The organism is Hoylesella buccalis ATCC 35310, assembly GCF_000177075.1.
Taxonomy (GTDB): Bacteria; Bacteroidota; Bacteroidia; order Bacteroidales; family Bacteroidaceae; genus Prevotella; species Prevotella buccalis.
The window spans coordinates 1-87,331 of the sequence record NZ_ADEG01000073.1; the positions used below are offsets into that span (position 1 = coordinate 1).

At 42.4% G+C, this 87,331-nt stretch carries 74 protein-coding genes, 1 rRNA gene and 1 pseudogene; 51 read left to right on the forward strand and 25 right to left on the reverse strand.

Annotated features, from left to right (window positions below):
* The first annotated feature begins 56 nt into the window (after positions 1-56).
* The 3 genes from rrf (at position 57) to HMPREF0650_RS07770 (ending at position 1,781) form a co-directional block, all read left to right on the forward strand.
* Positions 57-169: ribosomal RNA gene (gene rrf, locus HMPREF0650_RS07755) — 5S ribosomal RNA — on the forward strand.
* Between the two features lie 181 nt (positions 170-350).
* Positions 351-1,238: a hypothetical protein gene (locus tag HMPREF0650_RS07765; RefSeq protein ID WP_004349789.1), complete on the forward strand. Its 888-nt coding sequence runs from the start codon at positions 351-353 to the stop codon at positions 1,236-1,238.
* Positions 1,239-1,307: 69 nt separating this feature from the next.
* Positions 1,308-1,781, forward strand: coding sequence for a hypothetical protein (locus HMPREF0650_RS07770; RefSeq protein WP_004349791.1), 474 nt, complete (start codon positions 1,308-1,310; stop codon positions 1,779-1,781).
* Positions 1,782-2,116: 335 nt separating this feature from the next.
* Here the strand turns inward: HMPREF0650_RS07770 and HMPREF0650_RS07775 are convergent, their stop codons facing one another.
* A complete protein-coding gene (locus HMPREF0650_RS07775; RefSeq protein WP_040562912.1) occupies positions 2,117-2,917 on the reverse strand; it encodes a hypothetical protein in 801 nt (266 codons plus the stop codon).
* 1,025 nt (positions 2,918-3,942) lie between these two features.
* On the opposite strand from HMPREF0650_RS07775, the gene HMPREF0650_RS07785 reads away from it, so the two are divergent.
* The 3 genes from HMPREF0650_RS07785 to HMPREF0650_RS07795 all read left to right on the forward strand — a co-directional run bounded on the left by HMPREF0650_RS07785 (position 3,943) and on the right by HMPREF0650_RS07795 (position 6,951).
* Positions 3,943-5,241, forward strand: a complete 1,299-nt coding sequence (locus tag HMPREF0650_RS07785; RefSeq protein ID WP_004349796.1) for a replication-associated recombination protein A — start codon at positions 3,943-3,945, stop codon at positions 5,239-5,241.
* An 8-nt stretch (positions 5,242-5,249) separates the two neighbouring features.
* The gene (locus tag HMPREF0650_RS07790; RefSeq protein ID WP_004349798.1) at positions 5,250-6,239 is read left to right on the forward strand and encodes a D-2-hydroxyacid dehydrogenase; all 990 of its coding nucleotides are present in this window, start codon (positions 5,250-5,252) and stop codon (positions 6,237-6,239) included.
* 76 nt (positions 6,240-6,315) lie between these two features.
* Positions 6,316-6,951 carry a trimeric intracellular cation channel family protein gene (locus tag HMPREF0650_RS07795; protein ID WP_004349799.1) on the forward strand — a complete coding sequence of 212 codons (636 nt, stop codon included), beginning with the start codon at positions 6,316-6,318 and terminating at the stop codon, positions 6,949-6,951.
* Positions 6,952-6,993: 42 nt separating this feature from the next.
* Here the strand turns inward: HMPREF0650_RS07795 and HMPREF0650_RS07800 are convergent, their stop codons facing one another.
* From HMPREF0650_RS07800 to HMPREF0650_RS07880, 17 genes are all read right to left on the reverse strand, one after another.
* Positions 6,994-7,617 carry an outer membrane beta-barrel protein gene (locus tag HMPREF0650_RS07800; protein WP_004349800.1) on the reverse strand — a complete coding sequence of 208 codons (624 nt, stop codon included), beginning with the start codon at positions 7,615-7,617 and terminating at the stop codon, positions 6,994-6,996.
* Positions 7,618-7,802: 185 nt separating this feature from the next.
* Positions 7,803-8,912, reverse strand: a complete 1,110-nt coding sequence (locus HMPREF0650_RS07805; RefSeq protein ID WP_004349802.1) for a DegT/DnrJ/EryC1/StrS family aminotransferase — start codon at positions 8,910-8,912, stop codon at positions 7,803-7,805.
* Positions 8,909-9,847, reverse strand: a complete 939-nt coding sequence (locus tag HMPREF0650_RS07810) for a GNAT family N-acetyltransferase (RefSeq protein ID WP_004349803.1) — start codon at positions 9,845-9,847, stop codon at positions 8,909-8,911. The genes HMPREF0650_RS07805 and HMPREF0650_RS07810 overlap by 4 nt, the downstream gene beginning before the upstream one ends.
* Entirely contained in the window at positions 9,840-10,250 is a 411-nt protein-coding gene (locus HMPREF0650_RS07815; protein WP_004349805.1) for a sugar 3,4-ketoisomerase, read from the reverse strand. The genes HMPREF0650_RS07810 and HMPREF0650_RS07815 overlap by 8 nt, the downstream gene beginning before the upstream one ends.
* A gap of 13 nt (positions 10,251-10,263) precedes the next feature.
* On the reverse strand, positions 10,264-11,412 hold the full coding sequence (gene rfbB, locus HMPREF0650_RS07820; protein WP_004349806.1) for a dTDP-glucose 4,6-dehydratase: 1,149 nt from the start codon (positions 11,410-11,412) through the stop codon (positions 10,264-10,266).
* On the reverse strand, positions 11,409-11,675 hold the full coding sequence (locus HMPREF0650_RS07825) for a hypothetical protein (protein WP_004349808.1): 267 nt from the start codon (positions 11,673-11,675) through the stop codon (positions 11,409-11,411). The genes rfbB and HMPREF0650_RS07825 overlap by 4 nt, the downstream gene beginning before the upstream one ends.
* Positions 11,676-11,682: 7 nt before the next feature.
* Positions 11,683-12,189: a metallophosphoesterase family protein gene (locus tag HMPREF0650_RS07830; RefSeq protein WP_004349809.1), complete on the reverse strand. Its 507-nt coding sequence runs from the start codon at positions 12,187-12,189 to the stop codon at positions 11,683-11,685.
* Positions 12,186-12,839, reverse strand: a complete 654-nt coding sequence (locus HMPREF0650_RS07835) for a cytidylate kinase-like family protein (protein WP_004349810.1) — start codon at positions 12,837-12,839, stop codon at positions 12,186-12,188. Before HMPREF0650_RS07835 ends, HMPREF0650_RS07830 begins: the two co-directional genes overlap by 4 nt.
* Positions 12,811-14,199: an MATE family efflux transporter gene (locus HMPREF0650_RS07840; RefSeq protein WP_040562913.1), complete on the reverse strand. Its 1,389-nt coding sequence runs from the start codon at positions 14,197-14,199 to the stop codon at positions 12,811-12,813. The genes HMPREF0650_RS07835 and HMPREF0650_RS07840 overlap by 29 nt, the downstream gene beginning before the upstream one ends.
* Before the next feature lie 265 nt (positions 14,200-14,464).
* Positions 14,465-15,397, reverse strand: coding sequence for a fibrobacter succinogenes major paralogous domain-containing protein (locus HMPREF0650_RS07845; protein WP_004349813.1), 933 nt, complete (start codon positions 15,395-15,397; stop codon positions 14,465-14,467).
* Positions 15,398-15,437: 40 nt separating this feature from the next.
* Complete coding sequence (locus HMPREF0650_RS07850) at positions 15,438-15,857, reverse strand: hypothetical protein (RefSeq protein ID WP_245543481.1); 420 nt, start codon at positions 15,855-15,857, stop codon at positions 15,438-15,440.
* Between the two features lie 97 nt (positions 15,858-15,954).
* A complete protein-coding gene (locus HMPREF0650_RS07855; protein ID WP_040562892.1) occupies positions 15,955-16,848 on the reverse strand; it encodes a ChaN family lipoprotein in 894 nt (297 codons plus the stop codon).
* Positions 16,832-19,675: a M16 family metallopeptidase gene (locus HMPREF0650_RS07860; protein ID WP_004349817.1), complete on the reverse strand. Its 2,844-nt coding sequence runs from the start codon at positions 19,673-19,675 to the stop codon at positions 16,832-16,834. Before HMPREF0650_RS07860 ends, HMPREF0650_RS07855 begins: the two co-directional genes overlap by 17 nt.
* Before the next feature lie 94 nt (positions 19,676-19,769).
* Positions 19,770-20,987, reverse strand: coding sequence for a DUF4929/DUF8472 family protein (locus HMPREF0650_RS07865; RefSeq protein ID WP_004349820.1), 1,218 nt, complete (start codon positions 20,985-20,987; stop codon positions 19,770-19,772).
* 65 nt (positions 20,988-21,052) lie between these two features.
* On the reverse strand, positions 21,053-22,492 hold the full coding sequence (locus tag HMPREF0650_RS07870; protein WP_004349822.1) for a RagB/SusD family nutrient uptake outer membrane protein: 1,440 nt from the start codon (positions 22,490-22,492) through the stop codon (positions 21,053-21,055).
* 4 nt (positions 22,493-22,496) lie between these two features.
* Complete coding sequence (locus HMPREF0650_RS07875) at positions 22,497-25,568, reverse strand: SusC/RagA family TonB-linked outer membrane protein (protein ID WP_050774855.1); 3,072 nt, start codon at positions 25,566-25,568, stop codon at positions 22,497-22,499.
* 87 nt (positions 25,569-25,655) lie between these two features.
* Positions 25,656-26,555: a sirohydrochlorin chelatase gene (locus tag HMPREF0650_RS07880; RefSeq protein ID WP_040562895.1), complete on the reverse strand. Its 900-nt coding sequence runs from the start codon at positions 26,553-26,555 to the stop codon at positions 25,656-25,658.
* A 287-nt stretch (positions 26,556-26,842) separates the two neighbouring features.
* Between HMPREF0650_RS07880 and xseA the strand changes: the two genes are divergently transcribed.
* From xseA to HMPREF0650_RS07920, 8 genes are all read left to right on the forward strand, one after another.
* A complete protein-coding gene (gene xseA, locus HMPREF0650_RS07885; protein WP_004349827.1) occupies positions 26,843-28,138 on the forward strand; it encodes an exodeoxyribonuclease VII large subunit in 1,296 nt (431 codons plus the stop codon).
* A gap of 1 nt (position 28,139) precedes the next feature.
* Positions 28,140-28,331 carry an exodeoxyribonuclease VII small subunit gene (gene xseB / locus HMPREF0650_RS07890; RefSeq protein WP_004349828.1) on the forward strand — a complete coding sequence of 64 codons (192 nt, stop codon included), beginning with the start codon at positions 28,140-28,142 and terminating at the stop codon, positions 28,329-28,331.
* A gap of 110 nt (positions 28,332-28,441) precedes the next feature.
* Entirely contained in the window at positions 28,442-29,458 is a 1,017-nt protein-coding gene (locus HMPREF0650_RS07895) for a branched-chain amino acid aminotransferase (protein WP_040562915.1), read from the forward strand.
* 408 nt (positions 29,459-29,866) lie between these two features.
* A complete protein-coding gene (trmB, locus tag HMPREF0650_RS07900; protein WP_004349831.1) occupies positions 29,867-30,637 on the forward strand; it encodes a tRNA (guanosine(46)-N7)-methyltransferase TrmB in 771 nt (256 codons plus the stop codon).
* Between the two features lie 21 nt (positions 30,638-30,658).
* Positions 30,659-33,001 carry a GH92 family glycosyl hydrolase gene (locus tag HMPREF0650_RS07905; RefSeq protein ID WP_004349833.1) on the forward strand — a complete coding sequence of 781 codons (2,343 nt, stop codon included), beginning with the start codon at positions 30,659-30,661 and terminating at the stop codon, positions 32,999-33,001.
* Positions 33,002-33,038: 37 nt separating this feature from the next.
* Positions 33,039-33,845, forward strand: coding sequence for a basic secretory protein-like protein (locus tag HMPREF0650_RS07910; protein WP_004349834.1), 807 nt, complete (start codon positions 33,039-33,041; stop codon positions 33,843-33,845).
* A gap of 62 nt (positions 33,846-33,907) precedes the next feature.
* Positions 33,908-36,256 (forward strand): GH92 family glycosyl hydrolase, encoded by a 2,349-nt coding sequence (locus HMPREF0650_RS07915; protein ID WP_004349835.1) that lies wholly within the window; start codon positions 33,908-33,910, stop codon positions 36,254-36,256.
* A 65-nt stretch (positions 36,257-36,321) separates the two neighbouring features.
* A complete protein-coding gene (locus HMPREF0650_RS07920) occupies positions 36,322-37,422 on the forward strand; it encodes an Mrp/NBP35 family ATP-binding protein (protein ID WP_040562916.1) in 1,101 nt (366 codons plus the stop codon).
* Positions 37,423-37,553: 131 nt separating this feature from the next.
* Here the strand turns inward: HMPREF0650_RS07920 and HMPREF0650_RS07925 are convergent, their stop codons facing one another.
* The 3 genes from HMPREF0650_RS07925 to fmt form a co-directional block, all read right to left on the reverse strand.
* On the reverse strand, positions 37,554-39,341 hold the full coding sequence (locus tag HMPREF0650_RS07925) for a chloride channel protein (RefSeq protein ID WP_004349837.1): 1,788 nt from the start codon (positions 39,339-39,341) through the stop codon (positions 37,554-37,556).
* A gap of 75 nt (positions 39,342-39,416) precedes the next feature.
* Positions 39,417-39,986 (reverse strand): L-threonylcarbamoyladenylate synthase, encoded by a 570-nt coding sequence (locus HMPREF0650_RS07930; protein WP_004349838.1) that lies wholly within the window; start codon positions 39,984-39,986, stop codon positions 39,417-39,419.
* A 127-nt stretch (positions 39,987-40,113) separates the two neighbouring features.
* Positions 40,114-41,085 carry a methionyl-tRNA formyltransferase gene (gene fmt, locus HMPREF0650_RS07935; protein WP_004349839.1) on the reverse strand — a complete coding sequence of 324 codons (972 nt, stop codon included), beginning with the start codon at positions 41,083-41,085 and terminating at the stop codon, positions 40,114-40,116.
* 651 nt (positions 41,086-41,736) lie between these two features.
* On the opposite strand from fmt, the gene glf reads away from it, so the two are divergent.
* The 36 genes and pseudogenes from glf (at position 41,737) to HMPREF0650_RS08115 (ending at position 81,824) form a co-directional block, all read left to right on the forward strand.
* Positions 41,737-42,876: a UDP-galactopyranose mutase gene (gene glf, locus HMPREF0650_RS07940; RefSeq protein ID WP_004349841.1), complete on the forward strand. Its 1,140-nt coding sequence runs from the start codon at positions 41,737-41,739 to the stop codon at positions 42,874-42,876.
* A 10-nt stretch (positions 42,877-42,886) separates the two neighbouring features.
* The gene (gene gmd, locus HMPREF0650_RS07945) at positions 42,887-43,948 is read left to right on the forward strand and encodes a GDP-mannose 4,6-dehydratase (protein WP_004349843.1); all 1,062 of its coding nucleotides are present in this window, start codon (positions 42,887-42,889) and stop codon (positions 43,946-43,948) included.
* 88 nt (positions 43,949-44,036) lie between these two features.
* Positions 44,037-45,248 (forward strand): GDP-L-fucose synthase family protein, encoded by a 1,212-nt coding sequence (locus HMPREF0650_RS07950; protein ID WP_004349844.1) that lies wholly within the window; start codon positions 44,037-44,039, stop codon positions 45,246-45,248.
* A 44-nt stretch (positions 45,249-45,292) separates the two neighbouring features.
* Complete coding sequence (locus tag HMPREF0650_RS07955; RefSeq protein WP_004349845.1) at positions 45,293-46,363, forward strand: AAA family ATPase; 1,071 nt, start codon at positions 45,293-45,295, stop codon at positions 46,361-46,363.
* 5 nt (positions 46,364-46,368) lie between these two features.
* Entirely contained in the window at positions 46,369-47,019 is a 651-nt protein-coding gene (locus HMPREF0650_RS07960) for a DUF4276 family protein (RefSeq protein ID WP_040562898.1), read from the forward strand.
* Between the two features lie 46 nt (positions 47,020-47,065).
* A complete protein-coding gene (locus tag HMPREF0650_RS07965) occupies positions 47,066-48,316 on the forward strand; it encodes a nucleotide sugar dehydrogenase (protein ID WP_004349847.1) in 1,251 nt (416 codons plus the stop codon).
* Positions 48,317-48,364: 48 nt separating this feature from the next.
* Positions 48,365-49,612 (forward strand): hypothetical protein, encoded by a 1,248-nt coding sequence (locus HMPREF0650_RS07970; protein WP_004349849.1) that lies wholly within the window; start codon positions 48,365-48,367, stop codon positions 49,610-49,612.
* A 43-nt stretch (positions 49,613-49,655) separates the two neighbouring features.
* Positions 49,656-49,865 (forward strand): hypothetical protein, encoded by a 210-nt coding sequence (locus HMPREF0650_RS07975; protein ID WP_040562900.1) that lies wholly within the window; start codon positions 49,656-49,658, stop codon positions 49,863-49,865.
* 39 nt (positions 49,866-49,904) lie between these two features.
* Positions 49,905-50,612, forward strand: coding sequence for a plasmid pRiA4b ORF-3 family protein (locus tag HMPREF0650_RS12475; RefSeq protein WP_004349850.1), 708 nt, complete (start codon positions 49,905-49,907; stop codon positions 50,610-50,612).
* A 311-nt stretch (positions 50,613-50,923) separates the two neighbouring features.
* The gene (locus HMPREF0650_RS07985; RefSeq protein WP_004349851.1) at positions 50,924-51,625 is read left to right on the forward strand and encodes an acyltransferase; all 702 of its coding nucleotides are present in this window, start codon (positions 50,924-50,926) and stop codon (positions 51,623-51,625) included.
* 11 nt (positions 51,626-51,636) lie between these two features.
* Positions 51,637-53,160, forward strand: coding sequence for an MATE family efflux transporter (locus HMPREF0650_RS07990; protein ID WP_004349852.1), 1,524 nt, complete (start codon positions 51,637-51,639; stop codon positions 53,158-53,160).
* Positions 53,157-54,077: a polysaccharide pyruvyl transferase family protein gene (locus HMPREF0650_RS07995; protein WP_004349853.1), complete on the forward strand. Its 921-nt coding sequence runs from the start codon at positions 53,157-53,159 to the stop codon at positions 54,075-54,077. Before HMPREF0650_RS07990 ends, HMPREF0650_RS07995 begins: the two co-directional genes overlap by 4 nt.
* An 18-nt stretch (positions 54,078-54,095) precedes the next feature.
* The gene (locus HMPREF0650_RS08000) at positions 54,096-55,061 is read left to right on the forward strand and encodes a glycosyltransferase family 2 protein (protein ID WP_004349856.1); all 966 of its coding nucleotides are present in this window, start codon (positions 54,096-54,098) and stop codon (positions 55,059-55,061) included.
* Between the two features lie 10 nt (positions 55,062-55,071).
* Positions 55,072-56,064 (forward strand): acyltransferase family protein, encoded by a 993-nt coding sequence (locus tag HMPREF0650_RS08005; protein WP_004349857.1) that lies wholly within the window; start codon positions 55,072-55,074, stop codon positions 56,062-56,064.
* Positions 56,065-56,084: 20 nt separating this feature from the next.
* Positions 56,085-57,245, forward strand: coding sequence for a glycosyltransferase (locus tag HMPREF0650_RS08010; RefSeq protein ID WP_004349859.1), 1,161 nt, complete (start codon positions 56,085-56,087; stop codon positions 57,243-57,245).
* A 31-nt stretch (positions 57,246-57,276) separates the two neighbouring features.
* Positions 57,277-58,455 (forward strand): EpsG family protein, encoded by a 1,179-nt coding sequence (locus HMPREF0650_RS08015; RefSeq protein WP_004349860.1) that lies wholly within the window; start codon positions 57,277-57,279, stop codon positions 58,453-58,455.
* A 10-nt stretch (positions 58,456-58,465) separates the two neighbouring features.
* A complete protein-coding gene (locus HMPREF0650_RS08020) occupies positions 58,466-59,344 on the forward strand; it encodes a glycosyltransferase family 2 protein (protein WP_004349862.1) in 879 nt (292 codons plus the stop codon).
* Between the two features lie 34 nt (positions 59,345-59,378).
* Positions 59,379-60,467, forward strand: coding sequence for a glycosyltransferase (locus tag HMPREF0650_RS08025; protein WP_004349863.1), 1,089 nt, complete (start codon positions 59,379-59,381; stop codon positions 60,465-60,467).
* Between the two features lie 55 nt (positions 60,468-60,522).
* Positions 60,523-61,806, forward strand: a complete 1,284-nt coding sequence (locus HMPREF0650_RS08030; RefSeq protein WP_004349865.1) for a glycosyltransferase family 4 protein — start codon at positions 60,523-60,525, stop codon at positions 61,804-61,806.
* A 274-nt stretch (positions 61,807-62,080) separates the two neighbouring features.
* Positions 62,081-63,097, forward strand: a complete 1,017-nt coding sequence (locus HMPREF0650_RS08035) for an NAD-dependent epimerase/dehydratase family protein (RefSeq protein WP_004349867.1) — start codon at positions 62,081-62,083, stop codon at positions 63,095-63,097.
* The gene (locus HMPREF0650_RS08040) at positions 63,097-63,714 is read left to right on the forward strand and encodes a sugar transferase (RefSeq protein WP_004349868.1); all 618 of its coding nucleotides are present in this window, start codon (positions 63,097-63,099) and stop codon (positions 63,712-63,714) included. The genes HMPREF0650_RS08035 and HMPREF0650_RS08040 overlap by 1 nt, the downstream gene beginning before the upstream one ends.
* Positions 63,701-64,903, forward strand: coding sequence for a type III PLP-dependent enzyme domain-containing protein (locus HMPREF0650_RS08045; protein WP_004349870.1), 1,203 nt, complete (start codon positions 63,701-63,703; stop codon positions 64,901-64,903). The genes HMPREF0650_RS08040 and HMPREF0650_RS08045 overlap by 14 nt, the downstream gene beginning before the upstream one ends.
* Before the next feature lie 5 nt (positions 64,904-64,908).
* On the forward strand, positions 64,909-65,901 hold the full coding sequence (locus HMPREF0650_RS08050) for an ATP-grasp domain-containing protein (protein WP_004349873.1): 993 nt from the start codon (positions 64,909-64,911) through the stop codon (positions 65,899-65,901).
* Positions 65,902-66,244: 343 nt separating this feature from the next.
* The gene (locus tag HMPREF0650_RS08055) at positions 66,245-66,973 is read left to right on the forward strand and encodes a sugar-transfer associated ATP-grasp domain-containing protein (RefSeq protein WP_245543482.1); all 729 of its coding nucleotides are present in this window, start codon (positions 66,245-66,247) and stop codon (positions 66,971-66,973) included.
* Between the two features lie 486 nt (positions 66,974-67,459).
* Positions 67,460-68,548 (forward strand): sugar-transfer associated ATP-grasp domain-containing protein, encoded by a 1,089-nt coding sequence (locus tag HMPREF0650_RS08060; protein WP_004349876.1) that lies wholly within the window; start codon positions 67,460-67,462, stop codon positions 68,546-68,548.
* Positions 68,549-68,552: 4 nt separating this feature from the next.
* Positions 68,553-69,407: an aldo/keto reductase family protein gene (locus tag HMPREF0650_RS08065; protein ID WP_004349878.1), complete on the forward strand. Its 855-nt coding sequence runs from the start codon at positions 68,553-68,555 to the stop codon at positions 69,405-69,407.
* A 1-nt stretch (position 69,408) separates the two neighbouring features.
* Positions 69,409-70,602, forward strand: coding sequence for a CapA family protein (locus tag HMPREF0650_RS08070; RefSeq protein ID WP_040562905.1), 1,194 nt, complete (start codon positions 69,409-69,411; stop codon positions 70,600-70,602).
* A 749-nt stretch (positions 70,603-71,351) separates the two neighbouring features.
* A complete protein-coding gene (locus HMPREF0650_RS08075) occupies positions 71,352-72,722 on the forward strand; it encodes a DegT/DnrJ/EryC1/StrS family aminotransferase (protein WP_004349880.1) in 1,371 nt (456 codons plus the stop codon).
* Between the two features lie 74 nt (positions 72,723-72,796).
* Positions 72,797-74,722, forward strand: coding sequence for a polysaccharide biosynthesis protein (locus HMPREF0650_RS08080; protein WP_004349882.1), 1,926 nt, complete (start codon positions 72,797-72,799; stop codon positions 74,720-74,722).
* Positions 74,723-74,813: 91 nt separating this feature from the next.
* Positions 74,814-75,848 carry a nucleotidyltransferase family protein gene (locus HMPREF0650_RS08085; protein ID WP_162013131.1) on the forward strand — a complete coding sequence of 345 codons (1,035 nt, stop codon included), beginning with the start codon at positions 74,814-74,816 and terminating at the stop codon, positions 75,846-75,848.
* Between the two features lie 68 nt (positions 75,849-75,916).
* The gene (gene fabD, locus HMPREF0650_RS08090; protein ID WP_004349885.1) at positions 75,917-76,801 is read left to right on the forward strand and encodes an ACP S-malonyltransferase; all 885 of its coding nucleotides are present in this window, start codon (positions 75,917-75,919) and stop codon (positions 76,799-76,801) included.
* A gap of 231 nt (positions 76,802-77,032) precedes the next feature.
* Entirely contained in the window at positions 77,033-78,709 is a 1,677-nt protein-coding gene (locus HMPREF0650_RS08095) for an alpha-amylase family glycosyl hydrolase (protein ID WP_004349886.1), read from the forward strand.
* Positions 78,710-78,869: 160 nt separating this feature from the next.
* Positions 78,870-79,301: pseudogene (locus HMPREF0650_RS13800) on the forward strand (alanyl-tRNA editing protein); the annotation flags it as partial.
* Positions 79,302-79,363: 62 nt separating this feature from the next.
* The gene (locus HMPREF0650_RS08105; RefSeq protein ID WP_050774857.1) at positions 79,364-80,338 is read left to right on the forward strand and encodes a DMT family transporter; all 975 of its coding nucleotides are present in this window, start codon (positions 79,364-79,366) and stop codon (positions 80,336-80,338) included.
* A 136-nt stretch (positions 80,339-80,474) separates the two neighbouring features.
* Positions 80,475-81,053, forward strand: coding sequence for a hypothetical protein (locus HMPREF0650_RS08110; protein WP_004349889.1), 579 nt, complete (start codon positions 80,475-80,477; stop codon positions 81,051-81,053).
* Positions 81,054-81,116: 63 nt separating this feature from the next.
* Positions 81,117-81,824 (forward strand): DUF6563 family protein, encoded by a 708-nt coding sequence (locus HMPREF0650_RS08115; protein ID WP_004349891.1) that lies wholly within the window; start codon positions 81,117-81,119, stop codon positions 81,822-81,824.
* 35 nt (positions 81,825-81,859) lie between these two features.
* On the opposite strand, the gene HMPREF0650_RS08120 is transcribed toward HMPREF0650_RS08115, so the two are convergent.
* The gene (locus tag HMPREF0650_RS08120) at positions 81,860-82,516 is read right to left on the reverse strand and encodes an HD domain-containing protein (protein ID WP_004349892.1); all 657 of its coding nucleotides are present in this window, start codon (positions 82,514-82,516) and stop codon (positions 81,860-81,862) included.
* Between the two features lie 79 nt (positions 82,517-82,595).
* Between HMPREF0650_RS08120 and menA the strand changes: the two genes are divergently transcribed.
* Entirely contained in the window at positions 82,596-83,498 is a 903-nt protein-coding gene (gene menA, locus HMPREF0650_RS08125; RefSeq protein ID WP_040562907.1) for a 1,4-dihydroxy-2-naphthoate octaprenyltransferase, read from the forward strand.
* Here the strand turns inward: menA and HMPREF0650_RS08130 are convergent.
* From HMPREF0650_RS08130 to HMPREF0650_RS08140, 3 genes are all read right to left on the reverse strand, one after another.
* Positions 83,495-85,813, reverse strand: coding sequence for a putative porin (locus HMPREF0650_RS08130; protein ID WP_040562910.1), 2,319 nt, complete (start codon positions 85,811-85,813; stop codon positions 83,495-83,497). The two genes, menA and HMPREF0650_RS08130, sit on opposite strands and share 4 nt — an antisense overlap.
* Positions 85,810-86,031: a hypothetical protein gene (locus HMPREF0650_RS08135; RefSeq protein WP_004349897.1), complete on the reverse strand. Its 222-nt coding sequence runs from the start codon at positions 86,029-86,031 to the stop codon at positions 85,810-85,812. The genes HMPREF0650_RS08130 and HMPREF0650_RS08135 overlap by 4 nt, the downstream gene beginning before the upstream one ends.
* Before the next feature lie 81 nt (positions 86,032-86,112).
* The gene (locus tag HMPREF0650_RS08140; protein ID WP_004349899.1) at positions 86,113-87,060 is read right to left on the reverse strand and encodes a DUF4468 domain-containing protein; all 948 of its coding nucleotides are present in this window, start codon (positions 87,058-87,060) and stop codon (positions 86,113-86,115) included.
* Between the last annotated feature and the right edge of the window lie 271 nt (positions 87,061-87,331).

The window sequence follows — 87,331 nt, forward strand, 5'->3', positions numbered from 1 at the left end:
TTGTCATGATTGAATCATGAGTATAGATTCGCTTGTATCGATACGTCATCCCCTTATCAGGTGGTTATGGCGGCAGGGTTCCACCTCTTCCCATTCCGAACAGAGAAGTTAAGCCTGCTTGCGCCGATGGTACTGCAATGCAATGCGGGAGAGTAGGTAGCCGCCTTTTTTCAAATAGAAGCCTTCAGGACTGAAAAGCCTGGAGGCTTTTTTGATATTAGGCCAATTGGGCTAATATTTATAACGTATTATGCTGTTGTTATGGATTACGTCAAGGACGGTCGCATTATTGCTAAGTATACGATAACCTTCAGAATGATGATGAAGAAGAATACAGATAAGAATTTGTTATGATTGATAAAAACAATAACGTGGTACAACTATTGCAGCTAGCGTCAAAGGATGATATAGTTTCGTTTTTATTGATGTATGCCAAGACAAATAATCAATTTGGCGATGAATTGATGGCCTATTTGGGCTTTAAATTCATGTGCAACAATGACGCTGAGAATGATTATGTAATAGAGATGCGACACATATTCTCTAAGACTACAGATATGGGGAACCATTGGCACAGTTATGAGGTAACCAATTGGGAAGCTATACTGGAGGATGCTATGAAGTTATTGGATAAAGGTAGGATATTTTTGAATATAGGCAATGCTGACGCAGCCGCGAAAATTGCAGTGGAGTTTTTCAAGCAATTGGGGGAGTATTTCAACCAAGATTCTTTCTTTGCATGTGATGACGAGAATGATTGCAGCTACGAGTGTGAACAAGCTCAAAAGCAGCTCCTTGATGCCTTCACCGAATCCCATCTCAACAATTCGTTGAAACAAAATTTATTGGTTGAGCTTAAGGATTTGTCCATAGGCAGCGGGTGTGCAGAATTAGAAAATTATGGCATGTTTGATTTTGATGAGATGCTGTTCAAGGTCAATATGCTGACTGCAAGTGTTGACGAGTGTCTAAACCTTATAGGCGAGCAGATTGTTCAACACGAGGCGAGCTATGATTTACACAAGTATGTGGCACGAAAGATTCAGGTATTGAGGAAAAATGAGAGAAGTAGCGAGGCCGATAATGTTGAGCATCAATTCATTTATCTCCCAGAGATAAGACAGTCGTTAGTTGAAAGAATGATTGATAGTGGAGCATATGATAAGGCCGCAGAAGTGCTTAGAAACGGTTTATCAGAGGCGCAGATTCAAGAAAAACCTTTGCTTGTCGGAAAGTGACTGAAACGCTTATTTGACGTTTACGAGAAGCTTGGAGACAAAGACAAACAGATACAGAGTGCACGTCAGTTGTTCATCAATAGTCATGGTGACATAGAATATTACTATAAGCTACGAAAGCTCATACAGCATAACGAATGGAAAGATTTTTTGCGAAAAATGATAGATGAGACGCACTTTAACAGCTATGAGTTGTGGAGTACAAACAATAACCTGGCAGATATCTACGTTGAAGAAGGTGAACACGAAGAACTTTTTCACGATATCATGAAGCATTCAAGTAATAATACTTACGCACTTGACACTTATGCGCGCTATGTTAGTGACGAGCATGCCGATGGGATGCTAAGGGCCTACGACAAATTGCTCCGAGTGAAAGCCAGTGGTCCAGCAGACGTTAAAAAATATCCTCACTTAGCGGCATCGATGAAGTGTATGGAACATCTCAAAGGCGGTAAAGAGGCTGCCCATCGGCTTGCCGAATACTTTCGTTGTCAGTATCCACGTCGATCAAGTTTTATGGCAGAGATCAGCGAGTTCTGAGGAGGATGAAGTAAAGGAGGTATATACCATCCATGAGTGCCATTTGTTTATTTTATGATCATAGCTTGGTTCTGTGAAAGCATTGATAAATATTTGATTTACACTCTTTGCTACTCTTTCGTCATGCGCATTTCCTCGGAAAGTCTTACAAGCAAGGCCTTGTCTTCACATCCTCAATAGGGAGTTTTACTTATACTGACAAATTCAAAAGCCAAATTGCACATGCAATTTGGCTTTTCTCATTCATTATTTTCCCCACAGGCGAGATGTTTAGCGGGGCTTTTGTTCAGCAGCCCCACTCTTCTATCCTTGTTGTCTATATGGATTTTTCAGGATTAGTATTCGTCTTCATCCGAAACATCTGCTGCTTCCAAGTCTAAATCTTCCGGATTTGTCTCGAAAGTGGTGCGATAGCTTTCTTCCGTCAGTTTGTCGTCATCGTAAGAGTCGTCATCGTCTTTGTCATCATCTGCATTTTGTAGTGTTGGCAAATCGTCATCCTCCTCGTCAAAGTCTTCATCCAGTGCAGCTTTTCCTCTGGAAAGCTTGTTTTTGCTGAGTTCCGTCTTTGGCTTTTCCTTTGCAAAAATGGCCTCAACCCATGATCCTTTTGGAATTTCAAGAACTTCAAATCCATCGTTGACCTTCTTTTCATACATGCCGCTGGGGTTGTGAAGTCTGTTTTGCGGAAGCGTTGTCGTACTGATGTCAAAGCCACTTTCAATGATGTCTTTAATGCTCTGCGACAGCGAATCCCAACCACCACCAAAGTTTCTGTCAAGCACTTCAATGAGTTTTGTTGCCGATATGTGGCGGATGTTCTCGTATGTAAGGTCGGTTACGCGTGCTATGGGCTTCTTCTTAACAGCCCATTTCTGCTTTGATGCTTCGTCAGTCCGCAGTTTACCCACCTTAAAGCCTCGTTCTTCGTATTTCTTAATGACTTCAGGTTTGTCAACTTTGATTTCCTCGATCTCGAAAGCACTTTTAATAATGTCAAGATAATGACGCATGTTATCCTTGAGGTCAGCATCTTTCTGAGCCGCTTCCCATAGCCTGAAAACATCATTTTCCTGTAATTCCCAAACACTACTCTTGGTCAATGTCTTGAGGGATAAAGCGTTTTTTTGTTTCATATCTTTTTTAGTGGTCATTTATCTTTGATTGAATTGCAATGCGCTTGCGCAAATAACGTCAATAGTTTGGATGCCAGTGCTCATTGCTATGAGATGCTGTTCATCCATTTGTTGGCTGTTTGTAGCAGTCAAAGAACTGTGTTGTCTTATCCTGTTTGTTTGGCTGCAAAAATAAATACTTAATTCTTAATTGACAAACTTTTTTGCAAATATTTGAGGTAAACTAAAAAACGTGTCTATATCGCATTGATATAGCTAACTTTGCGAGTTATGGAGATGATACAAAACCAGAATATCTATGTTCTTTTTCTGTTTTACAAGAATATGCCTGTGTGGGCGATAAAAATCTTGCTCATTCATCATAGCGGCCTCACTTGTAAACAGTATATCGGCAGGCAGACCTCCAAAAAAGATGAAACATTTTTCTTGACAAACCACTCTTTATCCTTCGCATATTCTCCACCAACCTTCCAATTTTTTCAAATTTCGCAAGCAGCAGCAAAGAACGTATCTTGTTGTTGTGCAAGTCGTTCGGTGTTTCATGCAACTTCATGACGCCTATTTCCCTTAACTTTTCCTGGTAAAAGGATGCTTTTAACGCTGTTATTGCTATGCTCTTCGTGTCCAATTACATGCTTATTACGGTGCAAAAGCATGTCCTTTGACCGCTTAACTCAATGCGTTCGTGCAGACATGGCATTTTCTGTTCTCCAATGAGGTTGTGATGCTCCTCATTTACCTATTATTTTTTTCTATTTTACAAATTTACAAGTGCTCTTTTTTTGTCATTTATTCGGACATAAAGCCGGGGCGTGATAGGTGGACAGTGCGATGACTTGCCTATGCAAGCAGCCATTCGTTCCTCCCACATAGATACGCGCTTAGGGCGGATGGAATAGTTGTAAAAAAACGACATGTGCACCATTGGTTCAAGAAACTTTTATTATCTTTGCATGTACACAGAGCGCTTTGAATTCGCAGCATAAGGACGATTTTCGAGCATGTGTGTTTGTTGACAATGGATTATGAGTGAACCTTTAGCAGAAAGAATGCGTCCTCGTACGCTCGACGAATATGTGGGGCAGCAGCACTTGGTAGGAGAGGGTGCCGTGTTGCGCAAGATGATTGAGGCTGGCAGGATTTCTTCTTTCATCCTGTGGGGGCCACCGGGCGTGGGAAAAACCACCTTGGCTCAGATCATTGCCAACATGTTGCAAACGCCGTTCTATACGTTAAGTGCCGTCACCAGCGGGGTGAAAGATGTACGCGAGGTGATTGAACGGGCAAAGAACAGCAGTTTTTTCAATTCAGCATCACCTATTTTATTCATCGACGAGATTCATCGGTTCAGCAAGTCACAGCAAGACTCGCTGTTGGGAGCGGTCGAAAAAGGCGTTGTCACGCTCATCGGTGCCACCACGGAGAATCCCTCTTTCGAGGTCATCCGCCCCTTGTTGTCAAGGTGTCAGTTGTATGTGCTCAAGTCTTTGGAAAAAGAAGACCTGTTGGAACTGCTTCATCGCGCCATCCATGAGGACATAGAACTCAAACAGCGTCACATCACTTTGCAAGAAACGGGTGCTGTTTTGCGATATAGTGGGGGCGATGCCCGTAAATTACTCAATATCTTGGATTTAGTCATTGGTGCTTCTGCCACCGACGAGGTGGTCATCACCGACGAATTGGTTGAGACTCAGCTCCAACAAAACCCACTGGCTTACGACAAAGGCGGCGAGATGCACTATGACATCATTTCGGCCTTCATCAAGAGTATCCGCGGCAGCGACCCTGATGCGGCGCTCTATTGGATGGCGAGGATGATAGAAGGTGGCGAGGATCCACAATTCATTGCCCGCCGACTGGTCATCAGTGCGGCCGAAGATGTGGGACTGGCCAATCCCAATGCGCTATTGCTGGCCAATGCAGCTTTTGACGCTGTCATGAAGTTGGGATGGCCCGAAGGACGAATACCGCTGGCCGAAGCGGCTGTGTATCTGGCTACCAGTCCGAAGAGCAATTCCAGTTATTTGGGAATCGATGCCGCACTGGCGTTGGTCAAGGAAACGGGTAATTTACCGGTTCCCCTGCACTTGCGCAATGCGCCCACACAGTTGATGAAGCAACTGGGTTATCATGACGGCTATCTGTACAGTCATGATTATCCCGGGCACTTTGTCGAACAACAATATCTGCCTGATGCCGTGAAGGACAGGCGTATGTGGCATGCGCAGCATAGCGCGGCTGAAGAAAAATTATATCAATGGATGCGTCAGTGCTGGGGATCGCGTTATGACGAGACTTCCACGTCGCAAAATGAATCATAAAAAGGAGAATGTTTATGGAAACAAATGGGAAGAAACAAGCTGTCAACATCGTTGTTCTGGACGGTCATTGTGCCAATCCCGGTGATTTGTCGTGGGATGGATTCAAAGAGCTGGGAAGTCTCACCGTTTACGAACGTACGAAACCCGAAGAAGTTGTAGAACGTGCGAAGGATGCGCAGATTGTTTTGGTGAATAAAGTGTCCATGAAGGCTGATATCATCGCACAATTGCCACAGCTGAAATATATCGGTGTGTTGGCAACAGGCTTCAATCACATAGATGTGAAGGCCGCCCAAGAACATGGCGTGACGGTTTGCAACATTCCGTCGTATAGTACATATAGTGTGGCACAGATGGTATTTGCCAGCATTTTTACCATCACGAATCGGGTAGAGCATTATGCCCAGCAAACACGCGAGGGGCAGTGGTCAAAGCGTAGTGATTTCTGTTATTGGGACACGCCTTTGCTTGAATTGGCCGGAAAGACGATGGGAATTGTCGGATTGGGTAACATCGGTATGAAGGTCGCACGCATCGCTCGTGAGTTTGGCATGGAGGTATATGCCTATACCAGTAAGAATTCGGTTGATCTTCCATCGGGCATCCAGAAGACAACCCTTGACGGCTTGTTCTCGGTGAGTGACATCCTGTCTTTACATTGTCCTTTGTCAGAGCGCACGCGTGAACTCATTAAGGCTGATAACTTACGCAAAATGAAGCATGGTGCCATCTTGATCAATACCGGAAGAGGCCCCTTGGTCAACGAAGCTGATGTTGCCGCAGCCTTGGAAAGCGGTCAGTTGGCTGCCTACGGAGCTGATGTGATGTGCTCGGAACCACCCGCTGCTGACAATCCATTGCTGAAACAACCCAATGCCTTCATCACTCCTCATATTGCATGGGCTACCGTTGAAGCGCGCAGCAGACTGATGAACATTGCTTTGAACAACGTGAGGTGCTTCCTGGAAGGAGCTGCACAAAACGTAGTGAACTGTTGATGGGTGCGCAAGAGATTGCTGCAATCCTTTTTGATGAGTATAATAAAAATCGCATCTAAGTGCGTTTTAAAAGAATATGTTCTATCAAAATCCGGAAATAGTCCACTCTATACAGCAAGGTATAGAGTTTGTTGGGACGTTTGCTTTTGCGATATCTGGCATTCGACACGCAGCAGCCAAGAATTTTGATTGGTTCGGTGGTTTTGTATGTGGTATCGCCGTTGCCATCGGTGGCGGAACCATTCGTGATGTCATGATTGGGGTAACGCCATTTTGGATGACGTCGAGCATTTACATCATTTGTACAGTATTGGCTCAACTGTTCGTCATCGTTTTTTCAAAGTTTTTGAAGCGGTTGGACAACACCTGGTTTGTATTCGACACATTGGGCTTGGCCCTGTTTACCATTGCCGGCATCCAGAAGTCTTTGGCCTATGATTTCCCCTTTTGGGTAGCCATCATCATGGGGTGCATGACGGGTTCAGCAGGAGGCGTGATACGTGATGTGTTGCTCAATAACGTACCCATCATCTTCCAAAAAGAAATTTATGCTATGGCCAGTATCATCGGCGGAATTGTTTATTGGGTACTCATCAGTTTAGATGTGAATGTGAGCATTACGGTGGTTTCTTCCTTCTTGGTGGTGTGTGTCATCCGATTTTTGGCTGTAAGGTATCATCTTTCCTTGCCTCGTTTGCGTTTAGAAGAATAGGTGTGTGCGTGCAGGCAAGCAGGGACCGGGTGGCAATTGTCGTTAGAAAACCCTGAACCTGTAACCAAGCGTGAGGATGATGGAGGAGTTTCTGCTGTTTCCCATGATGGCCTTTGCTTTGTCTGTCTTGGCAAGTTTTCTGAAAGGATATTGGTAACGGGCATCCAAACATACGTTGTGCCATACGAAGCAGAGTCCCACGGGGATGGTCACGTCACTCCTGTACAATTCTTTTTTGATGCTTTTTCCGTTGCATTCCATCGTGATGGCGTATGCTGTATGAATACCGGTGTATAGTCCCAGTCTGTCTGCGATGTATTGCTTGAATATAAAATCGGTATTGATATAGTTCAATCGATAGTCGAACGTGGCCCCTGCCTCTGGTGAAGCTAAGGAGATGGCATTGTGGCTGCCATGATGAGAAAAGGTCAACTCGGTTTGGATGGCAAACGATTTGGTAAGGAAGGCTTCGGTATATATTCCTCCCATCCCGGTGATTTTGGCTTCACCATGCAAAGCTGTCAGATTAGAATAGATGGCGCCACCTTTCACTCCCACGTAGGTATCCCATGGTTGGCGTTCGAATTTGGGCTTGAAAGTGCTTTGTCCCCAGCAGGTGACAGCAGCAAAGGCTACAAGAAAAAGTGCCAAAAAACCTTTTTTCATATCGTTTTACAATTGTGCTGTAAAAATACAATTATTTTATGATATGACAAAGTGTTTTGTTATTTTAGCATAAAAATTAGCGGGAATGCACGTTCTTTATTTTTTGCGGGTGGTCAAGTTTGGTGGTATGATTGATTCGATGGTTGGTTCTAACCCGTGTTAATTGGCGGCCCTGGGCCTAACCATTATTTCCTCAGATGATATGTGTTCAGTGCGCCGACAATGGCTTTTACCTCATCATTCGTGAGTGTTTGGTTCAACGGAATGCTCACTTCATGGTGATGAATCTTTTCGGCAATGGGGTAAGAGCGGTCGTTCCATTCCTTGTATGCCTGCTGTTTGTGCGGAGGTATGGGGTAGTGAATGTTGGTTTGGATGCCCATGCGGTTTAAGTGTCCTTGCAGTTCATCGGGATATTGTGTCAGCACGGGGAACACATGCCACACGTTTCCGGTTGAATCGTGTGGGGGGAGCGTGATTTCTTCGTTGCGAATGTGCGTGAGATAGTAGTGGGCTATCTCCTGTCTTCTTGCGTTTTCCTCATCCAGATACTTGAGTTTTACGCTCAATACGGCGGCCTGCAGCTCGTCCATTCTGCTGTTTCTGCCTTTATAGTCAAAGACATATTTTCGTGATGAGCCGTAATTGCCCAGGGATCTGATGACGTTTGCCAGTTTGGCGTCAGAGGTTGTCACGGCTCCGGCATCGCCCAATGCGCCTAAGTTCTTACTGGGATAAAAGCTATGAGCCGCCGCATCACCTAACGACCCTGTGCGATGCCCCTCACGGTATAGGCAACCGTGTGCCTGTGCGTTGTCTTCCAGCAGTTTCAGGTGATGTTTTTGACAGAGCTTACCTATCTTGTCTGTGTATGCACAACGTCCATAGAGGTGCACCAGCATGATGCCTTTGGTGCGTTCGGTGATGGCCTGCTCTATCAAGTTGTCGTCAATTTCAAGGGTGTCTATGCGCGGTTCCACCAGTACAGGAACCAGGCGGTTGGCCGTAATCGATAGGATGGTGGCAATGTAGGTGTTGGATGGAACGATGATTTCATCGCCTTCATGCATCTCGCCCAGCTCCATGTAAGCTCTGAGTATGAGGGTGAGCGCATCCAGTCCGTTGGCACAACTCACGCAATGCCGGGTGCCAATGTATTCGGCATACTGTTTTTCAAACGCTTGTACCGCCTGCCCTTGCAGATACCAACCACTCTCAATTACCTTATTGACAGCCTGTTGTATCTCTGTCAGATGTTCATTGGTTACTCGTTGTAAAGATAAATAGGGTATCATACCTCCCACTGATAAGTGTCATAACATATAGCACGACCGCCAAATCCCTCTTTTTGATGAATGAGTGAGGCATTGAGTAGGTGCCCATCTTGCAGAGTAGATGTGCCAAAATCAAAATATTGTTGTTCGTCCCACGATTGATGGAGTAAGAAATGAAACAGCCCATCGATGACAAGCAGTTGCTTTCCTTCGGGCGATGCCGAGATGTATTGCGTATGCACTACGTTGGGAGTGAGATAAAGAACGGTTCCTCCTAACACCATGTTATCTTTGCATGCCACATACAACTGGATGTGATTGGGGAAACGTTGGTGCAATAGTTCTATTTCCTGTAAGCTGTGGACGGGCTTCGCACCGTATTTATTCATTAAATTGTCTTCCAACACTTGCCAGAAAGCGGCAAAATCTGTACTCTGTTTTATCTCTATGCCATTTCTCGCACATCGGTTAATGCCGTATTTTCGGTTTCTTTTCCAGTTCAAGGGATGTGTCAAATCAATGGTGGAAGAAATGTTGCGTGCCACTAATTGGGCATTGCAGACTTTGAAGAGCGCATACAAATCCTCTTCGGCAGGTATTAGGTGATAGATAGAAGGTATGGGACGGTACACCATTCGCTTGATGTGCTGTGTACGAAGATATGTGTTAAGCTCCTCGAAAAGGCACAACGTGTCGGAAGCTGTAACCCGATAGTCCATGACAAGACCACCGTATGTCAATCCTAAATGTGTATATAAGGTGTCGTTTGCAATGTGGGCAGGCAACAGCGCATACAGCCTGCCCTCTTTGTAAAAGAGCAGTGAAGCGTCCGCAAACCTGTCTTGATGATAGTCCATATAGGCTCTGTCAAGCAGAAAGGTGGCATTTTTTGCCTCCCTCACATAGCTGTTCCAGCGCTCCTTGTCGGTTGGTGCATATCGTTTTATCTCAAACATCAGGTTTGTTCTTGATATATTCCGTGAACGAGTGATAATTTCGAATGTAATCTTCTTCATCGAAAGGCTCAGATGCCAATACCAAACATACTGCTCCCGACGAGAAATCATCTAACGTCCGCCATGTATCAGTATCGACAAACAGACCTTGATAAGGGTGGTTTAGCAGTATAGAAGTCTTTTCCTTGCCGTTGTCGAGCGTTACGTGGAAGCTGCCACTCAATGCAATTAAAAACTCTTTGCACCGTTTGTGGGCATGTCCACCACGACTTTCGCCTGCTGACACGTCGTACACCCAGTACACTCGCTTTACATCAAAAGGCACATCCTTGCAACCTTCGGCAACAGTTAAGTTTCCTCTGGGGTCAACGATCTTAGCTAAGTCAATGATTTTCGCTTCCAATTGCTCGTGTTTCTTATCGGTTACCGTACATCTGTTCGTAGTATTTTTGGTAGTCTCCAGAGGTTACCTCGTTGATCCAATCCTGATGTTGTAGGTTCCATTTGATGGTTTTTACGATTCCGTCGGCAAACATAGTTTCAGGATACCACCCCAAATCGTTCTTTATCTTTGTAGGATCAATAGCGTAACGCTGGTCGTGTCCCAATCTATCAGCGACAAAAGTAATCAAGTTGTCGTTGATCCAATCAATCTTAATGTTGCCTTGTTCATCCACCTCTTGCTTCTTCAGCACCTTTCTCAGGTCTTTATCCTGCTGCATCATGTCGTGAATGGTCTTGATAGTGAGCTTCACAATGTCGATGTTCTTCATCTCGTTATGCCCACCTACATTGTACACCTCTCCTTCTTTACCCTCTCGCACCACCATGTCAATGGCTTTGCAGTGGTCTTCTACATAGAGCCAGTCGCGCACATTGTCGCCTTTGCCATATACAGGAAGTTGCTTACCCTCAAGGATATTTTTGATAATGAGCGGTATCAACTTCTCTGGAAAGTGATAAGGACCGTAGTTATTAGAGCATCGTGTGATGCTGACGGGCATGCGGTAAGTGTCGCGATAAGCCATGACAATCATGTCGGCACTGGTCTTTGACGCGCTATAGGGACTGTGCGGACACAGCGGCGTTTGTTCTGAAAAGTATCCTTCTGCGCCCAAGGAACCGTAAACCTCATCGGTAGAAACCTGATGATAGCGCTTGCCAGCTTTCCAAGTGGGATAACCTTGTGCGTCTTTGCCCGTGACCCAAGCCCTTCGGGCTGCGTCCATGAGGTTTTGAGTGCCAAGTATATTCACCGAAAGAAACAATTGTGGGTCCTCGATGCTGCGGTCTACATGGCTCTCGGCAGCAAAGTTTACGACAAAGTCTATATCGTGTTCAGCAAACAACTTGTCTGCCAAAGCCCTATCTCTGATGTCGCCTTTCACGAAGAAACAACGTTTGTTGTCAATATTATTCTTGATAGTACCCAGATTGCCTGCGTAGGTCAGCGCATCCAGTATAATCACCTTGATGTCTTCGTTCTTGTACTTTTTGTCAAGCAAATACTTGATGAAGTTGGCTCCGATGAAGCCTGCGGCTCCTGTAACTAAGTATGTTTTCATATTTCTTGTTGTTTTTTATGATCTTTGTCTTTAACCACTTTATCGTAAGTTTCCAAATATTCCTGATTCTTTTCCTTTCGCTTTTTCTGTTCTTTGTAGTCAGAATAGATGTTGAGCAACATCATGATAAATCCGAACAAGGCACTCCCAATCATCAAATTTGGCCAATGATATTCACTACCCCAATCGAACAGGAGTTGTATTCCCAAATACACGCCGGTCAGTACGATAAATTGAAATAAATAAGTATGTGCTTTTTTCATCTGTGTTTTATGGATGATGGTTCTTATCACTTAATGTAATAACTTCACAATCGGTGAATTTATTGCCTTCTATGGTCAATCTTATCAGTGTTCTTTCACGATGCCAGCCTTGTAAGCCTGCCGCACCGGGATTGATGTGTAGCAAGTTGAGTGTTTTGTCGTATTGAACTTTTAAGATATGCGAGTGTCCACAAACGAATAATTGAGGTGGCGAAGCAAAAAGCAAGCTGCGTATTTGTGGGGCGTAATTGCCAGGATAGCCGCCGATGTGGGTCAGCAGCACATCCACATCTTCGCACTTGAAACGCAGTTTGTCGCGATACATCCTTCGCAAGTCACCACCGTCACAGTTGCCACAAACTGCCCTTAACGGCTTGATGGCAGCCAATTTTTGTGCCACCTCCAATGAGCCAATGTCGCCGGCATGCCATATCTCGTCACATTCGGCAAAATACTTCTCGTACTTGTCGTCCCAATAGGCGTGCGTGTCACTGATGATACCAATTCTTTTCATGGCTTCCTTCCTTTTTCTGTGTTATCGAGTTCAAAGCGACGACGAATGAAACAGCCTATGATATCTGCTGTTTTCTCCAGTCCCATGATGCTCGAGTTCACACAAAGGTCGTAGCTACTGCTATGTCCCCACTTCTTTCCAGTGTAATAATTGTAGTACGAAGATCTGTCGCTCTCCTTGTTGATAATCAGTTTTCTGGCAGCCTCTTCGTCACATTTCTGCCGTTCACAAACCAGTCGGATGCGGTCTTTCATGTCAGCAGTGATGAAGATATTTACCACGTTTGGATAAGTTCGCAGCACATAGTCGGCGGCTCGTCCCACAAAAACACAACTACCTTCATCGGCAGCCTTCATGATGGCTTCGCTTTGGAACTGAAAAAGACTCTCTTGTGAGAACTTATTGTCGTAGAAGTTATTATCACTTAATAAGGGTGCATGCGTGTGAAAGAGGGTTTGGAAAAACCCTTTGTGCTCATCATTCTGCTCAAAAAACTTCTCGCTGAACCCACTTTCCTTAGCAGCTAAATTGAGTATCTCTTTGTCATAAAACTGACATCCAAACTCATCGGCAAGCAGTTTGGCGATAATGCGTCCACCACTGCCCACTTGTCGGCCAATGTTAATGATTATCTTCTTTTTGTGTTCCATTGGTAGATTCTTTATGTTGTATTTTGAATTTCTTCATATAAATCGTCATCATCGTCACAGCCACGATGACAGCAACAAGGTCTGAAGCAGGTAGTGAGGCCCATACGCCATCTATTCCAAACATGGGAGGTAGGATAGCCAGCAGAGGTAATAAGAAAAGTAGCTGCCGGGATAAAGACAAGAAAATGCTAATTTTTACTTTTCCGATACACTGAAAAAAGTTGGTAATAACCATCTGCGCCCCGACAACAGGAAACATCAGCAGGTCAATGCGCACACCTTTGATAGACATCTCAATGAGTGTGGGGTCGTTTGTAAAGAGACGCACGCAGTAATAGGGTATGAACATGGCGATAGCCCAGCCAACGGTCATGATAACCGTGGCAGCTATAATGGATAACTGTAAAACCCTCATCACCCGATCCAACTGCATCGCACCGTAATTGTAACCCGCAATTGGCTGCATTCCTTGATTGATGCCCATGACGAACATGATGAAAACCACGGCGATACTATTAGCGATGCCATAAGCTCCTACTGCCATGTCACCTCCATAGCGCACAAACTGATTGTTCATGAAAATAACAATGATACAAGCGCAAGCGTTCATCAAGAAAGGAGAGATGCCAATGCCGATGATATTTTTCACCAAATCGGACTTAAGGCGATAGATACCTCTTTTAAGATGCAACAACTCATTGGGGTTGCTAAACAACTTGAGCTGCCAAACCAATGCCATGGCTTGTGAAATAATCGTTGCGAAAGCGGCTCCTCGAATACCCCAGCCCCACCAAAGGATAAAGATGGCATCGAGGATAATATTCATAACCACGGTAAACATGGTGGCGTACATGGCGTGCTTGGGCTTGCTGGCCGCCCGCAGCACGTTGTTCATGCCAAAATACATGTGCGATATGATGTTACCAATTAAGATAACTTGCATATAGTCTCGTGCATAAGGCAAGGTGTTTTCACTGGCTCCGAAAAATAAAATGATGGGATCTAAAAAGATTAAGCAGATAATTCCGAAGGCAAGTCCGATAATAATATTTAATGTAACAGAGTTGCCCAATACATTCTCAGCAATATCGTAGTCCTTCTGTCCCAACTTCACAGAAATAGCAGTAGACGACCCAACACCTACAGCAGCACCAAAAGCGGCAGACAAGTTCATGAGCGGAAAGGTAATAGCTAATCCTGAAATTGCCAACGGACCCACCACCTGACCGATGAAAATGCGATCTATCATATTGTATAGCGATGATGCCGTCATGGCAATCACGGCTGGCATGGCGTATTGCATCAGTAGTGCCCCTACAGGTTTAGTACCTAATTCTAATGTCGCTGATTTATTATCCATGAACATCTCCTTATTATCTTTGCAAAAGTACGAAAATATTCTATACTTTAAACATTAATATAAAGATAAAACTAACCACCTGTTGTCCTTTCATTTCAAAACTGTAGCAGTTAGGGCGATAGATATCATGTAAAAATTGATGTGTGTTTATCCGAATAAAGAGAGTCGGTATTAAAAAATGGAAGTAAGAAACGTTCCGTCAGAAAGTTTCCTACTTCCAAGGGGTCATAAAGAGTTGTTTCATTATTATTTGAAACAGCTTTTATTATTTGGTTTCTACCAAGATAGGTCTGATACAGTTACCATTATTAGCATCGCCACCATTTTGATTAATGTAGAATCCATCGCGGTCGAACGATACTTCAAAAGCATAATTATCTGTTTTATTGAACAGTTGGCTTGTCCAATAATAACCACCATATCCAGCATTTTTTATCTTGTTTTCAAAGCGATACCCTGCTAATGGCAAAAAGAGATTTTTCTCTACTTCAGCTTTCGAGAACTCTTTAGCTATGGTATTTGTTTCACCAAAATCTCCTGCGGCTTCTGTAATCAGACAGCCATAAAGTTGCTTGCCGTTATCTAATGTAATATAACCTAACTGCCAATCGCACCCATCTTTTAAGTAATTCCAGTCGGCTTTAGACGGCATGCGCCATTTACCTTTCGTAGCCCAAAATGCCAAATCACCATATTTTGCTTCATCGAAATTCTTGGTCTCATCTTTACAATCAATATCTTTATACATTTTTCCAGAGATGTTGTAAATATCCCAAGATCCATTACCAAAGGCTTTTACAACGTCTGACCCCTGTGTTATGGCTGCATTGCCTAATACTCCCCATCTGAAATGATCTACTTGCGTATCACTGAGTTTACATTTGGTATTTCCTTCGCCAGCTCTTCCATAGACAGCATTGAAGTACTCCCATTGGTTGGCAGCAATTCGCCACTTTCCATTATCATAAACAAGGTTCCCCATTGCCCATTTTTTACCACCCATGGTAATAAAGCGTGGTTCATCTTGTGGCTCTTCCTCCTTGCCTTTTATCTCTTCAAACATGACATCTTTGATTTCGCTTGTTGCAATAGTAAGTACTTCACCGTTTACTTTGTTTATCTTCATGTTGTACTCTTGAGCATTGATGCTTATCACAATAGCTGATAAAACAAACGAGAGAATGATTTTTCTTTTCATATTTTTTGTGAATTATGGTTTATATTGTTTTCTATAAAAGTTATTTATTTACAATTTTAATTACATTTTTATTTGAATGGAAAATGTAAACGCCATGTGGCATGGTTGAGACATCAATATCCACACAACCTTGCGAATCGGCTTTGTAATGTGCTACTTCTACTCCGTTGAGGGTGAAAACTCTTACGACAGATGATGATGTAAGCCCTTGGTACATCACATGTCCATTGAGAACAAATGGTTTCTGCGCAACTGTTCGTTCTTCATCAATGTTTGTCGTGGGTTGTTGTTTTGAGAAATAATAGCGTACGATTTGATTGGTGACCATTTCTTTTGTTTCATTGAAATTGTCAGTAATCACCAATTTTCCTCCTTTAAAAGAAATGACGGGTTGTTTGTCCATACCAAAGGTAACAAAACTTTTGTCCTTAAACTCAACGATCAAATATTCTGTTGCCATTGTTCGGAAAGGCGTAATCATGAACAACACGCATGACAGTACGAGCTTGTAATTGATTTTCATTTTATACGTTGTTTATTTTATTATAATTGTTTATCTAATATGTATTTGTCATATCCTCCGGCACACAAAGATAATAATCTGCTAATCCCTTGTATGTATCATCTAAAAATGTAATATCTTCTTGTCGCACAGTACGTAGAGTAATTATTTTTTTCTTGGGGGCATATTTCCTTAGGTAGGTGATAATGCCACTGTTGCCATCAGTGTGGATATTTCCATTTATATGCAACATCTTAGGAGTGGAGGTTTGTGCGATATGCCATGCCATTGTTGCATCTTTGAGTGCCTGTGCTTCAGAAAGGTGGCTGTTATCTTTATTTGATTTTCCACCACCCAACATTCTCATCATGGCAAATCCTTGTTCGGCTTGTGGGTTTGGCTCGTAGGGAATGGGTAATGGAGGGAAAAACTCCTTGGCTTCTTTAGAAAGTGAATCAATGAATGCTAACCCGTGTTCTTTAACCATTGCCGCATATCTTCTTGGTACATTTGTTGCCACAGTTGGTATCTTGTTTTCACGAGCGAAGTTGACAATTGGCGCATAATCTGTAACGTAATTGGGCCATATACGCGCCTCTTCTTCGAATCTGTCAGAGAAAATAAGTCCTTGCAAATATTCATTAAGAATGAGTTGATTGTCGGCTTCGAACATCTCCATACCTAATGCCAAATTTTTTCCATGTACCAAATAGAGTGATTGCAGAATGCGTAACTCTAACCAGTGAGTAATGGCACAATTATGTATCTCGCCTAAAAATACGACGTCTGCCTTTGATAGTTGTCGCACCATTTGTTGATAATCGATAGCTTTGCCATTGTTGTCGTATAATCGATACGCATCATAAGTTTTCTGTTGCGCATTTGCGAACATGGATCCTGCTGCTACTATAACAAGTAGAAAGGATAGAAATTTATTTGTTTGTTTCATCTGTCTTTATTAGTACTATTCGTTTGTTTAATTTGATATGTTGCTTAAACATTTGTTGTATTTCCTGTGGTGTGATTTGTTGCAAGATAGATTCGTAATGGTTGAAGTCAGCAATGCTCTCATCATTTTTTATCAATAATGTGAGTGCATTTTTCCACTCTATGGGTGTGTCGTTGGATAGAGCTTGCTGCTTAGCTACCAAAAACGATCGCTTCATTTTTTCAAGATTAGCTGTGCTTACTGCAGTGTCTTGAAATTGTGTGACGATGTTGCAGAGAGTTTGTTCAACCTTTTCCAGATTGTTCTTATCTGCATCAATGGTAAGTTGTAAATATGCTCGTTGTTGAGGGTATCCATCGTAAAATAGGTCGACGTAAGGTGAATATACGATGTGAAGCTTTTCTCGCAGGATATCGATAACACGCTCTTGCAACAAGTCACGCATTAGTTTCATGCAGAGAGATGTTCTCAACCCAGGATGATAGTTGAAGGGAAGTACCATATAGAGTGTTCCCTTTTGATGACTATCATTGTCTATGAATACTTTTCGTACCTCATTGTGTGGTAAGCTTATAGGTCGATTGTCCAAAGGCATGGCATCTTGTTGAAGCATTTCAGAAAAGATAGTGACAGCTTGCGGTATGATTTTTGTCAAATCAAATCCCCCTGTGAGGATGATTGTGGTATTGCACAAATCACCAAATGTACGCTTGTAGTAGGTTGCCAATGTATCTAAATTAAGCTGTTGCCAATCTGCTTTGTTCATTAAAAAGGTTTTATCTCTTCCGTTTCCAACCAATGAGTCAATGCAAATATCTATGAGTCGGTTAATATCTCGTTTCATCATACGCTGTAACAAGGTCTCTTTTCCATTATTTGCTATTTCTGATTGTTTCAGATTTTCGAATAGTGGATAATCTAAGCCTGGATGCATTATTTTTTCTCTGATCAAACAAAATAAAGAAGAACTATAGCAGACTGGTCCAGATGCTAATAATTGATGCCAATATTGGTCTACTCCCAAAGCCATTGAGAGTGATTTTTGCATCATGATGTCAGACAGCGTGTCGTTTGGCAATCCTTGTATACCACCCAGATCCACATAAGCAATAGCATCGTAGTAGCGTTTTTGTTGTAGAGTTGTAAGGTCTGCCATTCCGCCACGTCCTATCCATGCGATGTAAATGGTAGAGTCGGCGGTATTGGTAGGTTTGAGCAATAAGCGTATTCCATTGGACAGTTTTATATCGGTTACGTCCAACTTTTCATGATAGTTTTGCTTTGTTATTGCTCCTTTTGCAATCTCGTACTTTTTCAGATCCCATTCGGGGCGTTGTATGGCAGCACATGGAGAACTTGGATGAGGTGGATGGAATGTGTATCTTTCCATGTTTTGCCGCTGTCCTTGTTGCCATGCTTGTATGATTGCTTGCTTGGACAATGAGTTGTCACTATGACTATTGTAAGCTATTAGGTTTGATTTTCGCATTTGTTTCAGCAGGAAGCTTAAACGCTTTACGATATCTTTGCTCGTAGTTTTACTTAATAGCACTTTCAGCTGATTGGCTTCTTGATTAGAGTAAATTCGTCTTTCCCCAAAAATAACATAATCAATTAGATCATCGCAAATCTCAGTAGCAGTTTTGTCTTCTTTTTCAACAATCATTTTTTCTTGTTGCTTTTTGATGAGATGTTGAAGTTCTATGGAGCAGATACCTTGCTTGACAATACGTCTACATTCTGCTGAGGCTGCTCTTATGGATTGTAGCAATGTGCTGTTATGCGTTGATGAAAATGAGAATGTAAAGTGATTTTTATTTGCTAAATACCACGAGTCATAGACATCGCACCTTGTTCCGCTTTCCTTTAATCTGGTGTTGAGTAAAGAACACACAATTTCCATACGTTTACGTTCAAGCATGTTGTGCAGATTGGTGGTAAAAGGCATGACATGTGGAATTATCCAATCAATTTTTTGAGTGGTTTGTAAACTATCGGTTAACACCATATAGTTGGTGCCTTTGCTGTAAGTTAAAGGATAAGAGGGAGGTGGAGTTTGCTTGTTTGTTTTTGGAAGATGTCCCAATGTTGTTGATATCAAATGTTTAGCCTCCTTAACGTCTACATCTCCAACAATAATAATAGTTGCATTATGAGGCTTGTACCATTTGTTGTAATATTGAAGTAATGCTTTAGGCGTTACAGCTTTAATTTCTTCTTCTGAACCCAAAGGCATACGCTTAGAATATCTTCCTGTTCCTATTTTTAGCGTATAAAAATCATCAGGCAGGGTATAACTGCGAAGTTCTTCTATAATGGTGCCTTTCTCATTTTCAACATGAGATGTTGATATTTCAATAGCACCAAGCCAATCGCTTGTCGAATGAAGTGCTAATTGCAGTATTTTAGAACGTTGTTGGGCGCTGGTGATCGGTAGAGATAAGGAATAAATGGTACGGTCGAATCCTGTAAACGCATTAATATCTCGCCCATATTTCATTCCTTGCGCCTCGAAAGCCTGTATCATAGTGCGATTGGGAAAATGTTTAGTTCCCTCAAACGCTAAATGTTCCAAGAAGTGTGCGCATCCTCTTTGTTCTTCATCTTCAACCAACGAACCAATTCGCATAATCATCCGCATTTCTATTTTATGCGATTGGTTTGTAGTAGGTACAAGGATGTAACGTAAGCCATTGGTGAGTTTCCCCTCAACAGCATTGGGAGAAAGGGGAGGGAACGTTGTGTCCCCCGCCCTTGATATAGAAATAGAAAAAACAAGTAGAAGTGATAATAAGCTTATTCTACAAGTTGTTAGTTTTATGTGCATATACCTTTAGGGTATGATATTGTGAATTTTTTATTGTTTACACTTGTCACCGCTTCTTAATAGAAGAGGAGATGATTCTGTTCTTTAACCAATATTAAAAGGTATATTCTACATTTATTTGTGTGTAGCCATTCGCCTCATCAAAGTCCCATGGGAATGTAAAAGACATCTTCCCTCCCTTGAAGTCAAGAACAGAGGTAGGCTTGATGTAGTCAGACGGATCGTTCTTATATGAATCCTTGTCTATGGTGCTATATCCGAGCCATTTATTTGGGGAAATACTTCCACCTGCATCAATTACATCTTGGTTAATTAATATCGTTTGCTCATGGTCTTCATAAGGCAATTTGATGGTAACGGAGACATTTCCTTGCTTTACAATGTTCTGCAAACGGTCCCATGCAGAGAACTTGTATGAAAAAGGCACCACAGTTATTTCGTCTCCATATACATCCTTTCCCGTTCCTAAGAAATTGATTTTTCCATCTTTAATATTGAGTTCAATATTGTCAAGAGCTGTCGTGAATGTATCTTCCTTAGGATCAAACTTTACTGCTTTCACAACAGCCAAGCCATTAGGTTGTTGTTGGAAGAATTCTGTATCCTCAACTGTCTTCTTTTTAAGTACCATGTAGAAAAAGTCGTTAAGTCCCATTGCATTGGATATCATCTTTAAAACGGGTTTGTCGGCAGTGGCTTTTTCGCTGAGTGTAATAATGGTGTAACCGTTGAATGTTTCTTTCTCTTTACCTCCAAAGTATTGTTCTTTGTCACTGGCATTATAACTAACAGTTGCTTTTACCTTTATTTTACCAAGGATGCCTGTGAGGTCAACTCCAAACTTTTCTTTATAACCCTTGATTAATGATTGTTGTGCTTCTGTTAAGACTGGAATATCACTATCTTGTCGAACATTAATAGTCACAGGCTTTAATAATTTTACGTTATCATTGTTTATGTGACCCACATTGATGGTAATAGAACGAACTCCTTTAACTAAATGTTTGTTGTTGGATTTGATAGTAAAGGTTTGAACCTTTTCACCTTTCTTGAAAACAAGATTTTGCGTAGAAAGTTCTACAATCTTGTCATCGTTTCCTGTGACCATCAAATTGGCAGTAATGTCTTCCTCTGGTGTAAAGGACAGACTTGCCTTAATCGTGATCGTGGTATTATCATCTTCTGCAATCTCATGAACTCCTTGCAGTTCAAGATTTAGATGATTTGTCATTTGCTCATCCTTTTCCTCTGTACAAGAGGGTATAAGCAAAAGTGCCAAAAGGGCTGCTAATGTAAATTTAATGGTTTTCATTGTGTAATTGTTATAAAAAATTGAGTTATTTTTATGAGATATTTGCCAGTTCCGTGTGATGTCTTTTAGTGTGATGTCATGTTAGACACCTTTACCTGTTTTTCATTTGTATAATACCAGCCTTTGTTTTGGTTAATTTCAGCAAGATTAAAGCGGTATTCTGCTTTTGGTATAGGGAAAGTCCACCGATAGTCGTCTTCAGATATATAAGCGGAATGTCCCTCGCCCCATAGAGTTAAGCGAGCAAGCGGTTTGTTATGTGTACGTTTTAAGTCAAAGTAATTAGTGCCTTCTCCAACAAACTCTTCGTATTTGTCGTGAAGGATAGAATCGACTAAATCTTTGCCATTCAAATTTTCTGTGAGCATGTTCTTTCCAGTTAATTTTCGATAACTGTTTATCGTTGCAATAGCCTTGTGATTATTTCCTATTTGTGCATAAGCTTCAGCCACCATGAAGATAAGACCTGCCCGCCGCATTTTGTTAAGGTAGGAGACGACCATGTTTTCTTTTTGTAACTTGTTATATTTACCCAAGAGCATGACCTGTTTGTTGTACATCTTTTTGGGTATAATCGCCATGTCATAACGTTTGTCTGATTTGTCAATTGCAAAGTTTGGGTTGACGGCAAATAAATCTCCTTTGTTTCTGTCGTATTCCAAATTAGTGAAAACAGGACTATCCATATAAAAAGCAAAAATACGTTCTGTTGAGTTTTTGTCAGTCCATAAAGAATGGTATTCTTTTTCATAGGAGTCCGACTCTGCCTTTGGCATAGTAGAAAGCAGTGGGACAGCATACTTGAGAACTTTATCCCATTGTCCCATATAAAGGTAGAGATCGGCTAATAAGTAGTGAGCTGCATCGTTCGACATCCACATCTGATTTTTGTTGTTGAAGGGATGTTGTGCTGTTTGTAGTAATAAATTCTCGATATAACTCGTACAATCTTTGATAGAACTACGCTGTTTGTTTTCTATTCCGAGTGTCGACTTTAGTATGATTCCCATGTCGTCTGGGTTTCTGTCGTAGGCTGGAGCATATATCTTGAGTAATTGCAAATAGCACCGAGCTTTTAGTAGTTTGCTTTCCGAGGAAATATTAATAATTTCCTGCTTGTCACCTTCTTTTTCTATCTGCACTTGTGGCAGTCGTTCATCTAAAGCATCACAGATAGCAATAACGTTATAATATCCAAGCCAAAGATTCGTGGAAAGTTGCGTGATTTCTTTAGGACGCCACGCATACAGATTTGTTAATTCAACATTGCTGTGAGAGAGTGACGTAGGGCAAAAGTCATTGCCTAAGATTGAAAACTCCAATTCGTAATGAGGGTATGCCCTATATGCTGAAGTTAAGAGTGAACGTGCATTTTGAACATTGGTAATCGCATCGGGGTCTGAAAACATATCCATTGGCGGAATGTTGAGCGAACACGATGTAAATATCATCGCAGAAATGATATAATGATACAATAATATATTTTTGCGTGTTATCTTAAACATAATTTCAAAATGTTAGGTTCATATTAAATGTGAACACAGGTTGAAGTGTTCCAGAAAGTTTTCCACTTTCTGGATCCGACTCCTTAAAGGATGTCCATGTATAGAGATTTGAACCTTGAAATCCCACTGAGGCGAATTGTAAAAAAGGTAAATGCTTTTCTAACCATTTTCCTGCAATGCGGTATCTCAATGACACCATGGATAATTTTAACATGTTGCTTGAACCAACTGTGCGAGAGGTTGCATACAAAGCCATGTTTTCTTCAGCCACACTGTTTGCGTAATAGGGTGTGGGATAAATTTTGTGCTCATCTCCTTGCTTAAACCACATGTGCTCAGTGAGTCCAGCAATAGAATTCTTGTTTGCATTGTCTTTATTACGTACGTACTTGTAATCAAATTGACGAATACCCGAAAGCGTGTAGTAAAAGCCAACATTCATTTCAAATTCTTTGTATTGAAAATCAACATTCAATCCTCCGTTGTATGGTGGCGTGAGATGACCTAAGGATTGGAAATCAGACTTCGTAAGAAATTCGCTTGCTTGTTTTTCCTTGCCGTCAGGAGTCTTGAATACTGGATAACCAGTAAGAGGATTAATGCCTAATGAATGAAGCCCATACAGCATATCGTATGATTTACCTACCTCGTAAGTTGGCAGTATATCATCTTCGTTCGTATATAATCGATTGCCGTCATATAGATCAATAACTTTGTTGCGATTATAGCAAAAGTTGGCACGCAAATTTAACCTGCTGTCATAATTATCAATAATCCTAACGTTAAAGCCTAACTCTATACCGTTGTTTTGTAATATTCCAACGTTGCGTTTCATCAATTGAAATCCTGTGCTTGTTGCAATAGGTACATCCAACAGGGCTTCTTCTGTAATGCGATTATACCAATTCGCATCAAATGTAATGCGGTGAAATAGTTCAAGGGTTAGACCAGCGTCCATTGATTTGTTTTGCTCTGCTTTCAAGTCTTTATTATAAAGCATAAGTAGTTCCAATGGCCTTACCTCATCATAGCCTTTATTGGAAAATGAGAATGTGCCAATCGTTTGTGATACCGAAACACCATTAAGATTAGCTGTTACGCCATAAGATGCTTTTAGGTTCAGTGCAGATATTATCTTATTCCCCTTCAAAAATGAATAATTGGTTGGCGTCCACCCTATTCCCGTTGCCCAAGCAGAGTTCCAACGCTTCTCTTTAGGAAGAACGGATGACGCATCCGCTTTGTAGGTGGCGTAAAAGTCGTAGATGTTTTTAAGGGAATAGCCACCTACCACTCCTATACCCAATTGTGCGTTTCTGTCATGTGGGTTTCGTATCTCAGGTTGCCTAAGCCCTTGCAGCGAATGGTTTATGGCAGAAGGTGAGTCTATATTACCCACACCATATCCCGTGATGCCTACTCCTTCATTGTCGTAAAAGTAATAATCTATATTCGCACCAAGAGTAAGGTCGTGTATGTCATTGATTACTTGATTATATGTTGCTCTAAAGTTGCTCGATATATTTGTTGTCGCATTTTGAGATTTGCTGTATATCCCGCGCCTTAGGATAGGGATACCTTGATGCTGTTCACTGTAAGAGGTAGCAGGAGTAAATCGATGATTGTTGCCAAAGCTCAAGTCAGCACCTGCAATGTATGCCAATGTTAGTCCTGCAAAGGGAGTAAGAGTGAGGTTGGCGGAAAACCCCACGTCTTTCTCTGTATGGTCTTGTTGGAATTGGTAAAGCAAGTCTTTGAACCTTTGTCCTGGGTATGAATAAAGTTGCGATGAAGTTGTTTCGTAAGGATTAAGGTTATACACCAATGAAGTTGGGTCGAAGGTTGTGCCAGTTGGCGTATTCGTTTTTGCGTATCCACCATTTACTCCCAACATCATATAGCCAATCTTTCCTAACCGTTGGTCTAAGCTAAGACGTACGCTATAACGTTGTTTGTCATTTCCTTTCATTCTTCCACCTTGATTGGCATAGTTCGCAGAAACATAATATGTCGTTGAATTATTCCCGCCTTTCAAGCTGAAGCTGTGGCGTTGGTAGATATTATTATGTATCAGTTCGTTAAACCAGTCTGTGTCAATTTTCCGTAATTCATTGAGATATACTTCTCCTTCTTTGATAAGTCGAGCCTTATCAGGATTATCAGCCTCATACTTGTTATAATAGTCGGCACTAAAGCGATAACCTGGTGTGGCAGGATTTTGTAAAAGTCGTTCGAATTCCAATTTTTCACTGGAATTCATTAGCCGAACTCCTCGTTTTCCTCGTCCCGTAATTCCGATATTGTTGCTGTAGGATATGGTAAGTTTGCCACTATACCCACGTTGTGACGTTATTTCCAAAACCCCATTAGCAGCTTTAACGCCGTATAAGGCACATGCTGATGCGTTCTTTAGTACCTTAATACTTGCAATATCTTGTGGGGGAAGGTTATAAAAGGTTTCGGCAGCTATTATTTTTCCGTCTAAAACATACAATGGTTCATTGGTCATATTCCCCTTTCTAAATGAAGAGTTTCCACGTATGCGTATTTCAGGGGCTTTACCCAATTCCCCTGTATTAGAAACCATTAATCCTGGTACCATTCCTTGCAGAGCCAATCCCATGTCAATCATTGGCTTATCTTTAAGTGCTCTCATGTCTACATTAACCACTGCACCCGATTTAGCTCGCAAGTCAATCGCGTTGATATTGCTTTTTGCACGTATTACTACTTCATTTATTTGATTTACATCTTCTGACAACTTCACGTTTAGGCATGGTGCGTTATCTTTACATTTCACTTTTTTTGTGGCATATCCCACATATGAGAAAGTTACAGTAAATGAGTTTTGTCGTGGAATACTTAATAAAAATCGTCCTTCGTTATTTGTAACAGTCATCGTATTAGTGCCATCCACTTTCACCGACACGCCTATTAGAGGCTCGTTATTTGTGTCAGTAACATAACCGAAAACCTTACTTGTTTGAGCATGAGTATTGAGAATGCCCCCTATCATACACAGCAAGACAAAAATACTTTTCTTGCATGATGTGTTCCCAAATAGCAGCAAAGTCATCTGTAAGTTTTTGGTTGTTGTTGCTGTGTGTTTTGGCTTAATACTTAACATGTATGCACTATTTTACTAACGGATGAGATTGAAGAGCTATTTCTTGCTCTTCAACCATTGTGTCGTTTCTTCTATTACCCAATTGGCAATTAAATCGGATGATGCTGGCAAAATTCCCTCATTGCTGTAAACTATTTCTACACCATCTTTGGTTAACTCCGCTTGTTTTTCTTGCATGTTGTGCCTATCTGCCATACGCTTCACGTCTGAAGTAAGATAAATGCCCTGAACCAATATTCGCTTTTTGTGTTGTGAGGCACGTTTTAACATGGGTAGTAGTTCATTTGCGAAGTCATGTCCCATCTCTATTTGCTGTGCATCAGTATAAGTTATCTTGCTGTTGTCTTTGATGTATTTTTGTACATGTTCTAACATCATGTTCCAAAATCCAATACGTTCTGGGTCGCCATGTGCAAGAAATATTACGGCTTCGTTTTCCTCATCTTTCGACATCGCTTTTATTCGTTGTAACATCGTCTTTTCTAACACGTAGCTATAATAGAATGTTGGTCCCATGACGATAGGAACATTGGTATGAACCATCTCGGTATTTTCCTCTGCCAACTCTTCGCGTACATATCTATTATACTTCATGCCAAGAATGTTAGGTAAATCTTCTTCCGTGTGACTTGATGGGGCTATGAACAAAGGTAAAGCAAAGATGGTATCGGCTCCTTGTTCCAAACAATTTTTTACTACATTGGCAACCGAAGGTTCTGTATATTCCATGAGTGCCACACGCATATAGTCAATGCCTTTTACGGGATGCGTTGCTAATTTTTGCCGTACGATTTGTTCTAAATCCAAGACTGGTTTACGCCAACTGGGCATAGGTGAGCCATGCGCTATTACAATTAACGCATTTTTGGCTTGCATGCTACCGACTATTGTCAATATAAATGTTAATGCTAAAAGTTTTTTTCTTAAATTTTTCATTTTCAAAGATGATATATAAATTAGTTATTTCATTATCCGTTCAATGGCATGCTTATGCATGTAGTTTTGAATTTGCAAAGATAACAGCTCCTAATTGTCAAGGCAATACCTAAATATGATGATTTTTTCTCAAAATCATTGCAGGTTGTTTCTTTTGTATCTCCAACTGTAAGTTCATTTAAGAAACGTAACTGTCGGAGTTATCTGCCAGTGCATTTTTATTACCATGCATCGCCTTTCAAAATAAAATTGTATTTTTGTATCGAAAAGGTAAAACATATTTTCACATGAAGCAAGCACTAACCTTGTTTGAACTCAACGAACTGGTGCGCGAAACCCTCCAAACCACCATGCCCAACGAATATTGGGTGGAGGCCGAATTGTCTGAGGTACGCGAGGTAAGGGGGCACTGTTACATGGAACTGGTGCAGAAAGATGAGCGAACCAACACGCCCGTGGCCAAGGCATCGGCCAAATGTTGGAAGAACAAGTGGATGCTCATGCGCCCTTACTTCGAACGCACCACCGGACAAGTGCTGCGCGCCGGCATGAAGGTGTTGCTGAAGGTGTACGCCAATTTCCACGAGGCTTACGGCTTTTCTTGGATTGTTACCGACATCGACCCCGTGTACACGATGGGTGATATGGCAAGGAGAAGACAAGAAATCATTGCCCAATTAAAGGCAGAGGGCGTCTTTGATTTACAAAAAGACTTACACTTATCTATGTTTGCGCGCCGCGTTGCCGTCATTTCCAGTGAGCAGGCGGCCGGCTATGGCGACTTTTTACGTCAGTTAAAAGATTGCGAGCAGGGGTTCAACTTTGAGGTTCAGCTCTTTCCTGCCGTCATGCAAGGCGAACGAGTGGAACCCAGCGTGATCGAAGCCTTGAACCATATCAATGCGCAAGTCGATGACTTTGACGTGGTGGTCATCATCCGTGGCGGCGGTGCGACAAGCGATTTGAGTGGTTTCGATACCCTTTCGCTGGCCGAGAACGTAGCCAATTTCCCCTTGCCCATCATCACTGGAATTGGACATGAGCGTGATGAGAGCGTGTTGGACATGGTTTCGTTCCGTCGAGTCAAAACTCCTACGGCTGCAGCGGCATATCTTATTGATAACCTGGCTGACACTTTGGCTCGGATAAACGATGCGCAAAGTGAGATGGTGCAAATCGTGAGGCACTGCATGGAACACCAGAAGAATCGATTTGTGCGCGTATCGAGCAAAATTCCGGTACTTTTCTCGCATGTCAGAGTGCGGCAGGAAGAGCGTTTGCAACAATATTTTTTGCAGCTCACCGCCAGGGCTTCCCGCAAAATCTCTGATTCCCAGCATCACGTCCAGGTACTTTCAAACAGTTTGAAACCGATGACTGAGCGCAAAATCGTGACGGAAGGGCATCGCCTGGACATGCTTCAGCAGCGATGCAAGTCGCTGGATCCCCAACTGCTGCTAAGCCGTGGCTACAGCATCACGCTGCACCAAGGACGCGCGGTGCGCCATGCCAGTGAGCTAAAGACGGGCGACGAGATAGAAACGCGCGTGGAGAATGGAACATTCAAATCAATCATCAAATAATATGACCAAAGAAATAAACTATGAAGAAGCTGTTCGGCAGCTTGAAAACATTGTGCAGCGGATGGAAAACGAGGAACTCGATATCGACGAATTGACCACCGAACTGAAGAACGCTCAAAAGCTCATCAAACTTTGTAAGGCGCGCCTGACAAAGGTAGATGCTGACATTAAGAAGATTTTGGAAGAGGATTAACCGATGTTAGGGCTGCAAAAAATATGTTACAATCGTTGTGCAAGCGCGATATTTTGCCTATTTTTGCGAAACACATGATGTGATTATAAACCTTTTAAACAGATAAGATGATGAAAAATATTGATTGGGCTAACCTGTCCTTCGGTTACGTGAAGACCGACTATAACGTGCGTTGCTACTATCGTGACGGTCAATGGGGCGAGATTGAAGTCTGCTCCGACGAGTACCTTAATATGCACATGGCTGCCGCTTGCCTGCACTATGGACAAGAGGCCTTCGAGGGTTTGAAGGCCTATCGCTGTCCGGATGGGAAGATACGCGTGTTCAGAATGAACGAGAACGCGACTCGCTTGCAGAGTTCTTGTCGCGGTATCGTGATGCCTGAACTGCCTACCGAGCGTTTTGAAGAGATGGTTAAGATGGTGGTGAGGCTCAACCAAGCGTACATACCACCCTACGAGAGTGGAGCTACGCTATACATTCGTCCGCTGCTCATCGGCACTTCGGCGCAGGTGGGTGTGAATGCGGCGCGCGAATACGCATTCATCATCTTTGTCACCCCTGTGGGACCTTATTTCAAAGGTGGATTTTCCAGCAACCCATACGTCATCATGCGCGGCTACGACCGCTCGGCTCCTCTGGGAACGGGTAAGTACAAGGTGGGCGGCAACTATGCCGCATCGCTCTACGCACACAGCATCGCTCATGAAAAAGGGTATGCCAGTGAGTTTTATCTCGATGCCAAGGAGAAGAAATACATTGACGAATGTGGGGCTGCAAACTTCTTCGGCATTAAGAACAACACGTATATCACGCCGAAGTCGACCAGCATCCTGCCTTCCATCACCAACAAGAGTCTCATGCAGTTGGCCGAAGACATTGGGCTGAAGGTGGAACATCGTCCAATTCCCGAAGAGGAGTTGGAAACATTTGAGGAGGCTGGAGCCTGCGGAACAGCTGCCGTCATCAGTCCCATCAGCTACATCGACGACCTCGATACGGGCAAACGTTATGACTTTGGTGATAAGCCTGGCCCCATCTCCACAAAGCTGTACAACAAGTTGCGTGGCGTACAGTATGGCACGGAGCCAGATGTTCATGGCTGGACTACCGTGGTGATAGAGTAATAGTGAATAATATAGAAGAGCGACATTCTTGTCGCTTTTTTCTGTTTCGGGGCGGCATGAAAGTCGCCCTTTTATGTTCATAACTTTTGGTTTTTCATCACACAAATATGATGTGTTATGGAAGTCAGGTTCAATCCCATTGACTTTGCCTGCCAATCCCATTGACTTTGCTTGTTAATAGCATTGACTTTGCCCGCCAAACTCATTGACTTTGGAAGCTCAAATGATAGTTTCTGAAAATCAATTAGTTACAAAGATACCATTGTGCCTTTTGCGTATGTTTCAAAGATGAGAATCGAAGATGACGAAACGTGTGCGAGAAGGGATGATATTTCGGCCGATTAAAGCCTGTGTGGGTTTGGCTGAAAATAAATAATTGATTATCTTTGCAAACACAAAAAACACTTTATGGGCAAAGGAAAATTAGAGAAATTTGCTGAAATGGAGACATTCAAAAATGTCTTTCAATATCCCTTTTCTATACTTGAGAACGTTCCTTTCGATATGAAAGGTCACTGGTGCGACGATTATTTCAAGAACAACCATCCCATTGTGCTGGAGCTGGGATGTGGTAAGGGTGAGTATACTGTGGGGCTTGCCAGACTTTTCCCCGACGTGAACTTCATCGGTGTGGACATCAAGGGTGCGCGCATGTGGACCGGTGCCAAACAGGCTTTAACCGAAGGGTTGGACAATGTGGCTTTTCTGCGCACGAACATTGAGATGATTGACCGTTTTTTTGCTCCGGATGAGGTGCGGGAAATATGGCTCACTTTCTCTGATCCGCAGATGAAGAATGCCCGAAAACGGCTCTCCAGCACCTTTTTCATGAACCGCTATCGCCGTTTTTTGGTGGACGGTGGGGTGGTGCATCTCAAAACCGACTCTAACTTTTTGTTCACTTACACATCGCTCATGGTGGAGAAAAACCAGCTGCCATTGCTCCAAAAAACAGCTGACCTGTATCACACCGCTGACGTTGACGAGGCCACCCGGCGCATCTTGTCCATCCAGACGTATTATGAAAGTATGTGGATGGAGCGAGGATTGAACATCAAGTACATCAAATTCCGGCTGCCGCATGAAGGCCAGTTGGAAGATCCCGATGTGGAAATACCGCTCGACGACTATCGCAGTTACCACCGTAGCAAGCGCAGTGGCAAGGCTACTGGTAAGTAAACCCATCAAAAACTAAATCAGATGAAAAAAACAGTGTTGCCGTTGATGGCACTTCTCATGCTTGGCAGCTTGCTCATGCAGGCGCAGAACAAGCGTTCGCTGACATCGTATGTCAACCCCATGATTGGCACAGCCGGCATGGGACACACCTTTCCAGGTGCCTGTGCGCCCTTTGGTGTGGTTCAATTGAGTCCCGAAACTGATACCATTCCGCATAATGTTGATGGCAAATATCAAGGTAAGGTGTATGCTTACTGCGCTGGTTATCAATATGATGACCCTACCATTGTGGGATTCAGTCATACGCATTTGAGCGGTACGGGACATAGTGATTTAGGCGACGTGATGATTATGCCGCAGACGGGGGCGCTGAAGTTGAATCCCGGCACGGCCACTCATCCGGAGAATGGCTATCGGTCGCGCTATTCACACGCCAACGAAAAGGCCACAGCCGGATATTACGAAGTGATGTTGGATGACTATGGTGTGAAGGCACAGCTTACCGCTACTCCACGAGTGGGCGTTCATCGTTACACGTTTCCAAAGGGAGCAGACAGCCGCATCATACTCGATTTGTTGCATGGTATCTACAACTACGACGGCAAGGTGTTGTGGAGCAGCATGCGAGTGGAGAACGATACGCTGATAACGGGTTACAGACTCACCAACGGATGGGCGCGGTGCAACTATACTTATTTTGCCATTTCGCTGAGCAAGCCCATCAAGAGCTATGGCTATCGTGACATGAAACGTCCCAAATATGTGGGATTCTGGCGAAAGTTTGACCTGTACCATAACTTTCCGGAGATAGCGGGAAGGGATGTGGTGGCCTATTTCAACTTCGACAACCAGGCTTCCCAGGTTCTTGAAATCAAGGTTGCCCTGTCTGCAGTGAGTACCGAGGGCGCACTAAAGAACCTTCGTGCCGAGGCTGCGGGTAAGACTTTCGAGCAAATCAGCAAGGAAACGCACGACCAATGGGAACGCGAACTGGATGTCATCGAATGTGAGGGGCCCGAAGACCATAAGGCCATGCTTTACACGTCGCTTTACCATACCATGATTAACCCGTCGGTTTACATGGATGTGGATAGGCAATACCGTGGTTTGGACGGCAACATTCACATGGCTCACGACTTTGACAACTATACCATTTTCTCGCTTTGGGATACTTATCGCGCCCTGCATCCGCTGCTCAACCTGCTGAAGCCAGAACGAAACACCAACATGGTGAAGTCTATGTTGGCTCATCAGCAGCAGAGTGTGCACAAGATGCTGCCCATTTGGAGCCTCATGGGCAACGAAGGATGGTGCATGACGGGTTATCACGCAGTATCCGTTCTTGCTGATGCCATGGTGAAAGGAGCCGACATCGACTATGATGCCGCTCTCAAGGCCATGATCTCTACGGCTACATGTCACTATTTTGCGGGCATTGGCGAATACATGAAGATGGGCTATGTACCCTACGAGCGTGACGCAACGGCGGCCTCGAACACGCTGGAATATGCGTATGACGACTGGACCATCTATGCGGCAGCCAAGAAAGCAGGGCGAGAAGACATCGCTGCCGAGTATGCCAAACGTGCTTTGTACTATCGCAACACGTTCGACACGACGATTGGTTTTGCCAGTCCTCGTTATGCGGATGGCTCTTTTAAGAAGGATTTGGATCCGTATCAGACCTCAAACGAAGGCTTCATCGAAGGCAATTCGTGGAATTTCTCATTCCATGCGCCACAGGATGTGTATGGATTGATGAACAAGTTGGGCGGAGAAAAACAATTCTTGGCAAAGCTCAACCGTTTGTTTGCAATGGATTTGCCGGCCAAGTACTACGAACACAACGAGGATGTGACGGCAGAATGTCTGGTTGGGGGATACGTTCATGGCAACGAGCCCAGTCATCACATTCCTTATCTGTATGCCTGGACCTCGGCACCTTGGAAGACACAGGAATGGCTTCGCACCATTATGAACAAGATGTATCGCAACGAAGTACGCGGATTGGGTGGCAACGACGACTGTGGACAGATGTCGGCTTGGTACATCTTCTCATCCATGGGCTTTTATCCTGTATGCCCTGGGACTGATGAATATGTGCTGGGGGCTCCTTACCTGCCCTATATGAAGGTGACGATGCCTACGGGTAAGACCTTGATTGTTAAGGCTCCTAAGGTGAACGACCGCAATCGGTATGTTCAACGGGTAAGACTGAATGGCAAACCGTACACCAAATTGTACATCACTCATGCCGACTTGCTGAAGGGAGGCGTGTTGGAATTTGACATGGGGAGCAGACCTAATAAGAAAAGAGGTTTGGCAAAGACGGACAAGCCGTATTCAATGACCAATGGAAATTAAAGTTCAACATCAATCAGCATTAAGAAACTAAACGATTATGAAGAAGAACGTATGGGTAATGGCGGCTGCTATGATGAGCGGAATGCTGCTCATCTCGTGTGGAATATCAAAGAAAATGGCAGGCGTGTCCCGTTATACAGACGACCAATGGAACACGCATTTGGGCAGAATAGATTTTGAAGATCAGGACAAAGGTAGCGAGGGATCGCGCATTTATCATGCCATCATCCCCAATCCCGATGCGTACATCCGTCAGGTGACGGCTACGGTGATGCGCACGTTGTATTTCAAACCATCTGACAGCATCCCCGCTTGTAAGCGTCTGCACTATATCATTCGCGACGATAAGGGAATTTCTGCCAAAGGTGGTGGGAATGGATTCGTGGATATCTTCTATAGCACACGACACATCAAGCGTTCGTTTGCCAACAATGACACGGCGAAGGTTCTCTTTGAAACGCGCGGTGTATTGCTGCACGAGTTGACACATGCTTTTCAATTAGAGCCGCAAGGCATTGGCGGTTACGGTGATAATAAGGTGGTATGGTCGTTCATTGAGGGAATGGCCGATGCCGTTCGTGTGGCCAATGGCGGATTCCATGGTGAACAAGATCGACCGAAAGGTGGAAATTATATGGATGGCTATCGCACCACGGGCTACTTCCTGAACTGGGTGAAGGATCATAAGGATAAGGATTTTATTCGTAAGATGAATCGTTCAACCCTGGAGGTTGTGCCATGGTCTTGGGACGGTGCCGTGAAATATGCACTGGGCAAGAAGTATGGTATTGACGCCCTTTGGCACGAATATCAGGTTGCCATCGGTGACATCAAATCCAATTAAATCGATATCAACACCATCTCCTGCCCGTTGAAGGGTGGTAGGAAATAAATATGTAGGCAGAAATGAAAATCAAATATATCATTCTTTCCCTGTTCGTGGCCATGCAGAGTGTGGCTGTGTGTGCATCCCAAAAACGACCGAAGCAAATGGATAAGCCAGCCATCGCTTATGTCAATCCTTTTGTGGGCACCGATGGTTATGGCAATGTTTACCCTGGTGCGCAGATTCCTTTCGGCGGTATTCAAATCAGTCCCGATACGGATGAACATTTTTACGATTGCGCTTCGGGGTATAAATGGAACCGAAACTCCATCCAAGGATTCTCATTGACGCACCTCAGTGGTACGGGAATCCCCGACATGGGTGACTTTCTCTTCATGCCAGGCACGGGAAAAATACGGCTTGAGCCAGGTACTGATGAAGCGCCGGACAGTGGTTATCGCAGTCGTTTCTCACATAATGACGAGCAGGCGACACCGGGTTATTACTATGTGAACTTGAAAGATTATGGTGTCAAGGCTGAGATGACGGCAGGTGAACGTAGTGGTATTTTCCGATTTACTTATCCGAAGACCGATTCAGCCTTTGTGCTAATCGATCTGAACCATACGCTTTGGCAGAAATGTGTGTGGTCGAACATCCGCGTTGAAGACGATCATACCATTACAGGATACAAACTTGTCAAGGGATGGGGACCCGAGAGGCACATCTATTTTAGAGCCGAATTCTCGCATCCGTTCCGTCATTTCATGATTTATCAAGATAAAAAGCCGGTTATTTACAACACGAGTCGTTTTAGAAGTAATCGTGAAGCGTGGGGACCCAACATCCTGTTCACGGCAACATACAATACACAAGATGATGCTGTGGTAACGGTGAAGACCAGTATTTCATCCACTTCGACCGATGGTGCCAAGCTGAATATGCAGGAATTGCAAGGCCATACTTTCGATAGCCTTAAGCAGTTGGCCGAACAAAAGTGGCAGAAAGAACTGTCAAAGTACGAGATTACCGGCAGTGAACAACAGAAACGCACCTTCTATACCTCGGCTTATCATGCTGCATTATGCCCATTTACGTATGATGATGCTGATGGTAGGTACAGCGGTCTGGACAAGAACATCGAGCAGGCGCATGGGTTTACCAACCGAACCGAGTTCTCTCTTTGGGATACTTATCGTGCCTGGCACCCTTTGATGAACCTGATTCATCACGACATTCAGGCCGATATCGCCAATTCGATGCTGGCTCATTATGACAAGAGCGTGGAGAAAATGTTGCCATTTTGGTCATTTGGCAGTAACGAAACTTGGTGTATGATTGGCTATCACGCAGCTGCGGTGCTGGCAGACATGATTTGCAAGGAGGTGAAAGGGTTCGACTACGAGCGAGCTTTCGAGGCGATGGTGCGAACAGCCATGAACCCTAACTACGATGGATTGCCCGACTATCGATCCAAAGGCTATGTGCCATTCGACAAAGAGAATGAATCTGTTTCCAAAACACTGGAGTATGCATTCGATGATTATGCCATTGCACAGGCCGCAAAGAAGCTGGGAAAGACCAGAGAATATACCTATTTCCTGAACAGGGCATTGAGTTATCAGAATCTTTTCGACCACCAAACCAAGTATATGCGTGGCAAAGACGCCAGTGGAGCATGGCGATCGCCTTTCTCACCCATTGCTTATCAGGGACCAGGGTCGGTCAATGGATGGGGTGATATCACCGAAGGTTTCACCGTGCAGTATCATTGGACGGTTCCACAGGATGTTCAAGGACTGATGAACCTCATGGGAAAAGACAAGTTCCGTGAGCGTTTGGATTCGTTGTTTACCTACGATTTGCCAGATGATATACCCGGTGCGCATGACATTCAGGGACGAATTGGTGCTTATTGGCATGGCAATGAGCCTTGTCATCATGTGGCTTATCTGTACAATTACTTGGGCGAAGGTTGGAAAGGACAGAAGATTGTCAGGGAAGTTGTTGACCGATTCTATGGTGATGAGCCAGGTTCTCTCTCGGGAAATGACGACTGTGGGCAGATGTCTGCATGGTGCATTTTCAACAGTATGGGCTTCTATCCGGTGGCACCCTCAAGCGGATATTACAATATAGGTTCGCCTGCCTTGCCAGGTGTCACGCTAACGATGAGCAATGGAAAGAAGATTGTGGTCACAACCAAGGGTTGGAGCAAGAAAGCAGTGTATGTTAATAAGGTGTTTTTGAATGGGAAACCCTACACTAAATCCTACTTGAAATGGACCGACTTGAAAGAAGGAGCCCACATACAGTTCGTCATGTCGACCAAACCGAATAAGAAATGGGCCACACAGCCGCAAGACATTGCACCATCGTTGTCGGCTCCTGGCAAAACAATGACTTATCGAAAGGGCATGAACCTGTAATCAATCAATTGAAAAAATCGCTTCAAAAAGAAGGGATGACAACGCTAAATACAAAACATGAGAAGATGACTTTATATCCAAAACTAATTACTGAGGCATTGGCAACGGTGATGTATCCCGGAACCAAGAAGAACCTCATTGAGAGCGACATGCTGGCAGATGACGTCCGAATCGATGGGATGAAGGTTGAGTTTACCTTGATATTTCCCCGCGAAACCGATCCTTTTCTGCGGTCAACGCTCAAGGCTGCCGAGGCTGCCATCCATTTCCATGTGGGAAAAGAGGTTGAGGTGAACATTAAAACCGAGTTCAAGACCGCACCAAGACCAGAGGTCGACAAGCTGCTTCCGCAAGTGAAGAACATCATTGCGGTGAGCTCTGGCAAGGGTGGAGTGGGCAAGTCGACCATCTCTTCCAATCTGGCTATCGCCTTGGCGCAACTGGGTTACAAGGTGGGATTATTGGATGCTGACATCTTCGGTCCATCCATGCCCAAGATGTTCGGCGTGGAAAACGAGCGAGTTTATGCCATTGAGAAAGAGGGCAGACAACTCATTGTGCCGATAGAGAAATACGGTGTGAAGTTGTTGAGTGTGGGTTTCTTTGTCAATCCTCAGACCGCAACGCTCTGGCGAGGCAGCATGGCGTCGAATGCGCTGAAGCAATTGATTGCTGATGCTGATTGGGGTGAGCTGGATTACTTCATCCTTGACACGCCACCAGGTACAAGTGACATTCATTTAACATTGCTCCAGACGCTCGCCATCACGGGATCGGTCATCGTGAGCACGCCACAGAAGGTGGCTTTGGCTGATGCCAGGAAGGGTATTGATATGTACCAGAACGACAAGGTGAACGTGCCGATTCTCGGATTGGTGGAAAACATGGCTTGGTTCACACCCGCTGAACTGCCTGAGAACAAATATTTCATTTTTGGAAAGGATGGCTGTAAGCAGCTGGCAGACGAGATGAAGCTGCCATTGTTGGCGCAGATTCCCATCGTGCAGAGCATCTGTGAGAACGGTGATGGTGGCGAACCGTCGGCTGTTCACACTGATACGATGACGGGACAGGCCTTTCTTAACCTGGCACAAGCGGTGGTCACGGTGACCAACAGACGAAACAAAGAGCAGCAACCCACAAAGATTGTCAAGGTAAACAAATAGGGTTACCCTAACAAGCAACCTTCATTTTCAGCGTCGCTGGCATGGATAACCAGCGCTACGCTGCTGTAAAAATGTGGCAAACATGAGGCACGGAGAAACCTCCTGCTTTCGTGTTTGCCATTTATTTTCAATCACTCTGCCGAGAAGTCGGCCACCGTCTTGCGGTACATGGAATACAGTCGGGTGCGTTCTATAAAGCCAGTAAGCTCTCCGTCCACGTCAACCACCGGCAAATAGTTGGCGTTGGTCTTGTCAAACTTCTCCATTACCTCTTCCATGGAGTCTTTAATGCCCAGTGTAGCTTTCGGGGGTATTAAAATTTGTTGCACGGTGAAGCGGTGATACAGTTCGGTTCTGAACATCACATGCCTAATCTTGTTAATGTCAATGATGCCCAGTAAGATGCCTGCCGTGTTCACGACAGGGATGAAACTGGTGTGACTTCTGCTGATTACACTCACCAACTTCCCTAACGGCATGTCTAGGTCTACGGTCGTATAGTCGTGGTCTATCACGCTATCCAGGCTCATGAGCGTTAGGATTGATCGATCTGTATGATGGGTGAGCAGTCTGCCTTGGCGCGCCAGACGCGTGGCATAGATGCTGTGTGGCTCGAAGATGCTGATGACCATCACCGACACAATGCTCACCATGATGAGCGGTAAGAACAGCGAATAGCCGCCCGTAAGTTCGGCAATGAGGAACACTCCGGTCAAAGGGGCATGCATCACCCCAGCCATCACCCCGGCCATTCCCAGCAGTGTGAAGTTCTTTTCGGGGATGTAGGTTCCCACCTGATTCATGTTCCACACACGCGCAAAGAGAAAACCGCCGAACCCTCCGACGAACAGGGATGGCGCAAAGGTTCCTCCTACGCCACCCGCTCCGTTGGTAGCCGATGTGGCAAAAATTTTGGTGAGCAGCACTAAAGCGATGTAGATGACCAGCAAGCCCGAACTGCCTGCGAACAACGAGTTGTTCATTACAGCGTTCCAATCGGCTTCCGTGTTTCCGTTAAGCAAGATATTCAGCGAATTGTAGCCCTCACCATATAGTGAAGGAAAGAAAAATATCAATGAACTCAGCAGGATGGCTCCTAAGAAAAGTTTGGCGAATGGGTAGTCTTTGAGCTGTTCGAACACCCCTTCGCATTTGCTCATCATGCGGATGAAGTACAGACTTACCATGCCGCAGAACAGTCCCAGCAGGATACTTGCCGGTATGCGGTCGATGTTCCAAGCACTGTCGAGTGTGAAATCGAACAGCGAGCGGTTACCCACGAAGATGTATGTGAAGACGGTTGCCGTGACGGTAGAGGTGAGGATAGGTAGCAGCGATGCCATGCTGAGGTCTACCATGAGCACCTCCAGCGTGAACACCAGGCCGGCTATCGGGGCTTTAAAGATGCCTGCGATGGCGGCGGATGCGCCACAACCCACGAGCAACATCAGCGTTTTGTTGTCCATTTTGAACAACTGTCCGAGGTTACTGCCTATCGCCGATCCCGTCAGCACGATGGGAGCCTCGGCACCTACCGACCCGCCAAAGCCGATGGTGATGGCCGATGAGATGACCGATGTCCAACAGTTGTGCGCCTTCAGCCTTGACTGCTTGGTGGATATGGCATACAGCACCTGCGTGATGCCGTGCGAAATGTTGTCTTTCACCACATATCTCACGAAGAGCGACGTGATGTATATGCCGATAACGGGAAACAGCAGGTACAGCCAGTTGTAGGTGGTGGCATCGAAACCGGCAGTGAGTAAATGTTGAATCTGTCTGATGATGAAGTGCAACACATAAGCGGCTACCGAGGCGAAGATACCTATAAAAAAGGCCAGGATGGTCGCCATCTGACGATTGGTCAGATGTGTCAGTCTCCACTTGTGAAGCTTGTTGATATAGGTTGTTAGTTGCATCGTTTATCCTGTTGTCGCCTGTTTTGTGAAAAGCGTGTGGTGTGGCCGTGGCGACAGCTGTCAAGGGCGTGTGTTTTATTTTCTGATGATGGTTACTTCTCCATCTTCTGCCAGCTTAATGATGCTGCTGGGCGTGTGGGGTTTGTGCTCCTGTCTGCGCGAATGGCACACATAGTCAACCGCATCGAGTATCTCCTGACTGATGTCGCAGTAGTTGGCTGCTGCCGGTTCACCGCTGACATTGGCGCTGGTACTTACCAAAGCCTTCTGAAAACGGTAGCACAGTTCGTGCGAAAAGGGTTCTTTGGTAATGCGCAGGGCGATGCTTCCGTCTTCTGCTATCAGGTTGGGAGCCAGGTTGATGGCACCATCCAGGATGATGGTCGTTGGCTTCACGGCCACGTCCAGCAAGTCCCAAGCCACATTGGGTACCTGCCTCACATAGCGTTGCAGCCGCGCATCGGAGTCGACCAGACAGATGAGTGCCTTCGAGTCGTCCCGCTTCTTGATTTTGTACACTTTGGCCACGGCTTCAGCATTGGTTGCGTCGCAACCTATTCCCCACACGGTATCGGTGGGATAAAGTATCACGCCTCCCTGTTTCATCACCTCTATGGCGTTCTTGATGTCTTCTTGTATGGTCATTTTGAGTTTGTGAGTTTTTGAGATTTTTAAGTTTTTAAGATTCTCTGGTTACTGGTTATTAGGCTAATTAGGCTAATTAGGCTAATAAGGCCAATTGGGCCAATTAGGTTTATTGGCCTAATAGCTTTTATTCCCTCCACCCATTCAGGAAGTCTTTCGCCTTCATGCGTTTCTTGCCCGCCATCTGCAGCTCAGTGATTTCCAGCCAGTTGTCTTCGGTTGCGAAATACAGTTTCTTGTTTTCCACCCACATCGTACCCGGTGTCTCATCAGCCGCAAGGTTGGTTTTGCTTGATTTGTAAATCTTCAGCGTCTGCTGTTTGCCGTTGCCATCAGTGGCGATGGTCCATGCTGCCGGATACGGACTTAGTCCGCGGATGAAATCGTATACGCGTTTGGCCGGCTGATGCCAATTGATTTGGCACGTCTCCTTAAAGATTTTCGGTGCCTGATGCAGTTCGGCTTCGTCCGCCGCATAGTGTTCTTGCGGTGTCGATGGAATTTCTCCGCCGTTCTCAATCAATTGGTCAATGGTTTCAAGGCATAGCTGTGCCCCCAGTACCATGAGATGATTGTAGACATACTCTACGTCAGCATCGTCGGGAATCGGCATCGTTTTTTGCAGGATGATACGCCCAGTGTCGATTTGATGGTCCAGGAAGAACGTGGTGACACCTGTGGTTGTCTCGCCGTTGATGACAGCCCAGTTGATGGGTGCGGCTCCCCGATACTGAGGTAAGAGTGCTGCGTGCACGTTAAAGGTACCCAGTGGGGGCATGGCCCACACCACCTCGGGCAGCATGCGAAAGGCCACAACCACCTGAAGGTCGGCTTTATAGCCAGCCAACTGCTCCACAAAGGCGGGGTCTTTCATCTTCTGAGGCTGCAAAACGGGCAACCCTTGCGCCAAGGCGTACTTCTTTACCTCGGACGCTTGCAGCGTGTCGTGATGACGACCTACGGGCTTGTCGGGTTGTGTGATCACAGCCACAACGTTGTAATCTCCCTCCACGAGTGCGCGGAGCGAGCCTACGGCAAACTCCGGGGTGCCCATGAAGACGATTCGTAGATTCTCTTTCGTAAGTTGTTTTTGATGCATCTGTTTGAGATGGATTTGTAGTTCGAGATACAAAGATAGGACAATTCGTTAGGATAGCAAATATTTTGAACTTTTTTTCTTTTTGTTTTGCTGTATTTTCCTTGTTTTTCTACCGTTCCAAAGTCATTGACTTTGGCGTGTAAAGTCAATGGGTTTGGAGGTTAAAGTCAATGGGTTTAGGGGTTAAAGTCAATGAGTTTGGAAAAGGAGGTCTATGGAGCTGTGAAAATGATGCAAACGGGCTGGGTTTTTGATGTTGAATCTTGGCACCGACGTTTTCTGTATTCTGACTTTTGCGCCTATAATAATAGATGTAAAAATTGCAGTATTGAAGAAAAATATTTAACTTTGCCCACAGAACTAGATACGCTATGTTTTGAGTGCTCTGCGGGTGATTCAGTTGCCCTACGGTGGAGTTGAGAAACGGAGAAGAGTAAGCGCGCTTGCCTGTCAGCTGGATGGGTGAGGAGAAGATGGTTTATCCTTTTTCGTTCTATGCTTTACAGAGCATTCAATTCCTTTTTCAGCAGTGTGTACCTATTCATCCATGATATAGAGAACTTAGGATGAATTCCTGCGGTCGAGCGTGTGTATCATGCGCAGAATCGATGATACATCCTATCTCACTCCTTCCCCCCTTTTACGAATATTGTGGCTTTGAGTACCCAAAAATATGATTTTCTCATTGTTGGCGCAGGTCTCTTTGGTTGTATGTTTGCTCATCTGGCAACCCTGCGAGGCAAAAAGTGTCTGGTGATTGACAAACGGCCTCACCTGGGCGGCAATCTTTATTGCGAACACCTGGAGGGCATTCACGTGCATCGGTATGGCGCTCACATCTTCCATACGAACAGCAAGCGGGTGTGGGATTTTGTTAATTCCATCGTGGAGTTCAATCGCTACACCAATTCGCCGGTGGTCAATTACAAGGGACAGCTGTACAATCTGCCGTTCAACATGAACACGTTTTATCAGATGTGGGGAGTCACCACGCCGGCAGAGGCGCAGGCTAAGCTTGACGAGCAGCGTGCCGAAGCTGTGGCTAAGATGAAAGCCGAAGGCATTGACGAGCCTCGCAACTTGGAAGAGCAGGCCTTGGTGCTCATCGGTCGCGACATCTACGAACGGCTCATCAAAGGCTATACGGAGAAACAGTGGGGGAGAAAGTGTACCGAACTACCCGCATTCATCATCAAGCGGTTGCCTGTGAGGTTGGTTTTTGACAATAACTATTTTAACGACCGCTATCAAGGCATTCCCATAGGAGGATATAACAAGCTGATAGACGGACTGTTGGATGGGGTTGAGACCCAGGTGAACACTGACTTCTTTGTCGATCGGGACAAGTGGAAGGGTGTGGCCGACAAGATTGTATATACCGGGAAAATCGATGAATATTTCGACTATGCTCTGGGCAACCTTGAGTATCGCACCGTGCGTTTCGAAACCGAGGTGCTCAACACGGCCAACTACCAGGGTAATGCGGTGGTGAACTACACGGAGGCTGAGGAGCCCTACACGCGTATTATCGAGCACAAGCACTTCGAGATGTTCGGTCCGGATGTGGATAAAAATCCCAAGACTGTCATCTCGCGTGAATATTCTACGGAGTGGGCACCCGGCATGGAATCCTACTATCCCGTGAACGACAGTCGCAACAGCGAACTGTATGCCCGCTACAAGGCGTTGGCTGACAAGGAGGAAAACGTGATCTTCGGTGGGCGTTTGGCAGAATATAAATATTACGACATGGCACCGATAGTAGACAAGGTGCTGAGCATGTTTGATTAAGATAAGAATAATGACAAGTTCAAAAATAGCTTTAATCACCGGTATCACCGGGCAGGACGGCAGTTATTTAGCCGAATTCCTCATAGATAAAGGATATGAAGTGCACGGATTGCTGCGCCGCAGTTCGTCGTTCAATACGGGGCGCATCGAACACTTGTATTTGGACGAGTGGGTGCGCGATATGAAGAAAGACCGGTTGGTGAACCTGCATTGGGCCGATATGACCGACTCTTCGTCATTGATTAGAATCATTGGCGAGATTCATCCTACAGAAATATACAATCTGGCGGCACAGAGCCATGTGAAAGTGAGTTTCGACGTGCCCGAATACACAGCCGACACCGATGCTATTGGTGTGCTTCGATTGTTGGAAGCAGTGCGTATTTGCGGATTAGAAAAGAGTTGTCGCATCTATCAGGCCAGCACGTCAGAGTTGTTTGGCAAGGTACAAGAAGTTCCACAGAAGGAAACAACACCATTTTATCCACGGTCGCCCTACGCCGTGGCCAAGTTGTATGGCTTTTGGATTATGAAGAATTATCGCGAAAGTTATGGCATGTATTGCTGCAACGGCATTTTGTTCAATCATGAAAGTGAGCGGAGGGGCGAGAATTTTGTGACCCGAAAGATTACGTTGGCCGCAGCACGTATCGCACATGGATTACAAGATAAACTGTATCTTGGCAACCTGGATGCCCGTCGCGACTGGGGGTATGCACCCGATTATGTGCAGTGCATGTGGTTGATGTTGCAGCAAGAGCAGCCTGATGACTTCGTAATTGCTACAGGAGAGTATTATAGTGTGCGCGATTTTGCTACCTTGGCATTCCATTATGCAGGCATCGAGCTTGAGTGGAAAGACAAAGGGATGAACGAGAAGGGCATTGACAAGGCTACCGGCAAGGTGCTTGTGGAGGTAGATCCCAAATACTTCCGTCCTGCGGAGGTTGAGCAGTTGCTTGGTGATCCCACAAAGGCAAAAGAGAAATTGGGCTGGAATCCCCGCCAAACCAGCTTTGAAGAACTGGTCAAGCGAATGACAGAGTATGATTTGAAGAATGTGAAAAAATAGGGAAAATAGCTTTTTTTCTTTCTAGATTACCTAGATTTCCTAGGATTCCTAGTGTTCCTAGGAAATCAACAAACCCCATCCATTCATCATGGCATTATCAAAAACATCTAAAATATATATCGCTGGGCACCATGGCTTAGTGGGTTCTGCCATCTGGAAGAATCTTGAAGCAAGAGGGTACAGCCAACTGATAGGGCGCAGCCATAGTGAGTTAGATTTAACCAATCAGCAAGCCGTTGATGACTTTTTCAAGAAAGAACGTCCTGATGCGGCGGTGTTGGCCGCTGCCTTTGTGGGAGGCATCATGGCGAACAGTCTGTACCGAGCCGACTTCATCATGCAGAACATGATGATGCAATGCAACGTGATTTCGTCGGCTTATAAATATGGTGTGAAAAAACTACTCTTCTTGGGTTCCACCTGCATCTATCCAAAGAATGCACCACAGCCCATGAAGGAGGATGTGTTGTTGACCTCGCCTTTAGAGTACACTAACGAAGAATATGCTATTGCCAAGATTGCGGGACTGAAGATGTGCGAGAGCTATAACCTGCAATATGGGACGAACTATATTGCGGTGATGCCCACCAATCTATATGGGCCCAATGACAACTTCCACCTGGAGAACAGTCATGTGATGCCTGCCATGATGCGTAAGATATATTTGGCTAAACTGATTCATGAGGATAACTGGGAAGCCATTCGGGTGGATATGAATAAGCGTCCTATCAATCCTGTAAAAGCTCTGGCAGAGCAGATAGGAAAAGACAATGTTGACGGCGAGTGTAGTAAAGAACGAATCTTGCAAGCATTGAAGTTTTATGGCATAGAAGACAACAAGGTAACACTTTGGGGGACAGGTTCGCCACTGCGAGAGTTCCTTTGGAGTGAGGATATGGCAGATGCTTCGGTACACATCCTCCTCAATGTAGACTTTAAGGATATCATCGGCATTGAGAAATATTCGAGCGTGTTTTACGGTACTGCGACCGACGGTGAGGTAAATCGCAACAATAGCGAGGGGCGTGGCGGTGCTATTCCATCACTTGGTGAGATACGCAACTGTCATATCAATATAGGTACGGGAAAGGAACTGACCATCAACCAACTCTCCGAACTCATTGTGCGAACCGTTGGCTTCACGGGAACCGTTGTGTGGGATGAAAGCAAACCCGACGGAACTCCACGCAAACTCATAGATGTGTCAAAGCTGCACTCTTTGGGCTGGACGCACAAAGTGGAAATTGAAGACGGTGTGCAGAAGTTATACGATTGGTATAAGCAGTCGCTGCAAGGATAGAATGCTATCTGATTCTTACTCCATTCCATTATAAAATTAGCATCATGGAATCTATCGAAATTAAAGGCTATAAATCAATTAGAGATTTGAAGCTGAAATTGTCACCCGTTAATATATTAATAGGTGCAAATGGCAGTGGAAAGTCTAATTTGTTGTCTTTTTTTGAACTGTTGAAAAATATGTATCTTCAACGGTTGAAAGAATATGTGGCTTTGCATGGAGGAATGGATAAATTCTTGTTTGAGGGAAGTAAAATAACAGATACGATTTATTCTCATCTTGATTTTGGTAAAAATGGTTATTCCTTTGAATTGAAAGCTGGTACAGAGGGGTTTGTATTTACCAAGGAGGGATTATGGTATGCCAACAATCCGTATATGAACAATCCCATTGACATATCTTCTTTTCAGACCGAATCAAAGCTTAATGATTCATCTGTTCCGCGAGCAAATTTCATCAAGAATTACTTGGCTGGTTTAGAGAAGTACCATTTCCACGATACCAGCGAGCATTCGCCATTTACACAGTGGTCAAATATACATAATGATATTTACCGCTTATATGATAAAGGTCAAAATTTAGCAGCTTTCTTGTATCATATTAAAAATGATAATCTGCAAAAGTATAATTTTATCGTTAAAACGGTACAGAGCATAGCGCCATACTTTCGTGATTTCTCTTTTCATCCTAATGCGAAAGGGGATTTGAGATTGCAATGGGAAGATCGGTATAGCTCTATGGTGTATGGTGTTAATGATTTGTCAGACGGTACGATGCGTTTTATTGCTCTGTCTACTTTATTCCTTCAACCAGCCTTACCTCAAGTAATCATCATTGACGAGCCTGAGTTAGGATTGCATCCTGCCGCTATTAGTAAGTTGGCTGGGCTCATTAAGTCGGCAGCCGCAAAAGGATGTCAGGTGATAATAGCCACACAATCGACAGAATTGCTTTCCAATTTTGAACCACAAGATGTAGTTACCGTAGACCTGATAAACGGTGAAAGTCATTTTGAGCGATTGGATGCCGACCAACTTTCTCAATGGGTTGATGAATATACACTGGACGAATTGTGGAAGCTTAGCATTATCAGCAAAGCCCAACCAAATACTTGATACGGATGTCAGTAAAACGACTGATTATAATATGTGAGGGAGAGACAGAGCAAGAGTTTTGCAAAGCCCTGTTGATGCCTGAGTTGTCTAAGCAGAACATCAGTGTATACTGCCCACGCATAAAAAAGTCAATGGGGGGAATTGTTAAGTGGGACGATTTGAGAAAGCAGATATTAAATCATCTCAGAGAAAACGCTTTTGTTACTCTGTTCATTGATTATTACGGTATAACAGATAAGCATCACTTTCCTGCTTGGGAGGAGGTGCTGTGTAAGCAAGACAAGCAGGAGATAATAAATCGCTTATGCGAGGGAATGGAATGTGATATCAATGATAGGCGCTTCATACCTTACATTCAGTTGCACGAATTTGAGTCCTTGCTATTTCATGACATAGATAGTTTTGATCATGTCTTTTCTGAAAAAGATTACATTGATAGAGGCGAGCTAACTCGCATTCTTGAACAATATCCAAATCCAGAAGAAATCAATAATGGGCGTGACACATCACCTTCGCACAGACTATCCAAAATAATCAATGGTTATCAAAAGGTGATATATGGCAATATCATTGCCATGGAGATAGGACTTGATGGGATAAGGAAGAAATGTCCCTTATTTAACAAGTGGGTAGAGAGATTGTTGGCTTTGAGCTAAGACTACTTTTGTAAATGGTAGACCAAACGAAATATAATTTTATCCTGTGAACAAAAAATATACCATTGCCGTAGCGGGTACGGGTTATGTAGGATTAAGCATCGCCACGTTGCTCAGTCAGCATCATCATGTCTTGGCTGTTGACGTGGTGCAAGAGAAGGTAGACAAGATTAACCGACGAGAATCTCCTATCAGTGATGAATATATAGAAAAGTTCTTTGCCGAGAAACAACTTGACCTGCAAGCAACCCTTGATGGAGAAACGGCTTACAAGCAAGCTGACTTTGTGGTGATTGCCACGCCAACTAACTACGACCCTGTAAAAAACTTCTTCGACACTTCGCATGTGGAAGAGGTCATCGAGTTGGTGATGAAGGTAAATCCTCATGCCATCATGGTTATCAAGAGTACGGTGCCTGTAGGATATACGAAGAGCGTCAGTGAAAAATACAATTGTGGAAACATCCTCTTTGCCCCAGAGTTCTTGCGTGAGAGTAAGGCTCTCTATGACAATCTCTATCCCAGCAGAATCATCATGGGTCGGCCAGCGGGGAATGAAAAGTTAGAGCAGGCAGCCCACGTTTTCGCCTCGTTGCTTCAGCAAGGCGCAATGAAAGAGAATGTTGACACACTGTTCATGGGTACCACCGAGGCTGAGGCGGTGAAACTGTTTGCCAACACCTATTTAGCTCTTCGTGTCAGCTTCTTCAATGAATTGGATACATATGCCGAGATGAAAAACCTCTCCACCAAAGATATTATCCAAGGGGTAGGACTTGACCCACGCATAGGCTCGTTCTACAATAATCCCTCGTTTGGTTACGGTGGCTACTGTCTGCCCAAAGACACCAAACAACTTTTGGCCAACTACGAGGATGTTCCCGAAAATCTGATTGAGGCTATTGTACAGAGCAACCGCACGCGTAAAGACTTCATTGCCGATCGTGTTTTACGCAAAGCTGGTTATTACGATTATTTCAATCGGGGAGCTTTTGATACCTCCAAAGAGAAAAAATGCGTCATCGGTATCTACCGCCTCACGATGAAGAGCAACAGTGACAACTTTAGGCAGAGCAGCATTCAAGGCGTGATGAAACGCATTAAAGCCAAAGGTGCCGAGGTTATCGTTTACGAGCCTACGCTCGAGGACGGTACCACTTTCTTTGGCAGCAGGGTGGTTAATGATTTGGATGCGTTCAAACAACAGTCGCAAGCCATTGTTGCCAATCGCTATGACAATTGTTTGGATGATGTGGAAGAGAAGGTATATACTCGAGATATCTTTAAGCGGGATTGATGGATTTAACAACTTAAAAAATCAATTATATTCACTTAAATCCTACTTATGAAAACTTATATTAACTCTTGGTTGCTCTGTTTGATGCTGTTATTTCTTGGGACAGTAGAAACACATGCACAAAGGTTCTATTTCAAGCAGTTATTCAATAGTGCTAAATATAAATATGGCAAAAAACAAACTCAGAAAACATTTACGCCTACCGTTAAACTTTATAACCATCAATGGGAATTAACGGTTGACGGAGTACTTGTTAAATCGTCTCGGAATACGGATTGCCTGCATGTGGGGAAAGATAAAGAAAAGTCTCAGCTCATTCGTTTAGAAACCAAAACCCTGTTTACGGATGTGGATTTAGTAAGAGTGTGCACAGATATAGCAATAAAACGAAGAGATTATAAAGTAAGTATGACCCTCGGTTCGGATAATGATAATTATAGTGATACACGTAATTTAACGAAAGATAAAGATAATCTAAATAATAACCTAAGTATTTTTTATATCACAGAGGGTAACATAAATAGTGGAACTCTAAAAGTTGAAATGAAAGGAGAAAAATATGAAGAAGGAGCTCTATATTTGTTTTTTATAGAAGTCGCTTCCGTTTTATCCGATCAGCAAAAACTACAAACACAACACATCAAATCTGGAAAGACTTATTCATACCAAGTGCAGCGCACGTTCGCATCTGACCATTGGAACACCATCTGTCTGCCGTTTAATGTAGACGCTGAAACTCTGAAACAGGCATTTGGTGAAAATTGTAAGGTAAGACAATTCACAAAGGTGGTTGAAAACAACGTGTTGAAGTTTGATAAAACAAATGCGATAAAAGCAGGTGTTCCTTACCTCATCAAGCCTAAGGACAAGGTCAAAAATCCTATCTTCTCAAACGTAGTTTATAAAGATGTGGAACCGCAGACAGTTCAAGATGAAACAGGGCGATATGCCTTCGTTGGCACATTCGCCCCAGTCAACTTAAAAGTTGATGGCTCCGAATTGTTTTTGTTGGCTAATGGCAACCTTGCCAAACCTAAATCCGAAGAGGTGAGTGAAATGTATGGCATGCGGGCCTACTTTAAAATAAACCAACAAACCAGTTCTTCGGCCAAGCAGAATACTTATGCTATTGATTGTGGTAGTGAAACGGTGAATGGAATACAATCACTGCGGGTACATCCTTCAACAAACAACCAGCATATTTACAATTTGCAAGGCGTAGATGTAGGCACGGACATGCATCACTTGCCAGCAGGTGTGTATGTGGTGGGTGGGAAGAAAATAATGAAAAGGTGAGGAGTAAGACAAACCCTATTCACCAACTCATTCACGAACAATCATGAGACATCAACACTACACGGCTCCTGAACTGTCCACCTTTCATTTGGACGAGGCTTCATACACTCTTTTAAACACGTCCCCTAAGAAACATATCACTGAAAATAATGATATCAATGTCATCGGCAGCCCCGAAGAAGATGATGCTCATGATGCCTGTGCCAAAGAGTTTATGTTTCTGGACGAAGATGACTTTGACGATAGTGAGTGATTTTTTCAACCTTGATACTGATAAGATTCACTGATTTCAATGACGAATAAAAAGGCAAAAATCATAAAGCAGACACAGCCAGAGCCAATATTCGATTTGCAACCGCATGATATCGATGCGTTGGCGGATGCTTTGGCATCATTCGCTGGAGGTAACAAGTTCATAGCACGTATGGCGACGACAAGTCCAAGAGGAAAGAAGGGACTGAAACTCACCTATCAATTCAAAATTAAGTTGCGAGGTATCACCAAGCCACCCGTATGGCGGCGTGTGTTGGTGCCTGCCAACTTCACCTTCGCAGGATTCCATGCCGTGATTCAAGAGGCGTTCGGCTGGTGGAACGAACATCTGTATAGCTTTGGAGACAAACCTTACAGTCGTGTGCTGACGATAGCCGAGGTACATGACGAAGATTGGAGCGACACTCCCGACTATAATGCCCGAGCGTTCACGGTGGGAGAGTTTTATGGGGAAAAGCTCGATCCTAAACATAAACTCTGTTACGTTTACGATTTTGGAGATGACTGGATTCACGACATCACGCTTGAGGACATTATAGAAGAATTGCATCCCCATGCCTCGTGTACGGCTGGCAAAGGAGCCTGTCCCGAAGAAGACTGTGGCGGTCCGTGGGGATATGAAGATATGAAAGAAAACGGAGAGGTTGACGACCCTAAGGACTTTGACTTGGAAGCGGCAAAAGCATCAGTAGAAGCGGTCGAACCCGAAGGGTATGAACCATGGTGATACAATAGTATGTTAATCAAAAAAATGTGGGATAAGTATATAGGACATGGAAGCCAAATACCCCCTACACACAAACTAACGGCTTGTGTTTTTTCCATAAACAGCTGAGATAGCTTTATAAATCCCGACGTTTGTGTAGTAGATTCGTCAAACAATCATATCGACACCAATGGAAACTCATCGAAAATGATGCAGGCGGTTCCTCTCCACACCTTTTAGTCTTGATATAGAAGATGTGTGGGGAGACGGGTGGGAGTAGAATATTCTATTTCAAACAGTAGCTAATTCTACATATGTTAATAATAAAATAAATGAATATAATTAAGCGAATTTATCATTTTATTGGTTTGCTTTATCGTTGGAGCAGCAGTGAACGTTATATTGATTACTTAAGAAAGAAAGGAGTAACAGTTGGTAACAATGTTATCTTTTGTGAGCCTCGGTCAACAGCTATTGACGTAAGTAGACCTTGTTTAATAGAGATAGGTAACGATGTTAATATTAACACGCATTTTACTATTATGACGCATGATTTTGCTAATTTTGTTTTCAGAAATTATATGTTTGATTATGTTAATAATTGTGGAAAGGTTATCATTGGAAATAATATTTACATCGGAACAAAAGTAACGATATTACGCGGAGTAACTATTGGTGATAATTGTGTTATTGGGGCAGGGTCTATAGTAACAAAAGACATTCCTGCTAACTCTGTAGCAGTGGGTGTGCCATGTAGAGTGGTATCTACCATCGAAAAGTATTACGAAAAACGTAAATCAGCGGGGTTAGAAGAAGCTAAAGAATATATTAGATATTTCAGAAAACATAATCATAGAAATCCGAAAATTTCCGAAATGAGAGAGGAATGGATGTATTTTGTAGATGCTACCAATATGGATCAATATCCCGAGATACCAATAAAACAACGTGTAGGGAGAGGCTACGATAAATGGCTTAAAGAATATCGTGCTCCTTATAAATCATATGAGGAGTTTATGAACTCTGTTAATTAAAAAAATAGGTTGTGAAAGACACTTCTAAAAGAATTGCTTTTAACACAGTGTATCTTTATGCGAGTAGCATAGTTCAATTGTTTTTGGGGCTCTATATGTCTCGTGTCATTTTACAGGCATTGGGTGTAACTGATTTTGGTATTTATGGAGTTGTTGGCAGTATTGTTGTTGTGTTAAATTTCTTGAGCACGGCCATGGGCGGTGCTTCGATGCGCTATTTATCTTTTGAGTTGGCAGAAGGAACGATTGATAGAAAGAAGGAAGTTTTCTCTGCTGTTTTCACAGCTCACATTGGTTTAGCAACGGCATTGTTCATATTAGCTGAAACGCTGGGACTGTGGTATTTATGCACTGTGATGGTGATACCAGAAGATAGATTTATTGCAGCTCACTGGGTTTATCAGTCTTCTGTAATTATTGCTGTCATAAATATTATTCGAGTACCTTTCACGGCGCGTATCAATGCCAATGAGCAAATGGGCTTTTCGAGTTTTTGGTCCACAATAGAAAGCTTATTAAGATTTTTAGGAGTAGTTATTCTGTTATGGTTAACCATGGATAAATTGAAAGCGTATGCAGTGATCATGGTTGTCCTGACAATTTTCATATTTGTGGGATATTTTCTATTTTGCACGAAGAATTTTTCGGACACTAATTGTCGAATATCTCATAACAAAAAGATGTTAAAAGGAATTTTAAGCTTTGCGGGGTATTCCGCATTTAGTTCTTCATCCAACATGATGCGAATTCAGGGAAACAATTTGCTAATAAACAAGTTTTTTGGAGTAGTAATGAATGCATCAGTGAGTATAGCGTCTATGGTTTCAGGATATATAGCTGGATTTACGATGAACATTATTACAGCGTTTCGTCCTCAAATCATCAAGAAATATGCTTCTAACGATTTGGTTATGATGAGTATTGATATGACAAATTGTTTGAAATTTTGCATGGCAATATTTTCTCTATTTGCTGTACCGATTTTTTTGGAAATAAATTATGTTCTATATTTATGGTTGGGAAACATTCCTGATTTTTCTGGTCTCTTTTGCCGGATATCTCTTATAGGAAGTCTTTTTAATTTAATGGGATTAGTTGTTATTATAGGTATTCAAGCAACTGATCGTGTTAGAGTTAATTCATTTATGATAACAGCCATCACTTTCGTATCACTTGCTGTAACTTTATTATTATTGCAGTTGGGTTTGCCGGCTTATATTGTATATGTTGTTTCTGTTTTTGCAGACATCATTATTTTATGGCAAAGTATACGTAATTTAAAATTTTTGATACCTCAATTTGAAAGTGGTACTTATATAAGTATTATTTTAAAAATTATCGTATTTATGCTTATAGGTGCTGCGCTGGCTTTGCTACCCCATTTAGTTTTGCAGAGTTCCTTTGTCCGGTTGGTATTGGTTACAATTACATATACGATTGTTTTTGGAGGCTTATTTTGGGTTAATATGCTGGACAAGGAAGTTAAGCACTATGTTATAGGTAAAATATTTGAAATTAAGAATAGGCGGTTATGAGAATGTTACAAAAATACGTTAAGCTATTTCTTATACAATTGTATTATACAATAATTTATTATATTCCTAATATAGTGCGTGATATTATAATACTGTCAAAAGGAAAACACACAATTGCACTGAAAGCTTTTTTGGATACTCGATGGGGAATATACCGGAAACAAAATTGGGGGGATGATATGAATATGGTTATATGTAATAGCTGGTTTCACTGCAATATAATATCGTACGCGACATCTGTTTTTTCTTGGCTTCTTTCGCGCGAGAATTATGCTTTAGTTGGATCTATTTTACAGAGTGCTAATAAAAATACTATTGTCTGGGGGAGCGGCCTTATTTCAGATAAAGAATTTCCAAAGGAGAATCCCAAGCAAATCTGTGCAGTTCGTGGTCCTTTGTCTCGCCAAGTATTGCTTAGTCATGGAATTAATTGTCCTGAAGTGTATGGCGATCCTATTTTATTATTATCTAAATATTATCAACCACAAGTAAAAAAAATAAATAAACTTGGTATCATACCCCATATATATGATGAGAATAACGAGGTGATTGACAAGTATATAGAGAATCATTCTTCTGTAATAAAAATCAGTATGAGAAAATACTCAAATTGGAAAGATGTTATAGATAAAATAGCGTCATGCGAGCAAATTTTGTCAAGCTCATTACATGGTATTATCCTGGCTGATACTTACGGTGTGCCTAATACATGGGTAGAGTTTTCTGACAAAGTGTTAGGTAATGGCTTCAAGTTTAGAGATTATTTTTCATCTGTAAAACGACCAATAAGTTCAGCTATTGTTATACGACAGGAGAAGGATATTATTAAAATTGAAAAGCAGGAATCAAATTATACGGGTATAGACATTGATTTAGATCTTCTGGTTCAAGCATGTCCTTTTACATTACATTTTTAAAAATAATTTTTCTGAATAATGAACCCCAGGATTTCAATTATCATTCCTATCTACAATGCGGCAGATTTAATTGATCGCTGTATTAAGAGTATCTTAAGCCAAACGTTTCAAGATTATGAAATTATCATTGTGGACGATGGCAGTACAGATGATAGTTTATCTGTTTGCAAAGAGATAGCTAAGAAAGACGATCGTATATCTATTTTTCATCAACAGAATGGAGGACAAGTAGCGGCACGAGGTCGTGGATTCAAAGAGTCATCGGGAGATTTTGTTTATTTTGTTGATGCTGATGATTTTTTACCTAAAGATGCTTTAAACAGTCTTTACAGTCGAGCTATGAAACATAATTTGGATATTGTAGATGGTGCGTCAATATCCTATTTTGAAGATTTTACGATTAAAGAGAAGGTGATTTTTCCACAAGAAGGAGTTTTTGACAAGCTTGATTATCTTCGCTTAATGTTTAAGAATCAAGCAAATAATGGTACGCATGCTTGCTTAGTTAAGAGAACTCTTTTCACTTCTGAGGTTTTTGATATACCACGAAATGTGCGGTTGGGAGAGGATGCTTTCATACATTTATGTTTTACTCAGCAGGCTAATCGTATAGGCATCTTTAATGATATTGTTTACTATTATGTACAGAATAGGAATTCTATCACTAATAATTATGTATATACATCGATAAGGCCTGTTGAGTATCAGATAGAATCTATTAGAAAAATCCTGGAGAAATATGATCAGTTTGAGATGTTTAAACATCCTTTTTATAATCGTGCCATAGGGCATTTGATAACGGCATGCATTCGTAATCCGAAGTTAGTAAGTGATCCTTATGTATATCGTATTGCGAGCGAATCTTACCCTCTAATCAATAGTTTTAGTGGAAAAGTGTACTGTTTGGTTATGAAATATCCATTTTTTTTACCTTTTTTACGAAAGATTAACAACTTGCGAAAACTTTTAAAAAAAATATATTAAAGAATTACTTATGCAACGCATTCAATATGTAGATAGGTTGAAAGGCTTCGCTATGTTGGCTGTAATTTTTGGTCATGTGTTATCTTATTCCATGTCTGATGAATATAATTTTATGGTAAAATTTGTATCTACGTTTGATATACCTATATTTATGTTTTTATCAGGTTGGGTTATATCATCCTTGCCAGATATTAAGAAAGTGTTTATCAAATGTACATCATTTTTGTCACCTTTCTTTTTCGTGGGCTTATCTTTTGCCCTCTTTTATTATAAAAACGCATCTGTGTTCTTTGGAAGTAATGTAAAGAATGGTTATTGGTACCTTTTCGTATTGTCTTTTTTTTATGTTTTCTTATGGTCATTCCGCATAGTTACCCAGGTTGTTAAATCCAAATGGGGGGATATTATTTGGGCCGTGCTGATTTATGCTTTGCTAATTGTACTTAATTTGACATTATCAGAACGATGGTGCAATATACTGAGCGTTTATCAGGCAAGATCTTTGTGGCCTTTATTTATTGCAGGTTATTTGTTCAGGAAATACAATGTAACAGAAACATTTTTATCTAAAAATGTTGTATTCAGTTGTAGCATGATAGGTTATGCAGTTACGGTTTATTTCTTTTCTAAGGGTTATTTCCGCGTTTTCTTATTATCAGCTTTTCTTTCTGTCCCTACTTTTGTCTATCTCTTTAAAAAATTCGAATCAAACCATGATATCGTGTCCAATGCTTTAGCAAGAATAGGTCGTCATTCGTTAGATATTTATATTTATCATTTCTTTTTTGTATTTGCATTAAGATTATCAGGATGGCATGAATATTTCATAGCTACAGACAACCTACTACTTGAAAGTGTAATCGTAGCGATTCTTTCTGTCGCTATCGCATACAGCTGTATAGGTATAGGCTACTTGATTAGACAAAGTGAATTTTTAGAGAAGTTGATTTACGGCAAATATATTGCAAATGCAATAATGTCATTCAATAAAAAATCTGTATAGAATCGTATATGTTATAATATATGAGAAAGAAGGTCTTATTTATAATTGGCACATTACAATCTGGTGGGGTATCTAAATCCATGGTGTCATTACTGACGGCTTGGGATAGACAAAGATATGATACCTCCTTGTTGCTTTGCTGTAAAGAGGGTGACATATATTCAGACAGATTACCAAAAGATGTTCATCTGATATATAACCCTGTTATAGAGCATGTGATGGGAGGAGTATCTTCGGCATGGTGGCTTCTGCGACATGGAAAGGTCATGTTGGCGTTGGGTGTGTTGATTAGACTCCTACTGTCTCGACTGTCCAAACCTATGGCAGGACGCTTGATTGCAAAGATGATGCCGGCAATTGATAGGGAAGAATATGATTTAATCGTTGATTTTGGTGGGCAGCAAATATTATATTATATGGTGGATAAGTTACGTGGAAAAAAGAAAATTTCTTTCTTTCATAGTGACTACGCTAAATGGGATTATTACTATAAAGTCGATAAGAACTATTATCCACAGGTTGATCAGCTATTCACTATTTCAGAAACTTGTGCTACTTCTTTGAAAAAATACTTTCCATTATGTGAGGATAAAATTGCTGTTATGGAGAACATCTCCTCACCGGTTTTAATTAATAGTTTGGCCAGGGAAAATGTAAAGCTTCCTCAACATGAGTTAATCATAACAACAATCGGTCATGTGTGGTATAATAAGGGCATAGATTTAGCTATAGAGGCTGCTCAGATTATCCATGAAGAAACTAATATAGATTTTCTATGGATTTTTATAGGAGCAATAAGAGAGTCAAAATGGCTTCACGAGATAGAACGAAAAGATTTATCCGTTTTTTTTATGTTTACAGGTATAAAATCTAATCCGTATCCCTATCTGTTTCAATCAGATCTTTATGTTCATCCTTCTCGCTTTGAGGGAAAGTCTATTGCGCTTGATGAGGCAAAGATTTTATGCAAACCTATCGTAGTTACAAATTTCTCCACGGCACATGATCAATTTGAAAATGGAGTGAATGGAAGTATATGTGAAATGAGTGGTCGTTCTATAGCAGACGCAATTATAAATTTGTATTTGCATCCGCAATTAAGAAATAAATATTCAAAATGTCTACAACAACACATTGTAGATAATTCATGCGAAGTAAAAAAGCTTTATAAGTTTTTATGATATAAGGTAAAACTATTAATATACTTTATTTATGTGGTTGTATCTTCTAATATTTTTCATACCTTTAGTTGTTTACTATTCTGATTCTAAGAAAATCAGAGAAGATTCAACTTTCTTATTTGTTTATTTGTGTTTTCTTGCTGCTTTTGTTGGGTTGTCTGATATGTTTGGAGGATACGATCGCTATATCTATGGAGAAGTTTTTGATACTGTTGCTGATATCACAACAGCGCATGAGAGTTATTTGCAGCATGGAGCTTTTTTATTATTCAAGGGTGAGCCAGGTTATATAATATTGAATATTTTGATATCTTTCATAACAGAGAATCGATATATTTTTATCTTTATTTGTACATGTTTAGTTTATATTCTTTTATATCAAACCCTTAAGGACTATGCCAAAAATCATCCCTTGGCACTAATATTATTTATGGGATTATGGTTTTTCTTTACTTTTACTTATCTCCGACAAGTTTTAGGTGCAACGATAGTATGGTTAGGAATAAAATATGTCATAAACCGAAATTTTTGGAAATTTCTTTTTGTATTTTTAATAGCATGGTCAATGCATAAATCTGCAATTATTTTTTTTCCAGTATATTTTATACCAATTAAAAAATACTCAGTAGGTACTATTATCACAGTTATGATAATAGCACTTTTGATTGGAATATCGCCTTTGCCTAATAAAATAATCAATTTGTATGGCGATAATTCTATTATTGAACAAAGGGCGGACTATAGCTCGTCAGGAGGTGCACGATTGGCATATTTTTTAGAAGCTGTCTTTTTTTTGTTTGTTATTATTTATAATTATTTTTCAATTGAGAAAAATAAAATAGATATTCTAATGCTTAATATTGCTTTGTTATTTTGTATGACATTACTATTATTTATACGTTCAGAAAATGGTGGCCGTTTGTCTTGGTACTTTATGATAGGTATTATTATTACGTTGAGCAATATTTGCAAAAATATTAAAAGAAAAACAACTTTATCAGTTGGACTTGTTGTTTTAAGTTTGATACTATACATAAGAGTGTATAACAGTTGGCAAGCATATTATTTCTTATACCCATATAAAACTTTTTTAACTAATGGCTATCGGTCTGAAGATATAATTCATGATAATTATGAGTATGATAAAACGTATGATACTGACAAGTTTCATCGTAAACCTTTTAGAATGTTGATCAATGTAAAATTGTAATTCTGACAAAATGCTTATAACAGTCTTTACACCTTCATATAATCGAGCAAATTTTTTAAGAGAAATTTTTGAGAGTCTCTGTCAACAAACTTTTAAGGATTTGGAATGGATCGTTGTGGATGATGGAAGTACCGATAACACCAAAGATGTGATGGAAAAGATCATTGCGGGATGCGATACTTTCCCAATCAGATATATCTATAAAGAAAATGGTGGGAAGCACACGGCTATCAATTTGGGAACAAAGCTGGCGAAGGGGGAACTGTTCTTTATTGTAGATAGCGATGATACGTTGATGGATACGGCTTTACAAACTGTTGCAGACGAATGGGATAAGGTGAAAGATAATCCACAGATTGGTGGTGTTGTAGGTTTGGATGTTAATAGTAAGACTGGGGAAATTATAGGTGGCGGACTACCTCAAGATGTGATAGACTGTGATGCGATGGAAATAAGGTACAGGTATCATGTTCGTGGAGATCTAAAAGAGGTGTTCAAAACAGATGTGTTAAGAGAATTCCCTTTCCCGGAAATCAAAGGTGAAAGGTTTTGTCCCGAGCAGTTGGTGTGGTTTAGAATCGCTCAGAAGTATAAACTACGTTATATCAATAAACCTATATATGAGGCTGAATATCAGCCAGATGGCATCACGTCTGGAATTGTAAAAGCCAGGATGGAAAGTCCTGTCGCAACTTGTATGACCTATGCAGAGATGTTAGACTATGATATTCCTTGGTTGCATAAAGTCAAGGCTGCCATTAACTACTGGCGGTTTCGGTGTTGCGTGCATGCCCACATATCACAGGTTCCTCGCATAAAATGGTGTTGGTGGATATTTCGTCCAATGGGATATATGATGCACATCAAAGACAGGAAGGTTATCCGGTAGATCTTTTTATCCACAGAATAAGCATACAATCATCATGCGAATATTACAGGTTATCACATCTTTACAGATTGGTGGGGCGGAGCACGTGGTGGTGCACCTCACCAAGTTGTTGCGGCAGAAGGGGTATACGGTCGATGTGATTGTCTTCAATGGCGAGCATACTGCTTTTATGCGAGAGTTGGAGGAGACGGGATGCAGGATATACAAATTTGGGAGAGGTTTCTACAATTTGAGTTATATTCCCAAGTTAAGAAGAATTATGCAGGAGTATGACATTATCCATACCCATAACTCCTCGCCGCAGCTGTTTGCCGCCATAGCCAATATCGGGTTGGGAAAGGTGCTGATAACGACAGAACATTCCACGAACAATCGCAAACGGGAGCATCCTATGTTCTCGTTTGTAGACAAATGGATGTATGGTAAATATGCTAAGGTAGTGACGATTAGCAAGATTGCTGAAGAGAAGTTGTGTCTCTATTTAGGCCTTGAGAGTAATCAACCTAGCAGTCCGTTGCAGCGTAGAATCGTGACCATCAACAATGGGGTAGATGTCAATGCATTTTATCATGCGGAGAGTTTACCGGATTTGGCTCACCAGGGTAAATTCGTCACGGTGATGGTGGCCGGGTTTCGGGAAGCCAAGGATCAGGAAACGGTGATTCGGGCTATTGCATTGTTGCCGGACGAATATGCGTTGTGGTTGGTAGGCGATGGTGTTCGTCGCCCAGAGATAGAGGCTGAAATTATTAAGCAAAATGTGACGGAGCGTGTAAAGTTATTGGGCATTCGGTCGGATGTGCCGCAGATATTGAAGTCGGCAGATGTCATAGTAATGTCGTCACACTGGGAGGGATTATCTCTGTCGAATATTGAGGGCATGTCATCAGGCAAGCCCTTTGTAGCCAGTGAAGTGAATGGATTAAAAGAAGTAACTGCTGGTTATGGTATCCTTTTTCCACATGGCGATGCTGAGACTCTGGCTGATGTTATAAAAAAGCTGCATGACGACCCTGCGTATTACCGTCAAGTGGCGGAGCGGTGCTATCAACGAGCCTTGCAATATGATATTCGGAAAATGGTGGATGCGTATGAACAATTGTATGATATGGTGCAGCAATAATAGGCTTGCATTGACAAGTATGATTCTCCATGGGTAGTCTATCAATCATAGACTTATGAAAAAGAAGAAACTAATTCGAGTCACCACGGCTGACATCAGTCTGAACTCGCTGCTAAGGGGGCAACTCAACTATCTCAATCAATATTATGAGGTGGTGGGGGTAGCCAAAGATACTGGCGTGCTCGACGAGGTGGCCGCGCGAGAGGGCATACGGGTGATTGATGCTCCTTTGGAACGACCCATCAGCATAGGCAAGGATATCAAGGCCTTGTGGTTTATGTGGCGACTCTTTAGGCGCGAAAAGCCGTGGTGCGTGCATGCCAACACACCCAAAGGGTCGTTGTTGGCTATGGTGGCTGCATGGGCCGCACGCGTGCCTAATCGTATATACACCGTGACGGGTCTGCGCTATCAAGCCACGACCGGCATGCTGCGCACTATATTGAAGACGATGGAACGCGTGACATGCTGCTGCGCCAACCAGGTCATACCTGAAGGCGAGGGTGTGAAACGGGCGTTGAGGGAGGACAGAATCACAGGGAAGCAACTGCAAGTGGTATACCATGGCAACATCAATGGGAAGGATACATCGTATCTGTCACGCAAGGCCACGAGCGAGTTGTTGCGAGCGGAGAACGAGGAGACGCGATTGATGGAGGATGCCACGCCCTTTGACGGGCGCCGGTATATGCACCAAAAGTTGGGATATACAGCCAATGATTTCGTTTTTATCCTTATTGCGCGCATGGTAAGAGACAAGGGTATTAACGAGTTGGCGGAGGTGATGAGGCGATTGGTGGGTCATGCTGCTGACCTGCCGCGCCAACCTAAACTCCTGATTGTGGGAGAAAAAGAGGTGCAAAGCGGTGGTCATATCACTCTGGAGGCGCAACGATTTTTGAGTGAATCCGCTGCCGTTTTCTATGCAGGACTTCAAAAAGACGTGCGGCCGTACTTGATGGCGGCCGACGCATTGGTGTTTCCGAGTTACAGAGAGGGATTCCCCAATGTACCCATGGAGGCAGGAGCGATGGAGTTGCCTTGCATCGTCACCAACATCAATGGCTGCAACGAAATCATCATCAATGGTGAGAATGGGGTCATCATCCCGGCGCCGGTCGATCGTTATGGCCATCTCATACAGTTTGCTTCGGACGACCCACAAGCTGACGGTTTCTCCTCGCCCATGGCCAAAGCGCTCTACCAGTCGATGTGCGATTTGATCAACAACACCGACAACACCAACAGGATGGCCGCCAACAGCAGGAGGTTAATCCAAGAACGCTATGAGCAGCGTGATGTGTGGGAGGCGCTAAGGCAAATGTATGCTGGGTTATGATTCGCAATAATCCCTGTTTGAGGGACGAAACTATGTGAAATCGTCCCTCATACAGGGATTATTAGATACCTGGAAAACCCTCGCTCTTTTAAGAAGATTGGTAGGTACGGACAAGTGGTGGCGTCGCATGAAAAAACGTAACGAGTATGATCTTCACCATTTTGGAGATTTCGTGACAGAAGCTTTTGCCTATAGCATGCTCATGCCATCAAAATCATAAAATAAAAACATATAATAATTAGTAAGCAATCGATACGTTTAAATGAAAATAATTATGAAGACAGTAGTTGTTTTTGGTGCCACAGGCAATTTGGGAGCATACGTAAGCTTGAAATTAAAAGACGACGGATATAATGTCGTTGCAGTCGGAGGAAGAAAAAACGATAATGGCTTTTTTGCTGAGCATGGGATGAGCTATTATTCTGTTAATATTAAAGAAAAATCTTCTTTCGACGTGCTTAAGGAGATTGGAGACGTGCATGCTGTATGTCATTTTGCAGGTAGCCTGCCATCTCGCTATGAGTATGATCCAAGAGATTTATTGGATTCAATAACAATCGGTACGCTCAACGTTCTCACGTTTATGAGGGAACATAATTGTAAGAAGATTATATTTCCTCAAACACCTTACGATCTCGCAGACCATTTTGACAAAATGAAAAATAATGGAAAACTATCAGCTGATTTGCAACGCGGTTTTCCAAAGACAGGAGACCATGCAGTGTATGTAATAGCAAAAAATGCTGCTGTAGACTTGATAGAATATTTTCATCACACTTATGGTTTTTCACGCTTTGTACTTCGATTCTTTACCATCTACGAATATCATCCCAACGCTTATCACTACGCAAATTATAAACGAAGAATGATGCCATACAGGATGCTAATGGACAGAGCCGCTCGCAGTATGCCTATAGAGATATGGGGAGATGCTTCAAAGAAAAAGGAGATGGTTTATATCAAAGATTTTGTAGAACTCGTTTCTAATTGTGTAAAATCTGACATTGAGGGTGGAATCTACAATGTAGGCAATGGATGGCAAGTGTCGTTGGAGGAACAAATTAGAGGAATCGTAGAGGTTTTTTCTCCAAAAGATCATCCATCAAAGATAACTTATGTACCAGAAAAGCCAGATCCGCTTGAAAATGCGTTTGATGCGAGCAAGACTTTTAACGAGTTGAACTGGAAGCCTAAATATTCTTACATTGACCAACTTCGTGATTTTAAGCATGAAATGGAGACGGAGCCTTTTGCAAAATTGTGGGGAACGAAAGACGATTATCACGAATAATGTACAGGAACTTTTTTAAAAGAGTATTTGATTTTATACTCGCTTTACTGGCCATCATTTGCCTCAGTCCGATACTCTTGTTAGTATATGTTCTGCTACTCATTGCTAATGAGGGAGCGGGTGCTATCTTTTTGCAAGAGCGCCCGGGTAGATATGGCAAAATATTTAAGGTCATCAAATTTAAAACGATGAATGATAAGCGAGGCCCTGATGGAAAATTATTATTAGATACACTACGCATAACTAAAGTGGGGTGGTTTGTGCGCAACACGTCATTGGACGAGTTGCCACAGTTGTTCAATGTTTTAAGGGGAGACATGTCTTTTATAGGCCCCCGCCCATTGTTGGTGAAATATCTTCCACTTTATTCTGAAGAACAAATGCGCAGACATGAGGTCAGACCTGGAATTACGGGTTGGGCACAATGCCATGGACGGAATAACTTGTCGTGGACGGAAAAGTTCAAATATGATGTGTGGTACGTAGATCATCTGTCGATATGGACTGATATACGAGTTATACTAATTTCAATCAAGTCGGTATTGACAAGACAGGGGATAACAACCAATAATACTAATGTAAAAGCTACAATGGAGGAGTTTAATGGTAATAACTAAAAATGATGCTCAGCATCTCAAGACTCCATGTTTTGTCTTGGATAAGGACGAGCTGACAAAATGTATTAATGACTTCCAAACGGCTTTAGACACTCAGTTTGATAATAGTGTAATAGGATATTCCGTCAAAACGAACGCCTTGCCATATTGTTTAAAAGTGGCTAAAGACAGTGGCTGTTTTGCTGAGGTGGTGTCTTTTCAAGAGTACGAACTGGCATTAAAGATAGGTTATGATAAAAGACGTATTATTTATAATGGTCCATTAAAATCAAAACAAACATTCCTTGATGCCATACAGCACGACGCTATCGTAAACATTGAGACGTGGCGGGAGATAGATTGGTTGGACGACCTGCCTAAGAATCGGAAGCATGATATAGGTATCAGGTTAAACATCAACACCACATCCATTTCTGCGGAGGATGCTTTTGGTGAGAATGACGATAGTCGCTTTGGCTTTTCCTATGAGTCGGGCGATTTTCAAAAAGCCGTGGAGCTGATAAGTGCGAAGCGGCATGTGCGGTTGGTGGGTATACACACGCACAAGGAGCCCAAGACACGTAGCGTGCGGTTTTATCAACGGGTGATAGCGTACGTATTGCCTATACTGACCGACCTTCGTTTGCAACTTGAATATTGGGACGTTGGCGGAGGTTTCTTTGGTCCGATGCCTGGCAAACCCACGTTTGATGATTACGCGCGAAGTTTTCGCACTGCCCTCGATGGCTCACCATACGCGAATGTACGCCTTGTAGTGGAACCTGGCAACGCATTGCTTTCATCGCCTTTTAGCTATGTATGCAGTGTCATTGACGTGAAGCAGCATGATGGCAAACGTTTCGTGACGACAGATGGCACGCGAAACGACGTGGACCCATTTTTTCACAAGGAAGATTATTTCAAGCGGTTTGTTTATACAGACACGCCGCAGCTTTGCCATCAGCCGCAAGTGGTTGGTGGTTTGACGTGTTTGGAGTATGATCGTCTTTTCACTTTGCCTGAGGGAACAGAGGCGTTGAACGTGGGCGACCGCGTTATTTTTGACAGAGTGGGAGCGTACACCATGGCTTTGACGCCACTCTTCATACATTATCTGCCCACAGTCTATTTAAAACGATGCGATGGAGATTATACTATCATCAGGACAGAGTGGGGAGTAGACGAATTTATTAGAAAATCAATTTATTAAGAAACATGAATACGATTCTTTTTTGCAGTTGCGGCCGCAGGGTTCAATTGCTCAAATTCTTGAAACAATCATTGGGCGACGATTGCAGGATTATTTGTGCGGACAACTCACCCATAGCCCCCGCGCTGTACGTGGCTGACAAACACTATGTGGTGCCCCGTATCACAGATGAACATTATATAGATACAATCTTGCAGATATGCAAGGAAAATAATGTCCAGGCCATTACAACATTGATAGATCCAGAGATAGAATTGCTGTCCAAAAACCGAGATCTGTTTTTGCAACATGGCATCTTGCCTCTTTGTCCTGAGCGCAAAACAGCAGCACGTTGTTTTGACAAATTTGAATTTTATAAATATCTTACCAGTAAAGGTATACGCACGGTTCTAACCTATGATAGCGTAACCTCTTTTGAGGAAGGACTGAAGAAAGGAGACATTAGCTTCCCTGTATTTATCAAACCTATATCGGGGAGTGGTAGTGTCGGAATCCACAAGGTGCAATCATTGGAGGAGCTTCGGGAATATTTTGACGAAGGAGAGTTTACCTATATCATTCAAGAATTTATGGATTGCGACGACTGTGACGCCGATGTGTATATCGATACCATCTCGCATGAGCCTGTGGCCGTTTTTTCCAAACGTAAACTTGAGACAAAGATTGGTGGGGCCAGCAAGACGATATCCTTTAAGGATGAGCGACTGTTTGACTTTGTTCGGGAGATTTGCAAAGTGTTAGAGTTTAATGGTCCAGTCGATATGGACTTTTGGTACAAGGATGGCGAGTACTATCTCTCGGAGGTTAACCCTCGGTTTGGAGGGGCGTATCTGCATGCGTATGGCGCAGGGGTAGACTTCTTCAAACTTATCGTGAACAACATGAAAGGTGTCAGAAATCAGAGCATCGTTGGACAATACAATGAAGACGTGTTGATGATGATGTATGACGGGGTGGTGATTGTGGACAAAAAAGACTTGGTGAAAGAAAAGATTTAGCTAATGGTGAATAGCGAAATGCTATCGTTCATACCATTATATATGTTAATATCATCGAACAAGAAAGTACAGTTCAAATTCTAAAAAAATGAAAGTTTCTTTTTACACAGATTATTTCAAGAAGTGCTGGAAAATGCTCTGGCAATTGCACAAAGAAGAGCATATTTCGATGCTTGTGCTTCTTGTAGATTATCCTTGGTGTCTATTAAGACATGGATGCCTGATAAGGCATTACGTCCTAGGCAATTTTTACAAGCGTAGAGAGTTTGAGAGAAAGCGAATCATGACCTATCGACGTTATCTTAAAGCGCAAAATTATTTTAATGATATAAAGGATATACATGTGCTAGAGAACAAACATGAGTTTAATAGTTTCTTTTCGGAATATGTGCATCGTAGTTGGCTCTATTCGCCAGAAATGTCATTGACGGATTTCGGTAATTTGTTGAAAGATAAAAAAGTACTTATCGTAAAACCTTATAATACATGTGAGGGTGAGGGCGTGCATAAGATCTATTTCGACAAAGTTGGCGATGCGGGAATATTGCCTCTTTACCGCAAGCTCAATGAGGGTAAGTACATGATAGAGGAATGCATCGTTCAAGATCCGTCACTTTGTCTCGGCAGCACGAGTGTGAATACGCTGCGGGTGGAAACTCTTTTGGATAAGAAAACCAACAAGTCGCATATCGTGAAGGCTTTGTTCAGGGCTGGGGTTGGACATACAGACATAGACAACTATGCGCAGGGAGGCTGTGTCTACGAAGTGGATTTAGCAACAGGTCGCATTATTTCATCGGCGCTTTCAAAGGTTAACCCAAATGTACTCTTCCATCCTGGCACAAATACTTTCATGCTTGGCTTTCAGATACCATGTTGGGACAAGGTTGTAAAGGTATGTAACTCGGCACAGGAAAAGCTGCGCATGTGCGGTTTTGTTGGTTGGGACGTAGCTATCTCAGTGAACGGGGAGTGTGAACTGATAGAAGGGAACCATAATCCTGATTATGAGCTTCTAGAATTCAAGGGCACATATCGCTACTGGGAAAAAGTGAGGCCATATATGTACTAATATAAAATTGATAAAGAATCCGTTGTATAAAAGTTTTGAGTGTTTTATATTTTGAGATAATATATAAATTGCTTTTAATCTTGCCAATAACCATAAATTGTACATTTTTATTTTCGTGTGGCTTTTGATTGTTTCGCTAATTCTAATTAGAAGTGCAAATTATAGAATAATATTTATGGCCCTATGACATTTCGTGTGGGTAAGATGAGAAAATTTAAATCCATTATTTATGGCATTGGTAATGGTATTACGAAGAGACAAAATTCTATGATCTTCACAGACAAAACAGCGATAAGGATATTAACGGCTGCAGAACCCCTTTTGCCTATGAGATACTTATGGCGAGAGATATAAAACTGGATACCCACACGAAACGATATAGAACCAAATTTATTGATGTATGGTCAGCTAAAACTAATGCTTACAATTTCGTTAATATAGTGAGGTGGACATTTATTATCTATAAATAGTAAAATAAGTAATATTATGATTGCTAAATTAAAGTCAAAAATAAAAGAGCTATTCCATGAACAAGCTAATTTTTATTCAAGGTATAAAGATGGTTATAATGATTTAAAAAAAGGTGTATTAAATGGTAAACCAATTTTAAAAACAGAAAAAGATGACATATTAAATTTTTGGAAACCGTATTTAATAGATTACCGAACAAAGAAGTCTTTTGATATTCGGTGGTTTAATATTTATAAAAAAACAAATATTTATAATTACCCTTTAAAATATTATATACCTGATTGTTATTATTATTGTATTGTAGATAATTTCTTTTCTAACGGGGAAAAGGCTAAAATTTTAGATGATAAAAATTTATATGATTTATATTTCTATGATGTGCTTCAGCCGACTACAATTTGTAGGAAAGAGAATGGGGTTTACTTAGATAAAAATTATAATGTTATTTCAGAAAATCATGCAATAAGTTTATGTAAAGCAAATGGGCAAATTATCATTAAGCCTTCTGTTGACGCATGCGCAGGAAGTGGTATCGTAAAATGGGATTCGAGCTCTTCAAATGAAACATTACGTCAGATACTTAATAAAGGAGAGTTTCTGATAATACAAGACGTTGTAAAACAGCATGAAGTTTTGAACAAGTTTAATAGTACTTGTGTAAATACATTAAGAATGGTTACTTTGTTGCTTGATGGAAAATTTTATTTGTGCACGTCTGTAATAATCATGGGAGGTAAAGATGCAATTACTAATCACTTACATAGTGGAGGTTTGGTTTGTGGTATTAAATCCAGTGGCCAACTTATGGATACAGCTTTTGACAGCAAACTTAATGAATACAGAAAACATCCTAATGGTGTTGTTTTTTCAGAATGTTTTATTCCCAATTATAATAAATGCGTAGACTTGGTTAAAAAATTAGCTCCAAGATTTATACATGTGTCTAAACTAATAAGTTGGGATTTGACGATCAATGATAAAGGAGACCCTCTTTTAATAGAAACCAATTTATATTGGGGAGGTTCGGTACAAATTGCTGGCGGACCAGTGTTTGGAAACATGACCCCCGAGGTGTTAGATTATATAATGAAACATTATAAATAATTTTATGGAATATACATTATTAAATAATGGAGTTAAAATGCCAATGGTAGGATTGGGTACATTTCCATTAAAAGGGAAACCACTTCAGGAATTAATAAAGCAAACTTTTGATTTGGGTTATACTCTGTACGATACTGCTTGGTTATATAAAAATGAGAGGGATATATCTATAGGTATCAATCAAAATAATATTAATAGAGATGAATTGTTTTTAACTTCTAAGTTACATATTAATGATCTTTATTACTCATTTCATCCTCGGTTTCATATTAGACTTCGCTCAAAATCTGTAAAAAAAGCATTTGAAAAGACCTGCCAACGTCTTGGAACTGATTATCTTGACCTTTACTTGATCCATTTTCCATTTGATGGTTTTGAATGGATGTGGGAAGAATTAATACAATTGTACAATGAAAGACAAGTTCGAGCAATTGGTGTGTCATCTTTTAAGCCTGAACATTTAAAAAAGTTATCGGAAGTTTCAGATATACTACCAGCGGTAAATCAAATAGAAATAAGTCCATATAATACAAGAAAAGATATTATAGAGTATTGCAATCAACGTAACATAACAGTTGAGGCTTATTCTCCATTTGGAAGGGGTATGTTAACTAAGCAAATTCTTTCAGATCCAGTTCTTGTTGATATTGCAAAGGAGGTTGATCGAAGTGTGGCTCAAGTTATTTTGAGATGGCTGTATCAAATGCATGTTATTTCAATCCCGAGATCTAATAAATTATTTAAGTTAAAACAAAATATTAATATATTTGATTTTGAACTTAATAAAAAACAGGTGAATTGTATAGATGGTCTAAATAGAAACCTTCACACCGGAGGAGGCTTTTTAAGAATTGAATAATATGAGATTAGCGTTTACAGGTGACATATTAAGTTACAAGAGACAAAATAAGATTATACGAAAGAAAAAAATAGGTTATGATATAGTTTTTAAAGGCATCAAATCATTATTTGCTCATTCTGATTATGTATGCGGAAGCTTAGAAACTCCAATAGCGGGTAAAGAATTAAAGTATACAAAAAGCCACGTTGAATTTAATACTCCAGAATGTTTTTTAAAAGCACTAAGAGAGTCAGGTTTCTCTCTTCTTACAACTGCTAACAATCATTGTTTAGACAGAGGACTTGAGGGTTTAAGGCAGACAATAATAAATTTAAGAAAAAATAATTTAGATTTTACTGGCACCCAAATGACATATAAGGAAAATAATTTTCTTGTTAAAGAAATAAAAAATAAGAAAATTGCCTTTATTTCATATACATATGGAACAAATTCATCCACAAATGAAGTTATATTAGACAAAGATGAAACTTATATGGTTAATCTTACAAGGCAACAAGACCATATTCCAAATAGATCTTTTTTAAAAAGTAGTCTTTTAAAAATATTTAAGACATTAATGCCGCGGAATATTCAAGATCGCTTTTACCAACGATTTTACTTATCTTCTTTAGTTGATTGTGTAGATGAGAGAGAAATATCTTTAGAACATAATCGGTTTTATATTGATAAAATGAAGCAAACAATTAAGGATGCAAAAAATAATTCTGATGTTGTAATATTTTGTCTTCATTCAGGTGGACAATTTAATAATGAAGTTGGAAAATATACCAAATATTTAGTAGACGTTATTACTAAGGAAGGTGCTGATATAGTAGTTTGTAATCATACTCATGATGTTCTACCCATAGAACTTGTTAATGGAAAATTAGTTGCATGGTCATTGGGAAATTTTTCTTTTACGCCTAAAGAGGGCTATTATATCGATGGAGTGTATGCTGACTATTCCATTATTTTATATATAGATATAATTGACGATTGTTTCAAGAGTTCTTTTTCTGTCATTAAAAATATTATTGGAGTAGATGGTATATCTAGAGTAGTTCCAGTATATGATGAATATATAAAAAGTGAAAAACAAGAACAGGATGTTCTTTTGGAAGATGTTATAGAAGTTATAAATAGAGTTTTCAAATATAAACGGTATACAACGGTGGAAGAGAAATATGAAGTATTATCATGGAGGAAATCATGAAATGTCTTAAAAAATGCCAATAAAACAGGGTGTCGACAAGAGGTGAAATAGGAAAATTTAATAGGTAAGGAGTAGGTATTACTGGGTTTGTTTGGCACGAAAAATCATTTTATCAGGTAAAACTTGGGAAATAATGCCGCTGTTTGGTGTGTTTTGTGATGCAATAAACATGGGGTAAGGGTATTAATGCATGTAGATTGCGTGATTAAAGCAATGGGTTAATGGCAAAAATGGTGGTAAAACAGCGTCCTTCGTTGGTGCTTTCTCTATAATGCTTTGTGTAACAATGCCTTATAAAACATGCTCATAATTCGCGTATTTGCAAGCAAGGATTGGTTTGTTTGTAAATACGCGAATTATAAAGCACTTGTTGTAAAAGATTTTAACTAAAGTGTGTTGTTGGCGAAAACAACCATTTGATTTTGTTTCGACAACGAATGAAAACGTAATGAAACAAATGAACTGAACAAGACAATGAACGTCAGCGTACTGCGAATGACACGAATTCGGTTGGTGCGGTTGTTGAACAATATCGCCCTTCGATGATAGAGCCTCGTATGCTGGCCTGTTGTTGAAAAATCAAATGATTATTTTCAGACCTATTCAATTTATTATTGTATTTTTGCAATGATAAGATAGAAAACGCTACTAGATGAAACTACGGGATATTGTAATAATTAGACTTGTAACGGCTAATGACTTGCATGACTGTTATTGTTGTGTCACATTATAGAAATTGAAAGAGATATATGAATAAAAGAATTTATTTGTGTCTTGCCCACATGAGTGGCAATGAAATGAAATATATCCAAGAGGCTTTTGATACCAATTGGGTGGTGCCGTTGGGACCGAACGTGAATGCGTTTGAAGAGGAGTTGAAGCGATTCATTGCCTCAACTGATTGCTCAAGTGGGAGAGGAGAGTGCGACCGAGACAAACAACGGAGGGAGGATTATCCGCAAAGTATCGCACCACACGAGAACGATCCAGAAAAGCTGTGGTTGAAGGGTGACGAACGATTGAAGGACAAGCAGGTGGTAGCCTTGGCTTCGGGTACGTCGGCCATTCATCTGGCACTCGTTGTTTTAGGCGTTAAAGCCGGAGATGAAGTGATATGTCAGAGCTTTACTTTCTGTGCCAGTTCGCATCCGGTTACTTATCAGGGAGCGACACCCGTGTTTGTGGATTCGGAAAACGATTCATGGAACATGGATCCAGAACTTTTGGAAGAAGCGATTAAAGACAGGATAGAAAAGACGGGACGAAAGCCGAAAGCCATCATCGTGGTTTACCTATATGGTATGCCTGCCAAGATACAAGAGATTCAGGCTGTTGCTCAAAAATATGACATTCCTTTGATAGAGGATGCAGCAGAAGGATTGGGTTCGCGTTATAAGGGACAGGTTGTTGGTACTTTTGGACGGTTTGGCGTGTTGAGTTTCAATGGCAACAAGATGATTACTACTTCGGGGGGGGGGGCGTTGATATGTCCCGATGAGGAAACCAAAAACAGAGTGATGTTTTTTGCCACACAGGCTCGTGAAGCGTTTCCATACTACGAACATGAGGAAATTGGATACAACTATCGCCTTAGCAATGTTTGTGCGGGTATTGGGCGTGGACAACTTACCGTGCTTGACGAACATATTGCGCACCACAGACATCTTGCCGACTTGTACGAAGAGGCATTCAAGGATGTAGAAGGCATTACGTTCCATACAAATCCATCTACCGATTTTGACTCGAATTATTGGCTCAACACCATTACTCTGGATTCCGAATTACAAGTGAAAGGGCAGGAGCATGCGTATGAACAGGCTGTTAAAGGCGCTGTAGGCGGTGCTGCTGGTGTGGTACATGCTACAGGGAAGGTGCATACATCTTGTGAACCCAATGCGAATGTAGAAGCCATGCGCGTAGCGTTGGACAAAATGGGCATAGAAAGCCGACCGTTATGGAAGCCCATGCACTTGCAGCCTGTCTATAAAAACTGCCCCGCTTATACCAATGGTGTGAGTGAACAATTATTTAAGATAGGAATGTGCTTACCGTCAGGACCGTATGTGTCAGAGAATGACGCACGTTACATTGTTCAATCTATTATAGACCAAATAAAATAGTGGTTTCTAATTTTTAGTGATTCACAAATCTTGAAGCGCTTTGTAGAATCATTATCCAAAAACAACAACATCGTATGAATTGGTTTAATAAGCTTGTAAATTGGTACTTTAAAAGAGATTCTTTACCGTATTGGTGTGTAATTTTAATAGATTGTATAATTTGCTATCTATCAGGTTTATTTGTATTTTGGCTATTCTTTAGAGGAGCAGCCACTTTAGGCAACATCGTACCTATTACGTACACTCTTATATTATACCTCTTTTTTAATATCATTTCATTCCGAATATTCCATACCTATGCGGGCATTATACGTTATTCGTCTTTTGTAGACTTGCAACGTGTGGCACTTGCCATGGGTTTGGCTTTCTTTTTTGTTTTTCTTATTCATTATCCTATCTTATTTTGGGAGGATAATCGTTGGCTGGTTCCACTTCACACAAGACATATTATATCTATCTATTTGGTTTCCACAATTTTGATGTGGACATTTAGAATCGTTGTAAAAATGGTTTATGACACGATGTTTGAGAACGAGAAGGCACAGCGAACCCTAATCTATGGAGTGAAAGAAGGGGGAATAGGATTGGCAAAGCATATCAACAACCAAAAGCCACAGCACTTCAGATTAATGGGATTTATTGCAAACGAGGGCGATCCTACTCCTGGCTATTTGATGGGAAAAAAAGTTTATCGTGTTAATCAAAAATTATCTGAAGATATCCGATTAAAGAAAATAAAAAATGTTTTGGTTTCACCTCTGCGTAACAAGGAGTTTAGAGATGATGTCCAGTTACAAGACCTTTTGATTAATGCTGGTGTGACAATCTACATGACCAAAGGGTTACAAGAGTGGGATAATCAAAACGCCACGAGTGTGGTGAACTCTCTAAAAGAAATTAGTGTCGAAGATCTGTTACCCAGAGACCAGATTCAGATAGATATGACGAGCATTGAACACCTGTTAAGAGGAAAGAAAATACTAATTACGGGGTCTGCAGGCAGTATTGGTTCGGAAATGGTTAAACAAATCGGTAAGTTTAACCCTGCACAGATGATATTGATAGACCAAGCAGAAACGCCACAGCATGATGTTCGTTTATTGATGGAAAAAGAATTTCCTACCGTTAGCACCGAAACGATAGTAGCATCTATAGAAAACTACGAACGAATGGAAAAGCTTTTTGCTACTTATCAGCCCGACTATGTTTTCCATGCTGCTGCTTACAAGCATGTGCCAATGATGGAGGATAATCCCAGTGAGAGCATTCAGAATAATATTTGGGGCACAAAGATTATTGCTGACTTGAGCGTCAAATATGGTGTGAAGAAGTTTGTCATGATTTCTACTGATAAAGCTGTTAATCCTACCAATGTTATGGGATGCTCCAAACGTATCTGTGAAATCTATGTACAAAGTTTGGATAAGGCTGAAAAGGAAGGAAAGGTGAAAGGAAACACTCAATTTGTCACAACTCGTTTCGGTAATGTCCTGGGATCAAATGGTTCTGTCATTCCCTTGTTCCAAAAGCAAATCAAAGCTGGGGGACCAGTCACTGTTACTGATCCTAATATTATTAGATACTTTATGTTAATACCAGAGGCGTGTAAATTGGTGCTCGAAGCTGGTACTCAAGGAAATGGTGGCGAAATATTTGTGTTTGACATGGGTAGCCCAGTGAAGATAGCCGATCTTGCTAAACGCATGATTAAATTATCAGGAGCTGAAAATGTTGAAATTAAATACACGGGACTTCGAGCTGGTGAGAAACTCTATGAAGAAGTATTGAACGATGAAGAAAGTACATTACCATCGTTTAATCCTAAAATACGAATTGCGAAGGTACGCGAATATGATTATGCCCAGATTGAACAAAATATTGAGCAGCTCTTGGAAATATCTAAAACGTACGATGATTTAGAGATAGTACGCAAAATGAAACAAATTGTACCAGAGTTTAAGAGTAGAAATTCTGTCTATGAACAGCTAGATTGCAGGTGATATGAAGGTTAGTAGTAATATTTCAAATTATCTCAGCTTTTTAAGATATTCTTTAGAGAAAAACTCAGAGAAGCCGAACAATCTTCAGTCTATGGATTGGTATGGTTTATTTGAATTTTCTAAAAGACATTGTATAACAGGCGTTATTTTTGACGGTGTATCACGCTTAGATGCAAATACACCACATCCAGAAACAACTTTACTATACAAATGGCTTCAACAAGCAGAACAGTTAAAACGTGCAAACTTAAAAATTAATGATGATGTTGTCAAACTATATAATAGAGTATTAAAAGCAGGGTTTCCAGGTTGCATTCTTAAAGGGCAGGGAAATAACACTATGTATCCAAACCCTTGGGTTCGAACTCCAGGTGATATTGATATCTGGCTGCAAGGTAATGAGGGTGATATCTTAAATTATGCACGAAAGTTTGATTCGACAGCTATTGCTAATTATCACCATGTGCAATTAAGAATGCCTGATATAAGTACCCCAGTTGAAATACATTTTACCCCTTCATTTTGCGGTAATCTATTCTATAATAAACGTATGCGTGGGTATTTTGATCAACATGCTGACGAACAATTTAAAAATAAAATTTCTTTGCCAAACGAGATTGGAGAAATATCAATACCTACAGACCCATTTAACCGAATTTTTCAACTATCTCATACTATGCATCATTTCTTCTTTGAGGGTATAGGTTTAAGGCAAATAATAGACTATTATTATCTACTTAAACGTGATATAGATGACGTGGATAAAGAGGAAGAGGTAAAAACACTGAAATATCTTGGGATGTATAAATTTGCGAGAGCCATGATGTATGTACAACATACAATCTTTGGACTAGATCGCAGTTATATGTCAGTTGAGCCAAGTGAACGTTTGGGAAAAATCCTTTTAAAAGAAATTCTATTTGCTGGTAATTTTGGATTTTATGACCATCGTTATAAGTTTAAAGGAAAAAGCAGGATGGGACAGTTTCTTTTAGAAGTTTACCGTAATCTCCACTTTGCTTTTTATTTTCCTGCTGAGGCTTTATTTGGAAGACCAGTATTTAGATTTTGGCATCAATTTGAAAAAATGAGAATAGAAAATAACGCTAAATCAAGAAAACATTAAAGAAGAATTTGTAACAGTTTTTATGCCAGAAAAGTTTATAACAGCATTTTAAATATAACAGAAAAGTTATGAAAGCATTTGTATTTCCCGGTCAGGGATCCCAGTTCGTTGGAATGGGAAAAGAACTTTATGATAATAACGAGACAGCAAAGGAGTTGTTCGATAAAGCCAACGAGGTGTTGGGTTATCGTATCACCGACATTATGTTCGATGGTACCGATGAGCAACTCAAGGAAACCAAGGTGACACAACCTGCTGTATTCTTGCACAGTGTCATTTCTGCACTCTGTATGGGTGATGCGTTCAAGCCTGATATGGTGGCAGGACACTCTTTGGGCGAGTTCTCTGCATTGGTGGCAGCTGGTGCTTTGAGTTTTGAAGATGGTCTCAAATTAGTTTATGCTCGTGCCATGGCGATGCAGAAGGCTTGTGAAGTGGCACCGGGTACCATGGCAGCAATCATTGGTTTGCCAGATGAAAAGGTAGAAGAGATATGTCAAGAGGTGAGCAAAGAAGGCAAAGTAGTCATTCCTGCTAATTATAACTGTCCAGGGCAATTGGTGATTTCTGGAGATAAGGAAGGTATTGAGGAGGCTTGCGAAAAACTAAAGGCTGCGGGAGCCAAGCGCGCATTGCCTTTGAAGGTGGGAGGTGCTTTCCACTCGCCATTGATGCAGCCTGCTAAGGACGAGTTGCAAAAGGCGATAGAGGCTACCACGGTGAATACACCTCAATGTCCTGTGTACCAGAATGTAGACGGGAAACCTTATACCGATGCAGCCAAGATTAAGGCAAACCTTATCGCCCAACTGACCAGTAGCGTTCGTTGGACAACAACGGTGCAGAACATGATTGCCGATGGCGCTACCGACTTTACCGAATGTGGACCTGGCAAGGCTTTGCAGGGCATGATAGGACGCATCAGCAAGGAAGTGACAGTGCACGGCATCTAAATACCTGTTGAGAGTAAATAGTAGTCAATAGGAGTAATGTGGGAGTTAATAGACAAATGTCATTTAATCGCAAGTATTAAATTAGGTGTTGTTTGTTAACTCCCATTTTATATCTTATGAATTTCCTTTTAACTTCCATAGAAAGAACTGCTATCGTCCGTTAACTCCCTATTAACTCCTATCTAACTCCCTATTAACTCCTATCTAACTCCCTATTAACTCCTTATAAAAATGACCATCTATCAAATCTTTACTCGTCTTTTTGGCAATCAAAACATGACCTTCACGCCCCATGGAACGATGGAAGAGAATGGAGTGGGGAAGATGAACGACATCACCACGACCGTGCTCAATCGTATTCACGACATGGGGTTCACGCATGTGTGGTTCACGGGCATTGTTCGCCATGCAACGACAACCGATTATTCTACCTACGGCATCCCTCGTCAACATCCAGCCATTGTGAAGGGAAGGGCTGGGTCGCCATACGCCATTACCGATTATTATGATGTCGACCCCGACCTTGCCGTGCAGGTACCGAAGCGTATGGATGAGTTCGAGGCTTTGGTGAAGCGTACGCACGAGGCAGGCATGAAAGTGATTGTTGATTTCGTCCCCAATCATGTGGCACGGCAATACCACTCCATTTGCAAACCTAAGGGAGTGAGAGACTTGGGAGAGAAGGATGATGTAAACAAGCACTTTGACATTCACAACAATTTTTATTATTGTCCAAGTTATCCCTTTGAACCTGCCATTGATTTGTGCAAGGATGCCAGCGAACCTTATCGTGAATATCCTGCCAAATGCACGGGCAACGATTGTTTCAATGCTTCGCCTTCAGCTAATGATTGGTACGAAACCGTCAAGCTGAACTATAGCATTGATTACACCGATGCTGGTGGACGCAGTGAACATTTCGACCCCATGCCCGACACATGGCGACAGATGACAGACATTCTGCTGTTTTGGGCTTCTAAGGGAGTGGACGGCTTTCGCTGTGACATGGCAGAGATGGTGCCAACGGCATTTTGGCAGTACGCTATTGGTAAGCTCAAGGCAACCTATCCTAACGTCATCATCATTGGCGAGGTGTACAATCCTTCGCTTTATCGGGCGTATATCGCTTCGGGATTTGACTACTTATACGATAAGGTGGGCATGTACGACTGTTTGCGCGACATCGTGTGTGGCATGCGTCCAGCCCATCACATTACCCGCCAATGGCAATCCGTGGATGATATTTTGCCAAAGATGCTCTATTTTTTGGAAAACCATGACGAGCAACGTATCGCCAGCGACTTCTTTTGTGGCAGTGCCGAACGTGCCTTGCCGGCTTTCATGGTATGCGCATGGCTGCACACCAATCCTGTCATGGTGTATGCTGGACAGGAGTTTGGCGAGCGAGGCATGGATGCAGAAGGATTCAGTGGTCTTGATGGTAGGACAACCATATTCGACTACTGGGCGGTAAAGTCCGTCATCGAAGGATATTATCAAAGAAGAAAAATGGATAACCACAGTAAAACGTTATCCGAAACTTATCGACAAATACTCAATTTGCGTAACCTGCCTGCCATTGCGCACGGTCAGTTCTTCGATTTGATGTATGCCAACAGTCAGCACTCGGCATTGTTCAATCCCGATGAGCAGTATGTCTTCTTGCGTAAATCGGCTGAGCAAATCTTGTTGATTGTCGTGAATTTCTCGCCCAATCAGCAAACAGTACACGTCAACATTCCGGAACATGCCTTCAACTATTTACAAATGTCGCAAGGTAATTGCAAAGCCATTGACTTGATAACCAACAAAGAACAAACCGTGGCATGGCAAGCTGATCGGCCTTTTGTAACACAGGTGATGGGCTATGGCGGTAAAATTTATGAAATAAAACGTCATGAAGTCTGATTTTTTAGCTCTAACCTACTCGAAAACTCCCCATTCTCGTCAAATGACAGAGGATGGGGAGTTTTCGTTTAAGTATCTTTTGTTCGTTTCTACATTTATGGCTATCTTTGTTTGTTCATAAAATAACAAAATCGTGTTGGAAATTCAAGAGCGGGAAGTGTCATTCCCACCGGCCCATACTGCAGAGCATTTACTCAATCAATTGATGCATAGAATGTTTGGATGTGAGCGTTCACACAATGCGCACATTGAGCGAAAGAAAAGTAAGATGACGTTTGTTCTCGATCGTAAACCGGACAAACGTGACGAGAAAGAGATTGAAACTCGCATGAACGAGTTGATACAACAAGATATGCCCGTGACGTTTGAAGTGGTTGACAGGCAGCATCTTCCCGAAGGAATCAGCTTAGACCGCCTGCCTGCCGATGCTTCGGATGCGATTCGTATTTGCCGCATTGGCGATTACGACGTTTGTCCATGTATCGGAAAACATGTGCGTTCAACCTCACAAATAGGAAGGTTCGAACTATTGGGAACCAACTGGGACGAACATAAAAAAACTTTTAGAGTTCGGTTCAAAATCATTCCATAGGGCTACTTTCTCATAGCTACCCACTTCTTTTAAAACTCATTTTCATTGTGATGGAACAAAATATGGATTCTATAGATCACGAACATATTCCTACCAAGCATTTTAATCGTGCCCCTTTGCTGGCTCACCTGAGCATGTTCTCAGCCTGTGCCATTTGGGGACTCATGGCTCCTATTGGCAAAGATGCCATGCTGCATGGGGTGAATGGTGTGAGTATGGTTTCGTTCCGCGTGCTGGGCGGAGCCATCTTGTTTTGGGTGAGTTCGCTCTTTGTCAAGCACGAGCATGTACCCCTACGGGATGTGTTGTGGTTTATTGGTGCTGCAGTTTTCGGATTGGTCTGCAATCAATGTTGTTTTACCATCGGATTGAGCTACACTTCTCCCATCAATGCCAGCATTGTCACAACCTCCATGCCTATATTTGCCATGGTGTTGGCAGCACTCATTTTGAAAGAACCCATCACGGGTAAAAAGGCAATGGGCGTGTTGATAGGATGTTGCGGTGCGCTGATTTTGATATTAACCAGCATGACCGCAGGCGATGCCAAGGTTGGCGACATTCGCGGCGACCTGATGGTCATGGGGGCGCAGCTGTCTTATGCGTTTTATTTATCCACATTCAACAAGTTGGTGAAGCGATATTCGGTCTTTACCGTCAACAAATGGATGTTTCTATGGGCCACCTGTCTCATCTGGCCGTTTTCTTTCCGTGAAGTCATGGATATTCCTTGGGCGGCTGTTTCTACTAAAACCTGGTTGGAAACCGCCTATGTTGTTTTCTTTGGTACGTTTGTCGGATACATCCTCGTCATCTCAGCCCAACGCGTGTTGCGCCCCACGGTGGTCAGTTCCTACAACTATGTGCAGCCCGTTGTGGCCGTGGTCGTGACGGTACTCACGGGAATGGGCATTTTCAAATGGACGCATGGCCTTGCTGTTCTCATGGTGTTTGTGGGCGTTTGGATGGTCACCAAGTCAAGGTCGCGTCACGACATGGTAGACAATAAGGGCGAGTTGACACGTGATTCGGCATAGCAGTCTGCAAAAAATGCCAGTAAGGTCTGTGAAGAAAAACAACTTTTTCCGATAAACAAATCGAACAAAAAAGATGTTTTTTTTTGTAAAATTTGGATTTTTGTTATCTTTGTATATCAATTTAAAGCTAACCAATATGAAGCGAACACTTTTATGGGCATTCTGCAGTCTCTTTGCAATCTTCGTGAGTGCCCAGCAGCCTATTGATACTGCCGTGAAACCAGACCGCACAGAGGCGCTACCAAACATGATTCGACTGAATTACGGGCTCGGCATCATGACATCCAAGTTCGAGGATGTGAGAGAAACTTACAATTCAAGCTCAGTCGTAACGCTGAGCCTTGACTATGAGCATTTGTGGGACAATGGGCTGGGCTTTGGCATTCATGCCAGTCAAAACCACTTTAGCAAGCCCAACTGCAATGTACTCTTCGTGGGAGGCAGCTTCGTCGCCACATGGACAACCGACAAAGGCTGGCGATGGGAAGGTGCGGTAGGCATGGGCTTTGCCCGCAATGACCTGAATCAGCGTGACCAGGAAAACGGACTTGGACTTCTAACCATTCTTGGTTGCACTTATAAGCTATCACGCCATTGGGGCATCGGAGCCGACCTCAGGAAGCTCACTTCCATCTATCGCAAGCCCGCCGGATGGGAGGGTCGGTTTGGGTTCAACCACTATCAGTTAGGCATCGGCCTGGCTTATTTGTTTTAACCGCTTGCACTGTTGTCACATTCTGACGGAAACAAGGACAAACACTATTAATCTCAGTTAGATATGAAAAAGATTCAAACAAGCACTGCCGCCGTAGCTATGAGCCTGCTGCTGGCCACGGCTTCTTTCGTTCCAGCTCATGCTCAAAGTGAGGCGGAACAGGTTGAAAAAGAGCATACGCACAAGTGTGTGAGTATTAAATACTGCAACAATAACGAGGAATTGGCCGCAGGCGAATGGAAAACTGCCGACAGCGTGACCGTGATTACCAAGACGCGCAACCAACAGATGTGGTGGGGCGGAAACGATTTCAGGTTCGACTCGCACGACAAGCAGGTCAAGAAGCTGCTCAAGAAGGATGTTTTCGCCATCATGTATGGCGACACGCTCTTGCTGAACACCCGTCCGTACAAAGATCGTGGATGTGCTTTCGGCAATGGATATGCCCGAGCGTTCAAGATGAGCGACGGACATCTACTGCTCACCTACCTCGATGTGCAGGAAATGAGCAGTCGCGCCACCATGGGTGGAATGTTCGGCCTCATTGGTGCGTTGGCCATGGCTGCCTCCTCCAAGAAAGTAGCCAGCCAGAATGTGTGCTACATCATCACGCCTGGCAACAAGAAAGCTTTGATTGTTGACGAGAAGCTCATGGCGGTTTTGCTCAACGATCATCAGCCCTTGCTCGACGAATACCGTTCTGTAGAAAAGAAGAAGCGGCTCCATGCCGAGACCGTCATGCCGCTGTTAAAGAAGGCCGGCCTGCTGTAAGTGAAAAAAGGTCGTGAGCTTTTGGGGTAGACAAGTCAGCAGGTATGCTGTTTGCCCGTTTCCTCATCATAGAGATTGTCGAATTGTTGTCTTAGTTTGTCCGGGTTCTCAATGATGCTGCGGATGGTTTTCAGGTGCTTTTCATTAGGCGAGTTGGGTATCCATAGCTTGATGTAGCCTGTGTTGGAATATTTTTCTTGCAGGTGAGCCAGAAAGCGACGCCACTGTTCCTCGCGATTCTTTCCCGGCTCGTTTTCCAAACCAAACTGTACTGCGCGTCGAAAAACATGCTCTGGTTCGAGGTCTCTGTCAGCCTCTGCCACAATCTTTCCATAAATGCTGCGTGGCGAATGGGATGCGCTGGCACGGTGATCTTCAACGGCTTCGCGCATGATGCGTATCTGTTCAGGTGAGAACCATCGCTTCAATCGTGCGTCAGCGGCAAGAATTTTTCCTCCAGTGAGGTGATGAATGGCTCTCGGTCCAGACATGCCAATGTCGTGATAGGCCGCTACGGTGTATGCCATGTTTACGTCTGCCCCCATCCTTTTAGCCAGCTCGAGGCTTCCTTTGATGACATGCTGCACATGCCCCAATCCATGCGAAAGGCCAAATTCGTTGTATTTCGGGAGGATGTTTTGCTCGATGAAAGCCATTAAATCAAGGTTTACATTGTTTTCTATCATGCCCATGGGAGTTTGTTGCAAATGTAAGAATAATTGTTTATTTTTGCAAAACAATCTCAAGAAGATTCAACGAAAAACTATTTGTATGCATGCACCTCGTGTTCAACGCAACTCTCTTCAAGCTTGGCTCTTGGCCATGCGTCCCAAAACTTTGTCGGGTTCGGCTGTTCCCGTGATGATTGCCACGGCGTTGGCACTGGCGATGACCAATTGGAACGTTCGTATAGTGCCGGTACTGCTGTGTTTCCTCTTTGCTTTCATCATGCAGATAGATGCTAATTTCATCAACGACTATCTTGATTTCAAGCGTGGAAATGATGATGAAACCCGACTGGGACCACGCCGTGCTTGTGCGCAAGGGTGGATTTCTCCGCAAGCCATGCGCGTGGGTATTGTCGTGACAACCTTGCTGGCTTGCGTGGTTGGACTGCCTTTGGTTTGCTATGGCGGTATTGAAATGATTGGGGTGGGACTCCTATGTGTGTTGTTTTGCTTCCTCTACACCACGCATCTGTCTTATCTCGGACTGGGTGATCTCCTGGTTCTTCTCTTCTTTGGCCTTATTCCTGTTTGTGTAACCTACTATTTGGCGATGCCGTCAACGATGAATCACGTCACTTGGGAAGTGGTGTTGAGCTCGCTGGCCTGTGGAATTATCATTGATACCTTGTTGATTGTCAACAACTATCGTGATTTGGAGAACGATCGACGGGCGCACAAGATGACCTTGGTAGTAAGGATGGGTGAATCCTTATCACGCAAAGTTTATCTCATGCTGGGATGGTTGGGGTGCCTGTTGGGTATTGTGTTTTTGTTCAATGGGCATCCTTGGGCTTTTGTATTCCCAATAATTTATTTGGTTTTACATACGCGTACTTACCATCGCATGCGAATCAAACAAGGTAAGGCATTGAATCAAATCCTTGGTGAGACAGGGCGGAACATCTTTATTTATGGTGTTCTGGTTTCTCTCGGGCTACTTGTTTAATTGAAGAAGTTCCAGCTCAACCCAAAGCGGATGATGCTGCCGTTGAGCGGATAGTGAGGAACAAGGAAACTTGCCTTTGTGCCGCTGCCCGCATTGGCATGACTGTACATCACGAAGAAGCGTGTTTGTTGCAAGTGGAAGTTGGCGTACGCGTTCACGATAGGGTAGTTGCCAATCTCAACGCGGTCGGTATTTTCCTGCACAACAAACTGCCCCAAGGCCGGACTATAGTCAGGTGCATAGTACTTGGTGAAGTAGCGTACGTCGGCGCCCACGTCACATTTCAGTACTTTGGCTATCTTCAATCGGAAAAAAAGATTCGAGTAAATGTTGAGTTTTGGTAATGGCAAAGCCGTTTGACTGGATGAGTTTTGAAAGGTAATGACCGATTCCCAGTGCAAAGGTCCCCATGCTACATCCTGCGATAGTGAGGCTGTCAGCACGTTGATGGCTTCACTGCTTTGCCGAACGCCAACCTCAGTACCGATACGCTGATACTGATTGTTGATGGTATAGGCTTGCGCCAGGTAGGTATAATTGGTCAATTCGTCCACGGCAATGCGCAGTGAAGTCTTGGTTTTGGCATAACTCAACAAGCCTTGAATACGCGTGTGTGTGGTGCTACTCAAGTCATCATTATCCCAGAGGAAATGACGTCCGTGATAATGACGGTAGTAAAAGGTGGGTTGATAGCGATGGAAGAAGCCGCTCGCTGCCAACTGTACGGTGTCACCAAACAGCTTGAAGTTGAGGTCGGCGGTGGCGTTGATGTCTATCTTGCCTGCATCTCGCCCTGCAACACCCACCTCACCGGTCACTTCGTAGTGGAAAGTTTTGCCTTGTGTCTTGCTCAATTGCCCGCCGACGTATACGGAGTTTTCATTGTATGTTGCCATTCCAACGGTGTCGGGGAGCGTGAAATGCCGCAGTTCGTGGCTGACAAAAGCTTTCAAACCTGATTTGGCCCATTTGTTAAACCCTTCCAAGAGCGATAGTGCAAACGTGTTGTGCACACGGTAGTGCTTGGTCTTGTCATAAATAGAGTCACCTCGCAGCCATTCATCCATCTTGTATGTGTTGGCATAGTAGTTGTCTGGCGTCTGATATGCTTGATAAATGCGGGTGTAATTGTCGAATTTCAACGTGTGTATGAAGCTGGTTACGGGAACATATTCGTTCTTTACCCAAGCCGTATCCTTATTTTCTTTCTTTTGTTTGGCCAACAAACTGTCTGCTGCCTGTTGACCGTTCACGACAATACGTCCACTGTCTTGCGCTGCCGGAGTTGTAGACTCAATGCCCGCGATGACCGCGTCATCAGGCCTGCCGGCCAACGGTTCTGTTTCTTTCAGGTCGTCATCGTTCAGTGTTCTGCCCTCTTTCTTGGCCTGTTTCCTGGCCTTTTGCTTGGCTTTCTTCGCCTCATTTTCTTTCTTGGCCTCCATGGCAAACTTCTTTGCCTTAATCTCTTCAGCCGTCATGGGTACTTTTCGATTGAAGCCAACGTTGTATCTATGACTGAAAAAGACGTGCTGATTATCGTTACGGTTCCAATTCTGCTGTAACACCGTCGGTATTTCTGATGTTTGGTAGTTATCGTCAAAGCTTTCTGGATTGGTGATGAATTTGTCATCAGTAATACCTCCATTCTCTGTATTCTTCTGATGATTGGTCGATAAGAGCAGGTGTGCTTGATACCGTTCGCCGAGATAGGAACCGTACAGGGTGTAGTTGAAATGTGAAGACGCTTGGTTAGAATAATATCCACGGCCGTATAGATAATCAAATTTAAATCCAAGTCCTATCTTATTGCCCGCATTTACGGCAAACTTAGCCGTGAAATGATCCTCCCCGTTGGTGCGGTTTCCAGCCGTATTGTATGTCAAGTTGGTGATGGGCGACAGTGTGTTGGTGAAATGAAAATCGCCCGGAGCAACAATGAAGTAGTCATAAGGTTGCGTAAAGATAAACTGTTGATCAGCACGTTGGCGATCAACGAACAGCCTGTTGATGCGTGGTGCCCCCAGATTGCCCGTAGAATTGTATTCACCGCGCATACCCGTTGTAAAGATGCTGTTGGGATACATGTGTGACAAGGTATCGGGAATGGCAGGAATGATGTCACCAAAACGTTCGTTGACCGTCCAAACCTTCAACCCTTTCGGTATCTCTTTGTTCTCATGGGTCGAGTCGTTGGCCATGCCATCTCGGCGCGTGATGTTACCACTAGGATCTATTTGATTATAGTCGTCTATCTGAGCAACCATAGTCAAGGACGATAGTAAAAGGAATATGGATAATAAAAATCGAGTCATTTGTGGAATATGCGAATGCTGCATTCGGCCATTTTGAAGAACATGGCGGTTAGGATGATGATGATTCCAAGCGTTTCTTTTTGTGTAAAGAAATAGAAGATGACGCCTACCACGGCACCAATCATGAAGATGATGTTGAGTATGTTTCGAATCCAAAAGATTCTATCGCGTGGCGTTTCGCCAGTTCCTCTTTGTCGTCTTGGGTATTTTGCACTCATATAGATGTCGTGTTATCGCTTGAAAAAAAAGATTTATCAGTGTTACTGCCCGCCTGATGATGCTCGGCCAGGCATGGTTTGTCAGCGTAGCCGATAGGAAATCTGACTAAATATCTCATCTTTGCGGTCGATGGTATTGCGGCGAAACTTTGATGACAGGGGACGCAAACGGTTCTTTTTCTTGTTGATGGCCACCTCGTCGGTAATCCATTCGTCTGCACTCACCGACATGTGCGTTGGCCGTCCCTTCTCATAGTCGTAGTGTATGCGGCTCATCGTGAGTTCTAAGTGGTTGTCTGTGCACTTGGCAATCAGCGTGTAGTCGAATTCTGTCCGGTCTAATGACAGGAATGACTTACTGAATTCCAACCACTCTGTGTATCGGGCGGCAATGATATTCTGTTCTTCGTTGACCAAAGCGATGTGGCTATTGAGTTGATTTTCGCCTTTTGTCAATTCATCAAGATATTGATAGGTGATGTCGTAAATCTGCTTAGCCGTTTTCCCTGGGGCTTTTAAATCGAGGGTGAATACCACTTTGCCATCGGCATCTTGCGGTACACCTCCCTCCAAATACTTGGAATCATATTTGTCTGTCTTCGGCATAGTGACCTTTGAACTGACCGATTTCTGCTGCGAGCCACTTCTTTGATTGCTCTCGTTCGCGCTGTTGTCTGGGATGGACCAGCCTGATGACGAACCTGCAACAGCTTTCTGCGCATCTTCAACAGTCTGTCTTGCCTTCTTCTTAATCATCTCTGCTTCCATCTTGTACCGAGCTGCCTCCTTGTTGGCACGCTCTATTTCAGCTTCGATTCGTGCTTTTTCGGCCTGTTTAGCTTTGTCTTTGGCAGCTTTCTTAGCCTCTGCAGCAGCTCGTTTTGCTGCTTTCTTGGCCTCTTTGACGGCTTCCTTGGCAGCCTGCGCTTCTTGTTTGGCCTTTTCCAATTGTTGCTCCGGCGTCAAAACGGTCTGTGCTTGCATTATCAAAGGCATGGCTAAGAGGATGGCGATGACAAACTTTCTCATAATTCAATCGGTTGATTCAGTCTACAAATGTATATATTTTCTTCGTAAATGGCGCACAATTTGAGAAGATTAACGAAAAAGGAAGATTATTGATGTCAACCGATAACCTTTACAAATTATCCTTTCAGTCTGTAAGCGGAAGTAATATGATAATGGTATGCGCGTATGATTTTTCTTGACAAGCAACCTCTTTATATTTTGCGTATTTACCATCAGCCACTCTTCTGGTTGTAAATACGCCAAAAATCAGTTGTTTTTATATATTGTTGAT

What these genes read in the sequence shown, in the direction of transcription:
- HMPREF0650_RS07765 (WP_004349789.1), top strand. Translation starts at nt 351, where the DNA reads ATGATTGATAAAAACAATAACGTGGTACAACTATTGCAGCTAGCGTCA.
- HMPREF0650_RS07775 (WP_040562912.1), bottom strand. Translation starts at nt 2,917, where the DNA reads ATGAAACAAAAAAACGCTTTATCCCTCAAGACATTGACCAAGAGTAGT.
- HMPREF0650_RS07785 (WP_004349796.1), top strand. Translation starts at nt 3,943, where the DNA reads ATGAGTGAACCTTTAGCAGAAAGAATGCGTCCTCGTACGCTCGACGAA.
- HMPREF0650_RS07790 (WP_004349798.1), top strand. Translation starts at nt 5,250, where the DNA reads ATGTTTATGGAAACAAATGGGAAGAAACAAGCTGTCAACATCGTTGTT.
- HMPREF0650_RS07795 (WP_004349799.1), top strand. Translation starts at nt 6,316, where the DNA reads ATGTTCTATCAAAATCCGGAAATAGTCCACTCTATACAGCAAGGTATA.
- HMPREF0650_RS07800 (WP_004349800.1), bottom strand. Translation starts at nt 7,617, where the DNA reads ATGAAAAAAGGTTTTTTGGCACTTTTTCTTGTAGCCTTTGCTGCTGTC.
- HMPREF0650_RS07805 (WP_004349802.1), bottom strand. Translation starts at nt 8,912, where the DNA reads ATGATACCCTATTTATCTTTACAACGAGTAACCAATGAACATCTGACA.
- HMPREF0650_RS07810 (WP_004349803.1), bottom strand. Translation starts at nt 9,847, where the DNA reads ATGTTTGAGATAAAACGATATGCACCAACCGACAAGGAGCGCTGGAAC.
- rfbB (WP_004349806.1), bottom strand. Translation starts at nt 11,412, where the DNA reads ATGAAAACATACTTAGTTACAGGAGCCGCAGGCTTCATCGGAGCCAAC.
- HMPREF0650_RS07825 (WP_004349808.1), bottom strand. Translation starts at nt 11,675, where the DNA reads ATGAAAAAAGCACATACTTATTTATTTCAATTTATCGTACTGACCGGC.
- HMPREF0650_RS07830 (WP_004349809.1), bottom strand. Translation starts at nt 12,189, where the DNA reads ATGAAAAGAATTGGTATCATCAGTGACACGCACGCCTATTGGGACGAC.
- HMPREF0650_RS07835 (WP_004349810.1), bottom strand. Translation starts at nt 12,839, where the DNA reads ATGGAACACAAAAAGAAGATAATCATTAACATTGGCCGACAAGTGGGC.
- HMPREF0650_RS07840 (WP_040562913.1), bottom strand. Translation starts at nt 14,199, where the DNA reads ATGGATAATAAATCAGCGACATTAGAATTAGGTACTAAACCTGTAGGG.
- HMPREF0650_RS07845 (WP_004349813.1), bottom strand. Translation starts at nt 15,397, where the DNA reads ATGAAAAGAAAAATCATTCTCTCGTTTGTTTTATCAGCTATTGTGATA.
- HMPREF0650_RS07850 (WP_245543481.1), bottom strand. Translation starts at nt 15,857, where the DNA reads ATGGCAACAGAATATTTGATCGTTGAGTTTAAGGACAAAAGTTTTGTT.
- HMPREF0650_RS07855 (WP_040562892.1), bottom strand. Translation starts at nt 16,848, where the DNA reads ATGAAACAAACAAATAAATTTCTATCCTTTCTACTTGTTATAGTAGCA.
- HMPREF0650_RS07860 (WP_004349817.1), bottom strand. Translation starts at nt 19,675, where the DNA reads ATGCACATAAAACTAACAACTTGTAGAATAAGCTTATTATCACTTCTA.
- HMPREF0650_RS07865 (WP_004349820.1), bottom strand. Translation starts at nt 20,987, where the DNA reads ATGAAAACCATTAAATTTACATTAGCAGCCCTTTTGGCACTTTTGCTT.
- HMPREF0650_RS07870 (WP_004349822.1), bottom strand. Translation starts at nt 22,492, where the DNA reads ATGTTTAAGATAACACGCAAAAATATATTATTGTATCATTATATCATT.
- HMPREF0650_RS07875 (WP_050774855.1), bottom strand. Translation starts at nt 25,568, where the DNA reads ATGACTTTGCTGCTATTTGGGAACACATCATGCAAGAAAAGTATTTTT.
- HMPREF0650_RS07880 (WP_040562895.1), bottom strand. Translation starts at nt 26,555, where the DNA reads ATGAAAAATTTAAGAAAAAAACTTTTAGCATTAACATTTATATTGACA.
- xseA (WP_004349827.1), top strand. Translation starts at nt 26,843, where the DNA reads ATGAAGCAAGCACTAACCTTGTTTGAACTCAACGAACTGGTGCGCGAA.
- xseB (WP_004349828.1), top strand. Translation starts at nt 28,140, where the DNA reads ATGACCAAAGAAATAAACTATGAAGAAGCTGTTCGGCAGCTTGAAAAC.
- HMPREF0650_RS07895 (WP_040562915.1), top strand. Translation starts at nt 28,442, where the DNA reads ATGAAAAATATTGATTGGGCTAACCTGTCCTTCGGTTACGTGAAGACC.
- trmB (WP_004349831.1), top strand. Translation starts at nt 29,867, where the DNA reads ATGGGCAAAGGAAAATTAGAGAAATTTGCTGAAATGGAGACATTCAAA.
- HMPREF0650_RS07905 (WP_004349833.1), top strand. Translation starts at nt 30,659, where the DNA reads ATGAAAAAAACAGTGTTGCCGTTGATGGCACTTCTCATGCTTGGCAGC.
- HMPREF0650_RS07910 (WP_004349834.1), top strand. Translation starts at nt 33,039, where the DNA reads ATGAAGAAGAACGTATGGGTAATGGCGGCTGCTATGATGAGCGGAATG.
- HMPREF0650_RS07915 (WP_004349835.1), top strand. Translation starts at nt 33,908, where the DNA reads ATGAAAATCAAATATATCATTCTTTCCCTGTTCGTGGCCATGCAGAGT.
- HMPREF0650_RS07920 (WP_040562916.1), top strand. Translation starts at nt 36,322, where the DNA reads ATGACTTTATATCCAAAACTAATTACTGAGGCATTGGCAACGGTGATG.
- HMPREF0650_RS07925 (WP_004349837.1), bottom strand. Translation starts at nt 39,341, where the DNA reads ATGCAACTAACAACCTATATCAACAAGCTTCACAAGTGGAGACTGACA.
- HMPREF0650_RS07930 (WP_004349838.1), bottom strand. Translation starts at nt 39,986, where the DNA reads ATGACCATACAAGAAGACATCAAGAACGCCATAGAGGTGATGAAACAG.
- fmt (WP_004349839.1), bottom strand. Translation starts at nt 41,085, where the DNA reads ATGCATCAAAAACAACTTACGAAAGAGAATCTACGAATCGTCTTCATG.
- gmd (WP_004349843.1), top strand. Translation starts at nt 42,887, where the DNA reads ATGACAAGTTCAAAAATAGCTTTAATCACCGGTATCACCGGGCAGGAC.
- HMPREF0650_RS07950 (WP_004349844.1), top strand. Translation starts at nt 44,037, where the DNA reads ATGGCATTATCAAAAACATCTAAAATATATATCGCTGGGCACCATGGC.
- HMPREF0650_RS07955 (WP_004349845.1), top strand. Translation starts at nt 45,293, where the DNA reads ATGGAATCTATCGAAATTAAAGGCTATAAATCAATTAGAGATTTGAAG.
- HMPREF0650_RS07960 (WP_040562898.1), top strand. Translation starts at nt 46,369, where the DNA reads ATGTCAGTAAAACGACTGATTATAATATGTGAGGGAGAGACAGAGCAA.
- HMPREF0650_RS07970 (WP_004349849.1), top strand. Translation starts at nt 48,365, where the DNA reads ATGAAAACTTATATTAACTCTTGGTTGCTCTGTTTGATGCTGTTATTT.
- HMPREF0650_RS07975 (WP_040562900.1), top strand. Translation starts at nt 49,656, where the DNA reads ATGAGACATCAACACTACACGGCTCCTGAACTGTCCACCTTTCATTTG.
- HMPREF0650_RS12475 (WP_004349850.1), top strand. Translation starts at nt 49,905, where the DNA reads ATGACGAATAAAAAGGCAAAAATCATAAAGCAGACACAGCCAGAGCCA.
- HMPREF0650_RS07985 (WP_004349851.1), top strand. Translation starts at nt 50,924, where the DNA reads ATGAATATAATTAAGCGAATTTATCATTTTATTGGTTTGCTTTATCGT.
- HMPREF0650_RS07995 (WP_004349853.1), top strand. Translation starts at nt 53,157, where the DNA reads ATGAGAATGTTACAAAAATACGTTAAGCTATTTCTTATACAATTGTAT.
- HMPREF0650_RS08000 (WP_004349856.1), top strand. Translation starts at nt 54,096, where the DNA reads ATGAACCCCAGGATTTCAATTATCATTCCTATCTACAATGCGGCAGAT.
- HMPREF0650_RS08005 (WP_004349857.1), top strand. Translation starts at nt 55,072, where the DNA reads ATGCAACGCATTCAATATGTAGATAGGTTGAAAGGCTTCGCTATGTTG.
- HMPREF0650_RS08010 (WP_004349859.1), top strand. Translation starts at nt 56,085, where the DNA reads ATGAGAAAGAAGGTCTTATTTATAATTGGCACATTACAATCTGGTGGG.
- HMPREF0650_RS08015 (WP_004349860.1), top strand. Translation starts at nt 57,277, where the DNA reads ATGTGGTTGTATCTTCTAATATTTTTCATACCTTTAGTTGTTTACTAT.
- HMPREF0650_RS08020 (WP_004349862.1), top strand. Translation starts at nt 58,466, where the DNA reads ATGCTTATAACAGTCTTTACACCTTCATATAATCGAGCAAATTTTTTA.
- HMPREF0650_RS08025 (WP_004349863.1), top strand. Translation starts at nt 59,379, where the DNA reads ATGCGAATATTACAGGTTATCACATCTTTACAGATTGGTGGGGCGGAG.
- HMPREF0650_RS08030 (WP_004349865.1), top strand. Translation starts at nt 60,523, where the DNA reads ATGAAAAAGAAGAAACTAATTCGAGTCACCACGGCTGACATCAGTCTG.
- HMPREF0650_RS08035 (WP_004349867.1), top strand. Translation starts at nt 62,081, where the DNA reads ATGAAGACAGTAGTTGTTTTTGGTGCCACAGGCAATTTGGGAGCATAC.
- HMPREF0650_RS08040 (WP_004349868.1), top strand. Translation starts at nt 63,097, where the DNA reads ATGTACAGGAACTTTTTTAAAAGAGTATTTGATTTTATACTCGCTTTA.
- HMPREF0650_RS08045 (WP_004349870.1), top strand. Translation starts at nt 63,701, where the DNA reads ATGGTAATAACTAAAAATGATGCTCAGCATCTCAAGACTCCATGTTTT.
- HMPREF0650_RS08050 (WP_004349873.1), top strand. Translation starts at nt 64,909, where the DNA reads ATGAATACGATTCTTTTTTGCAGTTGCGGCCGCAGGGTTCAATTGCTC.
- HMPREF0650_RS08060 (WP_004349876.1), top strand. Translation starts at nt 67,460, where the DNA reads ATGATTGCTAAATTAAAGTCAAAAATAAAAGAGCTATTCCATGAACAA.
- HMPREF0650_RS08065 (WP_004349878.1), top strand. Translation starts at nt 68,553, where the DNA reads ATGGAATATACATTATTAAATAATGGAGTTAAAATGCCAATGGTAGGA.
- HMPREF0650_RS08070 (WP_040562905.1), top strand. Translation starts at nt 69,409, where the DNA reads ATGAGATTAGCGTTTACAGGTGACATATTAAGTTACAAGAGACAAAAT.
- HMPREF0650_RS08075 (WP_004349880.1), top strand. Translation starts at nt 71,352, where the DNA reads ATGAATAAAAGAATTTATTTGTGTCTTGCCCACATGAGTGGCAATGAA.
- HMPREF0650_RS08080 (WP_004349882.1), top strand. Translation starts at nt 72,797, where the DNA reads ATGAATTGGTTTAATAAGCTTGTAAATTGGTACTTTAAAAGAGATTCT.
- HMPREF0650_RS08085 (WP_162013131.1), top strand. Translation starts at nt 74,814, where the DNA reads ATGGATTGGTATGGTTTATTTGAATTTTCTAAAAGACATTGTATAACA.
- fabD (WP_004349885.1), top strand. Translation starts at nt 75,917, where the DNA reads ATGAAAGCATTTGTATTTCCCGGTCAGGGATCCCAGTTCGTTGGAATG.
- HMPREF0650_RS08095 (WP_004349886.1), top strand. Translation starts at nt 77,033, where the DNA reads ATGACCATCTATCAAATCTTTACTCGTCTTTTTGGCAATCAAAACATG.
- HMPREF0650_RS08105 (WP_050774857.1), top strand. Translation starts at nt 79,364, where the DNA reads ATGGATTCTATAGATCACGAACATATTCCTACCAAGCATTTTAATCGT.
- HMPREF0650_RS08110 (WP_004349889.1), top strand. Translation starts at nt 80,475, where the DNA reads ATGAAGCGAACACTTTTATGGGCATTCTGCAGTCTCTTTGCAATCTTC.
- HMPREF0650_RS08115 (WP_004349891.1), top strand. Translation starts at nt 81,117, where the DNA reads ATGAAAAAGATTCAAACAAGCACTGCCGCCGTAGCTATGAGCCTGCTG.
- HMPREF0650_RS08120 (WP_004349892.1), bottom strand. Translation starts at nt 82,516, where the DNA reads ATGGGCATGATAGAAAACAATGTAAACCTTGATTTAATGGCTTTCATC.
- menA (WP_040562907.1), top strand. Translation starts at nt 82,596, where the DNA reads ATGCATGCACCTCGTGTTCAACGCAACTCTCTTCAAGCTTGGCTCTTG.
- HMPREF0650_RS08130 (WP_040562910.1), bottom strand. Translation starts at nt 85,813, where the DNA reads ATGACTCGATTTTTATTATCCATATTCCTTTTACTATCGTCCTTGACT.
- HMPREF0650_RS08135 (WP_004349897.1), bottom strand. Translation starts at nt 86,031, where the DNA reads ATGAGTGCAAAATACCCAAGACGACAAAGAGGAACTGGCGAAACGCCA.
- HMPREF0650_RS08140 (WP_004349899.1), bottom strand. Translation starts at nt 87,060, where the DNA reads ATGAGAAAGTTTGTCATCGCCATCCTCTTAGCCATGCCTTTGATAATG.